The following is a 115343-nucleotide window of genomic DNA, read 5'->3' on the forward strand; positions in this document are numbered from 1 at the left end:
GGTAAAACTGAAGAATTCAAACGAGAATTGAAAAATGGAAAAACGTTAAATGATCTTCTCGTACCTGCATTTGCAGTTGTGCGTGAAGCCTCTCGCAGGTTTCTTAACATGAGGCACTTTGATGTTCAGCTGATCGGTGGAATGGTGCTCCACAATGGTATGATATCAGAAATGAAAACAGGAGAGGGAAAGACACTCGTTGCAACTTTAGCAGCATATCTAAATTCCTTAGAAGGGAAAGGCGTGCACGTCGTAACTGTTAACGATTATCTTGCAAAACGAGACACAGAGTGGATGAGCAAATTATATAATTCTCTTGGGGTTTCTGTTGCGTTTATCACGAATAACTTGACAGACGAAGAGAGAAAAGAGGCTTACAGTGCAGATATCGTGTATTCCACAAATAACGAGCTTGCCTTTGATTACCTGCGAGACAATATGAAATTTTCTCAAGAAGACATGGTTCAGAGAGGCTTTCACTACGGAATAGTTGATGAAGTAGACTCAATACTCATTGATGAAGCTCGCACTCCGCTTATTATTTCTGGCCAGATTGAGGAAAACAATCAGATATATAAGCATATCAATAAAATAGTAACCAAATTAGTTGACTCTGATTATGAGGTGGATGAAAAGGGTAGGGCAGTGTTCCTTACTGAAGATGGTATTTCACGAGTGGAAGAACTACTCAGGTCATACAATCTCATTCCTGAAAATTCCTCGCTCTATGATACTGACAGCATGATAATGACTCATTATATAGACCAAGCATTACGTGCACATAAGCTGTTTACTGCTGATAAAGATTATATAGTAAAGGATGGCAAGGTAGTGATTATTGATGAATTTACTGGGCGTATGATGGAGGGCAGGAGATATTCCGATGGTCTTCATCAGGCACTTGAAGCGAAGGAGAATCTTGAAATTCAGCATGAAAACCAAACTTTAGCATCGGTCACATTTCAGAATTACTTTCGTATGTACAATAAACTTTCCGGAATGACTGGAACAGCAGCAACAGAGGCAGAAGAGTTTCGTGATATATACAGACTAAATGTAGTAAAAATTCCAACCAATGTACCTGTAAAAAGAGTTGATATTGATGATGAAATTTATGGCACAGGAAAAGAAAAATTTAATGCTGTGTTGAAGTTTATAGAAGAATGCCACAAACGCCTTCAACCGGTCCTTGTTGGCACGGTAAGCATCGAAAACTCTGAGAAGCTTTCTGCGCTTTTGCAAAGCCATTCTCTTAAGCATTCAGTATTGAATGCTCGTTATCATGAACAAGAGGCGTACATAATAGCACAAGCTGGAGTGCCAGGTAGTATCACTATAGCAACTAACATGGCAGGACGTGGAACTGATATTCAACTCGGTGGAAACGCTGAAATGATTGCAAAGGTAGAGCTAAAGAAGATAAAAAATGCTGATGAAAGAGAAAAAAAATACCAAGAAATAGTCGAAAGAGTAAAAAAAGATAAGGAAATTGCTATAAAAGCTGGTGGTTTATGCGTGGTTGGAACCGAAAGACATGAAAGCAGGAGAATAGATGATCAATTACGCGGCCGTTCTGGTCGTCAGGGGGATCCTGGACTTTCTAAGTTCTTTTTATCGCTTGAAGATGATCTAATGAGAATATTTGGTTCTGATAGAATGAGAAGCTTTTTACAAAAAGTAGGGTTAAAGAATAACGAAGCTATTCATCATCCATGGATCAATAAGGCACTTGAGAAGGCGCAGAAGAAAGTTGAAGCTAGAAACTATGATGTGCGGAAGTCTTTGCTTAAGTTTGATGACGTAATCAACAACCAACGTAAAGTTATTTTTAAGCAGAGAAACAATATCTTAGGCAACGAAATTAATGATTTACTTGAAGTATATAGCGAAGTAAATGAGAGCATAGTAGAAGGTATAATCCAAAGTGGCTATTATGAGGATTATATTGAAGATATAGTCAAAGAATTCCATACAAAGTATGGAATAACGCTTGATAAAGAAGATTTAGCAAAGTTTTTAAACAAACAAGAAGCTTTGAATTATATAAATGATAAGATACAAGAATTTTTTACTGAGAAAGAAAAATATTTCAACAGTCAGCACACTACAGATTTGTGGAATACGATCGTGAAGCAAATGATGATAATGACACTTGATCATTTATGGAGGGAACACCTTTCAACTTTAGAAAGCTTAAGACAGAGCATAAGCTTACGTGCCATGGGGCAGAAAGACCCACTGAATGAATTTAAACGCGAAGCTTTCTTAATGTTTGAGTCGATGCTTGAAAAGTGGAAAGAACTTACCATTCACCGCTTAGCACACTTTAAGTTGGCAGACAACCAAGAGATAGGCAATAGGTTACATTCTGCTAGAAATAGCAGACTTTCCAAAGTCTCAAGAAACGACAAATGTCCTTGCAACTCCGGAAAGAAATACAAGCACTGCCACGGCGCGGTTACTGTGGTAAATTAGTAACTATGGTTGTACAGCTTGTTTATTTCCATCAACATTACTGCAGCTAACCTCACTTAGCTTACTGTTTAATGAATGCTCTGATGACTTATATGCAACCCCATAGGAAATTCCACCAACGATCAGTGCAGATGCCACAGTAATTCCAACTATTGCTAGTGCAGGTAATGCAGTAGCATAAATGAGTGCTAATGGAGCAACAATGGCAGCTAATATACCCACAGTAATTCCTGCTTTTGTAGCTTTAGGTCTATGAATAAATGATGGGTCTGCACCATAATTTAGCAGAAGTTTTGCCATTTCTGGATATTTACTATGCCAAGCACAACTCAAAGGGGTATATCTATTTTTATTTTGTAGATTGATATTAGCTCCATTTTTTAGTAGAAGTTTCACTGTCTTTATATGCCCGTGCTCAGCAGCATAATGCAAAGGAGTTCTTCCACCTTCATCTTGTAGATTGATATTATACCAAACTTCGTTATTGGGAAGACAAATAGAATATACGATAAATTCACTTAAACCTCCAGTTATAGGCGGAAAGCACTCTTTTTCATTTGTCTCATTATTATTGAGAATTGGTATTAGCTCCATTTTTTAGTAGAAGTTTCACTGTCTTTATATGCCCGTGCTCAGCAGCATAATGCAAAGGAGTTCTTTCACCTTCATCTTGTAGATTGATATTATACCAATTCCTAAAAATAAATAGACGAATAAAGAAAAATTTCTAAAATAGAATAATTTAAGAATTAGTGGGGAGTTATGGCAGGAAAAAGTAAAGCAATAGGAGAAGAATTATATAATAAGTGTAACCTGGAATTAAAGAAGCACGGCATAAGAGGAGAGATAGGAAGAAGATTACAGGCAATAATATCTGCAAAAGAATATGGAATAACAAAAGTTGTTCAAATATACCGAATTACTAGAACTACATTGATGAAGTGGATTACAAGATTTAAGGAAGGAGGAGTCAATGCGTTTAAAATACAACCAGGACGTGGAGTAAAGCCGAAGTTGAGCTACAAGCAGCAAGAAGAAATTAAAAATGTCATAGCAGAAGAAGGAGCCAACCTAACGGCTAAGAAATTAAAAATCATAATTGAGAAAATGTTTTCTATTGAGGTAAGTAAGTCTACAGCACATAGACTGATGCAAAAGTTAGGTTTTTCGTATATTACTCCAAGGCCTGTGCACAATAAACAGGATAAAAATAAACAAGAAGAGTTTAAAAAAAAATCTTAATGAAACTATTGTCACGTATCCCGAAAAAGAGCTATTTTTCTTCGATGAGTCGCGGTTTGGCACACATTCAAAGATTGGACACGGGTGGTTTAAAAAAGGCATTAGGACACAGGTTAAGGTAAAATTAGGTAGGCAAAACTTTTATCTCTATAGTGCAGTTAATCCTAGAAATGGAGAGAGTTCTAGCTTATTCGTACCAAACGTCAATACTGATTGTATGAATATATTCCTTGAGCAGATGTCACAATATTTAGGAACAAGGGAGGCATTTCTTGTTGTGGATTGTGCAGGATGGCATAGATCCAAAGGTTTAAAAATACCACAAAATATTACCTTAATCTATTTACCTCCATATTCACCAGAGTTAAATCCAGTAGAGCGTTTATGGCAATATTTGAAAGACAATCTCATTAAAAATAGAATATATGACTCTGTTAGTTTATTGGAGGATACTGTATGTGCATTCATTCGTAATATTACGGAAAGTTCGATCAAAACCATTTGTTCTGTGAGTTATTTGCCTACTTATTTATGAGATTTGGTATTAGCTCCATTTTTTAGTAGAAGTTTCACTGTCTTTGTATGCCCGTGTTTGGCAGCATAATGCAAAGGAGTCCCTTTATCTTCATCTTGTGCATTAACGCCTGCTCCTTCTTCTAGCAAAATTTCTACTACTTGTGTATGCCCATGCTGAGCAGAATAATGTAAGGAGGTTTTTTCCCATTCATCTTGTACATTAACATTAGCTCCGTTTTTTGTTAAGTATCTTACTACTTTTTCATAGCCATTTTCAGCTGCTATAAGTAATAAATTGCACTTGAGTATTATAAACGTGTAATTTATATCAAATTCGCTTTTTTTCCACTCATCATATATAAGTTGATTTTCCTGCTGCAGCTTATCTTTAATTCTATCAATTAAATTTTCCTTACTCAGATCTGGACTACTGTTGACTTCTTGTAGTATTAACCTTAATGTCATTTCCTTCTCCAAGATATAAAATTTTATTATGGCATATGAAGTGGATTATGTTAATGAAGAACTAAGAAACTGGTTCTTCTTTTTTTCTATAGCTTTAGGTTTACCTACAATTTGAAAAACAACAAATTCGTCATTCCGCCGCAGTATCTCTAGATCCCGCTAACACGTAGCGGGATGACGAGTTACTTAACGTCATACCGTGATTTATTCACGGTATCTCAACCGCTAACAAAGCGGGATGACAGCAATCCTACGTCATTCCGCCGCAGTATCTCTAGATCCCGCTGCGGTATGACTAGACTTTTGATTTACTCCCACTCAATGGTTGCTGGTGGTTTAGAAGTTAAGTCATAGACAACTCTATTTACTCCGGAAACGTTATTAACAATTATACTGCCAACATTCTGTAAAAAGTCCCAAAACACTAGCGAATGCTGATCCTTATCTTCAAATGGAAATGCATCAGCCGTCATACCATCGGACGATGTTACAGCCCTTAAAGCACAAACATATCCGTATGTACGACCATCTCCCATGACGCCTACAGTTTTTATTGGTAATAATACAGCAAAAGCTTGCCATATCTTATCGTATAGATCGTAATTTTTCATCGTATTAATATATATTTCATCTACTTCTTGCAATATTCGCACCTTTTCTTCATCGACTTCACTTATAATCCTCACTGCAAGTCCGGGTCCAGGAAATGGATGTTGAAATATTATCTCGTCTGAAAGCCCAATTTCTTTTCCAAGTAGCCTTACCTCATCTTTAAAGAGGTAGCGTAAAGGCTCTACTAGCTTCAGGTTCATCTTTTCTGGCAACCCACCAACATTATGGTGAGACTTAATTGTACTAGTGTTGTCTGAGGCATGCCCTGACTCAACTACATCAGAGTAGATGGTACCTTGCATCAAAAAATCCACATCACCTATTTTTTTTGCTTCTTCTTCAAACACTTCAATGAAAGCGTTACCGATAATTTTTCGCTTTTTTTCTGGATCAGTTATTCCCTTTAACCTACTCAAAAATAAATTTGATTTATCAACGTAGTTTATCGGAATTTCTTTCAACATAGCAATGGTCTGGTTCTTGCGTAACAACCCAGTATCGATAAAAATACAGTTCAATTGTTTTCCTATAGCTTTATGTGTGAGAGCCGCTGCAACACTTGAATCAACCCCACCACTTACTGCAGCGATTACTTTTTTCTCTCCTACTACATTTTTGATTTTTTCCTTCTGCTTTTCAATAAACGATTTCATTGTCCAGTCTCTCTCGCAATTTGCAATATCCAAGAAGTTAGAGAGCAATTTACTGCCATTTGTTGTGGGCCTCACTTCAGGATGGAACTGAGTACAGTAAATCTTCCGCTGTTCGTTGACAATTATTGCAATTGTTTGATTTATCACACTTGATGCGATAACAGTAAATCCCTGTGGTATAGTATCAACACTGTCCGCATGGTTCATTAATACATCCACTTCAGAATTAACATTCCAGGTATCCTTTATAATGGGGGATTCTTTTAGTATCTTGATTTTAGTTCTGCCAAACTCCTGTTTGAAACTCTCTTTTACTTTTGCTCCAAAATAATGACAAATGAGTTGCTGTCCATAGCATATTCCAAGTATAGGAACGTTTGTTGCCTTATTAAGTTTTATAATTTCATGTACTACTCTACTTGTTTCAGAACAATCATCATTTACAGATTGTGGTCCTCCAGAGAGAATAAACCCATTGAATTTTGATATTGTTTCAAAACTGATGTTGCTTGGAAATATTTCGCAATACACACCCATTTCCCTGACTTGTCTTGCGATAAGCTGTGTAAATTGTGAACCAAAATCAATAATGGCAATTGCTGACAATTTGCTCCTCCATATTATTTAAAAGTGATATCTGATAATAAAGGAAATAATGGAGTAAGTAAACTAAGACCTCTTAAAAGCTTTGATGTATGACTTAAACGTTAGCTATGATTTATTTTGAGTTGACAGAAACTTTGCACGGTGGTGACTCAGAGTCCTCAGTTTTTCTTTGGGGTCAAGGCATACTTTAAAAAAATCCCAACCGTTGCAACTTTTACCGGTAATTCTTGTGCCAGCCGTAGAAGGAGCACTATATTCTTCCCCATTGTAAATAAACTTTCCCTCATTACTGACTGTAACTTCATACATTTTCTTTTTATATTCTCCAACAAGTGTTCTACCTATAAAAAGAGCTTTAATAACTTTTTGATTTTGCGTTAAGCCATCATCAACTTGCACAATTTCTTTAGGTTTATCTATTTTGAGCTCATTTAGTGGCTCATTACCCACCATATTGTTTAATACTTTATTTATTATATATGTTACTGCCTCATCTTTGACTTCTTCTACCCTTTTATCTACATATTTTTCTACTTCACTACGCACATGCCTTTTCAAACTTTCAAGCAAATCCTGTAAGTCGAGTAAAGTTAATTCAGATGTTTCCATAAAACCCTCCAGTTTTATTATCACGTATCAATAATACATCTAGTATACTTAAAATATCTTTAAGAAAGGCGACTCTGACCCTCAGGTAGCTAATGTTAACTACCGATATCGTACGTGAACCAAAATCAATGATGGCAATTGCTGACAACTTACCCCTCCATATTATTTAAAGCAATATCTGATAATAAAGAAAATCATGGGGCAAGTAAACTATAGCTAAAGTGGCTTAGGTTTACCTACAATTTGAAAAACAACAAATTCGTTATTCCGCTACTTGTTAGCGCCGCGGCGGTATGACGTAGGGAAACCTTCTTGGGTTAGCTATACCTGTTTTGCCACTCTGCTGAACGGATACTTTGAAAGTAGATCTATTATAGAATTGATATGAGCCTTATTTTACCCTAATCGTTTATAACCTTTGGCACTACGAAATACCCATGCTCAGGTTTTGTATTGGACAATATCTCTTCTTTAATGTTTTGAGAATTTATAACATCATCGCGTACATGAATGTCCTTGTCTATACTGCCATAACGCATAGGAGAAACACCTTCAGTATTAACTTGTAATAAAGTATCATGTATCCAATCCAGCATTGTCAGTTCTTTGGAGTAGTGATCAATCTCGTCATTTGATAACTTAATCCTTACAAGCTGTGCAATTTTAAGCATTTCTTCCTTGGTAATTGTTATTTTTCTCTTATTTGCAAATTCTATTAGTGAAGTAATAACGTCTTCTGTTGACTTAGCTGGCATCTTTACCTCCTTGGATGAAGTGAGTTAAAATATCTACGACCGAAACAACTTCTATTTTACCAGTTTTTTCAAGTTTGTGAAGTATAGTATCCGTAATCACTAATTTATCTAAAGAAGAGGAAGAAATTTTTTCAACTGCACTTCCTGAAAGCACGCCATGTGTGATGCATGAAATTACGGACTTTGCTCCGCAATTTTTTAAAGCAAGGGCTGCATTACACAATGTTCCACCAGAGTCAACTATATCATCAACAATGACACAATTTTTATTCGCAACTTCTCCTATTATGTTCATTACTTGAGATGTGCCTGCTTTCTCCCTATATTTATCTACTACAATAATCTTATCACTTAACCCTATCTTGTACTTTTCCTCTAAAGTCTTTGCAAAAGCACGTGCTCTGCCAATTGCACCAACATCAGGTGCAACAATTGCCAAATTTTCCGTGTGTATACAGTCAACAAATGCTTCAAAGCAGTTCAAATTAGTTATCGGTACATCAAAGAATCCTTCAATTTGACTTGAGTGCAAATCAATCACTGCAACACTACTTGCACCTGCAGTTTGAATAAGATTTGCAACTAATTTGGCATTTAAAGCAGATTGCATATCATTGTTCTTGATAATTCTATCTTGTCTGCTATATCCATAATAAGGAATAATTACTACTATCCTTTTGGCTCCTAATCTATTTACTGCATCAATTATAAGCAGAAGCTCCATAAGGTTATCATTCACAGGGGGAGAAAGAGATTGTACTATGTATACTTCTTGATTATATAGATCATTTGCTACTTCTACATTTACCTCGCCATCGGTAAACTTTGATATCCAAGCAGAGGATGGTTGAACATCTAGCCGGTTAACTACTGATTCCCCTAATTCTTTACTAGCATTACCTATTATTATCTTCATAATATACCAATTGAGCTTGTAAGATTATACAGAAATTATGAAATAATTGAAATGTAAGTTTCTTTATCTAGCATTCTTGTCGGCAAATTAGGTACCTCTTGTACAATGACCTGTCATTTTCACGCATTGTTTCAATATACAGACCCAAATTGAAACAACTATACAAAATCCTGCTTATGTTTCAAGATAAATGACTTTAATGAAATATAATTTACCTTACCACTTCGTTTTGGTTCTCCAGTTCAACATAGGATAAATTACTCATACATTCTCCTAGTATTTCCTCCTTTTTATCATTATCTAGTCCACTGCTAAACCCCTGACACTTTTTCTCAAGAGCTAAGCGTGTAGCTATCTTACTGTTTCAGACGATAATTCCGGCAACTCATTACGAATCTTTTCCTGCTCTTCCTCAGAGAAATTGCCAAGGTTTTCCCTGGCCATTTCAGAAAATTTTTGAGTAATCGTTTCTTTTATCATTCCACCAACTTCCTGTTTATTTAGTGTAATAACTACCGATGGATGCAAGCCAGATAAAGACTCAACCATTTTATTGTATGTTCCACCTGAAGTAAGTAAAATAGCGAGGTTTAAATGGCATTAAGATCAAAATTATTGGATGAAAAAGTGGTTCACTAATAATGAGAATTGGTATTAGCTATAGAAAACTTGTATAGATTTTTTCTACTTCTGTGATATCATAAGCCTGTAATGATAAAATAAGCAAATATGGATAAGTCAGCGTATGAGATCATAGAACATGAGTATGATGTGGTAGTAGTGGGTGCAGGTGGAGCAGGGCTCAGAGCAACGCTTGGGATGGCTGCAACTAATTTTTCAGTTGCCTGCATTTCTAAAATTTTCCCTACACGAAGTCATACAGTTGCAGCACAAGGCGGAATTAGTGCAGCTTTAGGTAATATTGGTGAAGACGATTGGCGCTGGCATGCATATGACACAATAAAAGGTTCAGACTGGCTTGGTGATCAAGATGCAATAGAATATATGTGTAAAAACGCTGCTAAAGCTGTTATTGAACTTGAAAATTTTGGCGTACCTTTTTCTCGTACAGAAAATGGCAAAATATACCAGCGTTCCTTTGGTGGAATGACAACTCACTTTGGTAAAGGAAAATCAGCGCAGCGCACTTGTGCGGCAGCAGACAAAACTGGGCACGCAATCCTTCACACTCTATATCAGCAGTGTCTTAAATTCAACGCTGAATTTTTTGTTGAATACTTTGTGATTGATTTAATTATGGATAGCGAAACCGGAGCATGCTGTGGAGTTCTTGCTTGGTCGCTATGCGACGGTACATTACATAAATTTCGTGCGCATAAAGTGGTGCTAGCAACAGGTGGATATGGACGTGTTTATTTCTCTGCAACAAGTGCGCATACCTGCACAGGTGATGGTAATGGCATGGTGGTGAGAGCTGGGTTACCACTTGAAGATATGGAATTTGTACAATTTCATCCAACAGGAATATATGGCTCAGGGTGCTTGATGACAGAAGGGTGCCGTGGAGAAGGGGGGTACCTCGTTAATTCTCAGGGCGAAAAGTTTATGGAACGTTACGCACCAAAAGCAAAAGATTTAGCTTCCCGTGATGTGGTAAGTCGTGCAATAACAATTGAAATTAGAGAGGGAAGGGGAGTTGGACCGAAAAAAGATCACATGTATTTAACTATAGCGCATCTTGATCCGGAAGTAATAAAACTCAGATTGCCGGGCATCAGCGAAACCGCAAGAACTTTTGCTGGAGTTGATGTCACTAAAGATCCAATACCGGTCATTCCGACTGTTCACTATAACATGGGTGGCATTCCAACCAATTATCATGGAGAAGTGATCACGCTGAAGCAAGGTAAGGAAGAAGTGGTAGATGGACTATTTGCAATTGGAGAAGCTGCATGTGTCTCTGTGCACGGTGCAAATCGACTTGGTTCTAACTCACTTCTTGATCTTGTGGTTTTTGGTAGAGCTGCAGCGCTCAGAGCAAAAGAGAAACTAAAATCCGGTACACCACATAAAAAATTGAGCTCAGATTGTACAGATTGGATAATAGATAGGTTTAATAAAATGCGATTTGCTTCTGGGAAGCTCAAAGTAGCAAAAATACGCAGCGAAATGCAGAACACTATGCAAAAGTACGCATCAGTGTTCCGTGTTGCTGAAGTTTTAGAAGAAGGTAAAAAAGCTATAAAAAAGGTAGCAAAAATGATGCCTGATGTTTCACTTGAGGATCGCAGTATGATATGGAACAGTGATTTAGTTGAAGCACTGGAGCTTGCTAACATGATCCCACAAGCGGTTATTACCATGGAATGCGCAGCCAATCGAGAGGAGAGTAGAGGTGCTCATGCTCGTGAAGATTTTCCTGAGCGTGATGATAAAAACTGGATGAAACACACCATAGCGTGGCTTGAAGAAAAGAAAGGTCAAATTAACGTAAAAATTGACTACAAAAAAGTTGCTGAAAAAACTCTGAGCGATGAAATTGACTTCATCGCTCCGGAAAAGAGGGTATACTAGTTATATTGTTAACCCATCTGCGGGAGATTTTGTTGATGTATCTTTCATTTCACTTTTTGGATTTCTTGCACGCTTTGTCTGTCGGTCATTGTCAGTAGAGTTCTTTGTTTTATTAGTTAGTTTTTCAAAACATTTCTTAACACCACTAAACCCTAAAGTGAGAGCAAGACATGTAGCTATAGCAATAGCTGCGAGGAATAAAGCGGCAAGGGCCCCAATGTAACCCTGAGAGACACCATATGCTACAGCTGAAATGAAAATAACCGTTGTTATGGATATTAATGTTTGACGGGTTCTCTTTGCTGGATCTATGTACTTTCCAGCAGCAGATACTGCTTTTCCTGTAGTAGATGCTGTTTTTTCTATAAAAGAACCTGCTTTTTCAATGCCAGACTGACATTTTTTTGAAGCAGTTTTAGTGCTATCTTCTGAATATTCCAAATAAAAAACAGAGTTATCCATTCTTACATCATTCAGCCTACCATTGGTTGCTCTTTTCACGACTTTAATAAATTTATGAGCATTATTAATATAATCTGCATAAGCTTTTTTCATATTAGCTCTATGGTCTTTAGATTCTAATTCCAGTTCGTCAATTACATCCATACTATTTCTATTATATAATATTGCCCCTCTTGATACCAACTTACATATTATATCACTGGCAACTTTAGGATTCCTTTTTAACTTATTTAACTCACCAATCCTTTTTATCACATAATCTGTTGAACTATACCAATTACATGCAATAGGGTCTTTTGGAGAAAAGTCTTTGTTAAAATTTAGCTGCACTCCAGATCTGATGACCTCATCTACAACTTTTTCTAGTTTGTCCATATCTTCAGCTTTAGATATTCTGTATAAAAAATCATCTAATCTTTTCTGTTGATTTAGCGTTAAACTACGCCATAAAACAAAGGGCCGTTCTTCCTTTACTACACGATAAAGTACATCGCATGATGCCCCTACCTCCAAAAATAAGTTTCTTACTTCTGCACCAACAGCTCCATTAAAGTAAGAAATACGTTCAGCAAATTCAAGAACTTCTGACTCACCTCTTTCACTTCGAATATTTAATACCACTTTTAGATCTGGATTATTCTTGTGTTCATCTAAAAACTCTTTTAAAATCTTAGTGAAGTGAATAAGATCTGAAACATTTGCACGAATGTTATAATATAATTTGTCTCTCAACTTCTTTTGTTTGTCAGTTAAAAGTAGCCCTGCCACATTATGGTGACCACTATCGATTGCAATCTGCTGTGGAGTTTTTCCTTGCTTATTACATATATTGAGATTAGCATTTTTCCAAAGTAGTGAGCTTACACCTTCACCATTACCAATAGCAGCAGCATAGTACAAAGGTGTTTCTCCTTCATTATCCTGTGCGTTAGGATCTGCTCCTGCTGCCAAGAGTAAACCTACAGCTCGATGCTCATGATCACGACCTATTTCATATATACGAGCTCCTGAAACCGCGTGCAATACCGTTGCCCCAGATTCCCCTCTTTCAAGGTCAAGAATAACTTTTAGATCTGGATTATTTTTATTATTTTCTAAAAATTCTTTGAGCATAACAACACCACCATTATCATAATCAAAGAGAGCACTTTCATCATACCAGTCTAGATGTTTTAAAATATCCAATAACTCTATGTTTAACTGCTTTTGATTTTCTGTGAGGCCATACTCTTGAGCAAGCCAAACACACACTCGTTTACGTAGTGAATCTCGACTATCCATTAAAGATGGTGGTGCTTTATTATCAAGTGTCGGTATGGTTGTTTGAGTATACCAAGAATCACCATGACTACATATTTCATCTATGTCGCTCTCTGAATGTCCTTGCTTTCTTAAGATTTCTAACCGATCATTACATGAAATTTGTGACAGATGTTCTTCTTTAATCAACTCATATTCACCATCATATGGTTCGTTTGTTTCTGACCACTCTTGCTCAGTACTTAACTTCTCTTCTAGCTTTTGTTCATTTTTTGAATCTGAATCACTATCATCAATTTTGCTTTGATCTGACAGTGTGTGCTCTACACATATGTCAATAACCCTATCAGTTTCATTTCTCTGACCAAGTTCATAACACTCTGGACGATTACTTGTTCCTTGAGCGAATAAACTAAAATCATCTGAATCTACCACTTTATTTTTAGGAGTTGTTTCCTGATTACAATCACCGCTATCATACTCAATTCCCGTTTGAGTTGATATATCCACTTTCTCTACTTGTTGATGACTTTCTTTTTGCTCTAACTTTTTATTTGTGTCGCTCATCTCATCTGTAAGAGACATTCCACTACTAGGGTAAAGATTTTTTGCTTCTAAAGCTCCTCTCTCCAATTCATTTAATTCTCCAACTAATTCTTGATTCTTTTTATCCAATTGACTTATTGTATCAGTCAATTTCTTCTCTCTTTCTAATAACCCTACTAACTGCTTTTCATGATCATCTTTTAAATCTTCCACTATTTCCTTCATATCATTCCTCAGCTCTGTGGTTTTCGCTCTTAACCTACTTATCTCAGTTTCATGTTGATCCAATCTTTTCTGTAGTTCTTCATTTGCTCTATTTGTTGACTGAATTTCACTCATTCTATCTTTCAATAAATTATGTAAGCTCTTTGCTTCATCATCCTTACTCTGTAGATTTTCCTTTAATGCGCTTACCACTTGTTCTAAACGTTTATTTTCTTCACATCCTTCAGCTAGTTTGTTTTTCAATCTACATTCAAGCTCTTTAACTTTTTTTTCTGATTTTTCTAGCTTTAATCTACATTCATCCCCTTCTTCCCCTTCTTCTGTTATCTTTTTATTATTGCTTTTTAATGCTAAGTTTTGTCCCTTGAAATATGTGTTTTCTTGCTCTAATTCCCTTATTCTATCTCCTAACTCACCTCCCTGTTGTTTATGCTTCTCTTCATCGCCAAATGCATTACTTTCAAACACTTCATCCTCATTACTAGATGATATAGACGTATCTTGTATTTGCTGATCATTCATGCTTTGGTTCATTTCCAACACTTCATTTTCACTTATATGTGAATAAGGTGTAGAAGTATTTCCAGGAGAAAAATACCCACTGCTACTCAGTATAGGTGATTGCGATGACGATGATACAGACGTATCTTGTATGGACTCTGGTATTTGCTGATCACTCACGCTTTGGCCAGTACCAGTATTTGCCTCTGACCACTCTTGCCCACCGATAGATTCAGCAACAATCATACTTCCTCCTAACCTAGAGATAATCATGTATTATATACAGTATATAACATAAGTAAAGTTAATTTTAACATAATCTTTTTATTATTTTGTAATGTTTGAGTTTCTTTAGTAAGTTCAGATGTTTACGCAAACTTTCCTTCTGACATTGGCTTTTGAACTTGCTGCATGAATTTCCTTTACTCGACTTACTCTATAACTCGCTATGCAACAAAACCCCTCCTGCTATTTCTACTTATCTTGAGTATATGGGTTACAGCACATACTTTTGAACTTACCAAAAGCCAAATGGGTACAAATAAAACCCTAAAAAATATTTTAAGCAACTGCATGATCAGCGCCGTTTGTAATTTGATCAGCTCTAACATCATTAAGTACTGTATTTGCTTTATATAAACAGTAACACCCTACTGCAAGAAAAGCTAATGCAGCTACAGTAAGTGCAATACATATTCCTAAATAAGGTACTATTAAGCTTGCACTAACGGCAAATGTTCCAGATAATACAAAAGAAACAGAGGCGTAATTATATTGCCTTTTGCTATGAATGCTTGCTCTCAAGAATTTTTTGTTTTTACCATGTTGATTTTTTATGCCTTCAAGTTTTTCTATAGTATTTTTAAGTTGATCTTCTATGCTTTTGAGTCGATTTACTTCTTGATTTGCACTATCTAGCGCTTCCTTCTGCTTTGTAAGCTGGGTATTTAGTGTCCCTATAGTAGCGTTAAGTTGGTTTGTTTCACTAGTAGATTGAGTTACTTCAACATCTTTGTCAACCAAGCTCTTCTGTACGGTATCCAGCATTTTCTCTTTCTCTGTAAGTTGAGTTTCAAGTTCACTTTTTTTGCTATTAGGTTGACTTACTATACTAGTTAGATCATTAAGCTTTGTTCGTTGACTCTGTTCCGTTTGTGTTGCTTGCTTCGAATCCTTTTCAAGTTGAGCTTTTATTTCATCAAATTTCTCTCTAAGTTGACTGCTTTCTTCAGTAAGTTGAGTGACTTGACCATTTAAGTTGCTAATTTCTTCCACCTTCTTTGCAAGCTGAACTTTTGTTCCTTTAAGTTCTTCAGTAAGTCTAGTTAGTTCGCTAGTATTTTTACCAAAGTCTTGTGTTGCATTACTCAGCTCTTCATTCTTTATAGGTACTGTAGTTTCAAAATTACATTCATACTTAATTTCGATTTGAGTTGATTTGTCAAGAGTCCCTATTTGTTGCTGATCAGCCTCTTTTATTTCATCAAAAAGTTTTTTTTCTGTAAAATTAGGTTGTGAAGCTTTCAACCTTAATTTTTCTTCTAGTTGTTTTACCATTTCTTTTGAAATACTATTACTTAATGTTAATCGTTTATTATCTTCATTTGCTATTTTTAGCTTTTCTTCCAGCTCTACCCTATAGCCGTCACTTAACTCGGCTCTTTCTTGTAATGTATCTATGTCCTCTGTTTGTATACCCAGATCTTTTGTCTCTTCTGATCTTGAAATGTGTTTGTATTCGTTATTGAGCTCATTTCTTTCTTGTTTCAATAGCCTATTCTCTTTAACCACTTTACTTAGATCTGCCTCCATCTTTTTCACTAAAGGTTCATATATCTCAAGTATTTCTTCTAGTTCTTTTTTTTCTGTGTTTGCTGTAACTAGCTGTGCCTTTAGTTTATCATTTCTGGTTAAAAGCTCTCTGTTCTTTTCTTCTAATTGATCTTTGTGTTCTGACAACACTTGATTTTCTCTACTTAAAGAAACATTTACCTTTTTTTTTGACTCTAATTCTCGTTTAATTTTGTCAATATCTTGATATAGGCCTTCAAGCTTATTGTTATGGCAAGTTTGGCTATCATCATTCTTAATTAGTTCTTCTGCCTTACATATAAGATCTTTAATACCTGTTTCCAATGTGCTTAAGTGTGTCACCAATAATGAGTTGTTTTCCACTTTCCTTAGCTCGTTCAATATAGTTACTATTGTTTCTATCGGACGAGCCAGTCTACTTATGCCAGCTACACCAACTCTATCACTCAGTTCAGCCTTATCAATCGAATCGCACGAGTTACTTGTGAAACTTGGGATGTGCAGACTACCCTGGTGAATCGGGGTACTCGAGAAAATCTGGTCGAACGGGTCAAATACGCCTATGTTACTTAGGCTGGTTGATTTACTTGGGGTACTCAGAGAAACAGATTCATCCAAACCAGATATGCTCTTGTCATCCATGAAAATCAGACCATCCTGCTCAGGTAGCTCATTATGATTGGAACCCTCAACGGAGCGTTATACAATTCTGAGGATAGCATATCATGCCTTAATTTTTCTATAACTCTATCATAATTTAAATAGAAAGAAAAAGGTTTTTTTGAATAAAATATTTTTGAGAGAGATATCTAATTTTAGTGTTGCAGAAAATTTGTTTATTTACTCCTTTCAAAACCACAAAAAAGTACGTACCTTTGTGAGAATAAGTTAAACAAAAATAGGGTTGTGAAAATAAAAACGCAAAATTGTTGCAACAAAGCCAAACAAATTAATTCATATCTAAATATGGCGAAAGTAAGCTAATATAGCTGATTTTGCAATGTAGTGAGATTATTATATAGAAAAGTTCGAACGGTACACGTGGTAGACCACGCGATTCCAAGAAAAACTCTTCTCACGGTTATTATTTTTAATTAAACAAAAGCGACCATATTATTAATTTAATGACAGAAAGTATTGAAATATATACCTATTGAAATAATGTTATTAGTCATAAAAAGATAACTTTGCTTTGTTGATTTTTTCGACTATCATGTGAATAGTTTAGTATAGTGAGTCGATATGTTAGCAGGGAATAAAGAGTCCGGTAAATCACCTAGTAGTGAGAGCACTCTAAAAAAGTCAGATTTCGTTACTAGAGAACCTATTTCCATTTTTAGTCAGATAAAAAATGCAAAGGATGAAGAAAAAAAAGAGCTTAATCAACTTTTAGAAATACTAAGAAAGAAATTGCCTGAGGGCTTTAAAATAGGAGCTGCTGTAGGTGAAGGGGATTGTTTCTTTGATTCCGTAGCTCAAGGGTTGAACGAGCTAAAAGATAAAGGTCTGATTACAGGTAGTAAAGGATTTAGTGTAAAGTCTTTGCGGGAAAGTTGTAAGCAATATGCACAACAAGTTGATCAATCAGAAGGCTCATGGTTGGATAATGCTTTAAAAGTAGAAATTGAAGAACTTTGTGAATATATTCCGCGTATTGAATTTACTGCAGAAGACATTAAAAATGCAAGTTCTGGTTCAGAAATAAAAATTCTAAAGTTGGAAAACGCTATATGGGGAAGACCTGAAGTTGAAGGAAAAATGATATGTGAAAAGTATGGCGTAAAAATTAGGACTATAGAATTGAGAGATGAAGAGATAGATGGATTATATGTTACTAAAGGTAAGGTAGGTACAGGTAATAATATTATTTATATAGTGAATTACAGGAACCATTTTGTACCACTTCTTAGCAATATTGAAAAAGATATAAAGAGAAGCATAAAAGTTTCTAGAGAGGAAGCTTACGGTAATGTGATAGGTTTAAATTCAAACAATATTTCTTAATCTTACATTTCTATACCATTACGAGATATTGAAAACTCCTCACATAAACAAAGTGGTCATTCAAGTGGTTCAGGTAAGGAAAATCATGAAACGGATGTAAACCCTAGAAAACGTGGACGTTCTGTTACAGACAAAGATGGTACAGTATCAAAGAGGCTGCGCATGGATGTAAATGTTACTAGTAATGAAGATTCAGAGTTTCCTAGTGATTTACAGGATAAACCTGGACAGGATGAATTGGATAATACTTGTCAAACTAAGCAATACATTCCTCATCATTTGATTAGATTATGTATCGATTAGACTTGTCGGTGCTTTGCTCACTTAGAAAGTCTACATATGAACATAAATATCCTTTGTTGTCATTAGCGTTTGAAGATTCTGAAATTGATAAATTTAATGATATTGTCCTTCGTTATGAAAAGAAGTCTATTCATATACAAATTGAAAATGTAGATAAATATTATACAGATAATGATGTTAATTATGCTAAGCTATTTACTAAAGGAAAACAAAGTTTTTCTATTAATAATTACTTTGATAGTTTTGTTAAACATCTAATACCAAATCTCATAAATAAGTAGGCAAATAACTCACAGAACAAATGGTTTTGATCGAACTTTCCGTAATATTACGAATGAATGCACATACAGTATCCTCCAATAAACTAACAGAGTCATATATTCTATTTTTAATGAGATTGTCTTTCAAATATTGCCATAAACGCTCTACTGGATTTAACTCTGGTGAATATGGAGGTAAATAGATTAAGGTAATATTTTGTGGTATTTTTAAACCTTTGGATCTATGCCATCCTGCACAATCCACAACAAGAAATGCCTCCCTTGTTCCTAAATATTGTGACATCTGCTCAAGGAATATATTCATACAATCAGTATTGACGTTTGGTACGAATAAGCTAGAACTCTCTCCATTTCTAGGATTAACTGCACTATAGAGATAAAAGTTTTGCCTACCTAATTTTACCTTAACCTGTGTCCTAATGCCTTTTTTAAACCACCCGTGTCCAATCTTTGAATGTGTGCCAAACCGCGACTCATCGAAGAAAAATAGCTCTTTTTCGGGATACGTGACAATAGTTTCATTAAGATTTTTTTTTAAACTCTTCTTGTTTATTTTTATCCTGTTTATTGTGCACAGGCCTTGGAGTAATATACGAAAAACCTAACTTTTGCATCAGTCTATGTGCTGTAGACTTACTTACCTCAATAGAAAACATTTTCTCAATTATGATTTTTAATTTCTTAGCCGTTAGGTTGGCTCCTTCTTCTGCTATGACATTTTTAATTTCTTCTTGCTGCTTGTAGCTCAACTTCGGCTTTACTCCACGTCCTGGTTGTATTTTAAACGCATTGACTCCTCCTTCCTTAAATCTTGTAATCCACTTCATCAATGTAGTTCTAGTAATTCGGTATATTTGAGCAACTTTTGTTATTCCATATTCTTTTGCAGATATTATTGCCTGTAATCTTCTTCCTATCTCTCCTCTTATGCCGTGCTTCTTTAATTCCAGGTTACACTTATTATATAATTCTTCTCCTATTGCTTTACTTTTTCCTGCCATAACTCCCCACTAATTCTTAAATTATTCTATTTTAGAAATTTTTCTTTATTCGTCTATTTATTTTTAGGAATTGGTATTAGATGAACAGAATATTAGTGAAGGAGACAAAATAACCAATGTAGGCCTTGAGTCAAGTAGCTCATCTGGTAGAACGGAGCAAGGACAAAATTTAGATAGTCTACAACAGAGTGATCCTAAAGCTAAGAGAAAAACTCGGAAGGGTACCACCAATCGGAGTAAGAACAGACAAGATGATAAAATTTTAGACACAGCAGCAGGTAGCTCAAGAGATTTATCCCCGAGACGAGGAACAAGGGAAAAACAAATACAGTCAGTGTACCATAATAAGAAAGAACAGTTGCGCTTATCAAAATTTGTATCATTCATTGAACCAGTAGAACAAGGGCTTTATTTACCTTCATTTGAAGAGCGTGGAGTTAAGACTGATGGTAAATGTGTAACAATTACACGTGGCTTATCTCAAGCTTTATTTTTACAGAGTGACAAATCGTTTTTAAGTAATTTAGAAACTTCAGTTGAAATTTATGAGCGCATAGCTCAAGGTAAGCAGATATCTGAAGGGGAGGAAAGAGAAGTTTTTGCTTTAAGTAAATTACTTGATAATTTCGAACGACAACTAGATTCTGTTACGAATAGTTTACCTTCAAGCTCAATTCATACTAAGGGCTACAAAACATTTGGTGATTTATCAAATTACATAGCTGGAGTTAAGGGTGATTTTGCTATTCATTTAGTAACAAGTAATCACGTAGTTGCCATTTATAGAACTGATGATAACTATGCTTATTTTGATAGTAATGCAGCGTTTATTTCTGAGTTAAAAAGTGTTGATCAGCTTATGAAGATTGTAGAAAAAGCAGTGAAGTTTGCTGGTTATAAAATAGAAGAAAAAGGTTTTCTTGTTGAACACTTTGATGTTGGTAAAGCTAATAACCTACTATCTAGTGAAGATAAACAAATTTTAGCAAAAGAAATTAAAACAGAGCGTCAACTTCTAGCAGAGCAAGATAAGGAGCTTGGTCTTATTAAGGTTAATGGTCAGGAATTATCTAGAGTACAGTTATATGACTTTGGAACAAAGATTAATGTGGAAGGTAGTGTACCGTTGCTTATCAATGCTGATATGAATTTAAGTAGCGAAAAACTTCAAGACCATCTAAATAAAAAAGAAGTAATTATGACAGCTAGAGAATATCTTGATAGCTTGAAAAATAGTAAGAACATAGAAGAAGTAGTACAAGCAACCAAAGTAATTCCTTTTATAGGTTCAAAACGTGAAATTGAAGAGGCAGAGCAAACACGTAAGCCGAAACGATCTTTATTAGAACAGCTAGTTAAAGGAGCAGTTAATTTTATGGCTAGTAATCTTACTACTGCTTTTTTTACTAATGTTAGTCGATTAGAAAGCCAACTGCCAGTAAAAACAGACAATGAACCTCAAGCTTATTTAAATGATCCAACTGTGGAAAAGCAACTACAAAGATCATATCAGACAATTTCTTCCTGAAGTTGTTTAATGTCATTCACAGAAAGGCCGGTGATTTCAGCGATAACATCAATAGGTACACCTGCTTTAAGTGAATTTTTAGCCACAGCTATTTTAGCCTGTTTTTTGCCCTCTTCCCTACCTTCCTGCTTACCTTCTTCTCTGCCTTTTTCATGACCGATTAGGATGCCTTCTTGTCTACCTTCTAGTCTACCTTTAGCAGAAGCATCATCAAGGCGTTGTTCCCAAATAGCAGCTTCTTTCTGTACATTCAAGACTCTTTCTTCGTATGCCGCTAGGTCCTTTTCACTCCAACTAAATTTGTCTAATGCATCATATGCTAACTTGATTATTGGGGCTTTCTCTGCAATATCTTTTAGGTCTTTATCTGTAGTATTTTCTGCATACCGGAAAAAGAAAATCCACCTTTCTACTGTGCTCTCTAGTTGCTCTACTTTGTTTTTTGTAAATTTCGGCAACTCAATAAAGACGAATTGAAAATCCTTTAGATAATGGCCATTAGTTTTTATCTCTCGTATATTATGAGTGGAAAGATATTCAACCTCTGGAGGAAATAGCGTACTATTGGAAATAGCAATAAAGAATACTTTCTTAAAATCAATGTAACTGCCAGATTGTCTTGAGTAAGCTTTAGCAGCATAAAGTTGGGCACGTTTTTCAAAGCCTTTATCACGAGCGAGTTGCATTTCCACAATATACCTATTTCCGTATGAATCCTTACAAAGAACATCAACAATGCTTTGTTTATCAGAAGCAATTTCAGGATTCATGATAGTGCTAAGAAACTCAACATCTTGTATAGTGTTAACACCAGTAAAGCCTAAGATGTCATTTAAAAAGTGAATAAGGATATTCTTATTTTTCTCAGTGCCAAACACTCGTTTGAAGGACAGGTCAAATTTAGGATCTAGAAATTTAGAAAAAGCCATAAGACATTAACCTAAAAAGCATTAATAATTATACACAATTGTGAAGAAATGTTCAAGTTTTTTATTTTTAGTTTATTTTTTTAAGTTTTGAATGCGTTGATGAAAAAAATGTCTCCCATAGATGGCTTTAGAATGCTACTACGCACCTTAGACGTCCTTTTATATGAAATTTTCTGAGGGTAGCACAGTAGAGCCTGCAAAAGTACTAGAAGGTACAAGAAATTTAGGTCTAAACAAAGGCTGGGTAGAATTGGGAGGTCACATCATGAAAATAGGCGATAACGAGGTTGAAGTAAAAGTCGAAAAAGGAGGTGAAAGAAACTATACCGGTTTATCAGACGGTGGCGACCTTACGATGACACTTCATTCAGACCATGGTGAGGTAAAAATTAGATTGTGCCACGATACAGAAAATTACGATCGAGTACAAGTAATAGTAGAAGACAAAGAAACGTGGGGGAAATTACAAGAAGAAGGAGGAGCAATAAGGGAAAATTGCCTATTAGGAGGAAAGACAATCGAAGAGGCAATAAAAGAAGGAGGTTTCAAGAGAAGTGGCATGTGGAGTAAAGAGCAAGCCGCAGAAAAAATAAAGGCTGTTAGCAAAAATGACTCAAGTGAAACATTGTCATGGGTAAACAGGGTAAATGAGGATAGTAAAACAACTTCCGTTAAACGTTGAAGATTACTACGAGAAGGGAGAGGTTTTCTTCCTTCTCCACCTACAGCCAATACGAAATTTGGATCATATAAGATCGACTGCATTGAGGCCTAGCTTTTCCAAAGCGTTCAAAAGCTTTTAATTTCTTAAGCTATAGCAAAAAATCTGGTATATATGTTCCTTTCTGTAAACAAAAGTGGCCACTGGTTACAATAGTACAAAGCATATTAATCCTGTAAGATACAAAATAGCACAAAAAGTAAGAAGCTGGAGGTTAAAGCGAGGATATACCCTGAAAGCTTTAGCAGATAAAACAGGCATAAACTACTATACGCTGCTAAGATATGAACAAGGGGTACAAGGTATTCCAACTAAAGACATAAAAAGACTAGCGGACGCATTCTCAACTAAGGCTGGAGGTCTATTTCCTAGACGAAAAGTACTAAGAGAAAACTGTTGTTTTGATAAAGCCAAGGAACAAGCAATATACAATCTCACGGCACAAACAAGAAAGCGAGAATCACGCAAGGCAATTTATGCATTGACCCAATCTGTCCGAGCTCAGAAGGAAAGTAATGCAAAAGAGGCAAGGGTAAGAATAGCACAAAATCTACTTAAAGCAGGGTTTTCTGTTGACATTATCTACCAAGCGACTGGTTTATTAGCTGACGAATATGACAACAAAGAGAAAAAAATACCTAAGCGTCAAAACAAAGGAGAAGAGATAAAAAATTGGAGGATAGTACGAGGATATGCTCAAGAATATTTAGCAGAAAAGCTCGGTGTATCACGTTCGAAAATACACAACTGTGAACAAGGGAACGTTATCATTTTAGGTGAAACGTTATGGGAAATAGCAGTAGAATTATCAAAGGATGTTGACGATCTTATAGCTAAACCAACGAAAGAAGATTATTATGAAGATAGTGAAGGAGAAAATGAGCGATTAAGTTTGGCGAGAGAGTGTCAAAAAATTGACGATCAAGAATCACTAGACGAACTGGGTATATGGGTAGAATTTTTATCCCAAAGAAGGCAAATTTACAAAGAAAAGATTAACAAAGCAGAGGGGATCAAAGTTGCAAATAACCTACTCAGGTCAGGCATTTCTATCGATGTTATCCCCCAAATAACTGGTGTATCTGCTGCAGAAATCAAGCAACTTGAAGCCTAAAAGTTGAAGTTAAAATAAGGCTGGATCTTGCATAGCAAAAATTTCATATAGAGCTTATGGATACGTGGAAAAAAATAATAGACTTTGATAAAATTTTATGATACAATATATGTGGTTGTTTTTATAAAAAAGTATGGTTTCAAAAAAAACTAACAATAACACAAAGTGTACTACAAGGTGTAAAATAGCACAAAAAGTAGAAAATTATATGCCAATGCGAGGGTATACTCAAAAGGGCCTAACAAATAAAATCGTAGGTGCCATTCTTAAAAAGTAGATACAAGAATTGATCGAGAAGGGTTTATTCTTCTCCCAAGATTAATTTATTAAATTTTTCCTCAGTTAAAATTTTAACACCCAGCTTTTTAGCCTTTTCGAGCTTTGACCCAGGTTTTTCGCCGACAACCAAGAAGTCCGTATTTTTGGACACACTAGAGCTAACTTTTATACCTAAAGATTCAGCTTTTGCTTGCGCTTCCTTTCTTTCCATTGTCAAGAGGGTCCCAGTGAAAACCACTATTTTTCCACTAAAAGGGGAATTACTAACATTAGCACTTACAGGCTCAATCTTTAGTTGAGAGGCAAGGTCGTTTACCATTTTGATGTTGTCTTCCTCGCAAAAGAAATCTCCTAAAGACTCTGCCTTCTTTTCGCCAACACCACTAGTTTCGACTAACTCAAAGAAAGCTTTGCCATCGCTTACCACGCTTACGGTTAGTGATATCGTGATATCATCGTTAGCAGAATCTTTGGCAACAGGATTTAAGGAAATCTCACTTGTTCTGGATATACTAGACGATAATTGAGTCATAGCAGATTGCCAATTTTCATAAGATTTATAATGTCGTGCAAGTAATTTTGCTACATGTGGTCCTACGAATCTAATTCCCAAAGAAGTTATAAACTTTTCAAGCGTTACAGTTCTTCTGCTGTTGATTGAGTTCAATAAATTAGATATTGATTTTTTATTCCATCCCTTTAGCTCACTTAAGTTGAAACTTTTGAGTTTTTCTTCGAGAGTGAAAATATCAGGGATTTGTTTTATCAGGCCAAGGTCGAAAAGGAGCCCTATTTGCTTATTGTCCAAACCTTTAATGTCAAGAACTTCCACAAAATGTTTTAACTTTCCTATTTATTGTGCTGGGCAAACGTTTTCACCTGAACATCTTATTGCCGCTTCTTCTGGAACTTTGTATACTGAACTGCCACACTCTGGACAAATCTTAGGAAATTTAAATTTAGGTGTGTTTTCAGGGCGAGAACTTTTATCAACTTCTACAATCTTTGGAATGACGTCGCCTGCCCGCTCTACTACCACGATGTCGCCTTCACGTATATCTTTACGCTTGATTTCATCTTGATTATACAGGTTTGCTCTAGTAACGACCACCCCACCTATGTTTATTGGCACCAATTCAGCGATTGGAGTGAGTACACCAGTTTTGCCCACTTGTACTGATATCTTCTTTATCTTGGTTTTTCCACACGCTGTAGGTAATTTATGTGCCATTGCCCAACGTGGTGCTTTGTTAGTATTTCCTAATCTATCATGTAATTTCAAATCATTAACCTTGTAGACTACGCCATCGATATCATAGCCTAAATTATGACGATTGCTATAGATTCGATCATAGAACTCCAACATTTCGCCTACATTGTTTGCTAAAAATTTATATTCATTAACACAAAAGCCAAGTTCTTTCAGTCTATTTAATACTTCAAATTGAGTCTTTTCTGTTCCGCCAATCAAAGAATAAGTAAAATATTTCAATGGCCTACTGGCAGTAACCTCTGGGTTCAATTGTCTTAATGAACCGGATGCCGTATTGCGTGGATTTGAAAATTGATTATCCTTATTTAATTTTAAAAAATCGTCATTTCTTATATAGACTTCGCCCCTAACTTCCAATCTGCCCTTTACATCAGGTAAAACTTTAGGCAATCCTGCTATAGTTGCAACATTTTTTGTTACATCTTCACCGTAATGGCCATCACCTTGAGTTAAACCCTTAATGAATATACCATCCTCATAAATTGCAGAAAACGACACACCATCGATCTTTGGTTCACATATGATTTCCAACTCATGTACATTCAGAAGTTTTTTAACCCTAGCAAGAAACTCTTCAACTTCATCTCGTCCATGAGCCTTGTCCAACGAGAGCATTGGTACAATATGTTCCACCTCTAAAAATCTTCTATCAGGCGCAGTACCAACGGTTTGAATATCTACCTTTTTTACCAGTTCATCGTACTCTGCATCGGTTATTTCTTGCGTATTTTCCCGATAGTACAACTCGTTGTGACGCTTTATTTCTTCTTGTAGTTTTAATGTATTTTCAGTCATAATTTTTACCTCAACCACTGTTTCAGTATACAGCGACAATTGTAAATTAATTATTGACTCATACATTCACTTTTTATATATTTTACGAATATATTTTTGCACTTTGCTAGTATATTTTATTAAATATATAACATTTAAATAAAGATAGAAAGTTATTTAACTATTAGAGATTTCTGAACTGGGTCTTCTCAATCTGAAGTCAACCGTAGTGAAATTTTAATAAAATGCAATAATACTGTGTACATTTAAATACCTGTGAAAAAAATGACTACTACCGAGAAGAAAATCGATCCTAATTCTTTATGCTACCATATAATTCAAAAGGTAAAAGATGTTAGGCTAGAGTTAGAATGCTCTCAAGCAAATTTCGCAGAAAAAATTGGTGTAGCAAAGTCACTAATAGAAAAGTATGAGCGAAGGGTACACAGTATTCCACCTGATACTCTCGAGAAGATAGCAAACAAATCATCGCGTGATATTGAATATTTCTTTCCCAAACCAATAAATTGTATTAATAGCGAAGACAAGAAGGCTTTTGATTTAGTGCAAAACCTAAAAAGAATTAAGGACCAAAAAGTTCGTGATGCGGTGTGCGCATTAACCAGATGTGTGTCAGAGGGGATTCAAATTAGAAAGGTTACAACAGAGATAAAACCTGTAAAATACCAAATGGCACAAAAGGCAAAAGATTGGCGGTTTGCAAGAGGATATACACGGGCAGAATCAGCAGATAAAAGCGGAATGCCCGATTGGCAAATAGTCTATTATGAGCAAGGGGAGGCATCGTTCAAAATTGCACCTAAAATAGCAAAAGGATTGTCATTACATTCTGGAGCTCTACTGCCTACATCTAAAGCAGAAAGTTATTGTGAAGATGAGGATGGTGAAGGCAAGATATTAAATATAATGAAGGAATACCACAAAGTAGAAGATCAAATGTTAAAAGATTTACTATATTCTCTTTTGTCTAGGGTAGTACAGATTAGTGAAGAGAAGAATGAAATTTAAAATCTTTGTAAATTAAAGTTTCACATCATGCTTAAAATTTGAGGGAGGTAGTGATACCAAATCTCATAAATAAGTAGGCAAATAACTCACAGAACAAATGGTTTTGATCGAACTTTCCGTAATATTACGAATGAATGCACATACAGTATCCTCCAATAAACTAACAGAGTCATATATTCTATTTTTAATGAGATTGTCTTTCAAATATTGCCATAAACGCTCTACTGGATTTAACTCTGGTGAATATGGAGGTAAATAGATTAAGGTAATATTTTGTGGTATTTTTAAACCTTTGGATCTATGCCATCCTGCACAATCCACAACAAGAAATGCCTCCCTTGTTCCTAAATATTGTGACATCTGCTCAAGGAATATATTCATACAATCAGTATTGACGTTTGGTACGAATAAGCTAGAACTCTCTCCATTTCTAGGATTAACTGCACTATAGAGATAAAAGTTTTGCCTACCTAATTTTACCTTAACCTGTGTCCTAATGCCTTTTTTAAACCACCCGTGTCCAATCTTTGAATGTGTGCCAAACCGCAACTCATCGAAGAAAAATAGCTCTTTTTCGGGATACGTGACAATAGTTTCATTAAGATTTTTTTTTAAACTCTTCTTGTTTATTTTTATCCTGTTTATTGTGCACAGGCCTTGGAGTAATATACGAAAAACCTAACTTTTGCATCAGTCTATGTGCTGTAGACTTACTTACCTCAATAGAAAACATTTTCTCAATTATGATTTTTAATTTCTTAGCCGTTAGGTTGGCTCCTTCTTCTGCTATGACATTTTTAATTTCTTCTTGCTGCTTGTAGCTCAACTTCGGCTTTACTCCACGTCCTGGTTGTATTTTAAACGCATTGACTCCTCCTTCCTTAAATCTTGTAATCCACTTCATCAATGTAGTTCTAGTAATTCGGTATATTTGAGCAACTTTTGTTATTCCATATTCTTTTGCAGATATTATTGCCTGTAATCTTCTTCCTATCTCTCCTCTTATGCCGTGCTTCTTTAATTCCAGGTTACACTTATTATATAATTCTTCTCCTATTGCTTTACTTTTTCCTGCCATAACTCCCCACTAATTCTTAAATTATTCTATTTTAGAAATTTTTCTTTATTCGTCTATTTATTTTTAGGAATTGGTATGAGATGCAAGACATGTTAAGTGTAGTAAAAAAGAGTTGATCATTTAGACCGTGCTTTTCCCTTATATATACCTCGAGATGAAGACTGAGCCTTTACAAATAGCTCCCAGTATCCCTTCTCATCGCCTTCTTCCTTTATCAATCGTGCCAAACGCTGCATCAATTCATTATTGAGTATAGCCATCTTTGTCCATTTACCTATCGGTTTTGCAACACCAATTATTTTTAGATTTTCTTTATAAACTTGGATGTCATCAAGATTATGTTCAATTTTCTCTTCACTCTCTTTTAGTGACACCTTTCTGATAAGACTTTTATACGCTCGTTTCCTAAAAAAAGAAAATATTTTAATAGCAATAATTAGTATTATGCTACATATAGAAATCTGCTCGTAGGACATTTCCACTACCCCAAAGTTATTCCATGAAGCAGAAACGATTCTATAATTTTTTCGTTTCGATTTGCTACAGCAGCCTCCAGTGCTGTGTAACCTTTATTAGAATTATGAAAACATTCCAGATAAACGTTTGCCTTCCTATCTAATAATAACTCGACAATTTCTTTATTGCCTTTCATAACAGCAAGGTGCAGAGGAGTACAACCACTTTTCCCAATTGTGTTAACATCTACCCCGCTTCGCAATAAAATCTCCACATACTCTTTTTTATTTAATGAAACTGCAAGGTGCAAAGGAGTACTTTCTTCTGCATTTTTAGTTTCGAGAAAGGCGCCTCCCTTTATCAGCAATCCCAACATTACTCCATCAGCACATTTTACAGCTATATGAAGAGGTGACTCACCTAGACCATTTAGGCGATTAATATCGGCACCATATCGTAATAGCCTTTGCATAGCATACAATTGCTTATACTTTATTGAAAAATGTAAAGGAGTATTACCGTAAATATTATAGGCGTTAATATTTTCAGTCCTTGCTGCAACAGTTTGTACTATTTCGATAAAGCCAAATATGGAAGCAACGTGTAGTACTGTATTGCCTTCTCTATCTGCAGCATCAACGTTAGCACCATGTTTGACAAGGAATCGAATGATATTATAAAAGTTCTTTTCTGCAGCAAAATGTAAAAAACGAACACCCAATCTACTATTTATGATCCATTTGAAGACTGCACTAACTAATAAAGAAAAGAGGCTAGGATTTCTAAACTTATAGATTTTCTTTGATGCTTCATCTAAAATCTTTTCAACCCTCATAATGCCCTCACAAAAAATGAGTTTGTATTAAAGTATGCAGCGACAAATATTTTTAAATTGTTAACTATGCACTCACTTTTTGTTATTTTTACAAATAAAATTTGTATTTTACTAGTGCATTTTATTAAAAAGATAATATTTAAATAAAAATAGAAAGGTACTTAAGTAAATCTATTAATATAGATATCTATTATTGGGAAATTTGCTCTGAATTTTCTTTACTTACTGGTTTTTTTGACCGCGATACTGAAACTTGCTATAGTCCTTACTCAAGATTAAAATCTCATTCGATTTTTTAGAGTTACCCATTCCATACGTCCACTTGGGTGTAATGATACGATGCCCTGTATACATGTCCCGTATTTCCTCGCAGTCATTATACGATAAAACCCATCCATCGCGAGTCGACAAAAGTTTCTTCATGGTCAACCTCTTCTTCCGTATAGTTTTTGATCAATTAAATAAGGAGGATCACAATATATTTGCATGTTTAGGAATACTTTTTTTAAAGTCAGCTAAATCCACAGTAAGATTTTTAATTGAAAATTTTGCCAATCTTTCTATTGAACTTAGTGTAAAGCGTCTGGAGACATACCGCCCGACAATGTTGTACCGCTGAAAGATTTAATGCAAAAAATGCTGCAAATTCTATCTTGCAAGGTGTTTTTTGCAAGAGATAAAACATGGTAGATGTCATATTTTCTAACTACCTCCGCAAGGATCTTCTAAAAGCACCTGCCAAAATTTTACTAATGGTTCAAAGGCGTCATAGCCATAAACCTCTGCTAGCTAACGCTAACTCCTCCACCTATAAAAGGGGAGCAAAGCGTAGATAACTCTTTTGGAATATATTTATTAATAATTTGAGAAACGGCGCCCTCCAGGGTAACGAAGAGGAGACTTTACAAGCAAAATTTATTTCCTTTTCTTGGGTGGTTTGTCTGCTGCAACAAATGCAGTAATAAATAGCTAAGTCTATTCTCTAGAAACTTGCTTAGATTCTTCTTTTATTAATTCGACTGATACATCTTGAATTTCTTCTTCCGGCTTGCTTGGTTCAGCTAGTAGAGTTGACTCTTCTTTAGATTCTGCTGCTAATTTGCGTTGTTTGATAAATTTCTTTAGCGTTTTAACTGCGATAAAGTTTATACTGAAAACACATGCAGAAGTTATGGCTAATGCTGAAAGAGGAGCTAAATTGAACATCGGCAAAATTGCCACAATCGTGCCAGATGTCAGTAAAAATGCTAGCTTCTTGCTCCCGATTATCTTATTTTTCTTAACCTTTATGGGGTTTAATTTTTTTACTTTTGCTTTTAGCTTTTTGAAGCCTTTTTTGAATATGCTACCCTTTTTTAGCTCTTTCTCTACGGGTTTTGCTTTCTTCGTTTTGAAGCTTTTTATTTTTTCTTTTATTCCTTTTTTATCTTTTTTTACTTTAGAGGTCTTCTCCATCAACTTTAGAGGTTGCTCATGTAGCGGTTTTGGCTTATCGTTTAAAATTTTAGCTTCTTGCCCCTTAGTCACAGTTTTATGTTTTTTGGGCGAAACTATGTTTTTTAAACCTTTCTTTGCTTTGTGGTATAATTTCTTTAGTTTGCTTGGCATTTTTATGTAAATTAAGATACGATATCGCAAAATTTATCGATTACTTTTTGATTACCTTCTATCATTGCATTTGCCTCCTGCTGCAGACATTTAATATTTTTAGGTGTTACATTATCCATCTCAGCCGACGCTATTGTCAGTTGTGATTGTATCCTGATGTATCTGTCGTCCATTACGTTACCTAGCTGGTAATTTACTACATCAAGGCTCGAAGCAAACATCACATTTAATAGAGGCTTTATCCAGGCTATCTTTCCTAATTTTCTGTACTTGATTCGATTAGATAGTCTACCAGTGCCAATTGACACCAGCACTATTTCTTCATTAGGGAAAAGTTTTTTGCTATTTGCATATGCACAAGCCGCTGGGTTATTGGCAAATACTCCTCCATCTACTAACACTCTTTCTGTTTGACTAACTTCTAAATACTTAGGTGCAAAGTATGTTGGTGCTGCTGTTGTGGCTCTGAGTGCATCTTTCAACTTGATAAAATTTCTATCTTCCCTCCAACTTTTAAAGAAAAATGGAAAATTATTGTGAATATCGTAACTTGTAATCAGTACCTTGCTTAAAGTGTTTTTGAGAATATTTTCACCAAAATATTTTTCCAATATCGATTCGATGTTTTTGTGTGGGTATTGTGCACAGTTAAACCAAGATAATATTGACTGCCTGAAGAATGAAGACTTGAAAATATATGCTCCATACTCCTGGTAAAGCTCAACTAAATCATTAGCTGAATATTGAGGATTTCCCCGTTCATCTTTCTTATACCAAACTTCGTTATTGGGAAGACAAATAGAATATACGATAAATTCACTTAAACCTCCAGTTATAGGCGGAAAGCACTCTTTTTCATTTGTCTCATTATTATTGAGAATTGGTATTACACAATCCAGCAACAACAATCCCACCGGTTGAAGTACCTGCCATTAGATCGAAAATCTGAGAAATAGGCTTCCTTGCTCTCTTTTCTATTTCTGCGAGAATAATGGCAGGAATTATCCCTCTTATGCCTCCTCCGTCAACGGACAAAATATATTTAGTCATTGTGAAATGAAAATTTAGATAAAGATATTAAGGTTTAATTTTTCCGCTTAAAACTTGTAATTTAAACTCATCTAGCTCCTCAGAAAGATTTTTTATTCTCTCCTCAAGCCGGTATACCGTAACGGTCAATCCGTTGTTCTGCTCTATAAATTTATCATGCATGTGTACCCGTAAATCTAGCTTGGCGAGCCACCAAATTGTTGCTACGGTCTGTATTACTATAGTGATAATTACTGTTATTGGGATTTTTTGATTTTGCATAATGTAATAATTTATTGTAGATAATTGTTGAAAATTTGTACTGTGTGTTGTATGTACAGTTTATTGCTCTGGCTTATACTGTTTTTCCGCCTGATTAAGCAGATCTATTATTTCTTCGTATTCGTAACGCCCCTTATTTACAGGATAAAATGACTCCTTTATTGCTACAATTTTTGCAGTTCTCCCTTTCCAGCCTATAACGTGAGGATTGGCTCCTCTCTCCAGCAAAAGTTTTACAACCTCCAATTGACCACCGTCAGCGGCACCAAGTAGTGCTAAGCTAGTATTTATATCTACTCCTTCATCTAACAGAAATGTGACAATTTCTAAGCATCCTTTCTTTGCAGCATGATATAATGCTTTTTTACTAATACTTGAAGCATCTTTACTCTTTTTTACTAATGATTTCACAGTTTCCAAGTCACAGTTCTTAGTTGCAGTTTGTAACGTGGTATAAATATCATCATTAATATCCTTTTTATCAAATAAGAAGGAATATATAGCAACAACACACACTATCAATATTATCAGAAAAATTAATCCATCTGTTGAGCTTGCTCGAAGAGCTCTTCTCAAATTTCTGTTCATGGTACACTTTATTGTTCCTGCTTGGCATTAGACCACCACTTGCTTAAATTTTCTTTAATTAATTCTGCTTATTACCGCTTCTATCATAGTTTGATATCCCCTATTATCTAGAATATGCTCTGCCCTTTCTATTACCCATTCTCCATCTATTTCTTGACAAAAACCTAATAAGTTAATTTTAGCTTCTGCAAATAACTCTGGATTGCCAGGTATTGTCATGTTTAATTTTGCTTCATTTTGCTTTAATCGTCTGAGCTTAGCACTTGCTGCATTGATCGCTAATTCTGCAGTAGGATAAAGCTTATATATCGGATAACTTGGTTCTTCATTGCCTACTTTTTCTTCTATGGTTTCTCCTCTTTCATAGCTGTACCATTTTGCTATAACTGATCCATATTTACTACGTACATTAAAATTTACTTTCCAATTTATCACATCTTTGGGTGTCAGTAACGTTGTGCCTAAAACCTTTCCTGTTGCTGATTTTCCTCCTCCTTTGGGAATAAAAATTATACATTTTCCTACAGGCTTTACCGTTGCTTCATACTCATCTCCTATCCTTTTCAAAAAATTCATATCACTTTCGTCGGTTTGGGTAATATGCGATATAAATATATCTTCAAATTTTTGTGCTATTTTCACCTCATATCCGTGCTTTTCTGCTATCTTTCTTACTAAGTCACCTAAAGTAATTTCTTTCCATTCTTTTGATGTCTTTTCTTTTAATGATCCTTTGAAATTTGCTGCACAGCACTTGACTCTTAAGATTTGTGGTGGACTTTGTATTGTGATTTCACTTGCGATATAAACACCCATAGATAATAGCCCTGTCTCTTTATACCCTAGAAAAACTTCCAACTCACCCCGGAGTTCATTATTTCCATGCTCAAGACATATTTCAACTTCATCACTCATTGTACCAGATTCGTCAATGATACGCAGAGATATTAAGCTGCTCCTCTCTATAATGGAGTTATCCTCAGCTATTATATCAAAATCAGGTCTCATTAATCTAAAATTTTTACAACAGACTTCTGTGATATCTTTTGAATCTCAGGCAACTTAATTTTCAGTCCTGCAGGCAAAAAGCTTCCATACTCTGCAAGTCCAGGATTTTTTTCCAAGACCACTTCTACTGATCCAGAGCTGTACCCATAATGTTTCCAACAAATATAATCCAGCATCTCATTCTCTTTGGTAAAATAGTAAATCATTTATTATAACTTTTTAACTTCAATTGAAACTCAATCTTTCTTGGCAATCCACATGGAAAAGATGATTCCTGTTTTTCTTCTATATGGGTAATTACAAAGTTTCCTAGTACCTCTGAGCCATAAACTAAAACATTTGGTTCTTTGATATCGCACATATTTCTTAGTTGTTCTAAACTACCATTTTGACGATGTGGATAAATCACTCCTGTTAAATCAATATTCTCACTTCCTGAACCAATATTCTGCAGTGATATCTTCTCGATGCATTCAATTGTATGCCACCTGTGCTCTTTACTGCGCCTGAGGCTTACTGGATCAAACTTACATTGCCCAAATAACACTTAATTTATTTCCTCCACAACATCAAAAAGAGCCCCTCTTGCTTGTTCTCTGAATCTTTCTATTACTGCATCTGCAATGCTACGAGCGTCTTGGTTAGGCTCCGCTTTAACAATTATATTAAACGTTTGATTAAATGTCTGGTTATGTGTTTTTGACTCCTTTTTTTCAAATCTATTTTTTTCAAATACTTTATCAACTTGATTATCTTCTACGGATTTTTTCTCCTCAATAAAGCTCTTGTTATTTCTACTTCTCTCAGATATTTCTTTTATTGCACTGTTATTCAACAGATTACTAGAAATGCTGCTTTTAAGGGGAGTATGGACTGCTTTTATTTCAGTAACAATACTTTTTCTTTTTTCAAATTCTTTCAGTGGGCTATTTTCGGCAACCTTTCCAAATATGCTACCAACAGTATTTCCCATCCATGAAAACATTTCTCCAATGGGTTTTATTATCGATTTTATGTATTCCCAGATGCTAGAGAAAAAGTTCTTTACCTTTTGCCAGTTAGTTATAATAAGTGTTGCACCAGTTGCAATTGCAGCAATAACTGCTCCTATAGGATTACTTATCATTGCTGCTGTTAAGATTCTTAATCCTCCTCCTACTGCAGAAAGAGCTAATGATAGCAGAGGGAAAGCTTTTATTGCTAAGCTCAGAGTTGTAGCTTTTAAAACACTCAGTCCAGTAATTACCGCTGGAATAGCATAAGTCAATAGAAAAGAAAATGTTGCTATTGCTTTTGCCGCTAAACTCCAAACTGTTCCCATGAAAAGACTAAGTATATAACCACCACCTACTAATAGAACTTTAAGACTTATTAGTGCTGCTATGGTACCCATGATTGCTGTAGTTACAGTGGGATATTTTTCTGCAAATAAAGCTATACGTTCACTTCCCCATTTTAACCATTCAACTATAGGTTTTAAAATAGGCAACATCACTGAACCCAGATTCATTCCTACTTCTGCTATTGAGTTTTTCAGCAATCGCAATTGGTTGGCTGTAGTACTCACACGGTCATTAAATTCTTCTTCCAACGAGTTTGTACGTTTCTTTTTATCAGCTAGTAAGTCCAGCACTTTTCCATATACTTCTGAGTTTTCAAGTAGTAGCGCTATATCATCTTCTGCTCCCTGTCCAAAGAGTTTTAACAGAATGCCAGCCCGATCATGTTTATCTATTTTTTTTAAAATTTCAAAAAAATCCAGTAGTGCTTTGTGAGGGTTTTTCTTGATATTTTCCTCAAGCTCTTCTATATCTATCCCGATTTCTTCTAGTGTTTCTCTAAATTCATCTCCTTGCTTCCCTGCCGTTTGAAGTTTTACCAGCACACCATTTATCATTTCTGCCGCTTTCTTTGGTTGTTTTCCTAACATAACGAAAGCATTTACTAATACCAATTCCTAAAAATAAATAGACGAATAAAGAAAAATTTCTAAAATAGAATAATTTAAGAATTAGTGGGGAGTTATGGCAGGAAAAAGTAAAGCAATAGGAGAAGAATTATATAATAAGTGTAACCTGGAATTAAAGAAGCACGGCATAAGAGGAGAGATAGGAAGAAGATTACAGGCAATAATATCTGCAAAAGAATATGGAATAACAAAAGTTGTTCAAATATACCGAATTACTAGAACTACATTGATGAAGTGGATTACAAGATTTAAGGAAGGAGGAGTCAATGCGTTTAAAATACAACCAGGACGTGGAGTAAAGCCGAAGTTGAGCTACAAGCAGCAAGAAGAAATTAAAAATGTCATAGCAGAAGAAGGAGCCAACCTAACGGCTAAGAAATTAAAAATCATAATTGAGAAAATGTTTTCTATTGAGGTAAGTAAGTCTACAGCACATAGACTGATGCAAAAGTTAGGTTTTTCGTATATTACTCCAAGGCCTGTGCACAATAAACAGGATAAAAATAAACAAGAAGAGTTTAAAAAAAAATCTTAATGAAACTATTGTCACGTATCCCGAAAAAGAGCTATTTTTCTTCGATGAGTCGCGGTTTGGCACACATTCAAAGATTGGACACGGGTGGTTTAAAAAAGGCATTAGGACACAGGTTAAGGTAAAATTAGGTAGGCAAAACTTTTATCTCTATAGTGCAGTTAATCCTAGAAATGGAGAGAGTTCTAGCTTATTCGTACCAAACGTCAATACTGATTGTATGAATATATTCCTTGAGCAGATGTCACAATATTTAGGAACAAGGGAGGCATTTCTTGTTGTGGATTGTGCAGGATGGCATAGATCCAAAGGTTTAAAAATACCACAAAATATTACCTTAATCTATTTACCTCCATATTCACCAGAGTTAAATCCAGTAGAGCGTTTATGGCAATATTTGAAAGACAATCTCATTAAAAATAGAATATATGACTCTGTTAGTTTATTGGAGGATACTGTATGTGCATTCATTCGTAATATTACGGAAAGTTCGATCAAAACCATTTGTTCTGTGAGTTATTTGCCTACTTATTTATGAGATTTGGTATAAGCCAGCTATCTGCTCAATCTCCAAACCAAATTGTCTTGCCGCACCACTGGCTATATTTATTCCTGCCATCAGATCTTTTGCTTCAACGGAAGTATTGCTTGCAAGATGGTTTACTAGGTCTCCCAAGTTTCTTAGATCTTTTAGGCTCATTTTATAAATGTTATAAAAACTACTAACATCACTTCCTATTTCTTCTACATTCATACCAAAATTTACTGCCATTTTCGACACTATTTCTGTAAATTCTAAAAGATCTTTTTTTTCTTTAATACCAAGTCGAGCACCACTTGTAGTTATTTGTGCCAACTCTGCAGCAGATAGTGGTATTGTTCGGGATAACTCTTTCAACATTTTACCAAGTTCCATGAATTCTCCATCATTATCTTCCTTATCATCAGAAAGTTTTATCACTGCCTTAATATTAGCCATAGCGCTTTCAAAATCAATTGCAGCTTTAAATGGAGTTCCAAGTGTTAATGCAAGTGCTCCTGTTTCTAGTAATTGTGATTTAAAGTGTGTCCTTTTTGCTGAAAAGCTCCGGTATGCTTTGGTAGCAAAGTTTAGCTTATTATATTGACTTCTCAGCCTACCTACAGAAGCACCTAGTTTATCTTGATCTCTTATTAGAGACTTAATATCTCTTCCACTTTTCCTTAATTCTTCACTGAATACACGTAGAGCTTCTTTCTTCTTTAAATAATCTGTTCTTGTCTTTATTACTGATGTACTAGCTTTATCAAACTTAGCCTTTAAATCTTTGCTTGGCTTCTCCGTTTTTTTCATCTCTTGAGCCAAGGCCTTTACTCGCCTTTCTAACTTTCTCCAGGACTGCCCAGCAACTGAAACACCACTGCTTAATTCCTTAAACTTGGATACAGATTTTATCGATGTATCAAGTTGCCTTATTGTACCCCCAAGACGGGAAAGTTGAGCACTACTTCCTGCCATTGCGCTATTAAAGCTACCATCTAGTATGGCACCTATTTTTACTGATAATGTTGACATTTAAATTCCCCCGCAGCTTTGGTCCACAAAATAAATTCGTTTATTTCCATTTCAAGTACCTGCTCAATCCCGCCACCTACAACGGAACAGAGCATTAGTACATTTAGCCTTAAGTCCTTTGTGTAACCGATGGAAAAAAATCTTTCAATTCCTCCTGTATTTTCATGTAGTCTGCAAAATATAACTCCCAAATTGTTTCTTTTGTTACAGATGCAAGGTTTGCTATTAATCCAACTTCTTTTTCAAAATCACTTTCAAAATCACTACTACCGGCACGTTCCATTGCTAAACAGTCTCTTACTTTGACTGGTCTAAAAGTTAATTCCGAAACCTCAATTCCTTCTACTGTTATTGGATTATCAAGTTTTACTGTTGTCATGTTTCCCCCTAAAAATTAATTAAATAAAAGTCTGTTTGGCTTTTACATAACTAATTTCTTTATTGTGATTATAGCTTTGTGTTTTATTGGAATGGCAACACCCTTTTTCTAAGTTTTTTCAATAAAAAAGTGAAAATATATTTAGTGTATATTAAGTATCTTTTTAGCCTTCTCGTAAATGGTATCTCTATGTCCTATTATAACTATGGTTACTTCATACTTTAAAGTGTCTGCATAATATAGAACACGATAATCGCCAACTCTTAGTCCTTTATACCCTTTAAGACTATGCTCTAACGCTTTACCAAGATTAATAGGGTCAACTGTAAGCCGCTCGTTTATTGCTTTTATAACCCTTTTCCTTACTGTTTTCGGAAGATTTGGAAGATCTTTCTCGAGAACATTGTCTAAGAAGATAATAGTGTATCCCAATCTACATCCTCGCTTTTAGTCTTTTTTGCACCTTCAATATCATACTCGTCAGCAACTGCAGACAAAAAAATGTCTTCCTCTTCAAGCTCAACCGCTTCTCTGATTAGCCTTTCTGCTAATTCTTGAGCAGGCTGCTTAGTGAGCTTGGCCAGTTCAGCAAGATGCTGTGAAGTTTCTTTGCTAAGAGCTACATTAGTTCCCAAGTTTGCCATATGTTTTACCAAAATATACCACAATAATTATACAACATTTCTCTGAATTTTTCAATAAAAAAATATGTAAACTACATCAGATTCCTAAAACCGTTTGTAATAAAGCCATTTGATCAACACCATTAATCTTGCGAATCATATTCTCAGCATCGATTTCGATAAGTTCTCTAGCACCGATAGTAAGTTTGTAATAATGCGCAGCTACGGTACACTTCAGCGTTGCTTTCTCAGCCGGTTTCCAACTGCCAAAATCAAATTCTCTGAATATTCCCCTAAGGTTGATAATTACTCCTTCAAAACCAAAAATTCCGCTTCCTTGCATCATTCCTCGAATTGTTAAAGCTACTGAATTCCCATAGATTAAACCAAAGAGCCTGAAGAGTTCTTTGTCATATTCAGCAAAAGTGAAATCTGCTTCCAGCTTTTCCATGCCCATATCTATACTTACTGGAATATCCATTCCTCCTGCTCGGTATTCCTCGGTTTTAATAGTAAGTTTTGGTAAGGTTATTTCATCTATTTTTCCTGCATAACCACGACCATCTACAAATACGTTGAAATTCTTTAAGATTTTTGGCAGCATTTTTCTCCTCGTTTATTTGTTGAATTTTGTTTAGAAGCCTTTTAAAGTATTTGGTTGTTCACTAAGTGAGATCTGAAAGTAATCTGTTCAGCCGGATATGGTGGTGTAAACTCAAAATCAAAATACACTTTCCCGCTTGCAATATTTGCCGGTGTATTGAGTTCTGGAGTTGCATAGCATTTTCCGCTGATAATCGCTCCTTGCGCTTTTAAACTTGCTAAGTAGGAATTCACCCCCTCAATCACATCATCTATATAAGTTTTGGTGATATTTCGATCAACTGCCCATAGATGAGCTCGCAGTAGACTATCATTGATTAGATCTGCAGTACGCCTCACCGACAGAAAAGCCCATCTTTCATCGTTTGAACATGTTCTGTTTCCCCAGAGTCTGTAGCCATTTTGGTGGATTATCGTTGTTACTTCATTTTCATTTAAATAATTTGCTCTACAACTTGTATCACCGAGGGTAAAATCAATAGCTCTGCTTGTTCCAACAATACCATTTATCTCTTGATTTGAAGGCGAATGCCAAAAGCCTTGTTCACTATCTATTTTTGCTATTAAACCAGCAACAAATGGACTTGGCGGTTTTTCCTCCCCTTCAAACACCCTAACCCACGGATCAACTACGTAAACTCTGCTACTGCCTACACTTTTTCTCCATCTTATTGCTTCTTCATCATTGGTATTTGGCCCATCTGCTACTATTATTGCTCTTAACTTTTCTGCTATAGGAATTAAAGCGCTAACCACTGGGTTTACAGACCCTTCGCTAGATAATTGATGAGTAAACTGAGGGGCAATTAGTATTCTTGGGGCAACATGGACTATACTTTCACTGCTGAGGAATGCTTGAATGCCCTCATATTCCCCGGTTTCTTCATCAACTCCTCCAATGATGTTTTTTAACGTTTCTTCTTCTTGATCAGCATCTTTAACTCGAATCACTACTACTGTTGCACCAACCTGGGAAAATATTCCATTTACTGCAAAAGGCAAAGTTCCTTTTTTTCCCAGTTTTGCCGCTTCTTTTAAGCTTCCTGCGATTAATACTGGACTACTCAGTGGAAATTTTTGCTCGTCAGCATCAGGTGCAGTACCAATTACACCTATCACTGATGATTTAGCTGTGCGTACTGCTCTTGCACCAGAGGTAACCTCAATAACATTTACCCCATGTAAAAACTGTTCTGTCATTTTTCTCCTTGTAATGTTGAATTTTGGAAAGTGGATAGAGAAAAGGTTTCTTTTTTTAACTTTCTAGAACTTTTTGCATTTTTTGTTTACAATCATCTAGCAAAGTTTGCAGCTCTTCTTTACTTTTAGCTTCACCGATTTCCCTTTCAGCTATATCCACCAATTCTTCACATTTGATTATTGCTTTTACTGCTTTTTTTGCCTTTTCCTGAATTAATTTAGCCATTTGGACTATTGAAATTCCTCGAACTTTTGCTAATGGCTCTATAATTTCTGCATCTTTTTCGTCTATAGATTCCGGTGCTGCTAGAATGTTCTTTGCGGCTTTCGCTTGTATCTCATACGACTTAGACTTCTGATGAGAATATCCTGCATATTGGTGAGTATAGTTATCATAATAAGCACGAAGACTAAAAAATGCAGAAAGTTTCGCAGTTTCCAGTAATTCCAGCTCAATATCCTCCTTACTCCTTTCAACAATTTTCCCTCCTTCAGTTAAACAATAACTTTTTTGCCAGTCAAAATTTTCTGGTGCCTCATACCAATCATTCCCAGTTGGCTTGCTTTTAAGCGTTGTTGTTTCAATTTGTTTGTTGTCTTTGAATCTAATATAGACAGGCACTCTTTTACCTCCAAATCTCATAGGTGTTAGTTAACCCTGGACACTGCCAAGCTCTTAGTGTCCTTTCTACATCCACCTCAAGCCCTGCGGTTAAAAAGTTGTTACGTATGTTATAAATTCCCCACTGGATAAACTGACCATAGATATGTACATCACCTGAAAGCATACCTTCACTAACTTTTCCTCTGCTATCTAGGTAAGATGATGTATACAGTAACACTGCAACTGTTTTTCCTGCTGGAATTTCTACATTCCCTGATCCAGCAAATCCTCTACTCGAACTCGTGTATTGGTAAACATTTTTCCATGTTATTTTTGAAATCCTCGATTTATTGGTATTATCAGGTGTTCCCACAAATGCTCCTGCTCCTTCATACCCTGAACTCCAAAAAGATGTACCAACAAAGTTTAATGTTCTTGTTATATCACTACTTGTGCTGTTTTTTACAAATATTACTCCAAGTGCAGCATACGGGTAGTAATACCAATTCCTAAAAATAAATAGACGAATAAAGAAAAATTTCTAAAATAGAATAATTTAAGAATTAGTGGGGAGTTATGGCAGGAAAAAGTAAAGCAATAGGAGAAGAATTATATAATAAGTGTAACCTGGAATTAAAGAAGCACGGCATAAGAGGAGAGATAGGAAGAAGATTACAGGCAATAATATCTGCAAAAGAATATGGAATAACAAAAGTTGCTCAAATATACCGAATTACTAGAACTACATTGATGAAGTGGATTACAAGATTTAAGGAAGGAGGAGTCAATGCGTTTAAAATACAACCAGGACGTGGAGTAAAGCCGAAGTTGAGCTACAAGCAGCAAGAAGAAATTAAAAATGTCATAGCAGAAGAAGGAGCCAACCTAACGGCTAAGAAATTAAAAATCATAATTGAGAAAATGTTTTCTATTGAGGTAAGTAAGTCTACAGCACATAGACTGATGCAAAAGTTAGGTTTTTCGTATATTACTCCAAGGCCTGTGCACAATAAACAGGATAAAAATAAACAAGAAGAGTTTAAAAAAAAATCTTAATGAAACTATTGTCACGTATCCCGAAAAAGAGCTATTTTTCTTCGATGAGTCGCGGTTTGGCACACATTCAAAGATTGGACACGGGTGGTTTAAAAAAGGCATTAGGACACAGGTTAAGGTAAAATTAGGTAGGCAAAACTTTTATCTCTATAGTGCAGTTAATCCTAGAAATGGAGAGAGTTCTAGCTTATTCGTACCAAACGTCAATACTGATTGTATGAATATATTCCTTGAGCAGATGTCACAATATTTAGGAACAAGGGAGGCATTTCTTGTTGTGGATTGTGCAGGATGGCATAGATCCAAAGGTTTAAAAATACCACAAAATATTACCTTAATCTATTTACCTCCATATTCACCAGAGTTAAATCCAGTAGAGCGTTTATGGCAATATTTGAAAGACAATCTCATTAAAAATAGAATATATGACTCTGTTAGTTTATTGGAGGATACTGTATGTGCATTCATTCGTAATATTACGGAAAGTTCGATCAAAACCATTTGTTCTGTGAGTTATTTGCCTACTTATTTATGAGATTTGGTATAATATATCTGATTACGACTCGTGGAGTCACTGCTTGTATATGACTCTCCGTAAATAAATGTTCCTTTATTTCCCTCTATAAAACTGAGTTGTCTTGGCCGATAAAAACTAACGTAACTTGTATCGTATGTATGGCTACCTGCAAGTAGTTGTAACATGTAGTCGGTTTTTGTTATATCACTGCTCCATTGACCTAATTCAGTTGTGAAAATTCCGTGACCATAGTAATTATTTTTTCTACTGAGCACACCAAACAAGAAAGGTAATGACCCTGGTTCAACCATATTCCTCTTTTTCACTTCTCTCATAATTGATGAACTGCTAGGCACATCATTGATGGAGTTAAATTTGCTTCTTAGCTGATTTTCCCTAATTTTTATTTCGTTTGTAAGGGATGCTTTTAATTGCTCATCTCGAGTTTCTATTTCTTCTATAATTGATGAACCAGGTGGTACATTATTAATAGCACGAAAATCTTCTACTAAACCTTTAAGACCATCTTTATGACTGTTGCTAACACTGTTTATTGCTGCAATATTAGCATCCTTTCTCGTATCAAGTAGTGATATATGTGAATCTGATGATGCTTTTAAAATATCCAAGGTATTAGTTTTTAGCGTATTGATCTCATTTACAGACTCTGCCTTTGCTTCAGTTATCGCCGATATTGAATTTTCCTTATTGGTATTTATCTCATTCAAGTGCGATCTTGCAGCGCTCAAGAGTTCTTTCAACTTTCCATCTGTCATCTGTACAATATCAGATACCGCACTCTTATCTACTATCGATTCCAATGCTTTAGCAAGATATGCTAACTGATCTGGTGTACTATTTGCTGCTAAATCCTTAAGCCTTCCTTGTAGTGCATCGATTATTTCTTTTACTTTAGTCATTTGCACAATATCGGAAATAGCTTTTTTATCTATTATCAATTCCAGCGATTTCGCAAGATACGCAAGTTGATCAGGTGTGCTACTTGCTGCTAAATCCTTTATCCTTTGGTGTAATGCTTCTATTGCTTCCTTCATTCCCAAAAATTCAAAAAAGTTTCAAATCTAAATCGTTCAAAATTATTTTTAAGTTCATCTTCTCTTTCGGTAATATCTTCATCTATTTTTTCTATGCTTGTGCGGATACGCACTACATCTTGTGCAGCGATGTTCTCTGGATGCGGCAAAGGATATCCTCTTTTGGTTTGGTCATCTGGCATTTCTACGTTACAATAACTCGTAGATTTTTGACTTTAGGACGATAGACAACCGTACCACTAAGCACTAATTTCACCCTGGTCTCACTTGCATTAAAATTTGATAGCACATGAGTTCTCTCTACCCAACTTTCTCCAATTGGTTTTCCTGCTGTTAAATCTACTAACTGCCATTTTTCTCCCCCTTTTTCCACCCCCTTCTGCACATATGCTTTAACGTCTGCAGTGCCGGGTATCAGCGCATCATATGTTATGGTAATCTTAGTGTTAGCCCCTGCTGCAATACTTCTCGTAACATAATCTCCGGACTCTGAAAGATTACCAAGAACTAGCTGTAAACCAGGATATAACACTGGACTTCTTTTTTGCCCTCCTTTTAGGTTTGCTTTTACTGTTAGTTCTCCACTTATTCTCTCACGTAGTGCGAGTGGCAAATTATCAGACAGAAAATTTTCTTTGCCCTCCTCATCTGTTAAGATAAATTCTACATTGGTATCAAATGCTACCTTTTCAACATTTGTCAAAATTATTAAATCTGAAGTATTGTTTGCTGTAACTTTGCCCAGGTCAATAACATGAGAAACTTCGCTAAATTTTGCTGCTAAAAGCCGAAACGTTAAATCTAAATTTTGATGTGGAGTCCACGTACTTGCATTGCTTGATGACAGTAATACTCCTACTTGATATGGCTGACTCGTTACCCAACGGCTATTTACTGCATCATACTTGCCAAGTTCTGCTATCTTTACTGCTGTATCTGCATCATCGGTAAGTAATACTATCGCATATTCTTGACTAGCATGGCAAAACACTGGTGACCACTCTATACGTGTTGCTGTGCCATCTATCTTTATATCTTTTGGCTCAATATAACTTTCAGCAATGACAGTCTGCGAGGGCATTCCCACTGCTGTTTCTCTAATCTGCACAACAACACGTTTTTTGCCTTTATTTACAAACCATAGCTCTACCCCTCCTATATGCCTACTCTCATTCAGAGTAAATGTTTGTGCTAAAGGGTCAACTCTTCTTGCTGCGATAACTCTTCTTCTTTCTTCTATGGTAATAGTTTTTTTACCAGTATAAGTTGCTTCTCCGTAGCTTCCTTTACCCCCGTAAAACTGTACTAATTTAGTACCTGCTGGAATATTTGCCGGTACTTTCACCTTTCCCTTTATTTGTCCCTGATTGTTAGCTCTTTTTTCCATTTTTTTGCCTTCTATGCTATGGGTTGAATGCTGATGCCATCAAATTTTACTTCCTTAAGTTTTTCGTTGGGGGAAAATCCTTCAATCTCAAAATCTTGTACTGCTTCTCTCATAAACTCTTCCTCTTTTGTACTACTGGATAAAAGTTCAGAAACTTCAGAAGTATTAAATTCTCTTGTCACTGGACTTTTCTACACTGTCTTTACCTCGGGCCAGTGATCTGTATTCTTGGTGATTGTAACTTTTGCGGGTATCGGATCAAATGCCTGATATGGATTGATCCTTTCACTTTTAGTCTGTAAAAGCTGCTCCAATACCGGCTCAAGTTCATACGGCAAAAGATATGGTTTTTTCCCTTTTTCAACGTCTGCAACTTCTACATCAATCGGCAAAACTAGTTCCTTATTTACTATTGCTGCAAACTGAACAATACCCTGATCACGCATATCATCATCAAAGAACGGATCAACAAATACTCCTTTTTTTGCTGTCGGATCCCTTGAATTTGCATCATTGCGTAGACGCTCCTCTGCAACTAGCGCATAAAGATCTCTTATTCCACTCTTCATTGCTTCGAGTTCATTCATCGGTACAGCATGGATAGCATTATTCACTATCTTTATTTTTCCCTCTTCCCCTTTTTTCCACGTCTGATGAATATAGCAAAGCAGCAATTGTCCAGCAGGTGCTTTTGGCATTGATGGTCGCCAAGGATGCGCAATTCCTTTTATTCTCCTTACTACCCCTTTTGCGTCTATGGTGATTAAATCATAACGGGGCATCTTCCAAGTGTAATCAACTAAAACCAAGCTGTTATCAACTGCTCCCCTTACTTTACATCCTTGTTCATTTATATCTTCAGGGCTCACCTGAGTACGACAGCGATAAGTTATTTGATAACTACTCCCAGGTGCTGGTTCTTTGCCAGGTAATGACCAATCAATGTTTCCTGCGTTTAGTTTATAATCTGCACTATTTTCATAAATAACGTCTCCTTGTTTAACTTGAATAATCTCAAGTACCGCAGAGTCAGGTATCGGATCAATAGCTCCAGCATGAGTAACGGCAATTGTTTTTTGAACAGTTATATCTACTTTTTTGATTTCACTTATTGGAAAATCATTAACTTTTAGTTCCATTACTCTTTGGCTATTTGGCTGAAAAGTATGTGGTTCTGATTCAACTGTTTTTATGTCTGGATCTTCATCAAAAGAAACACGAATACTATGAGGTAACTCAATCTCATAGCCGTCAACATGAGCTTTTCCCTCATTAATCACAAATGTTTTTTTCCCCTTTTCGTCCCCTTCTTCTCTCTGCAAACACATTACTTCTAGACCGTTTACGACGTAGGAACCATTTGCTTCTTTGTCATAACGAGCAAGTGCTGTGGTTACTATGTTTGCCTGTGGTGGTGGTGAATGCTCTACCAACACTCCGTTTTCAATGTTATAAATTGGATAGAATTCCCCATTTGCGGAGTTAACAGTAACACTCTCTGCTTGATAACCCCAAATGGTGGAAACTTTAAGCCTTGCTGCCCCTACTTCTTGATAATTACGTGTACCAATTGCAGGATCACGAAGATTTTCATCCTCAAGTTCTGTAATGGTAGACTCTACGTAATAAACACCTATGCGAACTGTGGTACTTAGTGGAATAACAAACTCTTCTTTTTCGACGCTTCTAACCGCTCCACGAAGATAGATTTTTCCAGCTTCAAGTGTAACTTTTTCCCCGTCTATGATACAATTGCTTCCCGTTATAATATCACCATCGCTGAATATCGCATCACCTATGCCTTTAAGCCTTGAAAGAGCATAATCTTGAATCTCATTTAATTCTGCTGACTGCAAACCTCTTCCTGCAAGGAACAAGCTTTTTTCGTATTCTTTATCGGAGCGATTATAATAGCTATTCAAAGTCATTCTTTTCCCCTCTTCAGAATGTAACGACAAATGAAAAAGTTTCACGGGTTGCTGCAGTTCTAATAAGTGGCACCGTGTGTTCAAGTACCAATAAAATTCCCGGGTCTTCTATATCTTTTGGTTCAAAATATCTCTGTCCTGCTTCTTTTACCCTTGTACCAACCATAACCCCAAGTTCCCGTATTACTTGATTTGCTGCATCCGTGAAATCGAAAGTAAATTTAAGGTACAGATACCGTCTTGTACGTCAACAAAAAAGTTACAAGAACGTTGAATAATGAACTTAGATTTTGTTGATTCTTCTGATCGAAGTGTTTTTCTTTCAAAAAATAGACTATTGTCATATGTCAAAATGTTACAACAAAGGAAAAAGTTTCTCTTGTAGCTGCAGTTCTGATAAGCGGCACAGTGTGCTCTAAAACCAATAAAATCCCAGGATTTTCAATATCTTTAGGTTCAAAATATCTTCGCCCTGGTGGTAAGGCTTCTTTTACTTTGGTGCCAACCATAATTCCTAGCTCTCTGATCACTTGATTTGCTGCATCCGTGAAATCGAAGGTAAATTTAAGATATAAATTATTGGTTGGCATATTTGAAGATTTAAACCTTCCCGAAGGAGTTATAAGTTCTCCATTTTCATCACCTGTGCAAAAAAGGACTTCATCAACAATGCGTCTTCCAAGTTCATTAAGCAGCTTTGTAGAAGTAATGGGCTCTGCTGGTGTACTTCGAATATACTCTACAGTAACTGTACTGTCCGCTGTAATAGAGCTATTTTCAAGGCACTTAACAGTACCAGTATTGCTGTCAATCGTATAATCTATGCTTGGCTTATAGGTTGTTGAGCCTTGAAAGATTTTTACCTCTTTAACTGGGAAATGATCGAGCATTACTCTATTCTTAACAAAAGTTTTTTCTGCTCTGTGGCTACTCTCCCAATTTGAATTACCACTACCCCAAGCAAGATGTATAGGCTGTTCTTTTATACTTGCTGCTATTGCTGCTCTACCGGACTGTGTGAGTATTGACATACAAATTTTACATTTAATCTTTATCAAATAAACAAGCTTTCCATAGATAACTTTGTTTTGCGGTTTTTTATATGATCAGGATCAAAAGCCTTTTTTGAACTTAGGACACCAAAAATAATATGGAGTAACTTACGCATTGCAGCTCCCACAATAGCCATATTATGCTTACCTTTCTCTTTCAACCTTTCGCAAAAAGTCATAATAATAGGGTTATGATTCTTGGCTACTATAGCAGGAAAGTACATTGCCTTACGTAATGTTCGTGAACCAGTTTTACTTAATCTGGGCTTGGCATGTACAGATGAACCTGATGTTACATTTTTTGGTATAGTTCCTGCATATGCTGCCAATTGCCTGGCATTTATAAAGGCTTTTATATCAGGAATTTCAGCTAAAATAGCTACTGCTGATTCCTCTCCTATGCTTGGAATAGTCAGTAAGAGTTGAAAATCTTCCAACAATTCTTTGTGTTGTTTTACTAGTTCACATATGGAGTTTTTTATTGTTTCTATTGATTGTTCTATGGTCATTGCTAGGTTTTCCCAAACATTTACAACTTCTTCAGGCAGTCTCTCTGTCTTTTCTAAATGATTATTTACTAATGTTAATTCATCTTTTAACGCATCTGAACAACGATAAAGATGTTTTAATTTTTTCTTTTCAGGAGAAGGTGGTGTCCAACGAGAAAGTTCCTGTCTTTGACAATAATCTGCAATAATTTCTGCATCAGTCTGGTCATTCTTTTGTCGTGTAAGCTTACTTTTTGCATAAAACCTTATGCAAGCTGGATTTACAACACTCACAAAATGTCTAGCGTTATAAAGGAATTCAGCCAAAGCCTCGCTATAACAACCAGTGGCTTCCATGCAAGCTTTTACTTCTTCTACGTTATGTTTTTGTAGAAAGTTCAGCAGACTTTGAAACCCAGTATCATCATTTTTAAATTTCCTTTTCCTAGTTTCACGTTTTCCTTTTTTGCTTATGAATGAGAGAGAAACATCAAAATGTTCTTTTGAAACATCTATACCTAAAAAGTTGTTGATCATATATAACCCCATATGTTATACCAAATCTCATAAATAAGTAGGCAAATAACTCACAGAACAAATGGTTTTGATCGAACTTTCCGTAATATTACGAATGAATGCACATACAGTATCCTCCAATAAACTAACAGAGTCATATATTCTATTTTTAATGAGATTGTCTTTCAAATATTGCCATAAACGCTCTACTGGATTTAACTCTGGTGAATATGGAGGTAAATAGATTAAGGTAATATTTTGTGGTATTTTTAAACCTTTGGATCTATGCCATCCTGCACAATCCACAACAAGAAATGCCTCCCTTGTTCCTAAATATTGTGACATCTGCTCAAGGAATATATTCATACAATCAGTATTGACGTTTGGTACGAATAAGCTAGAACTCTCTCCATTTCTAGGATTAACTGCACTATAGAGATAAAAGTTTTGCCTACCTAATTTTACCTTAACCTGTGTCCTAATGCCTTTTTTAAACCACCCGTGTCCAATCTTTGAATGTGTGCCAAACCGCGACTCATCGAAGAAAAATAGCTCTTTTTCGGGATACGTGACAATAGTTTCATTAAGATTTTTTTTTAAACTCTTCTTGTTTATTTTTATCCTGTTTATTGTGCACAGGCCTTGGAGTAATATACGAAAAACCTAACTTTTGCATCAGTCTATGTGCTGTAGACTTACTTACCTCAATAGAAAACATTTTCTCAATTATGATTTTTAATTTCTTAGCCGTTAGGTTGGCTCCTTCTTCTGCTATGACATTTTTAATTTCTTCTTGCTGCTTGTAGCTCAACTTCGGCTTTACTCCACGTCCTGGTTATATTTTAAACGCATTGACTCCTCCTTCCTTAAATCTTGTAATCCACTTCATCAATGTAGTTCTAGTAATTCGGTATATTTGAACAACTTTTGTTATTCCATATTCTTTTGCAGATATTATTGCCTGTAATCTTCTTCCTATCTCTCCTCTTATGCCGTGCTTCTTTAATTCCAGGTTACACTTATTATATAATTCTTCTCCTATTGCTTTACTTTTTCCTGCCATAACTCCCCACTAATTCTTAAATTATTCTATTTTAGAAATTTTTCTTTATTCGTCTATTTATTTTTAGGAATTGGTATTAGATAACTCAATAGAAAATATTAATAAAAAAGACACAAAAGGAAGGACGATATTGCATTACGCGGTGGGAATGCCAGATCCAAAAAAAGTGAGGTTATTAATCAAAAAAGGAGCAGATATAAATGTGGCAGATGCGGGACAATATAGACCACTGCACTTAGCAGTAATGGGGCAACGTGTAGAAAATACAAAAGAGCTGATAAAGGCAGGAGTAGAGGTAAACGCAGTGGAACGAAGTAGCAAATTTGCCGCGTTACACCTGGCATGCATGGTAAGTGAGGTAAAAATAGTAGAAGAGCTAGTAAAAGCGGGAGCAAATGTAGAGCAAAAGGATAAATTTGGCAAAACGCCAATGGATTATGCGAGAAATAATAAAGAGATAAAAGAAGTGTTAGAGAACGTAAAAATCGCAAATAAGCAGAGAGAGTTCATAGCACCGAACAGAAAAATCTGTCAAACCAGGAAGAAACTCTCCAATTTAAGTTTTTAGCAGTTTTTAAGTACAATTGTACAGGAGGTGCTTTTGCAGTTATAACCGAATTTTTCACTGGTGCCATAAGTGCCCGTTTCATAGCATGGTTTTGGGAGGAACGTTCGAACCATTGATGGAGCCATATTTTATGACTACCTCGTTTAGGAGATTGTATAATCTTAACCATTCCCAAGCTGAAGCACTTCGTTATTACAAATTATAGGAGCTACCATGAAAAAAGCAAAAAGTAAATTAGAGATAATGAATCCTAACGCAGCAGGAATAGATATCGGTTCATCTGTGCATTATGTATGTGTACCTGAAGAAAGAGATGAACAACGTGTACAAAAGTTTAGCTGCTTCACAGAAGATCTTCACAATATAGCAAAGTGGTTAAAGAAGTGTAAAGTTACTACAGTAGCTATGGAGTCAACAGGAGTATATTGGATTCCTTTGTTCCAAGTACTTGAATCGTATGGATTCGAAGTAAAACTGGCAAATGCAAGGCATGTAAAAAATGTACCTGGGAGAAAATCAGACGTCCAGGATTGCCAATGGCTACAACAACTACACAGTTATGGGTTAATCCAAGGATCGTTTAGGCCAGATGATCAAATGTGCATATTGCGTAGTTATGTTCGGCAACGTAAAAATCTTACAGAAAGTGCGACTACACATATTATACCAAATCTCATAAATAAGTAGGCAAATAACTCACAGAACAAATGGTTTTGATCGAACTTTCCGTAATATTACGAATGAATGCACATACAGTATCCTCCAATAAACTAACAGAGTCATATATTCTATTTTTAATGAGATTGTCTTTCAAATATTGCCATAAACGCTCTACTGGATTTAACTCTGGTGAATATGGAGGTAAATAGATTAAGGTAATATTTTGTGGTATTTTTAAACCTTTGGATCTATGCCATCCTGCACAATCCACAACAAGAAATGCCTCCCTTGTTCCTAAATATTGTGACATCTGCTCAAGGAATATATTCATACAATCAGTATTGACGTTTGGTACGAATAAGCTAGAACTCTCTCCATTTCTAGGATTAACTGCACTATAGAGATAAAAGTTTTGCCTACCTAATTTTACCTTAACCTGTGTCCTAATGCCTTTTTTAAACCACCCGTGTCCAATCTTTGAATGTGTGCCAAACCGCGACTCATCGAAGAAAAATAGCTCTTTTTCGGGATACGTGACAATAGTTTCATTAAGATTTTTTTTTAAACTCTTCTTGTTTATTTTTATCCTGTTTATTGTGCACAGGCCTTGGAGTAATATACGAAAAACCTAACTTTTGCATCAGTCTATGTGCTGTAGACTTACTTACCTCAATAGAAAACATTTTCTCAATTATGATTTTTAATTTCTTAGCCGTTAGGTTGGCTCCTTCTTCTGCTATGACATTTTTAATTTCTTCTTGCTGCTTGTAGCTCAACTTCGGCTTTACTCCACGTCCTGGTTGTATTTTAAACGCATTGACTCCTCCTTCCTTAAATCTTGTAATCCACTTCATCAATGTAGTTCTAGTAATTCGGTATATTTGAGCAACTTTTGTTATTCCATATTCTTTTGCAGATATTATTGCCTGTAATCTTCTTCCTATCTCTCCTCTTATGCCGTGCTTCTTTAATTCCAGGTTACACTTATTATATAATTCTTCTCCTATTGCTTTACTTTTTCCTGCCATAACTCCCCACTAATTCTTAAATTATTCTATTTTAGAAATTTTTCTTTATTCGTCTATTTATTTTTAGGAATTGGTATTAATAGGATGCAAAAGGCGTTAGTACAAATGAATATTCAGTTACATAAAGTAATAAGCCATATAACAGGTGTCACTGGAATGCAAATTATTAAGGCTATAATCGAAGGTGAAAGAAATCCTAATAAATTAGCTGAATTAAGGGATGTGCGAATAAAGAGTGATAAATCGGCTATTGCCAAAGCACTAACAGGTGACTACAGAGAGGAACATTTATTTGCATTACAGCAGGAATTTGAACTATACAATGTTTATCAGGAAAAAATAGCAGAGTGTGACAAAAATATTGAAAACCACTATAAGACATTTGAAGCGAAATCTGACGAGAGTAAAGAGTTAAGCAAGGAAAGAAGTAAGTATCGAAAAGATAAGCCAAACTTTGCCTTGCGTGAAGAATTGTATCGAGTAACCGGTATAGATTTTACTAAAATTCCTGGATTTGATGTACTAACTGTACAAGCTATTATTTCGGAAATTGGTATTAACTACAGTAAATGGCGATCAGAAAAGCATTTTACTTCATGGTTAGGGCTAAGTCCTGCTAATAAGATTACAGGGGAAAAAGTATTTAGGACAAGAACTCGTGAGGTTATCAATCGTGCTGCAAATGCCTTTCGAATGGCTGCTTATGCCGTGGGAAAAAGTAAGAGTGCATTGGGTGCATATTATAGAAGATTAAAAAAGCAACTAGGATCCCCAAAAGCAATTACTGCTACAGCAAGGAAATTAGCGTGTATCTTCTATCAAATGTTGAGATACGGACAAAAGTATGTAGAAAAAGGAATGAACTATTACGAAACACGTTACAAAGAGAGAGTCGTGAAAAATTTGATCAAAAAGGCACGGGATTTTGGTTATATCTTGGTGCAACAGGAAGAGCTAGTTGAGGGAGTTTCTTAGGAGAAAAATAAGGGTCGTATCAGCAGCAGGTGTGATAGTGGCAAAAGAAGAGCTTGTGAAAATTTAGAAGGGCTGTGGCTAAGAAAGAGGTGATTATGGAAAAAAGGGAAATTTTATCATTAGAGGGAAAAAAGAAGCTTGATGATTTGGGAGAGTGCTCAATTGATGAAAGATAGCGTATGTGTTTCTAAAATTTTGCATAAAAGCTGAGAGAAATAAAGGTTAACAGTTGCGTCTTTTTCGCAAGAGTAATGGATTTATGGAAAAAGGGAGTGGTCAGGCTCCTGAACTATGAAAACATTTACAGGAGAAATTATGAGAAAGAGAACGTTAACTGTGACCTGTCGATATGAGCCTGATGAGTTAGCAGATAAACATTTATCAGAAGCTTACGAGCAGTTACTAAAGTATTCAGTAAAAAGAAACAACGAAAAGGAGGTAGAAAAAGATGATAACGGTGGCCTTGTATGCAAGAGTTTCATCAGACCGACAAGTGCGGGATCATACAATAGAGAGCCAAATTGCAGAGCTTAAGCGTAGAATTGCTGTAGATGGACATGAGTTATTGGAAGAATATGTATTCACTGACGATGGCCGTAGAGGGTCAAATTTAGAGCGTGAAGGTTTAAAGAAATTACGTGATAAAGTAGCAGAAGGAAAAATTAATAAGATTTATATCTATTCACTAGATCGGTTGTCACGTGATCCTGTAGATCAAAGAGATGTAATAGATGAATTTAAGAGAGCAAGAGTAGAAATAATCTTTTCAAATCATAAGGTTGATGATACACCAGAGTCCGATTTAATGACAGATGTGCAAGGAGCAGTAGGAAGGTTTGAACTGAGACAAATCTTGATACGAAGCATGAGGGGAAAACTGCATGCAGCAAGAGAAGGTTGTGTGAGTGTAATAAGCAATGCACCTTATGGTTATCGATATATAAGAAAGCATGTAAAAGGAGGAGAAAACAAATTTGAAATTAATGAAGAGGAAGCAAAAGTAGTGAGAGAGGTGTTCATGTGGATTGGAGAGGAAAGGATAAGTATTAGAGAAGCGGTAAAGAGACTAAGAGAAGCTTCTGTTAGAACACAAACAGGAAAAGAGGTGTGGCATTCAAGCACCATCCATAAGATGTTAAAAAATCCAGCATACAAGGGGCAAGCAGCATATGGTAAAACAAAGGCGGGCCCAGTAATGCTAGAAGTCAAACCAAAAAAAAGCAACAGCCGGCGAACTCACTCTATTTATACCAATTCCTAAAAATAAATAGACGAATAAAGAAAAATTTCTAAAATAGAATAATTTAAGAATTAGTGGGGAGTTATGGCAGGAAAAAGTAAAGCAATAGGAGAAGAATTATATAATAAGTGTAACCTGGAATTAAAGAAGCACGGCATAAGAGGAGAGATAGGAAGAAGATTACAGGCAATAATATCTGCAAAAGAATATGGAATAACAAAAGTTGTTCAAATATACCGAATTACTAGAACTACATTGATGAAGTGGATTACAAGATTTAAGGAAGGAGGAGTCAATGCGTTTAAAATATAACCAGGACGTGGAGTAAAGCCGAAGTTGAGCTACAAGCAGCAAGAAGAAATTAAAAATGTCATAGCAGAAGAAGGAGCCAACCTAACGGCTAAGAAATTAAAAATCATAATTGAGAAAATGTTTTCTATTGAGGTAAGTAAGTCTACAGCACATAGACTGATGCAAAAGTTAGGTTTTTCGTATATTACTCCAAGGCCTGTGCACAATAAACAGGATAAAAATAAACAAGAAGAGTTTAAAAAAAAATCTTAATGAAACTATTGTCACGTATCCCGAAAAAGAGCTATTTTTCTTCGATGAGTCGCGGTTTGGCACACATTCAAAGATTGGACACGGGTGGTTTAAAAAAGGCATTAGGACACAGGTTAAGGTAAAATTAGGTAGGCAAAACTTTTATCTCTATAGTGCAGTTAATCCTAGAAATGGAGAGAGTTCTAGCTTATTCGTACCAAACGTCAATACTGATTGTATGAATATATTCCTTGAGCAGATGTCACAATATTTAGGAACAAGGGAGGCATTTCTTGTTGTGGATTGTGCAGGATGGCATAGATCCAAAGGTTTAAAAATACCACAAAATATTACCTTAATCTATTTACCTCCATATTCACCAGAGTTAAATCCAGTAGAGCGTTTATGGCAATATTTGAAAGACAATCTCATTAAAAATAGAATATATGACTCTGTTAGTTTATTGGAGGATACTGTATGTGCATTCATTCGTAATATTACGGAAAGTTCGATCAAAACCATTTGTTCTGTGAGTTATTTGCCTACTTATTTATGAGATTTGGTATTACAGTACAGATGAGGAGAATTGGATTCATATACCGGTGCCGAAAATAGTTGACGAGGATTTGTTTAATGTAGTACAAGAACAATTGATTGAGAATAAACAGAGAGCAAGAGTGCAGCAAAGAAAAGAGACATATCTGTTGCAAAAGCTAGTTGTGTGTAAGTGTTGTGGACGTGCTTACTGCGGAAGACGAAATTACAGCAAAGAAAAAAAGATTGTGTATACTTATTACACTTGCCTGGGTACAAGAAATTTTTACGGTAATAAGGTATGCACTAACGGATCTATTCGTGGAGAAGTGTTAGAAACAGGTGTGTGGGAAGAAGTAAAAAGTGTATTAAAAAATCCAGATAGGATGGTAAAGGAGTACCAATGTAGAATTTCAGAAGATAAGAATGAATTATTAGATGAAAGGTTTGCAAGACGTGAGAGTCAATTAAAACAAAATATTAAAGAACTTATAAATGATTATTATATTCAAGAGAATACAAGTGAGGAAAAATATATAAGTAAGGAAGACTTTAAGCAGGCAATGAAAAAAATGAAGGAACGTTTAAAAGAGATTGAAGGAGAGAAGAAAAAGGTGATTGATCAAAAGGGACTACAGCAGAAAATGAATCTTATTACAAATAGCATAAAGGGCTTTTATTCTAGTGTTAAATCGGAATTGGAACACCTAGATTGGCAAGCTAAACGTAGTCTTATTAGGACATTAGTAAAAGAAGTCAACATTGATCTTGATGAAGTAAATGTAGTATTTAAGATCAGAGAACTCAACAATCCCGCCCAGAATGGACAAAATCAGAAGTTGGCAGATTGTCTAAGGTGTCTGGGCACTGGGATGACATCATAGGGGCGCTGGGATGACACCCTGACAATCGTCATCCCGCTACTTGTTAGCGGGATGAAAATGTTGTACCAAGACCACGGTAGCTATAAAATTATCAAGGGAAGTACCACACACTTCCCTTCTTTTTCAAAATAAGTTTACCTACAGGTCTGATTGTATTAAGATTACTTAATACAATCAGGTCTATTATATGCGTTTATCCAAATATTACCTACCAACTCTAAAGGAAAAGCCTACCCATGCTAAAATTATCTCCCATCAATATTCTTTACGTGCAGGTTTAATAAAGCAGATAGCATCTGGCATCTATACGTGGTTGCCGCTTGGTCTGCGCGTGCTTAAGAATATTGAAGATATTATCAGAGATGAAATGGATAAATCTGGTGCAATTGAAGCATTAATGCCTTGTGTGCAACCAGCAAATCTTTGGCGAGAATCGGGACGTTACGATGATTACGGTAAGGAAATGCTACGTATAAGGGATAGGCATGAGGAAGATATGCTTTTCGGTCCAACGCATGAGGAGGTAGCAACTGATCTAATTAGAGATGTGGTAAAAAGTTACAAAGATTTGCCACTTTGTTTGTATCATATCCAGTGGAAATTCCGTGATGAGGTAAGACCACGTTATGGTGTTATGAGGGGTAGGGAATTTCTGATGAAGGATGCATACAGTTTTGATGTAGATTACGAAGGTGCACTGAATTCATATAATTTGATGTACAAAACTTACATAAAAATCTTCAAACGCATGGGACTTACTCCAATTGGAGTGAGAGCGGACACTGGGCCAATTGGAGGAAATTTGAGCCACGAGTTTCATATATTGGCAAACACTGGTGAGAGCACTTTATATTATGACAATAAATTTTCTGAACTACTGGAAAGTGAAGATGTTGAAAGTTTGAAGAATATATATGCAGTTGCAGATGATATGCACGACCCTAAAACTTGCCTTGTGCCGCAAGAGCAGTTAAATGTTAGTAAAGGTATTGAAATAGGGCATATTTTTTATTTTGGCGACAAATACTCAAAGCCTATGAAGGCAAGTGTTACTTCTCAAGATGGAAAAAATGTCAACATGCATATGGGTTCGTATGGCATTGGGGTTTCAAGGCTTGTCGGTGCAATAATAGAAGCTTTTCATGATGATAAGGGAATTATCTGGCCAGAAGCGGTAGCTCCTTTCAGAATTGGTTTAATCAATTTACAAACGAAAGTAACGGAGGCTGCAGATAAAATATACAAAGCTTTGAAAAGTGATGAAGTGCTTTACGATGATACGGAAAGAAGTATAGGAGTAAAATTTTCTAGAATGGATCTGATAGGCTTGCCGTGGCAAATAATTGTTGGAAAAAAGGCAATAGATGAAAATATAGTTGAAGTAAAAAATAGAGCAACTGGAGAGGTAAAAGAAATGCAGATTGAGGAAGCAATAAATCGCTTTAGCACAAAATGATACGCGGTATCGGCACTGACATAGTATATATACCAAGAGTATTGAGAATATTACAAAAATACGGGGAAAAATTTCTCAATAGAATCTACACTGAAAAAGAAATAGAGCTAAGTAGAAAGTATAATAGTCAAGAAATGCGAGCAAGGTATTTTGCCAAACGCTTTGCAGCAAAAGAAGCTTTTGTTAAAGCACGAGGTACTGGATTTAGCCAGGGCATTATAATGAAAGATATAGAAATATACAGCGATGTAAGAGGAAAACCATATATTGCTGTCAGAAAGGATTTCATCTCAAAGGACTACAAGATTCATCTTTCTCTGAGTGACGATGGAGATTACGCTACTGCATTTGTTATAATTTGCGTCTAGCAGATATTGTTTCAATTTATGCAGTTGACTTTATGCTATCTATATAGCTAAACTGACTTAGGTTTACCGACAATTTGAAAAACAACAAATTCGTCATTCCGCTACTCGTTAGCGGAATCTATGCCGAGATACCGCGGCGGTATGACGGTTCGCGGTGGCATGACGATAAGCTCGTCATCCCGCTACTAGTTAGCGGATGAGATACCGCGAATGAATCGCGGTATGACGTAACGACAAATTCGTCATCCCGCTACTAGTTAGCGGGATCTAGAGATACCGCGGCGGTATAGCTATAGCATACACAAACAACTAGTTTACCAAAAAAACATAGCGGTTTTTCTATGATTTGAGTATAATTCTAGCTTTACCTAAACAGAAAATTTAATGGACTATATCTTAATGTATCTTTCCTTACCATTTTCAATTACCGAAAATTACTTATTAATTACTGCATTGATTCCGCTTTTAAGTGCTTTTGTTATCTTTTTTACTGGTAAATGGCCCGGAGTGAACAATAGTATTACTGTCATTTCTTCTGTACTTCTGTTTACGTATACGTGTCTGTGCACTTTATATTGGGTATATGGTGATCATTCTCAATTTATTCTCATGGATTTTGGTAATAATTTGCACATTAGTTTAAAGCTAGAGTCTACCGGAGTAATATTCAGTTTATTAATATCGTTTTTATGGATACTAACCAGTATATACGCAATATGTTATATGCAGAATAACTATGCTGATAGCAATCACTCAAGTTTTCTATGCTTTTTTTCAATATCGATTAGCTGTGCAATGTTTATTGCTTTTTCTGGAGATTTGCTCACTACATTTGTTTTTTATGAGCTTCTAACTATTAGTACATACCCTCTGGTTACTTACAACTCAACAAATGAATCAATGATTGCAGGGCGCTATTACTTTGGCGTGCTATTTTTCTCTTCTTTAGTATTATTTTTTCCTGCAATAGGCCTTTTATATAATGAATTTCATACTTTAGACTTTGTAAGTGGTGGAATATTCAAATTTGATACTTCACTCATCACTTTCATTGCAGTGTGTTTTGCTATGCTGATTTATGGAATAGGAAAAGCTGCATTAATGCCAATGCATTTTTGGTTACCAAAAGCAATGGTTGCACCAACTCCTGTGAGTGCACTATTACATGCTGTTGCTGTTGTGAAATCCGGAGTTTTCATCATCATAAAAGTTATATTATACACTTTCGGCGTCGATAACATACAACGTTTTGTGCAGCAAAATTGGTTTGCTGGAGGGTGGCTTCCGTACGCTGCTGGATTTACTATTATTACTGCATCATTGATTGCATTAAAGCAAAAAGAATTAAAGAAATTGCTTGCTTACTCTACCATCTCTCAATTGTCGTATATTATATTATTTGCTTCAATTTTTAGTGAGCTCAGCATGAGGGTTGCAATTTTTCAATTAGTTTGCCACGCATTTGCAAAAATCACTTTGTTTTTCATTGCCGGAGCAATAATAACGAAAACAGGTGAGAAATATATAGATAAGATTCATGGTATAGGACGCAGTATGCCAATTAACATGACAGCATTTGCTATAGGTGCATTGTCTATGATAGGGGTGCCGCCTGCTCCGACTTTTTGGGGTAAATTTCTCATTTTTCAAGCTGTTTTCAACTCTGGCAATGTAATACTTTCTGTGTTTGTAACTCTAGTGTTAATTGTTAGTACTATACTTAACGCTCTGTACTTTTTACCGATAATTTACAATGCCTTTTTCTTAAAACCTTCTCAGAATTACTTTATTAAAAAAACGCCAATTCTTCTAGTTTTACCTCCAGTTATTACTGCTACATGCACTTTAGTTATTTTTTTTAGCTACCAAGTAATATTTTAAAATCTGTATTTATAACCATTAACAATAAATTTAAATGGTATTATACCAGCCAGAGTTGCTTTTATACTCGACAAAGTGAAGCTAATCTCCACAGTATGATCTTTCACCTCCTTATTTTGCTCGGTTGTAAAAACTACAGTAGCATTTCCAGCAAATGTAACTAAGTCCTTGGTCGATCGATCAATAGATAATGTTATTACATTTATGTTGGCAGTTTTTCTTTTGGATGAAGGTGAACTAACAGCTTCATTGTTCGTTTTTTCCTGAAAGCCTTGATAGATTTTATGTATAGAATTGTTTCTTATAAAATTTTCTTGGTACTTCGGTTCAACGATCTTAATGGACTCGTATATTTCAATGTATTTACTTATTAAGTACCTCGCTGTGGAAGTGTATTCATCTTCCTTTTTACTGAAACTAAGCTTATGCATTGCAGAGAACTCATCTTCTGTGTGGTTCATGTACTTCACAAAATTTAAATCTTTTTTAACAGGAAATAACAGGTATATGTTTAATATTAATAAACATAAGCATACTAGGAGAAGCGATACTATTAATGCCATCCAAGATCTTTCTGCTACACAAAACAGATACCTATGGCAGTACCATTCGACTGCTTTACTGAAATAACTTTTGTTTTTTACTGATTCAAGCAATTTATCTTCCATAACACAATGCTACCAAACCCAATTATAATAACAATAAGATTAGATACTCTAAAAAACTTTAAAATATGTCTAAATTTTCCAAAATAGGATGAATGATTATATCACCTTGTTCCGCAATAAGGTAGAATTTATCGATTTTGCTCACATCTACATTGATCATTTTTACACTGAAATTTTCAGGATTGTAAATATTACTTTCAGCACTTTTGTGATAATTATAATAATGTAATTTATTTTGATCATCAAAATAACCAAATTCATCAGCGAGGGTTCCCACTTTGCTACCTTTACCACTTTTGACTAGCTCAAATAGATCAATTGCATGGTTTTGAGATCCAGGCTCAATAGGCCCTTCTGCAGCAAAAAACTTAGGTGCATGACCAACGTATTCCTTAAATTTTAGATTATGAGTCTTTTTTACACTACCAAAATCCACAAACTTATATTCATCTGAAACGCCAGAATATTGTGGATCATACTTTTTATATTCAAAGAACTCATTACCTAAAAAATTACAAAACGTTAATTTATAATCATCATGATCGGATTTAACGACTTTAAGGTAATGAAAATCTCTAGGAATCTTTACTTCCTCTTCCGTGATATGATTACGTACAACAAGCTCACCATTTAGCATATGATAGCCAATTTTTGGCAAAGTAGCTATATTGATTGCCTTGTTTAGCTTAAAATTTGCTTCATAAATGCCGCTTAACAACTCCTTTCCTTTTTCTAAGGTGACGTCCTGGTCTAAAGCTATATTCTTGATTGAACTTAATTCTTTCTGCATGTTTAGTATGGCTTTCGTCAAAACTTCTATTGATTGCCATACAGTTAATTTATTATCAGTCAAATTATATACTTCGAGTATTAAATTAACAGAATTTTATCATGAATTTATGTTAAAAGTATTATACTTTGTAAACTTATGTCATGATATTAACTACATTAGCTAAAACATGCTTTTTATCTAAGTGAAGTTGCTTAGCAACAACGAAAAGTTCATCTATTTTTTTCCACTGACCTAGTAAAATTTCAACACCATTTACCTCTCTCTTTATGCTTTCTAAAATGAAGGCCTGAATTATATATGATGCTAGTTCTAGTTCGATTTCGCTATTAATTACTTTATTAATCATATTGGGATTCTTTAAATCATGAAGAAATTTATAAAAGCATTTGTATGCTTCATAAGCATCACTACTTATTGCATTTATTATCATTCCTGGCATTCCAGGAAATAAAGTAATCATTTCGTCAAACGTTTGATCATCAAATTTACATTGAGATGAAGCAACTTGCTTTGTTTCGTCATAAGTTAATGGAAGTAAATTTAGCTGAAAGCACCTACACTGGATAGTAGTTTGTATATCATATGGCTTATGGCTAATTATAAATATCTTAGAATTTTTTGGCGGCTCTTCTAATATTTTCAATATTGCGTTTTTAGCGTTATTAGTCATTGCCTCTAAGCTATCTATTATAGATATTTTGTGTTCTGATTGAATGGGACTTAAGTGTAGAAAGTTTTTCATTTCTCTGACTTTTTCTATTCCGATAGTATCACCTTCAACAATGTGTAAGTCCAATGCTACTTCATTATAGCTTTTTATGAGTAACCAATTGGAGAAGGATTTTGCAAGTGTTGCTTTTCCTATACCTTTTTTACCACAGATCAGCCAAGACTGAACAGATAAGTTGTTCATTAATTTTTTTTTGGCCTGGTTGTGACCTATTACTTTTTTCATTCTTTCTCCTATAGATCTTAGTTTGAAAATGCATTGGTTACTGTTTGTAATAAAATTGCACCTTCCCTTAAAACCTTAATCTTATCTTCGGTTAAGTCAATAATAGTAGATTCTATACCAGAAACTAATTCATCATCTTCAATCACTGCAGATAAATGTTGCTTAATGGATTGTGGTATATCGTCTGCCTTACATACACTTTTTTCTCCTGAAATATTTATACTAGTTGCAACTATTGGAACTTTCAGTTTGTTTAGTATTGAAATTGCAATAGGATGCTCAGGGATTCTGATGCCTATACTATCTTTAAAGAATTCGTTTGGCAATATATTATTGTTTTTAAGTGGTAAAATATAGGTAATCGGTCCAGGAGAAAAGTGATTTACTAAACCAATATACTTTTTCTCTAGCTTTGCTATTCTCATCAAGCTGCAAATATCACTAACAAATATAGACAGTGGTTTATTTTGAGAGCGTTTCTTTATCTGATATATTTTTCCTATAGATTCATTATTTAATGCATTACAAGCAAGAGCATACACTGTTTCTGTTGGAAAACACACTAACAAGTTGTTCTGTATTGCATTTATTATTTTAGATACCATATAGCTAAAAACTTATTCATAACAACTAGATCAGTTTTGTTGCATTGTATCTTATATAGTAACTGCTAGTTTTTGTGAACGCAATGCAACGCAGCTTACCATTTGTTATGCAGACTTGCTACAACCCAAACTCTTCATTGACTTTATCAACTATTGCCTGTGGTGGATCCTCTCCCCATCCTGAATACAAAATCTCTCCATAGTCTGCAACATCTATAGAGCCAGTTCTGCTTTTTGCTAGAAACATTTCTCTTTTCTCTTTATCAACTAATACATAATGCCACGCTGATTTTCCACGATCTTTACCACGGACTAAATATATAAGATCTGACCTACTTCTTTTTGTTGCATCAGCAAAAGATCTTTCATTGACAGTTCTGCTTTTACTTTTTATGCCGCCACTTTCAGAAAAAGCTTCCTTGGATTCGGTTTTTTTGTTTGCTAATTCAGAAATTCCCCCTTTTTCCCCTAATGCCCGTTCTTTGGTGTTTTGAGACGAATACTTACTGGAAAAACCTTCCCCTGTACCGCCAGGAGTCCTGTTTGTGAAACGCTTAATAAATGAATTATTGTCGTTGTTTTCTGCCATAAAAATCTCCAAACTTTAGATTGTAGGACCCAAATTTTTACTACACTCTATCATATGTTAATTAAATTAATATAAATGAAAAATAATATAGTAATTATTACAGGAATTACAGCTTCAGGTAAATCAGAATTGTGTGATAACCTGATAAAAAAATATAATAATATCAGCATAATAAATTGTGATTCAAAGCAGGTATATGAAGAAATTCCCATAATTACTGCTCAACCACTAAAGCAAGAAGAATTTTATAAATTATATGGTTATGTTTCAGCAAAAGAAAATTATTCCGTGGGTCTATGGTTAGAGGATTTAGAAAAAGAAGTTAATCACGCATTAGAAAATGCTCAAATACCTATCATCACTGGAGGAAGCGGGCTTTACATCAGCAGTTTAATCAAAGGCTTATCATCAATGCCACAAATAAGTCAGAAAGTAAGGAAAAATGTAAGCGAATTAAGGAAAAATTTAAGTAAAGAGGAGTTTTACAAATTAGTGCTAAGCAAAGATCCAAGGATTCAAGGTAAAGTATTCATGAATGACTCGCACCGCCTTTCAAGGGCACTTGAAGTTATCACTGAAACTGGTAAGACAATCTTTGTATGGCAAGAAAATAGACAGCCTCCTTTATTCGATAATTTTAAGATATATACAATTTTGCCTAAACGTGAGGATGTATACCAAAAAATAAATTCTCGTTTTATCAAAATGATCGAAAATGGAGCAATTGATGAAGTAAAAAAGCTACTTAGTATGAACTTAGCTCCACATTTGCCAGCTATGAAAGCACATGGAGTGCCAGAAATTGTAAAGTATTTGAAAGGTGAGATTACTTTAGACGAAGCGATACAGATTGCTCAAACAAAAACAAGACACTACGCAAAACGCCAGTACACTTGGTTTAAAAACCAGTTCCCAAGTTCTGAAGTAATTGATTGTGCAAATGAGCTAACAGCGCTTGAAATATTTTAATTGTTAGTTTCCAGGTGTATTTCCATGCTCATTGCTATGAATGGGCGGTTCCATATTTTCCAGATGGCTGTTTACTTCTAGTGGATTACCTAAACTATGTTCTATCTCTGCTTCAAACTTAAATCCTAACTTCTCGCAGAATTTTTGGAAATACTCTTTAATAATATCAAATAAATTTTTGCCATCAATTTTGTAATTTTTCAGTTCTCGAGGAGCAGTAAGTGACAATTTACCATCTTTATATGTTACATCATCTTTATCATTTTGAGATTCAATTGTGAATTCAATTGAACTGGATAGATCACACACCTTGTCACCGGCTTTACCATCGCTCCTTTGGAAAAATATCGGTAATTTCATATCCGATCTAATACTTACATTATTTTGGTCAATATAATCAATATTCATTACTCTTTTAGGGGAGAATACTAGAAATGAATGTTGGCCAAGTGCAAGTTGAGATTCTATCAATACACCAGCTTCATGCCCTGCCTGATTACAATTGGTAACTAGTTCTTCTAGGATAGAATCACTTGGAACTTTTGCTTCAGCATATTTGAACATTTCCTTAAAAACTTCTTTTGCAAATGGGCGATAATTCTTTTCTCCATTTTTGTTGTTTTCAATCAAGCTAGCGTGTTTTGCATATAATTGATTAATAAAGTTTTGGTCTATATCTTTTTTATTAATAACAAAATCCATTCTATTGATGTCTTTATACATCTGTTCACCAGAGTTTGCTTCAGCATTATCTTTACCAGCTCTTAATTTGCTAAAATCAAACTCTTCTGCTTGAGCCCTTAATGTAACTACTGGATTGGTACTATTCATTTCTATCATAGACCTATTAACATCATAATTAATTATATCACAAATTATTAATAATTCAATAAAATACCTGCTATAAGCCCTATGATAGCAAATATAGTTAGGGGTAACTTAGGCTTACCGACAACCGTCATCCCGCTGCTTGTTAGCACCGCGGTAGTATGATGTTATACCAATTCTCAATAATAATGAGACAAATGAAAAAGAGTGCTTTCCGCCTATAACTGGAGGTTTAAGTGAATTTATCGTATATTCTATTTGTCTTCCCAATAACGAAGTTTGGTATTAGAGAGCTGTGCTAGCTATAGTGCATACCTGACCATAAGGTGACAAGATTTTAAAAAGGCTCTATTATTGATAAACAGTTTTTACACATGTATGAATCTCAATGAGCAATTAGATGTGCTGGCTTTTCTAAATGGCAAGCTGGAAAATATGCTTAAGTTCCATTCCGCAATATTACCTAAACTCTGTGGTGGGAACAAAGTGGTGGACCTGCTGTTTTATAGGCCGCTTGGTTATATAGATAGAAGTAAGTCACTGCCCGATGCTCAAGCTGGAGAATTTATAACTTTTATTGCAAAAGTTTATGAGCATCAGTCGCCCACTTTTAGAGGTAGACCATATAAAATAGTCGTTGAAAGTGAGAGTCAGTATATATTCATAGTCTTTTTTAATCACTCAGTTAAGTATTTATATAAACTATTTCCAGTTGGAGCCTATGTAATCATCAGTGGCAAACTCGAAAAATTTGCTGAGCATTGGCAGATTACTCATCCAGATTACGTGTCGCTTGACATCAACCAATTTAAAGAAATAGCTCGCATAGAGCCAGTCTACCAATTATGCCGTGGCATTACCAATAAGAGCATTGGGAACATAATAAGCTCTAACCTGAAAGAATTGCCTGATTTGCCAGAGTGGATAGATGATACATTAATCAAGCAAAAAAAATGGCTAAGTTGGAGGGAAAGCATCATAAAGTTGCACAGACCAAGCTCATTGGCGGAAGCCGAGGTTTGTAGAAAAAGGCTTGCTTATGATGAATTGTTTGCGTATCAGCTAGCACTGAAACTTGCAAGAGAAAATCATGTAAAAAAAAGGGGAAGAGAATTTATAGTATTGAATAAATATAAAGAGCAAGTTTTAAATGAATTATCGTTTCAATTAACAAACGATCAAATTCGTGCAATAGATGAAATTTCAGAGAGGCAAAAATCCAAGTATCGCATGATGAGCTTGCTGCAAGGTGATGTTGGTAGTGGCAAAACCGTAGTTGCACTTTTTGCGATGCTAAATGTGGTAGAAAACAACATGCAGGTAGCTCTAATGGCACCGACTACTATCTTGGCGGAGCAACATTATAATTGGATTGAGGAAGTTTTATCCTGTACCGATATAAAAGTTGCGCTGCTTACTGGTAAAACTTCGCGCAAGGAAAGAAAGATTATCATGAACGAACTTGCAAGTGGTGTTTTAAATATAGTGATTGGCACCCACGCGTTATTTCAAGCTAACGTTACATTTAAAAATTTAGGGCTTGCAGTCATAGACGAGCAACAGCGATTTGGAGTGATGCAGAGAAATCGCTTGGTAGGAAAAGGAGAAAATGCCGATATACTTTTCGTTACTGCAACTCCCATTCCAAGAACCTTGCAGCAAGCTATGTATGGTGACGTTGAATGTTCAATTTTGAGAGAAAAACCAAAATCCAGATTGCCAATAAAAACTGTAACTATGAACATTAGTAGGGTGCCAGATGTTATTGAAAAGCTAAAAGGTGCTATAAACAGGGGCGAAAAAGCATATTGGATTTGTCCATATATAGAAGAAAACGAAGAGACCAATATTGCTGCAGCAGAGATGCGTTTTCAGGAATTACAAAAAACATTTTTTGATAGAGTCGGGATAATACACGGAAAATTGACTCAGGAGCAGAAAGATCAAGTTATGTTTTCCTTCAAAAGAAATGAATTTTCTTTGCTTGTTGCAACCACTGTGATAGAAGTTGGTATAGATGTGCCAGATGCAACCATTATGATTATAGAAAATGCAGAGCAATTTGGGTTATCGCAATTACATCAGTTAAGAGGCAGAGTAGGGCGAGGAAACAAGCCATCTTTTTGTGTATTATTATACGATAATTTAAGTAAAAGCTCATCTTCAAAGTTAAAGATCATGTGTGAGTCACAGGACGGATTTTACATTGCTGAAAGGGATATGATGCTAAGAGGCAGTGGAGATATTTTAGGCACAAAACAATCAGGATGTATGGAATTTAAATTTGCTGATTTATATCAGGACAAAGAGCTGCTCAATCTCGCGTATAATAACGCAAAAGGTGCAATGGCTGATTTTGAATTACTGCTTGATATATTTGAATATAGAAGTAGATTACATTTTTCAAAATTTCAGTAGGAAAACTTCTTATCCAGGTAGCTCGCAGAAACGAATTAAATGCAAAAATTCCTTGACAAATTCCGCCAGCCCCCTTATCATGACAGTGAAGCTATTGTATTTGCTTTCGCCAATCTGCAGATTAAAAGGTAAGGATTACTTAATGTATCGGCGTCTTATGTTCAATTTTTTGCAGTATATAGATACTGTATGTCTTTACAAAACTTCATCTACATCTAGATTTTTATCTAAATAAGCTGAACGCGCTTACAAAGCGTTACAAGACATCAAAAAATGCCAATACTCGACAAAGATAGTAAAGGACTAGCTAACTCGGGGATTCTTTGTCTTTTTTTCTGCTTGGTAAACTTCTTAAACATTTGCAGCGTAGGTTAGTTGCAATTAAAAGCAGCTTAATCTCGCTTGTCAAGCGTTTAAAACATAAAAAACGCCAATATTTTAAAGCAGATAATAACCCCAGGGCTTCTTTTGCTTTTTTTTCGTTTGGTAAATTTCTTAAATATTTATAGCTAACATGAACTGGGCAGTGCGTCACGCGCTGACCATTTACTGTGCAAATCACCTTCAAAAACAAACGTTCGTACACATATATTCTAGTTATATGATAAAATAAATGAAAAACATCAATTATCTAAATGAAATTCACATCTTAAAAGGATCATATACATCGATTTCCTTAGAATTACTCTTTTTCAATTTTTCACTTAATAATCTTAAAATAGGCTGTAAATCACCATTAATTGATAAGCACAGCACTTCTTTATTAAGATAATTGGCTAGGTGATTCTTCTTTTCCAGAATTTCTGCTTCTCTCAGCAAGTCGCATTTGTTTAATACTACAATCTCTTCTTTTTCAACAAGATCACTATTGTAAAGTTCCAATTCATTATGGATACAACTATAAGCCGAAACAACGTCATCATGAGTTACATCGATTAAATGAAGTAAAATTTGACACCTTTCTATGTGCTTTAAAAATTTATGTCCGAGCCCAACTCCAAGGTGAGCATCGGTGATTATTCCAGGAATATCTGCTATTACAACTTCGCTATCATCCACTTTTGTCACACCTAAGTGGGGTCTTACGGTGGTAAATGGATAATCGCCTACTTTTGTATCGGAATTTGAGCAGCGAGTCAAAAATTTTGATTTACCTGCGTTTGGCATGCCAATAATTCCAACATCTGATAAAACTTTTAGTTTTAATAATACATGTTTTTCTTCGCCAGGCTGACCGTAAGTAAAATGTCTTGGTGCCTTATTAGTAGAAGATTTAAAATTAGTATTTCCAAGTCCACCTTTTCCACCCTGTGCTACTTGAAATTCCATACCAGGCTTGTCAAGATCTACTATTATCTCTTCACTTTCTTCATCAATTATTTGTGCACCGACTGGAACTCGAAGTATAACGTCTTTCCCTGCTGTGCCAGATCTATCCCTGCCTGCACCATTTTTCCCATTATCTGCTTTAATGTGTCTTCTATAACGAAAATGAAGCAAAGTGTTGAGATTAGCGTCGCTGATGAAAACTATGTTTCCACCCTTTCCTCCATTACCACCATTTGGACCACCAAATTCAACGAACTTTTCTCGACGAAAACTTGCACAACCGTCACCACCATCACCGGCTTTTAAGTACAATTTTACTTCGTCTATAAAACCCATGCTAACCCACGATAATATTTAGCATCTTTTCCTAATGCGCTTTCTATTCTCATTAGCTCGTTATACTTCGCGAGCCTATCAGAACGCGACAGCGACCCGGTTTTTATTTGCCCGCAATTTGATGCAACTGCTATATGAGATATTGTTGTGTCTTCTGTTTCACCTGAGCGGTGAGAAATAACAGCTTTGTAGTTGTTTGATTTTGCCATTTCAATAGCAGCAAAAGTTTCTGTTAACGTTCCTATTTGATTTGGCTTGATCAGTACAGCATTTGCCATTTTTTCTTCTATTCCTTTGCCTATTAGTTCACAATTTGTAACAAATAAATCATCCCCAACCAATTGAATTTTACTCCCCAATTTTGCAGTAAGTAATTTCCAACCTTCGTAATCGTCTTCACTCATTGCATCTTCTATAGAAATTATTGGATATCTTTCCACAAGATTACAATAATATTCAGTCAATTCTTTTGAAGTAAGCTCTTTATTTTCAAATTTGTAAATTCCATCTTCATAAAAAGTAGATGAAGCAACATCAAGGCCTAGTGCAAAATCACTTTGCGCTGAATAACCTGCTGATTCTATAGCGTATATGATCAAGTCAAGTGCTTCTTCAGTACTTTCAATATTTGGTGCAAAACCGCCTTCATCTCCTACGTTTGTGCTATAACCCTTTTTCTTAAGAATGCTACGTAAGTTGTGGAACACCTCCGCAGATATTCTGATTGCTTCACTGAAAGTCTCAGCACCGACCGGAAGAATCATGAATTCTTGGAAATCGAGCTTATTGTCTGCATGTACTCCACCATTAATTATGTTAATGAGTGGAACCGGCATCTGCTCTCCTCCCAAATATCTATACAACGGTATTTTGAAACTGTTTGCTGCTGCTTTTGCAACCGCAAGAGACACACCCAAAGTTGCATTTGCTCCAAGTTTAGATTTATTTTTTGTTCCATCTAGTTCAATTAATGCTTTATCAATTGCACTTTGGTTTGTTGCATCCATGCCAATGATTTCATTTGCTATCACTCCATTTACAGCTTGAACAGCTTTCAGCACTCCTTTACCACAATACCTTTTCTCATCTTGGTCTCTGAGTTCCAAGGCTTCTAATTTACCAGTTGAAGCTCCAGAAGGTACAGAGGCCCTACCTATTGCTCCATCACAGAGTTCAATTTCCACCTCAACAGTGGGGTAACCCCTGCTATCTAAAATTTCTCTTGCAAATACGTTGTTGATTATCTTATTCATCGCATTAAACCTTAACTTCCGCAATAAGTGCTGCAGTTTCCTTTGCCAATTTAGCTATATTACTACCAGCACCAATAAATAATACTATATCACCTGGACTTGTCGAATCACTAATAAAATGTGAAATGAGTAGAGCATCATTCATAATTTTTACATCATTAAACCCATTACTGATTAAAGCTTTTTGTATATCATCAATCCCACAACCAGGAATAGGCTTGTCTTCTGGGGGATGAATAGGAGTAAGGATTACATAGTCAAACATCATAAAGATCCTTATGAATTCACCAAAAAAATTACGAACGCGAGCAAAACGAAGCGGTTCGATAATTCCTATTACTTTTCCTTTAGTAATCGAACGTGCAGCCGTTAAAGTTGCATATATTTCATTTGGATGATGGGCATAATCCTCAATTAACTTAACACCTTTAATATTGGCAATCAAAGAGAATCTTCTTGCTACTCCTTGAAATTCCAAAAGGCCTTTTTTAATCTCTGCATTGCTAATCCCAAGCTTTATCGCAACTGATATTGCAGCCAAGGCGTTGCTTACTTTGTGAATACCTATTGCGTTTGATAGTACTATGTTTTTTAAAGGGCTGGATCCCAGTGTCACGCACTGGGATGACAGAGGGTGATGGGATGACAGAAGGTGATGGGATGACACCTGCTTTTTTGTCATGCAAGTAGCTGATGCTGGAATCCAGTTGTTCAACACATCAAATTCCATGCTGTTATTATGTTGTTCGATGTTGCTGGCTCTAATGTTACCACTTTCAAACCCAAACATCATAGAGTTACTTGCATCATAATTAATGCCTACAGAATCAGGCAAAACTGCAAAATCTGCTTTGCTTATAAACTGAGAAAACGCATTTTTAATATCGTCGAATGTACCATAATGATCCATATGATCGTCGTTAATACTCGTTATGACAGCAATATTTGCAGGAATTTTTAGCATGGTTCCATCAGACTCATCAGCTTCGATTAAAAAAATGTCACTCTTTCCAAGTCTTGAATTACTCTGATACGAATTTAGTATTCCTCCTACAATTACAGTTGCATCAATATTAGAATGATCAAAAATAGAAGCAATCATAGCCGTTGTTGTCGTCTTTCCACTTGAACCTGAAACTGCTATCACATATTTATCTTTCATAATTTCAGTAAGTATGTCTGATCTATGCAAAATGGTTTTATTGTTATTTCTCGCTGTTACTAACTCCACATTATCAGATTCTATCGCAGAAGAATGTACAACTATTTGAGCTTGGCTTATATTATTAGCATTGTGACCAATAAAAACCTCTATGCCCAGCCTTTGTAATCTATCTACATTGTTGTTTGATTGTGCATCACTGCCTTGAACTTTGTAATTGGAATTGTGAAGAATTTCAGCAATGGCACTCATTCCGATTCCACCTATACCAATTATATGTATTATTCTTTTTTGAGTTTTGTTAATATTTAGCAGTAGATGTTTACTCATTACTAAATTTATTATAGTATAATTTAAAATCCTCATAGTATCGAACCCTCTTACCGAATACAATGATAAAAAACCTAGCCTTCCTATGTCTAATATTTGTTTTGATGAGTAGTTGCAGTTTTAGCAACAGGTTTAATTGCACTGCAGGTCATTATAAAATTGGCTGCAGCTACACAATAAATGGTATAACTTATTATCCAAAAAACTGTAAACACTATGAAGAGATAGGGATAGCGTCGTGGTATGGAATAGAAGATCATGGCACGCTTACAGCAAATGGTGAAGTGTTTAACCGTCACTTGATCTCTGCAGCGCATAAGACTTTGCCCCTACCCTGCTTTGCTCTTGTCACTAATTTAGAAAATGGAAGAAAGCTTGTTGTAAGGATTAACGATAGAGGGCCTTTTATTGAAGGCAGAATAATAGACTTATCAGAAAAAGCAGCTCAAGTCTTAGGATTTCATAAAGTAGGGCTTGCAAAGGTAAAAGTCCAATACCTAAGAAAGATGTCAGAACAATTGATACAAAATACTCCTCATTACAGAAAGCAATATGAAAAAGAAATGCAGAAACGTCACCCAAAACAAGACAGTGCAGAAAGTAAGGGATATGTTGCATTTTTTAAAAGTGCTCAGGCTGCTAAATCAGCTGCATCAAAGCTTCGCAATCAAGGAATAAAAAATGTTAGATTGCTTTTTAAGAACGATCAATATTGCGTGAAAGTGAGTTATAGGTAGTGGTGAGTGCAGAATTCGAAAGATTTGGTTAATGTAAGAAACGCTGGCTAACTATTGTAAGTTAAAAATGTGATATAAAAAAGATATCAACAATTTATAGCTATACCGCCGCGGTATCTCTAGATCCCGCTAACAAGCAGCGGGATGACGGTTTTTCAAATTGTCGGTAAATCTAAGTCAGTTTAGCTATAGCACTATAGAGACAAAGATCGAAATTTACTTATTTACGTCTCCAATTTCATCATGTATAATGGAGACAAAGATTTATATTTTGTATTTTATGTCTCCATCATTTATTGGTAGGCAAACCGAGTTGAAGCAACTGCTGGAGCTTACGGAAAAAAACACTGCATCTTTTGTAGTAGTCAAAGGAAGGCGTCGTATAGGAAAAAGTCGTTTAATTCAAGAGTTTGGTAAACATTTCGAACAACATTACTCATTTGCAGGTTTGCCACCAGAAAAGCATACTACAACATCCCACCAACTTAATGAATTTTCTAGACAAGTTGCTAGACAATTTAATACATCTTTTGCTAGATATGACGACTGGAGTGACTTACTATGGGCAGTTGGTGAACGTTTACTATCTGGCAAAATATTATTGCTCCTTGATGAAATTTCTTGGATGGGCTCAAAAGATCCAACTTTTTTAGGCAAAATAAAGAATTTTTGGGATACACAGCTAAAAAATAATAACAAGCTAATTTTTGTTGTCTGTGGATCAGCTTCATCCTGGATTGAAAAAAATATACTTAGTAGTACTGGTTTTGTAGGAAGAATATCGTTGACTTTAACACTCGGGGAGTTATCACTTTCTGATTGCAATGAATTTTGGCCAAAAAATATTTCAGCATACGAAAAGTTTAAGGTGCTTGCAGTAACCGGTGGAATTCCAAAATATTTAGAAGAGGTAAATTTTAAACATGGTACTGAAGAAAATATTAAAAAGCTTTGTTTTACAAAAGGTGGGTTTTTAGTTGAGGAGTTTGACCAAATATTTTCAGATCTATTCATGCGAAAAACAGCTTTTTATAAGCAAGTAGTGAGAGCTCTTTCTACTGGAGCTAAAGAACAGGAAGAAATTTGTACTGCTTTAAACATTGCAAGACACGGACGCATTTCTGAGTATCTATATGAGCTCGAGCTTGCCGGTTTTATTGCAAAGGATCACACTTGGGATATAAAAACGGGTACTGATTCACGACTCAGGAAGTACAGACTTCAAGATAATTATTTAAGGTTTTATCTAAAATATATTGAAAAAAATCTAGGAAAAATTAATCGCGACACCTACTCTATAGGGTTACTTATATCTCTACCAGAGTGGCATACAATTATTGGACTTCAGTTTGAAAATTTGGTGCTTAACAATAGAAAGAGCATACATAATATCTTGAGAATTGATGGAATAGTAAGCGAAAATCCATTTTTTCAGAGGAAGACAGGTGCTGGTTGTCAAATTGATTACATGATTCAAACAAGGTTTAACACACTCTACATTTGCGAAATCAAATTCTCAAAAAATAAAATCGGTCATTCAATAATACAAGAAGTACAAAAGAAAATAGATACACTAAAGCGTCCAAAAGGCTTTTCATGTCGTCCAGTCCTTATTCACGTTAACGGTGTGAGTGATGACGTTATAGATAGTGATTACTTTTCAAACATAATTGATTTTGGAGAATTATTGAATTGTAAGTAATTCTTGCTCTACTTTTTCAACTTTGTGTTGTTTAACATTGGAACAAGATTCCAGATGACATCTTTCATGAACTCTTATTATAACAATGTTCGTACAGATGTGTGCCACGCGCTGGAATGACATGGTGAGGTGTCATCCTGCTGCTCCTTTCTTGTCATCCCGCGCGGAATAATTAACCGTCATACCGCCGCGGTATCTCACATAGATCCCGCTAACAAGCAGCGGGATGACGATTGTCAGGGTGTCATCCAAGTAGCCCCTTTTTTTGTCATCCCAGTGCCCAGACACTGGGATCCAGGAAAAAGAATGGTGTCATCCCAGTGCCCAGACACCTTAGACAATCTGCCAACTTCTGATTTTGTCCATTCTGGGCGGGATTGTTGAGTTCTCTGATCTTAAATACTACATTTACTTCATCAAGATCAATGTTGACTTCTTTTACTAATGTCCTAATAAGACTACGTTTAGCTTGCCAATCTAGGTGTTCCAATTCCGATTTAACACTAGAATAAAAGCCCTTTATGCTATTTGTAATAAGATTCATTTTCTGCTGTAGTCCCTTTTGATCAATCACCTTTTTCTTCTCTCCTTCAATCTCTTTTAAACGTTCCTTCATTTTTTTCATTGCCTGCTTAAAGTCTTCCTTACTTATATATTTTTCCTCACTTGTATTCTCTTGAATATAATAATCATTTATAAGTTCTTTAATATTTTGTTTTAATTGACTCTCACGTCTTGCAAACCTTTCATCTAATAATTCATTCTTATCTTCTGAAATTCTACATTGGTACTCCTTTACCATCCTATCTGGATTTTTTAATACACTTTTTACTTCTTCCCACACACCTGTTTCTAACACTTCTCCACGAATAGATCCGTTAGTGCATACCTTATTACCGTAAAAATTTCTTGTACCCAGGCAAGTGTAATAAGTATACACAATCTTTTTTTCTTTGCTGTAATTTCGTCTTCCGCAGTAAGCACGTCCACAACACTTACACACAACTAGCTTTTGCAACAGATATGTCTCTTTTCTTTGCTGCACTCTTGCTCTCTGTTTATTCTCAATCAATTGTTCTTGTACTACATTAAACAAATCCTCGTCAACTATTTTCGGCACCGGTATATGAATCCAATTCTCCTCATCTGTACTGTAAATAGAGTGAGTTCGCCGGCTGTTGCTTTTTTTTGGTTTGACTTCTAGCATTACTGGGCCCGCCTTTGTTTTACCATATGCTGCTTGCCCCTTGTATGCTGGATTTTTTAACATCTTATGGATGGTGCTTGAATGCCACACCTCTTTTCCTGTTTGTGTTCTAACAGAAGCTTCTCTTAGTCTCTTTACCGCTTCTCTAATACTTATCCTTTCCTCTCCAATCCACATGAACACCTCTCTCACTACTTTTGCTTCCTCTTCATTAATTTCAAATTTGTTTTCTCCTCCTTTTACATGCTTTCTTATATATCGATAACCATAAGGTGCATTGCTTATTACACTCACACAACCTTCTCTTGCTGCATGCAGTTTTCCCCTCATGCTTCGTATCAAGATTTGTCTCAGTTCAAACCTTCCTACTGCTCCTTGCACATCTGTCATTAAATCGGACTCTGGTGTATCATCAACCTTATGATTTGAAAAGATTATTTCTACTCTTGCTCTCTTAAATTCATCTATTACATCTCTTTGATCTACAGGATCACGTGACAACCGATCTAGTGAATAGATATAAATCTTATTAATTTTTCCTTCTGCTACTTTATCACGTAATTTCTTTAAACCTTCACGCTCTAAATTTGACCCTCTACGGCCATCGTCAGTGAATACATATTCTTCCAATAACTCATGTCCATCTACAGCAATTCTACGCTTAAGCTCTGCAATTTGGCTCTCTATTGTATGATCCCGCACTTGTCGGTCTGATGAAACTCTTGCATACAAGGCCACCGTTATCATCTTTTTCTACCTCCTTTTCGTTGTTTCTTTTTACTGAATACTTTAGTAACTGCTCGTAAGCTTCTGATAAATGTTTATCTGCTAACTCATCAGGCTCATATCGACAGGTCACAGTTAACGTTCTCTTTCTCATAATTTCTCCTGTAAATGTTTTCATAGTTCAGGAGCCTGACCACTCCCTTTTTCCATAAATCCATTACTCTTGCGAAAAAGACGCAACTGTTAACCTTTATTTCTCTCAGCTTTTATGCAAAATTTTAGAAACACATACGCTATCTTTCATCAATTGAGCACTCTCCCAAATCATCAAGCTTCTTTTTTCCCTCTAATGATAAAATTTCCCTTTTTTCCATAATCACCTCTTTCTTAGCCACAGCCCTTCTAAATTTTCACAAGCTCTTCTTTTGCCACTATCACACCTGCTGCTGATACGACCCTTATTTTTCTCCTAAGAAACTCCCTCAACTAGCTCTTCCTGTTGCACCAAGATATAACCAAAATCCCGTGCCTTTTTGATCAAATTTTTCACGACTCTCTCTTTGTAACGTGTTTCGTAATAGTTCATTCCTTTTTCTACATACTTTTGTCCGTATCTCAACATTTGATAGAAGATACACGCTAATTTCCTTGCTGTAGCAGTAATTGCTTTTGGGGATCCTAGTTGCTTTTTTAATCTTCTATAATATGCACCCAATGCACTCTTACTTTTTCCCACGGCATAAGCAGCCATTCGAAAGGCATTTGCAGCACGATTGATAACCTCACGAGTTCTTGTCCTAAATACTTTTTCCCCTGTAATCTTATTAGCAGGACTTAGCCCTAACCATGAAGTAAAATGCTTTTCTGATCGCCATTTACTGTAGTTAATACCAATTTCCGAAATAATAGCTTGTACAGTTAGTACATCAAATCCAGGAATTTTAGTAAAATCTATACCGGTTACTCGATACAATTCTTCACGCAAGGCAAAGTTTGGCTTATCTTTTCGATACTTACTTCTTTCCTTGCTTAACTCTTTACTCTCGTCAGATTTCGCTTCAAATGTCTTATAGTGGTTTTCAATATTTTTGTCACACTCTGCTATTTTTTCCTGATAAACATTGTATAGTTCAAATTCCTGCTGTAATGCAAATAAATGTTCCTCTCTGTAGTCACCTGTTAGTGCTTTGGCAATAGCCGATTTATCACTCTTTATTCGCACATCCCTTAATTCAGCTAATTTATTAGGATTTCTTTCACCTTCGATTATAGCCTTAATAATTTGCATTCCAGTGACACCTGTTATATGGCTTATTACTTTATGTAACTGAATATTCATTTGTACTAACGCCTTTTGCATCCTATTAATATGTGTAGTCGCACTTTCTGTAAGATTTTTACGTTGCCGAACATAACTACGCAATATGCACATTTGATCATCTGGCCTAAACGATCCTTGGATTAACCCATAACTGTGTAGTTGTTGTAGCCATTGGCAATCCTGGACGTCTGATTTTCTCCCAGGTACATTTTTTACATGCCTTGCATTTGCCAGTTTTACTTCGAATCCATACGATTCAAGTACTTGGAACAAAGGAATCCAATATACTCCTGTTGACTCCATAGCTACTGTAGTAACTTTACACTTCTTTAACCACTTTGCTATATTGTGAAGATCTTCTGTGAAGCAGCTAAACTTTTGTACACGTTGTTCATCTCTTTCTTCAGGTACACATACATAATGCACAGATGAACCGATATCTATTCCTGCTGCGTTAGGATTCATTATCTCTAATTTACTTTTTGCTTTTTTCATGGTAGCTCCTATAATTTGTAATAACGAAGTGCTTCAGCTTGGGAATGGTTAAGATTATACAATCTCCTAAACGAGGTAGTCATAAAATATGGCTCCATCAATGGTTCGAACGTTCCTCCCAAAACCATGCTATGAAACGGGCACTTATGGCACCAGTGAAAAATTCGGTTATAACTGCAAAAGCACCTCCTGTACAATTGTACTTAAAAACTGCTAAAAACTTAAATTGGAGAGTTTCTTCCTGGTTTGACAGATTTTTCTGTTCGGTGCTATGAACTCTCTCTGCTTATTTGCGATTTTTACGTTCTCTAACACTTCTTTTATCTCTTTATTATTTCTCGCATAATCCATTGGCGTTTTGCCAAATTTATCCTTTTGCTCTACATTTGCTCCCGCTTTTACTAGCTCTTCTACTATTTTTACCTCACTTACCATGCATGCCAGGTGTAACGCGGCAAATTTGCTACTTCGTTCCACTGCGTTTACCTCTACTCCTGCCTTTATCAGCTCTTTTGTATTTTCTACACGTTGCCCCATTACTGCTAAGTGCAGTGGTCTATATTGTCCCGCATCTGCCACATTTATATCTGCTCCTTTTTTGATTAATAACCTCACTTTTTTTGGATCTGGCATTCCCACCGCGTAATGCAATATCGTCCTTCCTTTTGTGTCTTTTTTATTAATATTTTCTATTGAGTTATCTAATACCTCTTTCCACGACTTATTAAATTCTTCTCTTTCTTTCTTACTAAATTTTACCATAACTTTCCTCAGCTTTTAATGCAATATAAAGTGGCTCCAATTTGGCTCACTTTAGCGCTTAGCAAATCTTGTTTGTTTACTAGCTACTTTTTCACTTAGGGCTGTTTTGGCATAAAAAGCAAGTTTTTTTTACAAAATATACACATTTTTTTCGCATATTAGATTAAGATATAAATCTATATACTTAATCTGTTAAATAATAAGTGGTTCCTCTCCTGCTGTTGTCAGCTTTTTCTTTTAAATTTAGGCTTCCTATTTTTCCTATTATCTTGTAGCCTACCTTTTACTCCCTTCTCTTACAGAAAGCTCTTTTTATAGCCCTTTTATCTTCTCATCCATATCTTCTAGCTCTTTTTCCACTTCCATCAGTGCCTTCTTGACCAATGGCGCTTCTTCTAACTTTTCCCTTATTTCTTCAAACCTTCTTTCTCCTTTTTCTTTTAAATCTAGGCTAAATATCGCATCTACTGTCCGCTCCGACAACTCCCTTAGTTTTTCTAGCAACTCTTCAGTTCTCGCATAATACATTGCTGTTTTGCCAAATTTATCCTTTTGCTCTACATTTGCTCCAGCTTTTACTAGCTCTTTTATTATCTCTTTTGTTTCTCCTGTCTTGCATGCTATATGTAGTAGTGTATATCCTTTTTGGTCTTTCGCATTTACGTCACCTCCCGCTTCTAATATTGCCCTCACGTTTCCTATTTCCCTCATAAATACTGCTTCATGTAGGGGGGTCCTTCCTATGTAGTTCCCAGTATTAACATTCGACCCTGCTTTTATTAGCTCCCTTACTGTCTTTTCACAACTCATTAAGCTCGCACTATGTAATGCCGTATATCCTCCATCATCTATAGCATTTACATTTGCTCCTCCTTCTATCAGTGCTTTTACATTCTCTACCTTTCCATAGAATGCCGCTAGGTGCAATGGTGTCTCGCCTCTATTGTTTCTATCGTTTGTACCTGCACCTTTTTCTATTAATAACTTTATTACTTCTGGATTTGACACTTGTGCTGCTCGGTGCAATATTGTGCAACCTGCTGCGTCTTTTTCATTTATTCCACGAAATGAATTCTCCTTTAATTTTTCCAGTCTTTTATTTAAATTGAACATTTTAGTTACCCCACTATAAAAACATACGCCAATTTGGCTCACTTCAGTGCAAGATTAATTTCTTATGTTTACCTACACCTACCTGATTTATAGCTGTTTTGGCATGGAAAAGCAACTTCTTTTTTTCAAAAAACACACATTTTTACCGAATGTTAATGTAGTATATGAAGATATAAATATATGTATTTAATTCATTAAGCATATAGGTTGTTTTTCTTCCCAGGACCTGTTCAAATGTCGATGTTCATGCCAAGTTAGTACACATACTGTAATTGCTATTGAATGATGGAGAGATATACTCCATTATTTTAGCACGAAGTAACAAGTTCAATAGAATTAGTTCTTCAAAAATAATTTAAACTTTTACAGTAGGAGCAGTCTTATGAAATATTATAGTGGATTAGATGTCTCACTCAAGGAAACTTTTATCAGTATCGTTGATGAGAAAGGAAAAATTGTTAAAGAAGAAGTTATTGTAAGTGAAAGCAGTACAATAGCGGAGTATTTGCTTAGTCAAAGCAAAAAATATGAAGCAATAGGGATAGAAAGTGGACAACTATCAATATCAATGTGCAAAGAATTGAGGAGATTTGGATTGCCAGTAACTTGTGTAGATGCAAGGCATATGGCAGCAGCATTGTCTGCAAGAATCAATAAGAATGATAAAAATGATGCAAGAGGTATAGCACAAATGATGAGAGTTGGGCTATTTAAAGAGGTATTAGTAAAGTCAGATGAAGCTTGTCAGATTAAAATAATGCTTGGAAGCAGAAGACAATTAACACGTAGCAGAGAGAAAATTGAGGGAACAATAAGAGGATTATTAAAAATATACGGGATAAAAATTGATCAGCGTGCCAGATCTACAAGTTTCATTTTAAAAGTGCAAGAAATAATTAATGAGCTAGATGAAATTAGCAAGAACTCAATTGAAGCATTAGTACATAGCTTAGAAACAATAGAAGAATCGATAAGAAAACTTGACAAAATGCTCTCAGAGCAAGGTAAAAAAGATGAGGATTGTAAATTATTAACTACTGTTCCAGGAGTTGGTATTATAGTAGCAATGACATACAAAGCTGCGATAGATGATGCATATAGGTTTGAAACATCTTATGCAGTTGGAGCCTATATGGGATTGAGCCCAAGACAGTACGCTTCTGGAGAGATTGATCGGCATGGAAGTATATCAAAAATGGGACCAGTAGAATGTAGGAATGTGTTGTACGAAGCAGCACAAGTCTTACTGGTAAAATGTAAAAGGAAATTTAAATTGAGAAGCTGGGGATTGAGGCTTGCAAAAAAGAAGGGTATGAAGAAAGCAATTGTTGCCGTAGCGCGGAAGTTGTCTGTAATTATGCATAGGATGTTGGTTAGTAAAACAGAATTCTGTTATCAATAAATGCAAAAAGTAGATAATTTGATGTAAAGTAAAGATAGCAATGCCGATGGAAGGGATAAGCAAGATCCTAGGTTGAAGCATAGACTTCGTAAGACACATGTTGCCGTCCACTTCCGCCTAACAAGTATAGTGCGGCTTGGCTAAAATACAAATTAGCCATATCAGACCGCGGAGAGAACCATGGAAGCATGCTATTTTAACTTATATTAAGACTATGAAGGGAAAGAATGATACCTTAGTTTTTATAAGCTTAATGAATATGTGGATAAATACTTTAAATGTGTGTGGCGTATTTATCCACATATTCATTGGCTGCATAATTTAAAAGAGATTAATTAGAAATTTAGTGCTGGTGTTTTGATTGCCAATAAAACCCCTTTTGATTGAATAAGATAATACGATAGTAAATAAAAGGTTGTATCAGACCTGAGTTTTACATCAAAAAATATTTTTCATGATACAAAAAATTATTATTGACTTTCATGCAATTAGAGAACCTGGGTAAAACACTAAAATGTAATTTTCTAACTCCTGTATTGCATCCTTTTGCTCTGAATTTAATTCGCTTTCAAAATGAACATAGTGCTTTGCTAAACCAAATCTTATAACTTTTTGATCGGTAGAGTTTTCTACTTTGTAATGATAGGTAACGCTAAACCTTTCTAAAATTGGCTTGTATTTTAAATTCCACACTTGTTCAGATAGCTTATCACTTCCTAGTAAAAACCTTTTTCCCCTCTCTTCTATACTACTTACTGGAAAACATGCGTTTATTTCTCCTAAACTCCAACTGTCCGATAATACTATCTGCGCTTTCGCAAACTTAATTGCCGGTAATAAGCTCTGTGGTAGCGGATATAACGTTTTTAAATTATTCCACTGATGACTTCTTTCATAAATACCGTTATAATTCTTTGTGTGAGGCTCGGTTTCTCCAAGTATTGCTACATCTAGCCTATACAGATCATTACTTAATGCCTGCTCATAATGAATCCGAAAAGTACCAAACTTAAAAGTTGGATTTAAGATTTTTAGCTCAAATGTGTTCTTCCGACCAAATGATAACACTGGCCCATCTTTTTCTATTTTTACCCCTGAATAATCCGACAACAAACTGCCAAAAAAACTTTCATCTAAAATAAATCTTCCAATATTATAGTAGTCATTGAAAAGCCTCATTAACCTCGATCTTGCAGGTAATGATAGCTTTGCTAGTTCTACTACTGCATCTACGAAGAAGTCGTTTGGTACGTCTCTTATCCCTATCTGTAATTCAAAAAAGTGTTCTCCAGGTGGCTCTTCAATAATTGTAATATCTTCATTTATATTTGCCCACTTCAGTGCTATTTTCAGCGATGCTGGTGTTCCTCTTAAACGCTGAAATTCTACCCCTTCTTTTATCGCTCTTCTTTTCTCTTTTGCCCAACGCAGAATCTCTTCTAACCCATATTCCTCTATTATCCACGGCAATACTTTTTCCCCTGGGCTAAATTTAAATCCTTTTACACAGCTTGGGTCTACTTTGTAATCGATTGCATCAATCAGCGCTTTTTCTTGCTTTGTTGCGTTTGGTGGTAATAGCATTAATTCAACTCAACATTTAAACTTCTTAAGGTAGCACACTCATTCCCCAGTACCACAACGTCCTCTCTTGGCTCGATTAATTCCACGTTTTCTACTCCTTCTACGAACAAATTCGCTATAATCCACGACCTTGTTACATTCCATCCTAATCTTTTCGTTGTTTCAAATTTTTCTATAAATTTCTTCTTCACCGTTTCAATAATATCTGGTCTTTTAATGCTAATTTTACTGTGGATATCTATTTCTATAATATTGCAACTTACCACTTCTATTGTATCTGTTAAAATCCTCACATCCTCCCTGTTTAGCTGATTTCTGACAATTTCTAGTAATTCTTCTGGCAGTGTGGATAATTCTGTGGATAAGATTGAAACTTGTACTTTTCCTGGTACAGGTGATTCTACTAATGCATCTTTTACTCTCGTATCTGCTGATAATGCATAATACCGATAATTTCCTCCTGTGCTTGAGCCAACTATTCTTGCCTTGATTCTTTTTCTAAATCGTTCATCCTTTTCCCCGTTCTCCCTTTCCACTCCGTAAAATTCAGCTAAATCATCAAGTTCTTCTCCCCTTGCAAACTTAAGTAAGTTGCCCCTTGCTGCTTCGTTTATTCTTTCTCTGAGCAAAAGTTCTCGCCATGCTGCTACCTCTAATACCAAACTTCGTTATTGGGAAGACAAATAGAATATACGATAAATTCACTTAAACCTCCAGTTATAGGCGGAAAGCACTCTTTTTCATTTGTCTCATTATTATTGAGAATTGGTATAAAATCTTTATTGCTGGATCACTTTCTACCAATACTGTAAAACTTGAGTCTCGACGTATCAACTCCTCCTTCATACGTGAAAAGATTTCTTCGAAGTTCAGTGGCTCAATAATGTTAGGCTGCTCCATCTTTATACCACAACTCCATCAAAGCGAATCTTTTCCCCCATTGGTAAGTACAATCCTTCTAGGTCAAGCGTTACTTTTCCTTCTTTCACTTCTGTTATTTTTACTTTTTCTAACTTAAATCTCTTTTCCCACTTTTGTAGTGCTTCTGCTGTTGCTGCGTAAATTTCTAACGTAAAATCACGATTTACTGGCTTATCTACTAATTCAAATAATCTTGAACCGTAATCTCTTCTCATGATTCTACTACCAATTGGTGTGGTCAAAATATCAACTATTGACTGTTTCAGATGGTCCAAATCTTCTAATTCCTTACCTGTTTCAGCACTCATTCCCTTCATATCTTTATCCAGAAAAAACGCTGCTACTTCCACTTACTACCTTAAAACCACATGAGGCTAAATCACCAACTCGTGCAATACCAATATCATTAACAAATACGCTGTTTGACCCTTGCGTTAGTTTCTCACCTAGAGTTAAGATATCTCCTTTTCGACAAACAGATCTACCGTTTATAAAAACGTCGTTACTTCCACTCATACAAACATGAACCGGTATCCCCATGCAATGATCTCCTATACAAACTATAGCTCTTCTCATGTCAATTGAGATCAACTCTCCTTCCCTTAAGTTTTATTCCTTCTTTTGTCATCTCTATACTCGATTTTCCAACTTTTAGCGTTATTTTATCTACTACTTCAATCTCAAGATGATGATTCTCCTTATCGTACGATAATTTCGTTCCATCCTTAAACTCTAAAATATGCGCGTCTTTTCGGCATTCCGAGGGAAAATACTTCTGCTGATAAATTGCCGGTAACACCACCCCTAATGACAACTCTCCATATGGCGATAATACCATCACCTGCTCATCAATATCTGGGGAAAACCAACTTCTATCTTCTCCTGCTCTTGCCGTTACCCACGGAAGCCAATCGGTTAAAAATTCTCCTACCTTTACCCGCACTCTTGCTTTTTCATAGTCTACTTCTTTAACTAGACCTATACGAATAATGTTCGCTAGCCTTCTATTTAGCTCTGCAATCGCAAAATTATGGTCTAACATTTTCCCCCACACTAATAATATGCGGTATAATACCAGTTTCTAACCACATTGATTGACCTGTATGTAGCTCATGAACCCATTCGACCAACCACACTAGATATGCATCTAATTCTGGTCTAAAATCATCTCCTCCTGCTGATATAAATTCACCTGCTGAAACATTTTCCACGTCCCAAGTATTTTTATTCACAACTCTTGCAACTTCTGTTGCTAATTCTCTCACAACTATCGAGATGATATGAATTGTTATTGCTTGGCTGGAAGCATGAGAAGATAATAACTTCTCAGAGTGGATAGGTGGCAGGTTGAAAGGATTCATGAGGCCCTATTTTGCTTTTACATGCAATAATGGGATTAGACCTCGTTATCGAGATTAACCGCCCCTGCCACCGAAAACCATCGTGCGGCCCATAAAATTTGGTGACCGCGTATAGGAGGTTGGACCAACCGGTAATATTCTACTCTGATATTTTGTAGTATTCAATAAGAGGGAAAATTTATGCGTTACATAGGTGTTGATTTACATACTAATACCAATTCCTAAAAATAAATAGACGAATAAAGAAAAATTTCTAAAATAGAATAATTTAAGAATTAGTGGGGAGTTATGGCAGGAAAAAGTAAAGCAATAGGAGAAGAATTATATAATAAGTGTAACCTGGAATTAAAGAAGCACGGCATAAGAGGAGAGATAGGAAGAAGATTACAGGCAATAATATCTGCAAAAGAATATGGAATAACAAAAGTTGCTCAAATATACCGAATTACTAGAACTACATTGATGAAGTGGATTACAAGATTTAAGGAAGGAGGAGTCAATGCGTTTAAAATACAACCAGGACGTGGAGTAAAGCCGAAGTTGAGCTACAAGCAGCAAGAAGAAATTAAAAATGTCATAGCAGAAGAAGGAGCCAACCTAACGGCTAATACCAAACTTCGTTATTGGGAAGACAAATAGAATATACGATAAATTCACTTAAACCTCCAGTTATAGGCGGAAAGCACTCTTTTTCATTTGTCTCATTATTATTGAGAATTGGTATAAGAAATTAAAAATCATAATTGAGAAAATGTTTTCTATTGAGGTAAGTAAGTCTACAGCACATAGACTGATGCAAAAGTTAGGTTTTTCGTATATTACTCCAAGGCCTGTGCACAATAAACAGGATAAAAATAAACAAGAAGAGTTTAAAAAAAAATCTTAATGAAACTATTGTCACGTATCCCGAAAAAGAGCTATTTTTCTTCGATGAGTCGCGGTTTGGCACACATTCAAAGATTGGACACGGGTGGTTTAAAAAAGGCATTAGGACACAGGTTAAGGTAAAATTAGGTAGGCAAAACTTTTATCTCTATAGTGCAGTTAATCCTAGAAATGGAGAGAGTTCTAGCTTATTCGTACCAAACGTCAATACTGATTGTATGAATATATTCCTTGAGCAGATGTCACAATATTTAGGAACAAGGGAGGCATTTCTTGTTGTGGATTGTGCAGGATGGCATAGATCCAAAGGTTTAAAAATACCACAAAATATTACCTTAATCTATTTACCTCCATATTCACCAGAGTTAAATCCAGTAGAGCGTTTATGGCAATATTTGAAAGACAATCTCATTAAAAATAGAATATATGACTCTGTTAGTTTATTGGAGGATACTGTATGTGCATTCATTCGTAATATTACGGAAAGTTCGATCAAAACCATTTGTTCTGTGAGTTATTTGCCTACTTATTTATGAGATTTGGTATAATAGCTTTACTGTTTGCTACTTAGAAACAGGAAAGCAAGAATATATTCGCACATTTCACTTACAGAACTTGGACAATTTCGTTGAAGGTCTTAAATCAGAAGATGAAATAGCTTTCGAAGCTACAGGTAATAGCTGTTTCTTTTATGATGCAGTGTCATCTTACGTCAAGCGCGCAGTGATAATTGCACCCTGGCAATTTGAAGTTATTCGCCGCTCTGTAAAGAAGACAGACAGGCATGATGCAAGAGCTATTGCTTTCTTTCTAAGCAAGGATATGTTGCCTGAAGCGAGATGTAAAAGCAAACAATGCCAGCAGTTAGCTTCTCTTCTTCGAACAAGAGAGCAGTTAGTGAAATCACAAGTATCTCTAATCAATAAAATGCACGGTCTTTTTAATTATCATGGGATAAAAATTAAGAAGGAAACGCTGACAACTAAAGCTGGATTTGAACGCTCTATTCAAAAACACAATTGGGATTATATAGAAAAGATAGAGATTGAAGTAATTATCTATCAACTGGAAGCTATTAGAGAAAATCTCAAGAAGCTTAAAGAAGAAATTACTGCTTTTGCTAAGCAACTTCCTGGATTTAATAACCTTATCAGTATTAAAGGTATTGGTGCAATTTCTGTAGCAGTTTTTATCACGACAATTGGCGATATTAATGATTTTAGCAATCCTGAAAAGCTCACTGCTTATTTCGGAGTTGTACCATCAGTTTCTCAATCTAATCAGCAATGTACTATTGGAAGAATCACCAAATATGGGCCAAAAATGGCACGAACTTCTTTAGTACAGTGTACCTGGGTCGCTATACGATATAGTCCTTACCTGAAAAGTTTTTACGAGCATGTGAAAAAGAAGCGTGGTTCTGCTAAGGCTATTATTGCAACTGCTAGAAAATTTCTAACAACCATTTTCTATACACTGAAAAGGAACTGGATTTTTGAAGATTTTACAAAATTTGAATTTTTTATTGAACAATAATTGTAAGGGAAAATATGATACCTTAGTTTTTATAAGCCAAATGAATATGTGCTTTAAGTGTATGTAGACGCACATATTCATTAGCTACATTAATTTAAAAATATTAATTAAAAACTTAGTATTAGTATTTTTGTTGTCAATGAAACAACTTTTGATCGAATAAGATGGTACAGTAATAAATAAAAAATTACATTAGAGCTGAATTTTACATCAGAAAATGTTTTGAGTAATACAAAAATCATTATTGACTTTTATGCAATTGAGAGCTACCGATCTCTGACAGACATTTTCTACATACTTAAAGACAACCGGGTTTTTAAAGATTTTACAAAATATGAAATTTCTTATTGACAACAATCATAGGAGGAATTCTTGCCTGATTACGATAGAAGTATACCGAAAGTGGACGAGTATGTAATTATCATTGATGAATTATGTAAAGTTAAGGCAGTGCAAGATTTTTCACTTAACACTGAAGAAGCATGTGTTACTAGTGCAGTTGATAATGGATCTACTCTTAAAAGTGACAATGATCCAAAAAACGCACAACCAGAAAACTTAGTAACCAATGGTGAATCGATTCTAACTTTAGAACAAGAGAATGATGCTCAGGATAATAGTAAAAGACCTGGAAGTTCAAGCAAAGATGATGTTACTAAAAATGATAATGTAGTAGCTTCTGTTAGTAGTAATAATAATCATAGTAATTCAAGTAAAATTCAGTTAGATGAATCACGAGCTGGTAGCAATCAAGTATCCGATCAATCTACCGGACATATAATGCAAATGGATGATGAGCAAGCTCCTCTAAATGAGGATAGTTCTAAACTTGAAAGTAATCAACAAAATCTACAATCAGAAGTTTTACATGCATCTGAAAGTGTAGATAAGAATAGCAGTAAAAAAGACTCTAAACGGGTAAGTAATGCTCAAAGTAACAGCAAACACCCTAGTTATTCAGGCAAAAACAACCCTGCTCCACAAAATGCAAGAAGTAAGCGGCCTTTTATAGCTGTTTCTACACTAACCACTGTAGAACCAATTTCCGTCGATAGAGAAGCTAATCCTGACAGTCCATCTTCCGCTGAACCATATTTTGATAGTAGATCTGACAATGCTGTAGACAAAAAATCATCAAAAAAGGCAATTCAACCAATTGTAGCTGGTGTTGTTGGTGCGGCATTGCTAGTTAGCAGTATTGTGGCTTATATATTGAAAATGTATGCTATAGCGGTGATTGGGGGAATTATTGGATTAGCTTGTGTGAGTTATGCGTTGTATAATGCTCTAAAGCCTGGCACAAAGCTAGAAAAAGTGGAAGATGTAGAACGACTAGATGAAAAACCTCTTCCTAGTTTGTGAAGAAAATGCTCTATCGAAGCCAATATATTTACCATTATTAATAACAAATAAATATTTAAAAATTTCTTGACTTCCGCTAAAATAGATGGCTTCATGCCAATACTACTAAGAAAACAGTAGTAAATATTGAAAAGAATTGAGTCTTTAATGAGTGGATGAATAATAGTAGTGATAACAACAAACGTGAAAAATTAGAATCAGGAATCAGGAAGCAGCAATATAATAGAACGGCTTCTATTGAGAACTCCTGAGCAGCTAAAACTATACTGCAAACTGCTCGATAATGAGAAAAGACAAGATCTTTATCAAAAGGTGCTGAAGGAAATGCGTAAAAACCCAGAAGTGAATCAGTTGAAGAAGTTGAACGAAATAGCTGCTGTCATAGAAGAGGCCATATAAGGATGGAGAGAAGAGGGAAGAAAGTTAACTGGCCTACAAAATCTTAAAGCTAGTGGCATGCTTGAAGGACCATAATCGTCAAGTAAATTTTTTTTAAAACAAAACAAGATAATCTCTAAATTATTATGGCTATCACTTAATATTTAAAGAACATCTCTCACTATTTTTTCTTTCCTTCAGAGTGGGGGTTCTTGAACTTCTTTACAAGATCCTTGAACATTGCTATTTCCAAGTGAACTTGAAGGTCTGTTACAGTAATATATGGTAGCAGCAGCAACAAGACAACAAGCTCCAACTGCTATTCCGACTGCTAACGTTTCTAAGTAAACTGCAATAGCTACCCCTAAAACAACTCCAGCTATTGTTACTACTGAATCATTTTGGGCTTTTTCGCTACTTTCAAATATTGGTTGTCCCGTCTCACTATTTTTATTACATAATTGAGTGCCGGTCTCTGTAGCTTTATCAACTGTATTGGTTTGCTTTTTTATTTCAACTTTAACTTCCTCAACATCTGCCGGCATAGCCCTTGATTCCTCTATATCATCTCCTTTTGCATTAGTGGCTCCCTTCCAATTTTTGAATTTTCTAGCAATAGCTTTCCCTATCTTTTTCATAATGTTTTTCTCTCTCTATTAAGATTTATTGTATAGTGGATGTGCGTAATTTAAGACACTAATCCATAAAATTTCTCCAACTGCTCACTCCACAGCATCGGTATTTCCCTTAAATCAACTAACCTCAAATTACTTGGTTGTCTCCCATTTACTATGTCTTCTTTTATCTTTGGAGCTAAATAATTTAACCTTAAAATTTGTTGTATGCGTCTCGTACCTATATTAATTTTAACGCTCAGCTCTTTCACACTTCCATATTTGCCCTCTTCCAGTTGACGTTTCCACAGATGAGCCCTTACCACTGCTTTCAGTAGCGCATTATTTGTTTTCCCTTCTGGTTCTACTACCGTGCATTTGTTTTCTTTCTTCTTTAAATTCATTGGTATAAATTTTTCCTCTGATTCAGAACGTACCTCTATAGGTACCGCTAGTAATAGCAGAAAAAAATGGGCGGTCTAAAACTTATTTAGGCAATGAGAGACTATTTCTTCTTGAGTTGTTCAATTTCATCTTTAGGAAGACCAGTAGATTCAGCTACTAGGTTAACAGATACGCCAGCTTTAAGTAAGTTTTTTGCCACTTCAATTTTTCCTTCAATCTTTCCTTCAATTTTTCCTTCATTAAATTTCTGGTTGAGGCAAGATACATTATCATCCTCATTTTTCTTAGCTTGTTGATATATAGTCCGTTCTTCCTTAGTCCAATTATACTCTATCAACTCATTATAAGCTCTGCCAATAATCTCGTCACTTCCTACTATTTTCTTTAGATCCTTTTCACTAGTTTCACTTGCATACTTAAAGAAAAATATCCATTTTTCGACTATACTTTCTAATTGATCCTCTTTTGTTTTTGGAAATTTCGGTAGTTCTATGAAAGTATAACTAAAGTCCTTCAGGTCATGTTCGTGAGTAATCTTATCAAGAGTAACATGATCGGACTTGTAGGCTGATTTATTAGGAAATAGAACAAAATCAGTGATGGCAATGAAGATAACTTCTTTAAGTTCATGATATTTGTCACCTATGCCGGCTTGGCTAAAATAAGCTCCAGCAGCATAGTATTGTGCGCGTTTTTCAAAGCCAGTCGTTCTCGCAACCTGCATCTCGCAAATAAATTGAACACCTGCAGAATCTCTACATAATACATCGACAATACTCTCCTTTTTAGCGGCAATGTCGGGGTTTTGAATGGGACTTAGAAACTGCACATTCTTTATTTTAGCTTCACCAGTGAGGTTTAGAACATCGTTGAGAAAATGAATGAGAATATCTTTATTTTTCTCAGTACCAAAGATGCGCACGAAGGCATAATTGTTTTTTGGATCTAAAAACTTTGACAAAGCCATAAGAAATTCTCTTCAAAACTATTAATAATTGTACACCATTCTGTAGAAATATTCAACCTTTTTGTATTTAAATCTTATTTTTTTAAACTTTGGGCATGTTAAAGAAAAAAACAACTGTCAGAGATGGGTTGAGAATGGCATTCTCTACTTTAGATGCCCTTATATATCTTTTTACAACCACCTCTGTAACATGCCTTAAAAGATCAGAAAATGGATATCAAGTTTTTTCTCTCCATACTTTTTTCAGTGCTCTCATTTTATTGCTTTTATAAACGTTAATCCATAAAACTTTTCCAATTGCTCACTCCATAACATCGGTATTTCCCTTAAATCAGCTAACCTGAGATGTCTTGGTTGTCTCCCATTTACTATGTCTTCTTTTATCTTTGGAGCTAAATAATTTAACCTTAAAATTTGTTGTATACGTCTTGTACCTATATTAATTTTAACGCTCAGCTCTTTCACACTTCTATATTTTCCTGCCTCCAGTTGACGTTTCCACAGATGAGCCCTTACCACTGCTTTCAGTAGCGCATTATTCGTTTTCCCTTCTGGTTCTATTACCGTGCATTTATTTCCTTTCTTCTTTAAATTCATTGCTATAAATGTCCTCTCTGACTCAGAATGTACCTCTATTCCATCTTCTTTTACCATTACTCCCTTTATTAGTTTTTTCACCACTTCTTTCTGTTTTCCAAAACTTAAATTTTTCCACTCTTCCGCTTTTTCTTGCCAATTTTTGTATAGGTGCTCTGCTCTCTTCATTACTTCTTTTTCCACTTCTCCTGCTACTATATTCCGACTCTTTGACGCACAGCTTTTTCCAACTAAATGATTGTTGCACACGTAATATCTATACCTTTTATTCTCTTTTTTTGCGTACGTCAGCGTCATATTTGCATTACAGCTCTTGCACTTTATTATTCCCTTTAGCAATGCTTCCTCATATTTTACTTTTCGATATGGCTGATTCTTTATCAATTCTTGCGCTTTTTGCCATTTTTCTTCCTCTATTATTGCCTCATGCTTTCCCTCATATTGCTTCTCATAATGCTTGATTTTTCCCATATACGTTGGATTTGTTATTATTCTTCTTACCGTCGCTTTTTTAAAGATTTCTCCTCCATACACCTTTCCTGATTTTGCCTCAAACTTCTTCGTTCGGTATCCTTCTCTATTTAACTCCCTTGCTAGTTCTGCCATTGATTTCAGTTCCATATATCTTTCATAGATATGTTTTATTACTTTTGCTTCTTTTTCATTTATTATTAATTCCTTTTCTTTTGCATCGTACCCTAGCGGCAGATTTCCTCCCATCCATAACCCTTGTTCTTTCGATGTTGCTATTTTATTTTTTACTCTCTCTACTACCATCTCTCTTTCTAATTGTGCTGCTCCTGATAATACCGTTTGTACGAATTTTCCCATTGGCGTATTATTGTCAAATATCTGTGTTATTGCTACAAAGTTTACTCGGTGCCTCCTAAAAAATGATGTCACTTCTATGCCGTCTTTTGTCTCTCTTGATAACCTATCTAGCGTATATACCACTACGCAATCTATTTCTCCTGCTGCTATATTCTTTAATAATTCCTTTATCGCTGGTCTTTCTAAATTTTTCCCTGAATATCCTCCATCATCGTACCTTTTTGCCAATGCTACCCATCCTTCTCGGCTTTTTATATATTTTTCACATGCTACTCGCTGTGCATCCAAGCTATTAAACTTTTGTTCTAATCCATCCTCATTTGATTTTCTTGTATATATCGCACATCTTATTTCTTCACACACTTTTTCTCTCCTTTTCACGCATGCCAAACAATAAAGGTCCGTTGTAGCTCATTCCCATTATTTTTCCGGCTACCGCTGATAATGACGTATAAAACTCTTCTCGGTAGATCAAACCTGTATTTGTTACCATTACAACGTGAACTTCTTCCCCTCTCTCTAATATCAACTCTGTCCCCTCTACTGGTAGTTTATCGCTACTTATCCTTTTTCCCTTCTCTAGTCGATCTGCCAGGTATTCTAGTCTTTTTGCTCCTTTTCTTGATATTTCTCCATATGTTTTCTCCTGTATTTTATACGCCAATCTTGGTATCAGGTATTTCTTTGAGTATCTAGGTGCCTCTTCCTCAAATACCTCTTTCCATATTTTCCTCAGTTCTACTAATGGTTTCTCTCCTAAATTCTTTACTTTCTTCTCTATTTTTTCCTTTTTTTCCATAACTCTCATACCACTTTTCTTCAGCTACAGCTCTCCGTCTTTAACTTCCTCATCCATATTTTTCAACTCTTCCTTTGCCATTATCACACCTGCTACCGTACTTTCCGATACAACCACTAGTTTTTCTAGAAATTCCCCCTGTTTATTTGCGATTTGCTCTACATTCGCTCCCGCTTTTACTAGTTCTTCTACTATTTCTATCTCTGCTACCATGCATGCAAGGTGCAACGGAGCAAATTTGCCACTGCGTTTATATCAGCTCCTGCCTTTATCAGCTCCTTTGTATTTTCTAGACGTTGCCCCATGACTGCTAAGTGCAATGGTCTATATTGTCCTGCATCCGCCACATTTACATCTGCTCCTTTTTGGATTAATAACCTCACTTTTTTTGGATCTGGCATTCCCACCGCGTAATGCAACATCGTCCTCCCTTTTGTGTCTTTTTTATTAATATTTTCTATCGAGTTATCTAATACTTCTTTCCACGACTTATTAAATTCTTCTCTTTCTTTCTTACTAAATTTTACCATAACTTTCCTCAGCTATTAATGTAATATAAAGTGCCTCCAATTTGGCTCACTTTAGCGCTTAGCAAATCTTGTTTGTTTACTAGCTACTTTTTCACTTAGGGCTGTTTTGGCATAAAAAGCAAGTTTTTTTTACAAAATATACACATTTTTTCCGCATATTATATTAAGATATAAATCTATATACCTAATATATTAAATTTACCTTCTTTTGCTTTTTCCAATAATATTAATTTTTTACTTCTTCAACTCCATTACCTCCTCTATTGCCTTGTTTGCTTCTCCATACATCACTTCTACATCTCTCATATTCACTCCCTTCTTTTCTAGATAACTCGTCACCTTCGGATAAATTTTTGCATAGTTTAGAGGACTGCATTCAAACCTATCTATTGCATCCATATCTCCTCCTGCATTTATCAGCTCTTCTATTGTTCCTATTCTTCTTGCTAAACAGGCTAAGTGTAGTGGTACTGCTTTATTGTTTGATTTTGCATTTACTGTAGCTCCTTCTTCTATCAGCACTTTCACATTTTTTCTTCTTCCTAAAAACGCTGCTAGGTGCAACGGCGTTTCATTTCTATTATTTCTCTCGTTAACGTTTGCTCCTTTTTTTATTAATAGCTCTACTATTTCTGGCTCTGACACTTGTGCTGCACGGTGCAATATCGTACAACCATCTGTGTCTTTCTCATTTATTTGTTGAAACTCGTTTACTGATATTGCTTTCAATAAATTATAAAAAGCGTTTTTTGTTTCTTCTTTTAACTTTATCATGACTACCTCACTATAAATGCTCTATAAAATTGCCTGTTTTGGCTCATTTCAGCGCTTGGTAAATTTTTTTTGTTTACCTACACCTACTTAATTTATAGCTGTTTTGGCATGGAAAAGCAACTTCTTTTTTTTAAAAAACACACATTTTTACCGAATGTTAATGTAGTATATGAAGATATAAATATATGTATTTAATTCATTAAGCATATAGGTTGTTTTTCTTCCCAGGACCTGTTCAAATGTCGATGTTCATGCCAAGTTAGTACACATACTGTAATTGCTATTGAATGATGGAGAGACATACTCCATTATTTTAGCACGAAGTAACAAGTTCAATAGAATTAGTTCTTCAAAAATAATTTAAACTTTTACAGTAGGAGCAGTCTTATGAAATATTATAGTGGATTAGATGTCTCACTCAAGGAAACTTTTATCAGTATCGTTGATGAGAAAGGAAAAATTGTTAAAGAAGAAGTTATTGTAAGTGAAAGCAGTACAATAGCGGAGTATTTGCTTAGTCAAAGCAAAAAATATGAAGCAATAGGGATAGAAAGTGGACAACTATCAATATCAATGTGCAAAGAATTGAGGAGATTTGGATTGCCAGTAACTTGTGTAGATGCAAGGCATATGGCAGCAGCATTGTCTGCAAGAATCAATAAGAATGATAAAAATGATGCAAGAGGTATAGCACAAATGATGAGAGTTGGGCTATTTAAAGAGGTATTAGTAAAGTCAGATGAAGCTTGTCAGATTAAAATAATGCTTGGAAGCAGAAGACAATTAACACGTAGCAGAGAGAAAATTGAGGGAACAATAAGAGGATTATTAAAAATATACGGGATAAAAATTGATCAGCGTGCCAGATCTACAAGTTTCATTTTAAAAGTGCAAGAAATAATTAATGAGCTAGATGAAATTAGCAAGAACTCAATTGAAGCATTAGTACATAGCTTAGAAACAATAGAAGAATCGATAAGAAAACTTGACAAAATGCTCTCAGAGCAAGGTAAAAAAGATGAGGATTGTAAATTATTAACTACTGTTCCAGGAGTTGGTATTATAGTAGCAATGACATACAAAGCTGCGATAGATGATGCATATAGGTTTGAAACATCTTATGCAGTTGGAGCCTATATGGGATTGAGCCCAAGACAGTACGCTTCTGGAGAGATTGATCGGCATGGAAGTATATCAAAAATGGGACCAGTAGAATGTAGGAATGTGTTGTACGAAGCAGCACAAGTCTTACTGGTAAAATGTAAAAGGAAATTTAAATTGAGAAGCTGGGGATTGAGGCTTGCAAAAAAGAAGGGTATGAAGAAAGCAATTGTTGCCGTAGCGCGGAAGTTGTCTGTAATTATGCATAGGATGTTGGTTAGTAAAACAGAATTCTGTTATCAATAAATGCAAAAAGTAGATAATTTGATGTAAAGTAAAGATAGCAATGCCGATGGAAGGGATAAGCAAGATCCTAGGTTGAAGCATAGACTTCGTAAGACACATGTTGCCGTCCACTTCCGCCTAACAAGTATAGTGCGGCTTGGCTAAAATACAAATTAGCCATATCAGACCGCGGAGAGAACCATGGAAGCATGCTATTTTAACTTATATTAAGACTATGAAGGGAAAGAATGATACCTTATACCAATTCTCAATAATAATGAGACAAATGAAAAAGAGTGCTTTCCGCCTATAACTGGAGGTTTAAGTGAATTTATCGTATATTCTATTTGTCTTCCCAATAACGAAGTTTGGTATTAGTTTTTATAAGCTTAATGAATATGTGGATAAATACTTTAAATGTGTGTGGCGTATTTATCCACATATTCATTGGCTGCATAATTTAAAAGAGATTAATTAGAAATTTAGTGCTGGTGTTTTGATTGCCAATAAAACCCCTTTTGATTGAATAAGATAATACGATAGTAAATAAAAGGTTGTATCAGACCTGAGTTTTACATCAAAAAATATTTTTCATGATACAAAAAATTATTATTGACTTTCATGCAATTAGAGAACCTTGGAACTGATGGTGCGCATTGTTATGGTGGTTTCTTTGCTGTTTTAGCTACTTGGTGTGAAAAGCATCATATACCATACAAAGGTGTTCCGGTGAAGACGATAAAACGTTTCATAGCAGGCAAAGGCAATGCAAGTAAGGGTGAAGTCATTGAAGCTGTGAAAGGCAAAGGTTTTTTTCCTCAAGACGATAATGAAGCAGATGCTTTGGCATTAATGTTTTACATAATGAGTTTTAGCGAATGCTGTGATATTAATATTTTACATAATGAGTTTTAATACTAATTCTACTATAAGTAACGATTTTAATAATATAGAAACGGGGTGAAATATGGGTCTTTCCCGCCAGCCAGGCTGACTTAGTAGCAAAAAGCCCAAACCTTCTCTAGCGTCAGACGTATTTTGATTATTAACTTTTTAATTAGTTGTTAAGAATTTAAATATAGCAATTTAATAAAATATTAAGAATATGAATTTAGCAATACACTACTATCCTATTGAAAATCTTGTCGAATATGATCGCAACCCTCGCAAGAATGACGATGTAGTAAACAGAATGTGCGCTTCAATTCGGGAGTTTGGTTTTCGTATTCCGATAGTTGCAAAAAGCGATGGAACTGTAGTTGATGGTCATTTAAGGCTTAAAGCAGCAAGGAAACTGGGTATGGAGAGTATTCCAGTGGTGCTCAGTGATAACTTAAGTGAAGCCCAAACCAAAGCTTTTCGGTTACTAGCAAATCAATCAGCTAACTGGGCAAAGTGGGACGATGATCTTTTAAAGGTAGAAATTCAAGAGTTAGAAGATTTGGAGTTTGACCTCAAAATGACTGGATTTGAGCTAGAAAAAGTCCAACGCTTTCTTGATAACCTTGATGGAAGGGAAGAACAAGGGGAAAAGGGAGAAAAATTTTCTGATTTAGCTGGTGATGACAAAAAAGTGGAAATAACAAAACCAGGGGATCTGTGGATTTTAGGTGGTCATCGAATCTACTGTGGTGATAGTTGTCTGGTTGAATCGTTTAAAGCGGTATTAGACGATAAAATGGCAGATATTACCGTGTGTGACCCTCCGTATAACGTAGCATATGGTGACAGTCAGGAAAGAGAAGACAAAAAAATACTAAACGATGATCAAGGTGAAAAATACGAACTTTTTCTGTATGACATTTGTACTCATGTTTTAGCATACACCAAAGGGGCAATTTACATCTGTGCATCATCATCTGAGCTGGCAACGCTGCAGAAGGTATTTGAAGAAGCAGGTGGAAGATGGTCGACATTCATCATTTGGGCAAAGAATCATTTTACGCTAGGAAGATCTGATTATCAAAGACAATACGAAACAATACTCTACGGCTGGAAAAACGGCAATAAACGTGAGTGGCATGGAGGACGCAATCAAAGTGACCTATGGTTTTACGATAAGCCAACGTACAACTCGCTGCACCCAACGATGAAACCAGTGGAGTTAATGGAGAGAGCGATAGTAAACAGCAGTAGACCAGGAGACATAGTTCTTGATCCATTTAGTGGTTCTGGGAGTACATTAATTGCCTGTGAGAGGACAGGAAGAATCTGTAGGACGATAGAGCTAGATCCTACGTTTGTAGATGTAATACCAATTCCTAAAAATAAATAGATGAATAAAGAAAAATTTCTAAAATAGAATAATTTAAGAATTAGTGGGGAGTTATGGCAGGAAAAAGTAAAGCAATAGGAGAAGAATTATATAATAAGTGTAACCTGGAATTAAAGAAGCACGGCATAAGAGGAGAGATAGGAAGAAGATTACAGGCAATAATATCTGCAAAAGAATATGGAATAACAAAAGTTGCTCAAATATACCGAATTACTAGAACTACATTGATGAAGTGGATTACAAGATTTAAGGAAGGAGGAGTCAATGCGTTTAAAATACAACCAGGACGTGGAGTAAAGCCGAAGTTGAGCTACAAGCAGCAAGAAGAAATTAAAAATGTCATAGCAGAAGAAGGAGCCAACCTAACGGCTAAGAAATTAAAAATCATAATTGAGAAAATGTTTTCTATTGAGGTAAGTAAGTCTACAGCACATAGACTGATGCAAAAGTTAGGTTTTTCGTATATTACTCCAAGGCCTGTGCACAATAAACAGGATAAAAATAAACAAGAAGAGTTTAAAAAAAAATCTTAATGAAACTATTGTCACGTATCCCGAAAAAGAGCTATTTTTCTTCGATGAGTCGCGGTTTGGCACACATTCAAAGATTGGACACGGGTGGTTTAAAAAAGGCATTAGGACACAGGTTAAGGTAAAATTAGGTAGGCAAAACTTTTATCTCTATAGTGCAGTTAATCCTAGAAATGGAGAGAGTTCTAGCTTATTCGTACCAAACGTCAATACTGATTGTATGAATATATTCCTTGAGCAGATGTCACAATATTTAGGAACAAGGGAGGCATTTCTTGTTGTGGATTGTGCAGGATGGCATAGATCCAAAGGTTTAAAAATACCACAAAATATTACCTTAATCTATTTACCTCCATATTCACCAGAGTTAAATCCAGTAGAGCGTTTATGGCAATATTTGAAAGACAATCTCATTAAAAATAGAATATATGACTCTGTTAGTTTATTGGAGGATACTGTATGTGCATTCATTCGTAATATTACGGAAAGTTCGATCAAAACCATTTGTTCTGTGAGTTATTTGCCTACTTATTTATGAGATTTGGTATAACGCATAAATTTTCCCTCTTATTGAATACTACAAAATATCAGAGTAGAATATTACCGGTTGGTCCAACCTCCTATACGCGGTCACCAAATTTTATGGGCCGCACGATGGTTTTCGGTGGCAGGGGCGGTTAATCTCGATAACGAGGTCTAATCCCATTATTGCATGTAAAAGCAAAATAGGGCCTCATGAATCCTTTCAACCTGCCACCTATCCACTCTGAGAAGTTATTATCTTCTCATGCTTCCAGCCAAGCAATAACAATTCATATCATCTCGATAGTTGTGAGAGAATTAGCAACAGAAGTTGCAAGAGTTGTGAATAAAAATACTTGGGACGTGGAAAATGTTTCAGCAGGTGAATTTATATCAGCAGGAGGAGATGATTTTAGACCAGAATTAGATGCATATCTAGTGTGGTTGGTCGAATGGGTTCATGAGCTACATACAGGTCAATCAATGTGGTTAGAAACTGGTATTATACCGCATATTATTAGTGTGGGGGAAAATGTTAGACCATAATTTTGCGATTGCAGAGCTAAATAGAAGGCTAGCGAACATTATTCGTATAGGTCTAGTTAAAGAAGTAGACTATGAAAAAGCAAGAGTGCGGGTAAAGGTAGGAGAATTTTTAACCGATTGGCTTCCGTGGGTAACGGCAAGAGCAGGAGAAGATAGAAGTTGGTTTTCCCCAGATATTGATGAGCAGGTGATGGTATTATCGCCATATGGAGAGTTGTCATTAGGGGTGGTGTTACCGGCAATTTATCAGCAGAAGTATTTTCCCTCGGAATGCCGAAAAGACGCGCATATTTTAGAGTTTAAGGATGGAACGAAATTATCGTACGATAAGGAGAATCATCATCTTGAGATTGAAGTAGTAGATAAAATAACGCTAAAAGTTGGAAAATCGAGTATAGAGATGACAAAAGAAGGAATAAAACTTAAGGGAAGGAGAGTTGATCTCAATTGACATGAGAAGAGCTATAGTTTGTATAGGAGATCATTGCATGGGGATACCGGTTCATGTTTGTATGAGTGGAAGTAACGACGTTTTTATAAACGGTAGATCTGTTTGTCGAAAAGGAGATATCTTAACTCTAGGTGAGAAACTAACGCAAGGGTCAAACAGCGTATTTGTTAATGATATTGGTATTGCACGAGTTGGTGATTTAGCCTCATGTGGTTTTAAGGTAGTAAGTGGAAGTAGCAGCGTTTTTTCTGGATAAAGATATGAAGGGAATGAGTGCTGAAACAGGTAAGGAATTAGAAGATTTGGACCATCTGAAACAGTCAATAGTTGATATTTTGACCACACCAATTGGTAGTAGAATCATGAGAAGAGATTACGGTTCAAGATTATTTGAATTAGTAGATAAGCCAGTAAATCGTGATTTTACGTTAGAAATTTACGCAGCAACAGCAGAAGCACTACAAAAGTGGGAAAAGAGATTTAAGTTAGAAAAAGTAAAAATAACAGAAGTGAAAGAAGGAAAAGTAACGCTTGACCTAGAAGGATTGTACTTACCAATGGGGGAAAAGATTCGCTTTGATGGAGTTGTGGTATAAAGATGGAGCAGCCTAACATTATTGAGCCACTGAACTTCGAAGAAATCTTTTCACGTATGAAGGAGGAGTTGATACGTCGAGACTCAAGTTTTACAGTATTGGTAGAAAGTGATCCAGCAATAAAGATTTTATACCAATTCTCAATAATAATGAGACAAATGAAAAAGAGTGCTTTCCGCCTATAACTGGAGGTTTAAGTGAATTTATCGTATATTCTATTTGTCTTCCCAATAACGAAGTTTGGTATTAGAGGTAGCAGCATGGCGAGAACTTTTGCTCAGAGAAAGAATAAACGAAGCAGCAAGGGGCAACTTACTTAAGTTTGCAAGGGGAGAAGAACTTGATGATTTAGCTGAATTTTACGGAGTGGAAAGGGAGAACGGGGAAAAGGATGAACGATTTAGAAAAAGAATCAAGGCAAGAATAGTTGGCTCAAGCACAGGAGGAAATTATCGGTATTATGCATTATCAGCAGATACGAGAGTAAAAGATGCATTAGTAGAATCACCTGTACCAGGAAAAGTACAAGTTTCAATCTTATCCACAGAATTATCCACACTGCCAGAAGAATTACTAGAAATTGTCAGAAATCAGCTAAACAGGGAGGATGTGAGGATTTTAACAGATACAATAGAAGTGGTAAGTTGCAATATTATAGAAATAGATATCCACAGTAAAATTAGCATTAAAAGACCAGATATTATTGAAACGGTGAAGAAGAAATTTATAGAAAAATTTGAAACAACGAAAAGATTAGGATGGAATGTAACAAGGTCGTGGATTATAGCGAATTTGTTCGTAGAAGGAGTAGAAAACGTGGAATTAATCGAGCCAAGAGAGGACGTTGTGGTACTGGGGAATGAGTGTGCTACCTTAAGAAGTTTAAATGTTGAGTTGAATTAATGCTATTACCACCAAACGCAACAAAGCAAGAAAAAGCGCTGATTGATGCAATCGATTACAAAGTAGACCCAAGCTGTGTAAAAGGATTTAAATTTAGCCCAGGGGAAAAAGTATTGCCGTGGATAATAGAGGAATATGGGTTAGAAGAGATTCTGCGTTGGGCAAAAGAGAAAAGAAGAGCGATAAAAGAAGGGGTAGAATTTCAGCGTTTAAGAGGAACACCAGCATCGCTGAAAATAGCACTGAAGTGGGCAAATATAAATGAAGATATTACAATTATTGAAGAGCCACCTGGAGAACACTTTTTTGAATTACAGATAGGGATAAGAGACGTACCAAACGACTTCTTCGTAGATGCAGTAGTAGAACTAGCAAAGCTATCATTACCTGCAAGATCGAGGTTAATGAGGCTTTTCAATGACTACTATAATATTGGAAGATTTATTTTAGATGAAAGTTTTTTTGGCAGTTTGTTGTCGGATTATTCAGGGGTAAAAATAGAAAAAGATGGGCCAGTGTTATCATTTGGTCGGAAGAACACATTTGAGCTAAAAATCTTAAATCCAACTTTTAAGTTTGGTACTTTTCGGATTCATTATGAGCAGGCATTAAGTAATGATCTGTATAGGCTAGATGTAGCAATACTTGGAGAAACCGAGCCTCACACAAAGAATTATAACGGTATTTATGAAAGAAGTCATCAGTGGAATAATTTAAAAACGTTATATCCGCTACCACAGAGCTTATTACCGGCAATTAAGTTTGCGAAAGCGCAGATAGTATTATCGGACAGTTGGAGTTTAGGAGAAATAAACGCATGTTTTCCAGTAAGTAGTATAGAAGAGAGGGGAAAAAGGTTTTTACTAGGAAGTGATAAGCTATCTGAACAAGTGTGGAATTTAAAATACAAGCCAATTTTAGAAAGGTTTAGCGTTACCTATCATTACAAAGTAGAAAACTCTACCGATCAAAAAGTTATAAGATTTGGTTTAGCAAAGCACTATGTTCATTTTGAAAGCGAATTAAATTCAGAGCAAAAGGATGCAATACAGGAGTTAGAAAATTACATTTTAGTGTTTTACCCAGGTTCTCTAATTGCATGAAAGTCAATAATAATTTTTTGTATCATGAAAAATATTTTTTGATGTAAAACTCAGGTCTGATACAACCTTTTATTTACTATCGTATTATCTTATTCAATCAAAAGGGGTTTTATTGGCAATCAAAACACCAGCACTAAATTTCTAATTAATCTCTTTTAAATTATGCAGCCAATGAATATGTGGATAAATACGCCACACACATTTAAAGTATTTATCCACATATTCATTAAGCTTATAAAAACTAAGGTATCATTCTTTCCCTTCATAGTCTTAATATAAGTTAAAATAGCATGCTTCCATGGTTCTCTCCGCGGTCTGATATGGCTAATTTGTATTTTAGCCAAGCCGCACTATACTTGTTAGGCGGAAGTGGACGGCAACATGTGTCTTACGAAGTCTATGCTTCAACCTAGGATCTTGCTTATCCCTTCCATCGGCATTGCTATCTTTACTTTACATCAAATTATCTACTTTTTGCATTTATTGATAACAGAATTCTGTTTTACTAACCAACATCCTATGCATAATTACAGACAACTTCCGCGCTACGGCAACAATTGCTTTCTTCATACCCTTCTTTTTTGCAAGCCTCAATCCCCAGCTTCTCAATTTAAATTTCCTTTTACATTTTACCAGTAAGACTTGTGCTGCTTCGTACAACACATTCCTACATTCTACTGGTCCCATTTTTGATATACTTCCATGCCGATCAATCTCTCCAGAAGCGTACTGTCTTGGGCTCAATCCCATATAGGCTCCAACTGCATAAGATGTTTCAAACCTATATGCATCATCTATCGCAGCTTTGTATGTCATTGCTACTATAATACCAACTCCTGGAACAGTAGTTAATAATTTACAATCCTCATCTTTTTTACCTTGCTCTGAGAGCATTTTGTCAAGTTTTCTTATCGATTCTTCTATTGTTTCTAAGCTATGTACTAATGCTTCAATTGAGTTCTTGCTAATTTCATCTAGCTCATTAATTATTTCTTGCACTTTTAAAATGAAACTTGTAGATCTGGCACGCTGATCAATTTTTATCCCGTATATTTTTAATAATCCTCTTATTGTTCCCTCAATTTTCTCTCTGCTACGTGTTAATTGTCTTCTGCTTCCAAGCATTATTTTAATCTGACAAGCTTCATCTGACTTTACTAATACCTCTTTAAATAGCCCAACTCTCATCATTTGTGCTATACCTCTTGCATCATTTTTATCATTCTTATTGATTCTTGCAGACAATGCTGCTGCCATATGCCTTGCATCTACACAAGTTACTGGCAATCCAAATCTCCTCAATTCTTTGCACATTGATATTGATAGTTGTCCACTTTCTATCCCTATTGCTTCATATTTTTTGCTTTGACTAAGCAAATACTCCGCTATTGTACTGCTTTCACTTACAATAACTTCTTCTTTAACAATTTTTCCTTTCTCATCAACGATACTGATAAAAGTTTCCTTGAGTGAGACATCTAATCCACTATAATATTTCATAAGACTGCTCCTACTGTAAAAGTTTAAATTATTTTTGAAGAACTAATTCTATTGAACTTGTTACTTCGTGCTAAAATAATGGAGTATATCTCTCCATCATTCAATAGCAATTACAGTATGTGTACTAACTTGGCATGAACATCGACATTTGAACAGGTCCTGGGAAGAAAAACAACCTATATGCTTAATGAATTAAATACATATATTTATATCTTCATATACTACATTAACATTCGGTAAAAATGTGTGTTTTTTGAAAAAAAGAAGTTGCTTTTCCATGCCAAAACAGCTATAAATCAGGTAGGTGTAGGTAAACATAAGAAATTAATCTTGCACTGAAGTGAGCCAAATTGGCGTATGTTTTTATAGTGGGGTAACTAAAATGTTCAATTTAAATAAAAGACTGGAAAAATTAAAGGAGAATTCATTTCGTGGAATAAATGAAAAAGATGAAAAAGGAGAAACAGTATTGCACCGTGCAGTGGAAATCTCCGATCGCAAAACAGTGAAGTTATTAATAACAAAAGGAGTGGACATCAATGCAAGAGATAAAAAGGGTTATACACCACTGCACTGCGCAGTATTTGCGAGAAGTTTAGAAAATGCAAAAGTGCTGATAAGGGGAGGAGGAGAAATAAATGCCACTCAATATATCAACGGATGTGCACCACTGCATTCTGCATGTAAGCTAGGGGCAGGTATTGCAATAATAAAAGAGCTAGTAAAAGCGGGAGCTGCAGTTAATCAACTGGATAAATATGGTGCAACACCAATGTATTATATATGGGAAAGTGAAAGGTATGGTCTATGGGATAATGGAGAGAATGAGAAGGCGAGGAAATTCCTAGGAAAACAAGGCGGAATAACAAAAAGTAGAAAAGTGACATGCTATGAAATAGAGAGTTTAGTGGAAGAAATAGCATATATGTTGGATAGAAGCTATTTACCAGAACTAAAAATAATAGAGATAAAAGAAATAAGAAAGAGAGATAAGGAGCTAATAAAGGAAGAGTGTAAAAATTTAGCAAGCAAGATAATGAGCCGAGTGAGCGAAATGATAGATGAAGTGTTGGAGGCAGACTTAAGATATTAGGTATATAAATTTATATTTTAATATAACATGCGAAAAAAATGTGTATATTTTGTAAAAAAAACTTGCTTTCTATGGTAAAACAGGCATAGCTGGAATAGTGGTAGGTAAACAAAAAAAAATTACCAAGCACTAAAATTTTGTGGTTTTTATAGTGGGGTAACGAAGATATTCAATTTAAATAAAAGACTGGAAAAATTAAAGGAGAATTCATTTCGTGGAATAAATGAAAAAGATGAAAAAGGGGAAACAGTATTGCACCGAGCAGCACAAGTGTCAGAGCCAGAAGTAATAAAGTTACTGATAGAAAAGGGAGCGAAAACAAATATAGAAAACAAAAGCGGAGAAACACCATTACACCTAGCAGCATTTTATGGAAAGGTAGAGAATGTAAAAGTACTGTTGGAGGAAGGAGCAGATGTAAATGCTAGAAACGGTAAGAGAAATACGGCATTACATTATGCGAGCCTAATGGGATATGAAGAAACGGTAAGGGAGCTAATAAAAGGAGGGTCAAATGTTAATACTGGGAACTACATAGGAAGGACCCCCCTGCATGAAGCAGTATTTATGAGGGAAATAGGGAATGTGAGGGCAATATTAGAAGCGGGAGGTGACGTAAATGCGAAAGACCAAAAAGGATATACACCACTGCATATAGCATGCAAAACAGGAGAAACAAAAGAGATAATAAAAGAGCTAGTAAAAGCCGGAGCAAAAATTAATGCACTATGCAGTAGAGGAATAACACCAATGTATTACGCGAGGAATAATGAAGAGATAATAGAGATGTTAAAGAAACATGGTGGAAAAATAAATAAAGCGGAAGAGTTGCTAGAAGAACTAAAGGAGTTATCGGAGCGGACAGTAGATGCGATATTGAGCCTAGATTTAAAAGAAAAAGGAGAAAGAAGGTTTGAAGAAATAAGGGAAAAGTTAGAAGAAGCGCCATTGGTCAAGAAGGCACTGATGGAAGTGGAAAAAGAGCTAGAAGATATGGATGAGAAGATAAAAGGGCTATAAAAAGAGCTTTCTGTAAGAGAAGGGAGTAAAAGGTTGGCTATAGGAAAAATAGGGGAAATCAAGCCTAAATTTAAAAGAAAGAGAGAAAAGCTGACAACAGCAGGAGGTAGATTTAACAAATTAAGTATATAGGTTTATATCTTAATATAACATGTGGAAAAAATGTGTAAATTTAGCAAAAAAAACTTGCTTTTTATGCTAAAACAGCCCTAAGTGAAAAAGTGGTTGGTAAATATAAAAAACTTACCAGGCGCTAAAGTAAGCCAAAATGGCGATTTTATAATGGTTTAATATTGGGGTAATTATGAGATTTAGTAAAAGAAGCAAGGAAGAATTTAATAAGTGGTGGAAAGAATTAGTAGAGAGCTCATTTGAAAATATTAATAAAAGAGACAAGAAGGAAAGAACCATATTGCATTATGCAGTAGGAATTTTAGATCCAAAAAAAGTGAGGTTATTAATCCAAAAAGGAGCAAATGTAAATGTGGCGGATGCGGGACAATATAGACCATTGCACTTAGCAGTGATGGGCCAACGTCTAGAAAATACAAAAGAGCTGATAAAGGCAGGAGTAGAGGTAAACGCAGTGGAACGAAGTAGCAAATTTGCCGCGTTACACCTTGCCTGCATGGTAAGTGAAATAAAAATAGTAGAAGAGCTAGTAAAAGCGGGAGCAAATCTAGAGCAAAAGGATAAATTTGGCAAAACAGCAATGTATTATGCGAGAAATAATAAAGAGATAAAAGAAGTGTTAGAGAACGTAAAAATGGCAAATAAACAGAGGGAGTTTATAGAAAGAACAAGGGAAAGTACGGCAGCAGGTGTAAAAGAAGAGCTTGTGGATGAGAAAGTGCTATAGCGTTTAAAAATTCAGAAGTGCTGTGTTTGAAAAGGTGATTATATGGAAAAAAAAGTAGAAAAAGAGGTAAAATGTTTAGAGAAAAAAGCGTTGGAAGAGCTGAGGAAAATATGGAAAAAGGTATTTGAGGAAGAGGCACCTAGATACTCAAAGAAATACCTGATACCAAGATTGGCGTATAAAATACAGGAGAAAACATATGGAGAAATATCAAGAAAAGGAGCAAAAAGACTAGAATACCTGGCAGATCGACTAGAGAAGGGAAAAAGGATAAGTAGCGATAAACTGCCAGTAGAGGGAACAGAGTTGATATTAGAGAGAGGAGATACCGTCTTGTTATACCAATTCCTAAAAATAAATAGACGAATAAAGAAAAATTTCTAAAATAGAATAATTTAAGAATTAGTGGGGAGTTATGGCAGGAAAAAGTAAAGCAATAGGAGAAGAATTATATAATAAGTGTAACCTGGAATTAAAGAAGCACGGCATAAGAGGAGAGATAGGAAGAAGATTACAGGCAATAATATCTGCAAAAGAATATGGAATAACAAAAGTTGCTCAAATATACCGAATTACTAGAACTACATTGATGAAGTGGATTACAAGATTTAAGGAAGGAGGAGTCAATGCGTTTAAAATACAACCAGGACGTGGAGTAAAGCCGAAGTTGAGCTACAAGCAGCAAGAAGAAATTAAAAATGTCATAGCAGAAGAAGGAGCCAACCTAACGGCTAAGAAATTAAAAATCATAATTGAGAAAATGTTTTCTATTGAGGTAAGTAAGTCTACAGCACATAGACTGATGCAAAAGTTAGGTTTTTCGTATATTACTCCAAGGCCTGTGCACAATAAACAGGATAAAAATAAACAAGAAGAGTTTAAAAAAAAATCTTAATGAAACTATTGTCACGTATCCCGAAAAAGAGCTATTTTTCTTCGATGAGTCGCGGTTTGGCACACATTCAAAGATTGGACACGGGTGGTTTAAAAAAGGCATTAGGACACAGGTTAAGGTAAAATTAGGTAGGCAAAACTTTTATCTCTATAGTGCAGTTAATCCTAGAAATGGAGAGAGTTCTAGCTTATTCGTACCAAACGTCAATACTGATTGTATGAATATATTCCTTGAGCAGATGTCACAATATTTAGGAACAAGGGAGGCATTTCTTGTTGTGGATTGTGCAGGATGGCATAGATCCAAAGGTTTAAAAATACCACAAAATATTACCTTAATCTATTTACCTCCATATTCACCAGAGTTAAATCCAGTAGAGCGTTTATGGCAATATTTGAAAGACAATCTCATTAAAAATAGAATATATGACTCTGTTAGTTTATTGGAGGATACTGTATGTGCATTCATTCGTAATATTACGGAAAGTTCGATCAAAACCATTTGTTCTGTGAGTTATTTGCCTACTTATTTATGAGATTTGGTATTACTTACCTCAATAGAAAACATTTTCTCAATTATGATTTTTAATTTCTTAGCCGTTAGGTTGGCTCCTTCTTCTGCTATGACATTTTTAATTTCTTCTTGCTGCTTGTAGCTCAACTTCGGCTTTACTCCACGTCCTGGTTGTATTTTAAACGCATTGACTCCTCCTTCCTTAAATCTTGTAATCCACTTCATCAATGTAGTTCTAGTAATTCGGTATATTTGAGCAACTTTTGTTATTCCATATTCTTTTGCAGATATTATTGCCTGTAATCTTCTTCCTATCTCTCCTCTTATGCCGTGCTTCTTTAATTCCAGGTTACACTTATTATATAATTCTTCTCCTATTGCTTTACTTTTTCCTGCCATAACTCCCCACTAATTCTTAAATTATTCTATTTTAGAAATTTTTCTTTATTCATCTATTTATTTTTAGGAATTGGTATCAGAATACCGAAAATGATATGGAGTAGCTTACGCATTGCAGCACCAACGATGGCCATATTATGCTTACCCTTTTCCTTTAATCTTTGGCAAAAGCTCATAATGATAGGATTGTGATTCTTAGCTACTATGGCAGGAAAGAAAAGTGCCTTACGTAATGTTTGTGAACCGGATTTACTTAATCTGGGTTTGGCATATACAGAGGAACCTGACGTCATATTTCGTGGTATAACTCCTGTATATGCTGCCAATTGCCTGGCATCTCTAAAAACCTCTATATCAGAAACTTCAGCTAAAATAGCTATTGCTGATTCTTCTCCTATGCCTGGAATAGTCAATAGAAGTTGAAAATTTTCCAACAATTCTTTGTGTTGATTTAATAGTTCACGTACGGAGTTTTTTATTGTTTCTATTTTTTGAGCTATATTCATTGCAAGGTCTTCCCAAGCATTTGCAACTTCTTTAGGCAGTCTCTCTTTTTTTTCTAAGTGGTTATTTACTAATGTTAACTCATCTTTTAACGCAACTGAGCAACGATAAAGATGTTTTAATTTTTTCATTTCAGGAGAAGGTGGTGTCCAACTAGAAGGTTCCTGTCTTTGGCAATAATCAGCAATAACTTCTGCATCGGTCTGATCATTCTTTTGTCGTATCAGCTTACTCCTTGCATAAGATTTTATGCAATAAGGATTTACAACACTTACAAAATGTCCAGCATTGTGTAGAAATTCAGCCAGTGCTTCGCTATAACAACCAGTAGATTCCATACAGGTTTTTGCTTTTTCTACATTATGTTTGTGTAGAAAATTCAGTAGACTTTGAAACCCATGATCATCGTTCTTAAAGCTTCTTTTTCTAGTTTCACGCTTTCCTTTTTTGCTTATAAATGAGAGAAAAACATCAAAGCGATCTTTTGATATATCTATGCCCAAAAAGTTGTTGATCATATATAACCCCATACGTTACCATTAAAAATGAAAAGTAAGGCTAGTCTTGTGAATACAGAATTAGAACCATTCAGGTCTTTCTACGATACCGTCCAGCCTATACTTTTGAGAAGGGAATTCTTATCTTCTCTACAGATTTTATATCTAAGAAGAAGCACAGAGTTCCTCCCTTCTCCACCTAATGCTTAAGCTTAAAACATTAGATGCTTTTGACAAGATACAAGAAGAAGTTCACGTTGTAATGGTAAGAGATACAGGTTTGATCTATCGAGAAGAGTTTTATACGTCATTATCAGCGGTAGCTGGAAAAATAATGGGAATGAGTTATAACGGACCGTTGTTGTTCGGAATGCGTGATAAAAAGGGAAGTTGAGGAGGAGAAAATGCTAAAAGAGGTAAGGTGTGCGATATATACGAGAAAATCAAATGAGGACGGGCTAGAGCAGAAGTTTAATAGTTTAGATGCGCAGCGAGTAGCATGTGAAAAATATATAAAAAGCCGAGAAGGTTGGGTAGCATTGGCAAAAAAGTACGATGATGGAGGGTTCTCAGGGAGTAATTTAAATAGACCAGCGATAAAGGAACTATTCGAAGATGTAAAAGCAGGAGAGGTAGACTGCGTGGTAGTGTATACGCTGGATAGGTTATCAAGGGAAACAAAGGACTGCATAGAGGTAACGTCATTTTTTAGAAGGCACCGGATAAGTTTTGTAGCAGTGACGCAAATATTTGATAACAACACACCAATGGGAAAATTTGTACAAACAGTGTTATCAGGAGCAGCACAACTAGAAAGAGAAATGATAGTAGAGAGAGTAAAAAATAAAATAGCAACATCGAAGGAACAAGGGTTATGGATGGGAGGAACTTTGCCGCTAGGGTATGATGTGAAAGATAAAGAATTAATAATAAATGAGAAAGAAGCAAAGACGGTGAAACATATATTTGAGAGGTATATGGAGCTGAAGTCAATGGCAGGATTAGCAAGAGAGTTAAATAGCCAAGGGTACCGAACGAAAGCAAAATCAGATATCTTTAAAAAGGCCACGGTAAGGAGGATAATAACAAATCCGATATATATGGGAAAAATCAGACATTATGAGAAGCAATATGAGGGAAAACATGAAGCAATAATAGAAAAAGAAAAATGGCAAAAAGCACAGGAATTGATAAAGGATCAGCCGTATAGAAAAGCAAAATATGAAGAGGCGCTACTAAAGGGAATAATAAAGTGCAAGAGCTGTGGTGTAATACCAATTCCTAAAAATAAATAGACGAATAAAGAAAAATTTCTAAAATAGAATAATTTAAGAATTAGTGGGGAGTTATGGCAGGAAAAAGTAAAGCAATAGGAGAAGAATTATATAATAAGTGTAACCTGGAATTAAAGAAGCACGGCATAAGAGGAGAGATAGGAAGAAGATTACAGGCAATAATATCTGCAAAAGAATATGGAATAACAAAAGTTGCTCAAATATACCGAATTACTAGAACTACATTGATGAAGTGGATTACAAGATTTAAGGAAGGAGGAGTCAATGCGTTTAAAATACAACCAGGACGTGGAGTAAAGCCGAAGTTGAGCTACAAGCAGCAAGAAGAAATTAAAAATGTCATAGCAGAAGAAGGAGCCAACCTAACGGCTAAGAAATTAAAAATCATAATTGAGAAAATGTTTTCTATTGAGGTAAGTAAGTCTACAGCACATAGACTGATGCAAAAGTTAGGTTTTTCGTATATTACTCCAAGGCCTGTGCACAATAAACAGGATAAAAATAAACAAGAAGAGTTTAAAAAAAAATCTTAATGAAACTATTGTCACGTATCCCGAAAAAGAGCTATTTTTCTTCGATGAGTCGCGGTTTGGCACACATTCAAAGATTGGACACGGGTGGTTTAAAAAAGGCATTAGGACACAGGTTAAGGTAAAATTAGGTAGGCAAAACTTTTATCTCTATAGTGCAGTTAATCCTAGAAATGGAGAGAGTTCTAGCTTATTCGTACCAAACGTCAATACTGATTGTATGAATATATTCCTTGAGCAGATGTCACAATATTTAGGAACAAGGGAGGCATTTCTTGTTGTGGATTGTGCAGGATGGCATAGATCCAAAGGTTTAAAAATACCACAAAATATTACCTTAATCTATTTACCTCCATATTCACCAGAGTTAAATCCAGTAGAGCGTTTATGGCAATATTTGAAAGACAATCTCATTAAAAATAGAATATATGACTCTGTTAGTTTATTGGAGGATACTGTATGTGCATTCATTCGTAATATTACGGAAAGTTCGATCAAAACCATTTGTTCTGTGAGTTATTTGCCTACTTATTTATGAGATTTGGTATAAATATGACCATGACGTATGCAAAAAAAGAAAATAAAAGGTATAGATATTACGTATGCAACAATCATTTAGTTGGAAAAAGCTGTGCGTCAAAGAATCGGAATATAGTAGCAGGAGAAGTAGAAAAAGAAGTGATGAAGAAAACGGAGCAGCTATATGAAAAATGTGGAGAAAAAGTGGAAGAGTGGAAAAATTTAAGTTTTGGAAAACAGAAAGAAGTGGTGAAAAAGTTAATAAAGGGAGTAATGGTAAAAGAAGATGGAATAGAGGTGCATTCTGAGTCAGAGAGGACATTTATAGCAATGAATTTAAAGAAGAAAGGAAATAAATGCACGGTAATAGAACCAGAAGGGAAAACGAATAATGCGCTACTGAAAGCAGTGGTAAGGGCTCATCTGTGGAAACGTCAACTGGAGGCAGGAAAATATAGAAGTGTGAAAGAGCTGAGCGTTAAAATTAATATAGGTACAAGACGTATACAACAAATTTTAAGGTTAAATTATTTAGCTCCAAAGATAAAAGAAGACATAGTAAATGGGAGACAACCAAGACATCTCAGGTTAGCTGATTTAAGGGAAATACCGATGTTATGGAGTGAGCAATTGGAAAAGTTTTATGGATTAACGTTTATAAAAGCAATAAAATGAGAGCACTGAAAAAAGTATGGAGAGAAAAAACTTGATATCCATTTTCTGATCTTTTAAGGCATGTTACAGAGGTGGTTGTAAAAAGATATATAAGGGCATCTAAAGTAGAGAATGCCATTCTCAACCCATCTCTGACAGTTGTTTTTTTCTTTAACATGCCCAAAGTTTAAAAAAATAAGATTTAAATACAAAAAGGTTGAATATTTCTACAGAATGGTGTACAATTATTAATAGTTTTGAAGAGAATTTCTTATGGCTTTGTCAAAGTTTTTAGATCCAAAAAACAATTATGCCTTCGTGCGCATCTTTGGTACTGAGAAAAATAAAGATATTCTCATTCATTTTCTCAACGATGTTCTAAACCTCACTGGTGAAGCTAAAATAAAGAATGTGCAGTTTCTAAGTCCCATTCAAAACCCCGACATTGCCGCTAAAAAGGAGAGTATTGTCGATGTATTATGTAGAGATTCTGCAGGTGTTCAATTTATTTGCGAGATGCAGGTTGCGAGAACGA

Annotated in this window: 106 protein-coding genes and 21 pseudogenes (2 of these 127 cut by a window edge); 52 read left to right on the top strand and 75 right to left on the bottom strand. The window is 35.4% G+C overall.

Annotated features, from left to right (window positions below; translation table 11 throughout):
* Window positions 1-2475: the 3' portion of a preprotein translocase subunit SecA gene (gene secA / locus AAGD99_RS00330; RefSeq protein ID WP_341822260.1), read on the top strand. Its footprint begins 186 nt before the window's first position; 2475 of the gene's 2661 nt are visible here — the last part of the coding sequence; the start codon falls outside the window, past its left edge; the stop codon is at window positions 2473-2475.
* 3 nt (window positions 2476-2478) lie between these two features.
* Here secA and AAGD99_RS00335 read toward each other — a convergent pair whose 3' ends face one another.
* Both AAGD99_RS00335 and AAGD99_RS08960 read right to left on the bottom strand, forming a co-directional pair.
* Entirely contained in the window at window positions 2479-3069 is a 591-nt protein-coding gene (locus AAGD99_RS00335; protein WP_341822261.1) for an ankyrin repeat domain-containing protein, read from the bottom strand.
* Window positions 3044-3124 (bottom strand): ankyrin repeat domain-containing protein, encoded by an 81-nt coding sequence (locus AAGD99_RS08960; RefSeq protein WP_410529927.1) that lies wholly within the window; start codon window positions 3122-3124, stop codon window positions 3044-3046. Before AAGD99_RS08960 ends, AAGD99_RS00335 begins: the two co-directional genes overlap by 26 nt.
* A 113-nt stretch (window positions 3125-3237) precedes the next feature.
* Here AAGD99_RS08960 and AAGD99_RS00340 point away from each other — a divergent pair.
* Window positions 3238-4252 (top strand): IS630 family transposase gene (locus AAGD99_RS00340; RefSeq protein ID WP_341822251.1). Its coding sequence is split into 2 segments (ribosomal slippage): window positions 3238-3702 and window positions 3704-4252, totalling 1014 coding nucleotides; the frame shifts between segments, so codons are not numbered across the junction.
* Here the strand turns inward: AAGD99_RS00340 and AAGD99_RS00345 are convergent.
* From AAGD99_RS00345 to AAGD99_RS00370, 6 genes are all read right to left on the bottom strand, one after another.
* Complete coding sequence (locus AAGD99_RS00345) at window positions 4243-4698, bottom strand: ankyrin repeat domain-containing protein (RefSeq protein ID WP_341822262.1); 456 nt, start codon at window positions 4696-4698, stop codon at window positions 4243-4245. The genes AAGD99_RS00340 and AAGD99_RS00345 overlap by 10 nt on opposite strands.
* 308 nt (window positions 4699-5006) lie before the next feature.
* The gene (gene guaA / locus AAGD99_RS00350; protein ID WP_341822263.1) at window positions 5007-6569 is read right to left on the bottom strand and encodes a glutamine-hydrolyzing GMP synthase; all 1563 of its coding nucleotides are present in this window, start codon (window positions 6567-6569) and stop codon (window positions 5007-5009) included.
* Window positions 6570-6674: 105 nt separating this feature from the next.
* Complete coding sequence (locus AAGD99_RS00355; RefSeq protein ID WP_341822264.1) at window positions 6675-7178, bottom strand: DUF2924 domain-containing protein; 504 nt, start codon at window positions 7176-7178, stop codon at window positions 6675-6677.
* 401 nt (window positions 7179-7579) lie between these two features.
* On the bottom strand, window positions 7580-7933 hold the full coding sequence (gene gatC / locus AAGD99_RS00360) for an Asp-tRNA(Asn)/Glu-tRNA(Gln) amidotransferase subunit GatC (RefSeq protein WP_065094978.1): 354 nt from the start codon (window positions 7931-7933) through the stop codon (window positions 7580-7582).
* Window positions 7923-8849 carry a ribose-phosphate diphosphokinase gene (locus tag AAGD99_RS00365; protein ID WP_253309402.1) on the bottom strand — a complete coding sequence of 309 codons (927 nt, stop codon included), beginning with the start codon at window positions 8847-8849 and terminating at the stop codon, window positions 7923-7925. Before AAGD99_RS00365 ends, gatC begins: the two co-directional genes overlap by 11 nt.
* Before the next feature lie 351 nt (window positions 8850-9200).
* Window positions 9201-9398 (bottom strand): hypothetical protein, encoded by a 198-nt coding sequence (locus tag AAGD99_RS00370; RefSeq protein ID WP_264688305.1) that lies wholly within the window; start codon window positions 9396-9398, stop codon window positions 9201-9203.
* Between the two features lie 180 nt (window positions 9399-9578).
* Between AAGD99_RS00370 and sdhA the strand changes: the two genes are divergently transcribed.
* Complete coding sequence (gene sdhA, locus AAGD99_RS00375) at window positions 9579-11384, top strand: succinate dehydrogenase flavoprotein subunit (protein ID WP_341822265.1); 1806 nt, start codon at window positions 9579-9581, stop codon at window positions 11382-11384.
* Here the strand turns inward: sdhA and AAGD99_RS00380 are convergent, their stop codons facing one another.
* On the bottom strand, window positions 11385-14624 hold the full coding sequence (locus AAGD99_RS00380; protein ID WP_341822266.1) for an ankyrin repeat domain-containing protein: 3240 nt from the start codon (window positions 14622-14624) through the stop codon (window positions 11385-11387).
* A gap of 315 nt (window positions 14625-14939) precedes the next feature.
* Window positions 14940-16832: a hypothetical protein gene (locus AAGD99_RS00385; protein WP_341822267.1), complete on the bottom strand. Its 1893-nt coding sequence runs from the start codon at window positions 16830-16832 to the stop codon at window positions 14940-14942.
* 600 nt (window positions 16833-17432) lie between these two features.
* Here AAGD99_RS00385 and AAGD99_RS00390 point away from each other — a divergent pair.
* Together AAGD99_RS00390 and AAGD99_RS00395 are read left to right on the top strand one after the other, a co-directional pair.
* Window positions 17433-18194: a hypothetical protein gene (locus AAGD99_RS00390; protein ID WP_341822268.1), complete on the top strand. Its 762-nt coding sequence runs from the start codon at window positions 17433-17435 to the stop codon at window positions 18192-18194.
* A gap of 290 nt (window positions 18195-18484) precedes the next feature.
* A complete protein-coding gene (locus tag AAGD99_RS00395) occupies window positions 18485-18778 on the top strand; it encodes a hypothetical protein (RefSeq protein WP_341822269.1) in 294 nt (97 codons plus the stop codon).
* Here the strand turns inward: AAGD99_RS00395 and AAGD99_RS00400 are convergent.
* Window positions 18765-19779, bottom strand: a protein-coding gene (locus AAGD99_RS00400) for an IS630 family transposase (RefSeq protein WP_341822214.1) whose coding sequence is annotated in 2 segments (ribosomal slippage) — window positions 18765-19313 and window positions 19315-19779 — 1014 coding nt in all. Because the reading frame shifts where the segments join, the coding sequence is not laid out codon by codon here. The genes AAGD99_RS00395 and AAGD99_RS00400 overlap by 14 nt on opposite strands.
* A 70-nt stretch (window positions 19780-19849) precedes the next feature.
* On the opposite strand from AAGD99_RS00400, the gene AAGD99_RS00405 reads away from it, so the two are divergent.
* Window positions 19850-21307, top strand: coding sequence for a hypothetical protein (locus AAGD99_RS00405; RefSeq protein WP_341822270.1), 1458 nt, complete (start codon window positions 19850-19852; stop codon window positions 21305-21307).
* Here AAGD99_RS00405 and AAGD99_RS00410 read toward each other — a convergent pair.
* Window positions 21289-22236 carry an Rpn family recombination-promoting nuclease/putative transposase gene (locus AAGD99_RS00410; protein WP_341822271.1) on the bottom strand — a complete coding sequence of 316 codons (948 nt, stop codon included), beginning with the start codon at window positions 22234-22236 and terminating at the stop codon, window positions 21289-21291. The genes AAGD99_RS00405 and AAGD99_RS00410 overlap by 19 nt on opposite strands.
* Window positions 22237-22399: 163 nt before the next feature.
* Here AAGD99_RS00410 and AAGD99_RS00415 point away from each other — a divergent pair, with 163 nt between their 5' ends.
* Together AAGD99_RS00415 and AAGD99_RS00420 are read left to right on the top strand one after the other, a co-directional pair.
* The gene (locus tag AAGD99_RS00415; RefSeq protein ID WP_341822273.1) at window positions 22400-22918 is read left to right on the top strand and encodes a hypothetical protein; all 519 of its coding nucleotides are present in this window, start codon (window positions 22400-22402) and stop codon (window positions 22916-22918) included.
* A 175-nt stretch (window positions 22919-23093) separates the two neighbouring features.
* The gene (locus tag AAGD99_RS00420) at window positions 23094-24071 is read left to right on the top strand and encodes a helix-turn-helix domain-containing protein (protein ID WP_341822274.1); all 978 of its coding nucleotides are present in this window, start codon (window positions 23094-23096) and stop codon (window positions 24069-24071) included.
* Between the two features lie 301 nt (window positions 24072-24372).
* On the opposite strand, the pseudogene ligA reads toward AAGD99_RS00420, so the two are convergent.
* Window positions 24373-26436: pseudogene (gene ligA / locus AAGD99_RS00425) on the bottom strand (NAD-dependent DNA ligase LigA).
* 246 nt (window positions 26437-26682) lie between these two features.
* Between ligA and AAGD99_RS00430 the strand changes: the two are divergent.
* A complete protein-coding gene (locus AAGD99_RS00430; protein WP_341822276.1) occupies window positions 26683-27426 on the top strand; it encodes a helix-turn-helix transcriptional regulator in 744 nt (247 codons plus the stop codon).
* Window positions 27427-27489: 63 nt separating this feature from the next.
* Here the strand turns inward: AAGD99_RS00430 and AAGD99_RS00435 are convergent.
* The 12 genes from AAGD99_RS00435 to AAGD99_RS00490 form a co-directional block, all read right to left on the bottom strand.
* Window positions 27490-28504, bottom strand: a protein-coding gene (locus AAGD99_RS00435; protein WP_341822277.1) for an IS630 family transposase whose coding sequence is annotated in 2 segments (ribosomal slippage) — window positions 27490-28038 and window positions 28040-28504 — 1014 coding nt in all. Because the reading frame shifts where the segments join, the coding sequence is not laid out codon by codon here.
* Window positions 28505-28620: 116 nt separating this feature from the next.
* Window positions 28621-28980: a hypothetical protein gene (locus tag AAGD99_RS00440; protein WP_341822278.1), complete on the bottom strand. Its 360-nt coding sequence runs from the start codon at window positions 28978-28980 to the stop codon at window positions 28621-28623.
* Window positions 28981-28985: 5 nt separating this feature from the next.
* Window positions 28986-29795, bottom strand: coding sequence for an ankyrin repeat domain-containing protein (locus tag AAGD99_RS00445; protein ID WP_341822279.1), 810 nt, complete (start codon window positions 29793-29795; stop codon window positions 28986-28988).
* 975 nt (window positions 29796-30770) lie between these two features.
* Window positions 30771-31403, bottom strand: a complete 633-nt coding sequence (locus AAGD99_RS00450) for a hypothetical protein (protein WP_341822280.1) — start codon at window positions 31401-31403, stop codon at window positions 30771-30773.
* A gap of 11 nt (window positions 31404-31414) precedes the next feature.
* The gene (locus AAGD99_RS00455) at window positions 31415-32305 is read right to left on the bottom strand and encodes a patatin-like phospholipase family protein (protein WP_341822281.1); all 891 of its coding nucleotides are present in this window, start codon (window positions 32303-32305) and stop codon (window positions 31415-31417) included.
* Window positions 32274-32453 carry a patatin-like phospholipase family protein gene (locus tag AAGD99_RS00460; protein ID WP_410529919.1) on the bottom strand — a complete coding sequence of 60 codons (180 nt, stop codon included), beginning with the start codon at window positions 32451-32453 and terminating at the stop codon, window positions 32274-32276. The genes AAGD99_RS00455 and AAGD99_RS00460 overlap by 32 nt, the downstream gene beginning before the upstream one ends.
* A 27-nt stretch (window positions 32454-32480) precedes the next feature.
* Window positions 32481-32714 (bottom strand): hypothetical protein, encoded by a 234-nt coding sequence (locus AAGD99_RS00465; RefSeq protein ID WP_341822282.1) that lies wholly within the window; start codon window positions 32712-32714, stop codon window positions 32481-32483.
* Window positions 32715-32774: 60 nt separating this feature from the next.
* Window positions 32775-33302: an ankyrin repeat domain-containing protein gene (locus tag AAGD99_RS00470; RefSeq protein ID WP_341822283.1), complete on the bottom strand. Its 528-nt coding sequence runs from the start codon at window positions 33300-33302 to the stop codon at window positions 32775-32777.
* A 54-nt stretch (window positions 33303-33356) separates the two neighbouring features.
* The gene (locus AAGD99_RS00475) at window positions 33357-34310 is read right to left on the bottom strand and encodes a contractile injection system protein, VgrG/Pvc8 family (protein ID WP_341822284.1); all 954 of its coding nucleotides are present in this window, start codon (window positions 34308-34310) and stop codon (window positions 33357-33359) included.
* Window positions 34310-34516 carry a tail protein X gene (locus AAGD99_RS00480; RefSeq protein ID WP_341822285.1) on the bottom strand — a complete coding sequence of 69 codons (207 nt, stop codon included), beginning with the start codon at window positions 34514-34516 and terminating at the stop codon, window positions 34310-34312. The genes AAGD99_RS00475 and AAGD99_RS00480 overlap by 1 nt, the downstream gene beginning before the upstream one ends.
* Entirely contained in the window at window positions 34513-34857 is a 345-nt protein-coding gene (locus tag AAGD99_RS00485; RefSeq protein WP_341822286.1) for a phage tail protein, read from the bottom strand. The genes AAGD99_RS00480 and AAGD99_RS00485 overlap by 4 nt, the downstream gene beginning before the upstream one ends.
* A complete protein-coding gene (locus AAGD99_RS00490; RefSeq protein WP_341822288.1) occupies window positions 34858-36264 on the bottom strand; it encodes a phage tail tape measure protein in 1407 nt (468 codons plus the stop codon).
* Window positions 36265-36334: 70 nt separating this feature from the next.
* Here AAGD99_RS00490 and AAGD99_RS00495 point away from each other — a divergent pair.
* Window positions 36335-37349 (top strand): IS630 family transposase gene (locus AAGD99_RS00495; protein WP_341822251.1). Its coding sequence is split into 2 segments (ribosomal slippage): window positions 36335-36799 and window positions 36801-37349, totalling 1014 coding nucleotides; the frame shifts between segments, so codons are not numbered across the junction.
* Here AAGD99_RS00495 and AAGD99_RS00500 read toward each other — a convergent pair.
* The 8 genes from AAGD99_RS00500 to AAGD99_RS00535 all read right to left on the bottom strand — a co-directional run bounded on the left by AAGD99_RS00500 (window position 37344) and on the right by AAGD99_RS00535 (window position 42148).
* Window positions 37344-38366: a phage tail tape measure protein gene (locus AAGD99_RS00500; protein ID WP_341822289.1), complete on the bottom strand. Its 1023-nt coding sequence runs from the start codon at window positions 38364-38366 to the stop codon at window positions 37344-37346. The two genes, AAGD99_RS00495 and AAGD99_RS00500, sit on opposite strands and share 6 nt — an antisense overlap.
* Before the next feature lie 109 nt (window positions 38367-38475).
* Window positions 38476-38745: a phage tail assembly protein gene (locus AAGD99_RS00505; protein ID WP_341822290.1), complete on the bottom strand. Its 270-nt coding sequence runs from the start codon at window positions 38743-38745 to the stop codon at window positions 38476-38478.
* Window positions 38746-38886: 141 nt separating this feature from the next.
* Entirely contained in the window at window positions 38887-39177 is a 291-nt protein-coding gene (locus tag AAGD99_RS00510; RefSeq protein ID WP_341822292.1) for a type II toxin-antitoxin system RelE/ParE family toxin, read from the bottom strand.
* Window positions 39153-39389 (bottom strand): hypothetical protein, encoded by a 237-nt coding sequence (locus tag AAGD99_RS00515; protein ID WP_155969101.1) that lies wholly within the window; start codon window positions 39387-39389, stop codon window positions 39153-39155. Before AAGD99_RS00515 ends, AAGD99_RS00510 begins: the two co-directional genes overlap by 25 nt.
* Window positions 39390-39465: 76 nt before the next feature.
* Window positions 39466-39972: a phage major tail tube protein gene (locus AAGD99_RS00520; RefSeq protein ID WP_341822293.1), complete on the bottom strand. Its 507-nt coding sequence runs from the start codon at window positions 39970-39972 to the stop codon at window positions 39466-39468.
* Window positions 39973-40013: 41 nt separating this feature from the next.
* Window positions 40014-41171 (bottom strand): phage tail sheath subtilisin-like domain-containing protein, encoded by a 1158-nt coding sequence (locus AAGD99_RS00525; protein WP_341822294.1) that lies wholly within the window; start codon window positions 41169-41171, stop codon window positions 40014-40016.
* Between the two features lie 55 nt (window positions 41172-41226).
* The gene (locus AAGD99_RS00530; RefSeq protein ID WP_341823180.1) at window positions 41227-41793 is read right to left on the bottom strand and encodes a hypothetical protein; all 567 of its coding nucleotides are present in this window, start codon (window positions 41791-41793) and stop codon (window positions 41227-41229) included.
* Window positions 41794-41797: 4 nt separating this feature from the next.
* The gene (locus tag AAGD99_RS00535; protein ID WP_341822295.1) at window positions 41798-42148 is read right to left on the bottom strand and encodes a hypothetical protein; all 351 of its coding nucleotides are present in this window, start codon (window positions 42146-42148) and stop codon (window positions 41798-41800) included.
* 203 nt (window positions 42149-42351) lie between these two features.
* Here AAGD99_RS00535 and AAGD99_RS00540 point away from each other — a divergent pair.
* A protein-coding gene (locus tag AAGD99_RS00540) for an IS630 family transposase (protein WP_341822214.1) occupies window positions 42352-43366 on the top strand; the annotation gives its coding sequence in 2 pieces (ribosomal slippage) (window positions 42352-42816 and window positions 42818-43366; 1014 coding nt in all).
* 47 nt (window positions 43367-43413) lie between these two features.
* On the opposite strand, the pseudogene AAGD99_RS00545 reads toward AAGD99_RS00540, so the two are convergent.
* The 8 genes and pseudogenes from AAGD99_RS00545 to AAGD99_RS00580 all read right to left on the bottom strand — a co-directional run.
* Window positions 43414-44403, bottom strand: a pseudogene (locus AAGD99_RS00545) (hypothetical protein); the annotation flags it as partial.
* A complete protein-coding gene (locus AAGD99_RS00550; protein WP_341822296.1) occupies window positions 44400-44585 on the bottom strand; it encodes a hypothetical protein in 186 nt (61 codons plus the stop codon). The gene AAGD99_RS00550 and the pseudogene AAGD99_RS00545, both read right to left, overlap by 4 nt.
* 2 nt (window positions 44586-44587) lie before the next feature.
* Entirely contained in the window at window positions 44588-45790 is a 1203-nt protein-coding gene (locus tag AAGD99_RS00555) for a hypothetical protein (RefSeq protein WP_341822297.1), read from the bottom strand.
* An 11-nt stretch (window positions 45791-45801) separates the two neighbouring features.
* A pseudogene (locus tag AAGD99_RS00560) lies at window positions 45802-47718 on the bottom strand (DUF4815 domain-containing protein).
* Between the two features lie 13 nt (window positions 47719-47731).
* Window positions 47732-47884, bottom strand: a complete 153-nt coding sequence (locus AAGD99_RS00565) for a hypothetical protein (protein WP_410529921.1) — start codon at window positions 47882-47884, stop codon at window positions 47732-47734.
* A 181-nt stretch (window positions 47885-48065) separates the two neighbouring features.
* A complete protein-coding gene (locus tag AAGD99_RS00570; protein WP_250295878.1) occupies window positions 48066-48749 on the bottom strand; it encodes a hypothetical protein in 684 nt (227 codons plus the stop codon).
* Between the two features lie 23 nt (window positions 48750-48772).
* The gene (locus tag AAGD99_RS00575) at window positions 48773-49795 is read right to left on the bottom strand and encodes an IS110 family transposase (RefSeq protein WP_341822299.1); all 1023 of its coding nucleotides are present in this window, start codon (window positions 49793-49795) and stop codon (window positions 48773-48775) included.
* A gap of 27 nt (window positions 49796-49822) precedes the next feature.
* Window positions 49823-50837, bottom strand: a pseudogene (locus tag AAGD99_RS00580) (IS630 family transposase).
* A 70-nt stretch (window positions 50838-50907) separates the two neighbouring features.
* On the opposite strand from AAGD99_RS00580, the gene AAGD99_RS00585 reads away from it, so the two are divergent.
* Together AAGD99_RS00585 and AAGD99_RS00590 are read left to right on the top strand one after the other, a co-directional pair.
* The gene (locus tag AAGD99_RS00585) at window positions 50908-51405 is read left to right on the top strand and encodes an ankyrin repeat domain-containing protein (RefSeq protein WP_341822300.1); all 498 of its coding nucleotides are present in this window, start codon (window positions 50908-50910) and stop codon (window positions 51403-51405) included.
* A 213-nt stretch (window positions 51406-51618) separates the two neighbouring features.
* A pseudogene (locus AAGD99_RS00590) lies at window positions 51619-52071 on the top strand (IS110 family transposase); the annotation flags it as partial.
* A gap of 7 nt (window positions 52072-52078) precedes the next feature.
* On the opposite strand, the gene AAGD99_RS00595 reads toward AAGD99_RS00590, so the two are convergent.
* A protein-coding gene (locus AAGD99_RS00595; RefSeq protein WP_341822214.1) for an IS630 family transposase occupies window positions 52079-53093 on the bottom strand; the annotation gives its coding sequence in 2 pieces (ribosomal slippage) (window positions 52079-52627 and window positions 52629-53093; 1014 coding nt in all).
* 81 nt (window positions 53094-53174) lie between these two features.
* On the opposite strand from AAGD99_RS00595, the pseudogene AAGD99_RS00600 reads away from it, so the two are divergent.
* The 8 genes and pseudogenes from AAGD99_RS00600 to AAGD99_RS00635 all read left to right on the top strand — a co-directional run.
* Window positions 53175-54068: pseudogene (locus AAGD99_RS00600) on the top strand (transposase); the annotation flags it as partial.
* Window positions 54069-54359: 291 nt separating this feature from the next.
* Window positions 54360-54602, top strand: coding sequence for a hypothetical protein (locus tag AAGD99_RS00605; RefSeq protein ID WP_253309514.1), 243 nt, complete (start codon window positions 54360-54362; stop codon window positions 54600-54602).
* The gene (locus AAGD99_RS00610) at window positions 54562-55329 is read left to right on the top strand and encodes a recombinase family protein (protein ID WP_341822301.1); all 768 of its coding nucleotides are present in this window, start codon (window positions 54562-54564) and stop codon (window positions 55327-55329) included. Before AAGD99_RS00605 ends, AAGD99_RS00610 begins: the two co-directional genes overlap by 41 nt.
* Before the next feature lie 63 nt (window positions 55330-55392).
* Window positions 55393-56407 (top strand): annotated as a pseudogene (locus AAGD99_RS00615) (IS630 family transposase).
* Between the two features lie 46 nt (window positions 56408-56453).
* Entirely contained in the window at window positions 56454-57269 is an 816-nt protein-coding gene (locus AAGD99_RS00620) for a zinc ribbon domain-containing protein (RefSeq protein WP_341822302.1), read from the top strand.
* A 187-nt stretch (window positions 57270-57456) separates the two neighbouring features.
* The gene (gene proS, locus AAGD99_RS00625; RefSeq protein ID WP_264688213.1) at window positions 57457-58725 is read left to right on the top strand and encodes a proline--tRNA ligase; all 1269 of its coding nucleotides are present in this window, start codon (window positions 57457-57459) and stop codon (window positions 58723-58725) included.
* Window positions 58722-59093: a holo-[acyl-carrier-protein] synthase gene (locus AAGD99_RS00630; protein WP_253309486.1), complete on the top strand. Its 372-nt coding sequence runs from the start codon at window positions 58722-58724 to the stop codon at window positions 59091-59093. The genes proS and AAGD99_RS00630 overlap by 4 nt, the downstream gene beginning before the upstream one ends.
* 384 nt (window positions 59094-59477) lie before the next feature.
* On the top strand, window positions 59478-60974 hold the full coding sequence (locus AAGD99_RS00635; protein ID WP_341822303.1) for a proton-conducting transporter membrane subunit: 1497 nt from the start codon (window positions 59478-59480) through the stop codon (window positions 60972-60974).
* Here AAGD99_RS00635 and AAGD99_RS00640 read toward each other — a convergent pair.
* The 5 genes from AAGD99_RS00640 to AAGD99_RS00660 form a co-directional block, all read right to left on the bottom strand.
* On the bottom strand, window positions 60971-61642 hold the full coding sequence (locus tag AAGD99_RS00640; RefSeq protein ID WP_253309488.1) for a VirB8/TrbF family protein: 672 nt from the start codon (window positions 61640-61642) through the stop codon (window positions 60971-60973). The two genes, AAGD99_RS00635 and AAGD99_RS00640, sit on opposite strands and share 4 nt — an antisense overlap.
* Before the next feature lie 58 nt (window positions 61643-61700).
* On the bottom strand, window positions 61701-62495 hold the full coding sequence (locus AAGD99_RS00645) for a hypothetical protein (protein WP_253309489.1): 795 nt from the start codon (window positions 62493-62495) through the stop codon (window positions 61701-61703).
* Window positions 62496-62568: 73 nt separating this feature from the next.
* Window positions 62569-63390, bottom strand: coding sequence for a DNA polymerase III subunit delta' (locus AAGD99_RS00650; RefSeq protein ID WP_264731766.1), 822 nt, complete (start codon window positions 63388-63390; stop codon window positions 62569-62571).
* A gap of 17 nt (window positions 63391-63407) precedes the next feature.
* Window positions 63408-63995: an L-threonylcarbamoyladenylate synthase gene (locus AAGD99_RS00655; protein ID WP_253309491.1), complete on the bottom strand. Its 588-nt coding sequence runs from the start codon at window positions 63993-63995 to the stop codon at window positions 63408-63410.
* Window positions 63996-64113: 118 nt separating this feature from the next.
* Complete coding sequence (locus AAGD99_RS00660) at window positions 64114-64584, bottom strand: hypothetical protein (protein ID WP_264688217.1); 471 nt, start codon at window positions 64582-64584, stop codon at window positions 64114-64116.
* Between the two features lie 75 nt (window positions 64585-64659).
* Between AAGD99_RS00660 and miaA the strand changes: the two genes are divergently transcribed.
* Window positions 64660-65553 carry a tRNA (adenosine(37)-N6)-dimethylallyltransferase MiaA gene (miaA, locus tag AAGD99_RS00665; protein WP_341822305.1) on the top strand — a complete coding sequence of 298 codons (894 nt, stop codon included), beginning with the start codon at window positions 64660-64662 and terminating at the stop codon, window positions 65551-65553.
* 3 nt (window positions 65554-65556) lie between these two features.
* On the opposite strand, the gene AAGD99_RS00670 is transcribed toward miaA, so the two are convergent.
* Window positions 65557-66384, bottom strand: coding sequence for a hypothetical protein (locus tag AAGD99_RS00670; RefSeq protein ID WP_341822307.1), 828 nt, complete (start codon window positions 66382-66384; stop codon window positions 65557-65559).
* A gap of 375 nt (window positions 66385-66759) precedes the next feature.
* Here AAGD99_RS00670 and recG point away from each other — a divergent pair, with 375 nt between their 5' ends.
* Window positions 66760-68799 (top strand): ATP-dependent DNA helicase RecG, encoded by a 2040-nt coding sequence (gene recG / locus AAGD99_RS00675; RefSeq protein ID WP_341822308.1) that lies wholly within the window; start codon window positions 66760-66762, stop codon window positions 68797-68799.
* 307 nt (window positions 68800-69106) lie between these two features.
* Here recG and AAGD99_RS00680 read toward each other — a convergent pair whose 3' ends face one another.
* Genes AAGD99_RS00680 through murC form a run of 4 tightly spaced genes read right to left on the bottom strand, consistent with a single transcriptional unit; the run spans window position 69107 to window position 73245 of the window.
* A complete protein-coding gene (locus AAGD99_RS00680) occupies window positions 69107-69385 on the bottom strand; it encodes a hypothetical protein (RefSeq protein WP_341822309.1) in 279 nt (92 codons plus the stop codon).
* Window positions 69386-69441: 56 nt separating this feature from the next.
* On the bottom strand, window positions 69442-70464 hold the full coding sequence (cgtA, locus tag AAGD99_RS00685; protein WP_264688220.1) for an Obg family GTPase CgtA: 1023 nt from the start codon (window positions 70462-70464) through the stop codon (window positions 69442-69444).
* The gene (eno, locus tag AAGD99_RS00690) at window positions 70452-71717 is read right to left on the bottom strand and encodes a phosphopyruvate hydratase (RefSeq protein ID WP_341822310.1); all 1266 of its coding nucleotides are present in this window, start codon (window positions 71715-71717) and stop codon (window positions 70452-70454) included. Before eno ends, cgtA begins: the two co-directional genes overlap by 13 nt.
* A gap of 4 nt (window positions 71718-71721) precedes the next feature.
* Window positions 71722-73245 carry a UDP-N-acetylmuramate--L-alanine ligase gene (gene murC, locus AAGD99_RS00695; RefSeq protein ID WP_341822311.1) on the bottom strand — a complete coding sequence of 508 codons (1524 nt, stop codon included), beginning with the start codon at window positions 73243-73245 and terminating at the stop codon, window positions 71722-71724.
* A gap of 26 nt (window positions 73246-73271) precedes the next feature.
* On the opposite strand from murC, the gene AAGD99_RS00700 reads away from it, so the two are divergent.
* Window positions 73272-73946: a septal ring lytic transglycosylase RlpA family protein gene (locus AAGD99_RS00700; RefSeq protein ID WP_319803909.1), complete on the top strand. Its 675-nt coding sequence runs from the start codon at window positions 73272-73274 to the stop codon at window positions 73944-73946.
* A gap of 280 nt (window positions 73947-74226) precedes the next feature.
* Complete coding sequence (locus tag AAGD99_RS00705) at window positions 74227-75648, top strand: AAA family ATPase (protein WP_341822312.1); 1422 nt, start codon at window positions 74227-74229, stop codon at window positions 75646-75648.
* Between the two features lie 268 nt (window positions 75649-75916).
* Here AAGD99_RS00705 and AAGD99_RS00710 read toward each other — a convergent pair whose 3' ends face one another.
* The 5 genes from AAGD99_RS00710 to AAGD99_RS00730 all read right to left on the bottom strand — a co-directional run bounded on the left by AAGD99_RS00710 (window position 75917) and on the right by AAGD99_RS00730 (window position 81272).
* Window positions 75917-77557: a recombinase family protein gene (locus AAGD99_RS00710; RefSeq protein ID WP_341822313.1), complete on the bottom strand. Its 1641-nt coding sequence runs from the start codon at window positions 77555-77557 to the stop codon at window positions 75917-75919.
* Window positions 77517-77759, bottom strand: coding sequence for a hypothetical protein (locus tag AAGD99_RS00715; RefSeq protein WP_253309514.1), 243 nt, complete (start codon window positions 77757-77759; stop codon window positions 77517-77519). Before AAGD99_RS00715 ends, AAGD99_RS00710 begins: the two co-directional genes overlap by 41 nt.
* Before the next feature lie 291 nt (window positions 77760-78050).
* Window positions 78051-79397: an IS110 family transposase gene (locus AAGD99_RS00720; protein WP_341822314.1), complete on the bottom strand. Its 1347-nt coding sequence runs from the start codon at window positions 79395-79397 to the stop codon at window positions 78051-78053.
* Window positions 79398-79610: 213 nt separating this feature from the next.
* On the bottom strand, window positions 79611-80159 hold the full coding sequence (locus AAGD99_RS00725) for an ankyrin repeat domain-containing protein (RefSeq protein WP_341822315.1): 549 nt from the start codon (window positions 80157-80159) through the stop codon (window positions 79611-79613).
* A 312-nt stretch (window positions 80160-80471) separates the two neighbouring features.
* Window positions 80472-81272 (bottom strand): ankyrin repeat domain-containing protein, encoded by an 801-nt coding sequence (locus tag AAGD99_RS00730; protein ID WP_341822316.1) that lies wholly within the window; start codon window positions 81270-81272, stop codon window positions 80472-80474.
* 382 nt (window positions 81273-81654) lie between these two features.
* Here AAGD99_RS00730 and AAGD99_RS00735 point away from each other — a divergent pair, with 382 nt between their 5' ends.
* Window positions 81655-82674 (top strand): IS110 family transposase, encoded by a 1020-nt coding sequence (locus tag AAGD99_RS00735; protein ID WP_341822222.1) that lies wholly within the window; start codon window positions 81655-81657, stop codon window positions 82672-82674.
* A 480-nt stretch (window positions 82675-83154) separates the two neighbouring features.
* Here AAGD99_RS00735 and AAGD99_RS00740 read toward each other — a convergent pair whose 3' ends face one another.
* The 7 genes and pseudogenes from AAGD99_RS00740 to AAGD99_RS00770 all read right to left on the bottom strand — a co-directional run.
* A complete protein-coding gene (locus AAGD99_RS00740) occupies window positions 83155-84258 on the bottom strand; it encodes a phage tail protein (protein ID WP_341822317.1) in 1104 nt (367 codons plus the stop codon).
* Window positions 84258-84914 (bottom strand): annotated as a pseudogene (locus AAGD99_RS00745) (baseplate J/gp47 family protein); the annotation flags it as partial. The gene AAGD99_RS00740 and the pseudogene AAGD99_RS00745, both read right to left, overlap by 1 nt.
* Before the next feature lie 118 nt (window positions 84915-85032).
* A pseudogene (locus tag AAGD99_RS00750) lies at window positions 85033-85158 on the bottom strand (baseplate assembly protein J); the annotation flags it as partial.
* Window positions 85159-85160: 2 nt separating this feature from the next.
* A complete protein-coding gene (locus AAGD99_RS00755; protein WP_264736424.1) occupies window positions 85161-85496 on the bottom strand; it encodes a GPW/gp25 family protein in 336 nt (111 codons plus the stop codon).
* Between the two features lie 4 nt (window positions 85497-85500).
* Window positions 85501-85755, bottom strand: a complete 255-nt coding sequence (locus AAGD99_RS00760; protein WP_341823181.1) for a PAAR domain-containing protein — start codon at window positions 85753-85755, stop codon at window positions 85501-85503.
* A gap of 1 nt (window position 85756) precedes the next feature.
* On the bottom strand, window positions 85757-86221 hold the full coding sequence (locus tag AAGD99_RS00765) for a phage baseplate assembly protein V (RefSeq protein WP_341822319.1): 465 nt from the start codon (window positions 86219-86221) through the stop codon (window positions 85757-85759).
* Window positions 86208-86450, bottom strand: a pseudogene (locus AAGD99_RS00770) (hypothetical protein); the annotation flags it as partial. The gene AAGD99_RS00765 and the pseudogene AAGD99_RS00770, both read right to left, overlap by 14 nt.
* 378 nt (window positions 86451-86828) lie before the next feature.
* Between AAGD99_RS00770 and AAGD99_RS00775 the strand changes: the two are divergent.
* The 5 genes and pseudogenes from AAGD99_RS00775 to AAGD99_RS00795 all read left to right on the top strand — a co-directional run bounded on the left by AAGD99_RS00775 (window position 86829) and on the right by AAGD99_RS00795 (window position 90722).
* Window positions 86829-87179 (top strand): helix-turn-helix domain-containing protein, encoded by a 351-nt coding sequence (locus AAGD99_RS00775; RefSeq protein ID WP_341822320.1) that lies wholly within the window; start codon window positions 86829-86831, stop codon window positions 87177-87179.
* A gap of 85 nt (window positions 87180-87264) precedes the next feature.
* Window positions 87265-87961: pseudogene (locus tag AAGD99_RS00780) on the top strand (IS630 family transposase); the annotation flags it as partial.
* Window positions 87942-88961, top strand: coding sequence for an IS110 family transposase (locus AAGD99_RS00785; RefSeq protein ID WP_341823182.1), 1020 nt, complete (start codon window positions 87942-87944; stop codon window positions 88959-88961). The pseudogene AAGD99_RS00780 and the gene AAGD99_RS00785, both read left to right, overlap by 20 nt.
* Window positions 88962-89333: 372 nt before the next feature.
* Entirely contained in the window at window positions 89334-90323 is a 990-nt protein-coding gene (locus tag AAGD99_RS00790; RefSeq protein WP_341822321.1) for a hypothetical protein, read from the top strand.
* 237 nt (window positions 90324-90560) lie between these two features.
* On the top strand, window positions 90561-90722 hold the full coding sequence (locus tag AAGD99_RS00795; RefSeq protein WP_341822322.1) for a hypothetical protein: 162 nt from the start codon (window positions 90561-90563) through the stop codon (window positions 90720-90722).
* 176 nt (window positions 90723-90898) lie between these two features.
* On the opposite strand, the gene AAGD99_RS00800 is transcribed toward AAGD99_RS00795, so the two are convergent.
* The 8 genes and pseudogenes from AAGD99_RS00800 to AAGD99_RS00830 form a co-directional block, all read right to left on the bottom strand.
* Entirely contained in the window at window positions 90899-91339 is a 441-nt protein-coding gene (locus AAGD99_RS00800) for a hypothetical protein (RefSeq protein ID WP_341822323.1), read from the bottom strand.
* A 50-nt stretch (window positions 91340-91389) separates the two neighbouring features.
* A pseudogene (locus AAGD99_RS00805) lies at window positions 91390-91758 on the bottom strand (recombinase family protein); the annotation flags it as partial.
* A gap of 62 nt (window positions 91759-91820) precedes the next feature.
* On the bottom strand, window positions 91821-92687 hold the full coding sequence (locus AAGD99_RS00810) for an Rpn family recombination-promoting nuclease/putative transposase (RefSeq protein ID WP_341822324.1): 867 nt from the start codon (window positions 92685-92687) through the stop codon (window positions 91821-91823).
* Window positions 92688-92939: 252 nt separating this feature from the next.
* Window positions 92940-94478: a recombinase family protein gene (locus AAGD99_RS00815; protein WP_341822325.1), complete on the bottom strand. Its 1539-nt coding sequence runs from the start codon at window positions 94476-94478 to the stop codon at window positions 92940-92942.
* The gene (locus AAGD99_RS00820; RefSeq protein ID WP_341822224.1) at window positions 94471-94914 is read right to left on the bottom strand and encodes a DUF2924 domain-containing protein; all 444 of its coding nucleotides are present in this window, start codon (window positions 94912-94914) and stop codon (window positions 94471-94473) included. Before AAGD99_RS00820 ends, AAGD99_RS00815 begins: the two co-directional genes overlap by 8 nt.
* Before the next feature lie 24 nt (window positions 94915-94938).
* Window positions 94939-95127, bottom strand: coding sequence for a hypothetical protein (locus tag AAGD99_RS08965; RefSeq protein ID WP_410529918.1), 189 nt, complete (start codon window positions 95125-95127; stop codon window positions 94939-94941).
* The gene (locus AAGD99_RS08970) at window positions 95121-95444 is read right to left on the bottom strand and encodes an ankyrin repeat domain-containing protein (RefSeq protein WP_410529917.1); all 324 of its coding nucleotides are present in this window, start codon (window positions 95442-95444) and stop codon (window positions 95121-95123) included. The genes AAGD99_RS08965 and AAGD99_RS08970 overlap by 7 nt, the downstream gene beginning before the upstream one ends.
* A gap of 234 nt (window positions 95445-95678) precedes the next feature.
* Window positions 95679-96218 carry an ankyrin repeat domain-containing protein gene (locus AAGD99_RS00830; protein ID WP_341822223.1) on the bottom strand — a complete coding sequence of 180 codons (540 nt, stop codon included), beginning with the start codon at window positions 96216-96218 and terminating at the stop codon, window positions 95679-95681.
* A 387-nt stretch (window positions 96219-96605) separates the two neighbouring features.
* On the opposite strand from AAGD99_RS00830, the gene AAGD99_RS00835 reads away from it, so the two are divergent.
* The 11 genes and pseudogenes from AAGD99_RS00835 to AAGD99_RS00885 all read left to right on the top strand — a co-directional run bounded on the left by AAGD99_RS00835 (window position 96606) and on the right by AAGD99_RS00885 (window position 104530).
* On the top strand, window positions 96606-97625 hold the full coding sequence (locus tag AAGD99_RS00835; protein ID WP_341822222.1) for an IS110 family transposase: 1020 nt from the start codon (window positions 96606-96608) through the stop codon (window positions 97623-97625).
* 612 nt (window positions 97626-98237) lie between these two features.
* Window positions 98238-98519: pseudogene (locus AAGD99_RS00840) on the top strand (Holliday junction resolvase); the annotation flags it as partial.
* A gap of 190 nt (window positions 98520-98709) precedes the next feature.
* Window positions 98710-99855 (top strand): annotated as a pseudogene (locus AAGD99_RS00845) (DNA modification methylase); the annotation flags it as partial.
* A 77-nt stretch (window positions 99856-99932) separates the two neighbouring features.
* A protein-coding gene (locus AAGD99_RS00850) for an IS630 family transposase (protein ID WP_341822214.1) occupies window positions 99933-100947 on the top strand; the annotation gives its coding sequence in 2 pieces (ribosomal slippage) (window positions 99933-100397 and window positions 100399-100947; 1014 coding nt in all).
* Between the two features lie 287 nt (window positions 100948-101234).
* Window positions 101235-101477 (top strand): annotated as a pseudogene (locus AAGD99_RS00855) (hypothetical protein); the annotation flags it as partial.
* Window positions 101464-101928 carry a phage baseplate assembly protein V gene (locus AAGD99_RS00860; protein WP_341822319.1) on the top strand — a complete coding sequence of 155 codons (465 nt, stop codon included), beginning with the start codon at window positions 101464-101466 and terminating at the stop codon, window positions 101926-101928. The pseudogene AAGD99_RS00855 and the gene AAGD99_RS00860, both read left to right, overlap by 14 nt.
* Window position 101929: 1 nt before the next feature.
* Window positions 101930-102184, top strand: coding sequence for a PAAR domain-containing protein (locus tag AAGD99_RS00865; RefSeq protein ID WP_341823181.1), 255 nt, complete (start codon window positions 101930-101932; stop codon window positions 102182-102184).
* A 4-nt stretch (window positions 102185-102188) separates the two neighbouring features.
* Entirely contained in the window at window positions 102189-102524 is a 336-nt protein-coding gene (locus tag AAGD99_RS00870) for a GPW/gp25 family protein (protein ID WP_264736424.1), read from the top strand.
* A 2-nt stretch (window positions 102525-102526) separates the two neighbouring features.
* Window positions 102527-102652, top strand: a pseudogene (locus AAGD99_RS00875) (baseplate assembly protein J); the annotation flags it as partial.
* Between the two features lie 118 nt (window positions 102653-102770).
* A pseudogene (locus AAGD99_RS00880) lies at window positions 102771-103427 on the top strand (baseplate J/gp47 family protein); the annotation flags it as partial.
* Entirely contained in the window at window positions 103427-104530 is a 1104-nt protein-coding gene (locus AAGD99_RS00885; RefSeq protein ID WP_341822317.1) for a phage tail protein, read from the top strand. The pseudogene AAGD99_RS00880 and the gene AAGD99_RS00885, both read left to right, overlap by 1 nt.
* A 480-nt stretch (window positions 104531-105010) precedes the next feature.
* Here the strand turns inward: AAGD99_RS00885 and AAGD99_RS00890 are convergent, their stop codons facing one another.
* Window positions 105011-106030 carry an IS110 family transposase gene (locus AAGD99_RS00890; RefSeq protein ID WP_341822222.1) on the bottom strand — a complete coding sequence of 340 codons (1020 nt, stop codon included), beginning with the start codon at window positions 106028-106030 and terminating at the stop codon, window positions 105011-105013.
* A gap of 382 nt (window positions 106031-106412) precedes the next feature.
* On the opposite strand from AAGD99_RS00890, the gene AAGD99_RS00895 reads away from it, so the two are divergent.
* The 5 genes and pseudogenes from AAGD99_RS00895 to AAGD99_RS00915 all read left to right on the top strand — a co-directional run bounded on the left by AAGD99_RS00895 (window position 106413) and on the right by AAGD99_RS00915 (window position 110432).
* Window positions 106413-107123, top strand: a complete 711-nt coding sequence (locus tag AAGD99_RS00895) for an ankyrin repeat domain-containing protein (protein WP_341822327.1) — start codon at window positions 106413-106415, stop codon at window positions 107121-107123.
* 219 nt (window positions 107124-107342) lie between these two features.
* A complete protein-coding gene (locus AAGD99_RS00900) occupies window positions 107343-108143 on the top strand; it encodes an ankyrin repeat domain-containing protein (RefSeq protein WP_341823183.1) in 801 nt (266 codons plus the stop codon).
* Between the two features lie 304 nt (window positions 108144-108447).
* Window positions 108448-109002 (top strand): ankyrin repeat domain-containing protein, encoded by a 555-nt coding sequence (locus AAGD99_RS00905; RefSeq protein WP_341822328.1) that lies wholly within the window; start codon window positions 108448-108450, stop codon window positions 109000-109002.
* Between the two features lie 42 nt (window positions 109003-109044).
* A pseudogene (locus AAGD99_RS00910) lies at window positions 109045-109329 on the top strand (DUF2924 domain-containing protein); the annotation flags it as partial.
* Window positions 109330-109417: 88 nt separating this feature from the next.
* A protein-coding gene (locus AAGD99_RS00915; RefSeq protein ID WP_341822214.1) for an IS630 family transposase occupies window positions 109418-110432 on the top strand; the annotation gives its coding sequence in 2 pieces (ribosomal slippage) (window positions 109418-109882 and window positions 109884-110432; 1014 coding nt in all).
* Here AAGD99_RS00915 and AAGD99_RS00920 read toward each other — a convergent pair.
* Window positions 110423-110809 (bottom strand): helix-turn-helix domain-containing protein, encoded by a 387-nt coding sequence (locus tag AAGD99_RS00920; protein WP_341822329.1) that lies wholly within the window; start codon window positions 110807-110809, stop codon window positions 110423-110425. The two genes, AAGD99_RS00915 and AAGD99_RS00920, sit on opposite strands and share 10 nt — an antisense overlap.
* A gap of 53 nt (window positions 110810-110862) precedes the next feature.
* Window positions 110863-111831 carry an IS110 family transposase gene (locus AAGD99_RS00925; protein WP_341822331.1) on the bottom strand — a complete coding sequence of 323 codons (969 nt, stop codon included), beginning with the start codon at window positions 111829-111831 and terminating at the stop codon, window positions 110863-110865.
* 223 nt (window positions 111832-112054) lie between these two features.
* Between AAGD99_RS00925 and AAGD99_RS00930 the strand changes: the two are divergent.
* From AAGD99_RS00930 to AAGD99_RS00950, 5 genes and pseudogenes are all read left to right on the top strand, one after another.
* Window positions 112055-112204 (top strand): annotated as a pseudogene (locus tag AAGD99_RS00930) (DUF2924 domain-containing protein); the annotation flags it as partial.
* 10 nt (window positions 112205-112214) lie between these two features.
* Window positions 112215-113081 (top strand): annotated as a pseudogene (locus AAGD99_RS00935) (recombinase family protein); the annotation flags it as partial.
* A 77-nt stretch (window positions 113082-113158) separates the two neighbouring features.
* Window positions 113159-114173, top strand: a protein-coding gene (locus tag AAGD99_RS00940) for an IS630 family transposase (RefSeq protein WP_341822214.1) whose coding sequence is annotated in 2 segments (ribosomal slippage) — window positions 113159-113623 and window positions 113625-114173 — 1014 coding nt in all. Because the reading frame shifts where the segments join, the coding sequence is not laid out codon by codon here.
* Between the two features lie 8 nt (window positions 114174-114181).
* Window positions 114182-114829, top strand: a pseudogene (locus tag AAGD99_RS00945) (zinc ribbon domain-containing protein); the annotation flags it as partial.
* A 252-nt stretch (window positions 114830-115081) separates the two neighbouring features.
* Window positions 115082-115343 carry the start of an Rpn family recombination-promoting nuclease/putative transposase gene (locus AAGD99_RS00950; protein WP_341822332.1) on the top strand. 617 nt of this gene lie beyond the right edge of the window, so only the first 262 of its 879 coding nucleotides appear in the window; it begins with the start codon at window positions 115082-115084; the stop codon falls past the right edge of the window.

It is taken from the genome of Wolbachia endosymbiont (group A) of Clivina fossor (assembly GCF_964026865.1).
Taxonomy (GTDB): domain Bacteria; phylum Pseudomonadota; class Alphaproteobacteria; order Rickettsiales; family Anaplasmataceae; genus Wolbachia.

What these genes read in the sequence shown, in the direction of transcription:
- miaA (WP_341822305.1), top strand. Translation starts at nt 64,660, where the DNA reads ATGAAAAATAATATAGTAATTATTACAGGAATTACAGCTTCAGGTAAA.
- proS (WP_264688213.1), top strand. Translation starts at nt 57,457, where the DNA reads ATGCGTTTATCCAAATATTACCTACCAACTCTAAAGGAAAAGCCTACC.
- recG (WP_341822308.1), top strand. Translation starts at nt 66,760, where the DNA reads ATGAATCTCAATGAGCAATTAGATGTGCTGGCTTTTCTAAATGGCAAG.
- AAGD99_RS00835 (WP_341822222.1), top strand. Translation starts at nt 96,606, where the DNA reads ATGAAATATTATAGTGGATTAGATGTCTCACTCAAGGAAACTTTTATC.
- AAGD99_RS00890 (WP_341822222.1), bottom strand. Translation starts at nt 106,030, where the DNA reads ATGAAATATTATAGTGGATTAGATGTCTCACTCAAGGAAACTTTTATC.
- AAGD99_RS00775 (WP_341822320.1), top strand. Translation starts at nt 86,829, where the DNA reads ATGGCAGGAAAAAGTAAAGCAATAGGAGAAGAATTATATAATAAGTGT.
- AAGD99_RS00735 (WP_341822222.1), top strand. Translation starts at nt 81,655, where the DNA reads ATGAAATATTATAGTGGATTAGATGTCTCACTCAAGGAAACTTTTATC.
- AAGD99_RS00475 (WP_341822284.1), bottom strand. Translation starts at nt 34,310, where the DNA reads ATGAGACCTGATTTTGATATAATAGCTGAGGATAACTCCATTATAGAG.
- AAGD99_RS00725 (WP_341822315.1), bottom strand. Translation starts at nt 80,159, where the DNA reads ATGGTAAAATTTAGTAAGAAAGAAAGAGAAGAATTTAATAAGTCGTGG.
- AAGD99_RS00860 (WP_341822319.1), top strand. Translation starts at nt 101,464, where the DNA reads ATGTTAGACCATAATTTTGCGATTGCAGAGCTAAATAGAAGGCTAGCG.
- AAGD99_RS00660 (WP_264688217.1), bottom strand. Translation starts at nt 64,584, where the DNA reads ATGGCAGAAAACAACGACAATAATTCATTTATTAAGCGTTTCACAAAC.
- AAGD99_RS00515 (WP_155969101.1), bottom strand. Translation starts at nt 39,389, where the DNA reads ATGGCAAACTTGGGAACTAATGTAGCTCTTAGCAAAGAAACTTCACAG.
- AAGD99_RS00335 (WP_341822261.1), bottom strand. Translation starts at nt 3,069, where the DNA reads ATGGAGCTAATACCAATTCTCAATAATAATGAGACAAATGAAAAAGAG.
- AAGD99_RS00470 (WP_341822283.1), bottom strand. Translation starts at nt 33,302, where the DNA reads ATGAACAGAAATTTGAGAAGAGCTCTTCGAGCAAGCTCAACAGATGGA.
- AAGD99_RS00820 (WP_341822224.1), bottom strand. Translation starts at nt 94,914, where the DNA reads ATGGAAAAAAAGGAAAAAATAGAGAAGAAAGTAAAGAATTTAGGAGAG.
- sdhA (WP_341822265.1), top strand. Translation starts at nt 9,579, where the DNA reads ATGGATAAGTCAGCGTATGAGATCATAGAACATGAGTATGATGTGGTA.
- AAGD99_RS00760 (WP_341823181.1), bottom strand. Translation starts at nt 85,755, where the DNA reads ATGAGAAGAGCTATAGTTTGTATAGGAGATCATTGCATGGGGATACCG.
- AAGD99_RS08965 (WP_410529918.1), bottom strand. Translation starts at nt 95,127, where the DNA reads ATGGTAGCAGAGATAGAAATAGTAGAAGAACTAGTAAAAGCGGGAGCG.
- AAGD99_RS00415 (WP_341822273.1), top strand. Translation starts at nt 22,400, where the DNA reads ATGAAATTTTCTGAGGGTAGCACAGTAGAGCCTGCAAAAGTACTAGAA.
- AAGD99_RS00575 (WP_341822299.1), bottom strand. Translation starts at nt 49,795, where the DNA reads ATGATCAACAACTTTTTAGGTATAGATGTTTCAAAAGAACATTTTGAT.
- AAGD99_RS00650 (WP_264731766.1), bottom strand. Translation starts at nt 63,390, where the DNA reads ATGAAAAAAGTAATAGGTCACAACCAGGCCAAAAAAAAATTAATGAAC.
- AAGD99_RS00380 (WP_341822266.1), bottom strand. Translation starts at nt 14,624, where the DNA reads ATGATTGTTGCTGAATCTATCGGTGGGCAAGAGTGGTCAGAGGCAAAT.
- AAGD99_RS00355 (WP_341822264.1), bottom strand. Translation starts at nt 7,178, where the DNA reads ATGGAAACATCTGAATTAACTTTACTCGACTTACAGGATTTGCTTGAA.
- AAGD99_RS00700 (WP_319803909.1), top strand. Translation starts at nt 73,272, where the DNA reads ATGATAAAAAACCTAGCCTTCCTATGTCTAATATTTGTTTTGATGAGT.
- AAGD99_RS00465 (WP_341822282.1), bottom strand. Translation starts at nt 32,714, where the DNA reads ATGCAAAATCAAAAAATCCCAATAACAGTAATTATCACTATAGTAATA.
- AAGD99_RS00830 (WP_341822223.1), bottom strand. Translation starts at nt 96,218, where the DNA reads ATGATAAAGTTAAAAGAAGAAACAAAAAACGCTTTTTATAATTTATTG.
- eno (WP_341822310.1), bottom strand. Translation starts at nt 71,717, where the DNA reads ATGAATAAGATAATCAACAACGTATTTGCAAGAGAAATTTTAGATAGC.
- AAGD99_RS00920 (WP_341822329.1), bottom strand. Translation starts at nt 110,809, where the DNA reads ATGGCAGGAAAAAGTAAAGCAATAGGAGAAGAATTATATAATAAGTGT.
- AAGD99_RS00505 (WP_341822290.1), bottom strand. Translation starts at nt 38,745, where the DNA reads ATGACAACAGTAAAACTTGATAATCCAATAACAGTAGAAGGAATTGAG.
- AAGD99_RS00870 (WP_264736424.1), top strand. Translation starts at nt 102,189, where the DNA reads ATGAAGGGAATGAGTGCTGAAACAGGTAAGGAATTAGAAGATTTGGAC.
- AAGD99_RS00570 (WP_250295878.1), bottom strand. Translation starts at nt 48,749, where the DNA reads ATGTCAATACTCACACAGTCCGGTAGAGCAGCAATAGCAGCAAGTATA.
- AAGD99_RS00395 (WP_341822269.1), top strand. Translation starts at nt 18,485, where the DNA reads ATGTATCGATTAGACTTGTCGGTGCTTTGCTCACTTAGAAAGTCTACA.
- AAGD99_RS00550 (WP_341822296.1), bottom strand. Translation starts at nt 44,585, where the DNA reads ATGCCAGATGACCAAACCAAAAGAGGATATCCTTTGCCGCATCCAGAG.
- AAGD99_RS00450 (WP_341822280.1), bottom strand. Translation starts at nt 31,403, where the DNA reads ATGCCAAGCAAACTAAAGAAATTATACCACAAAGCAAAGAAAGGTTTA.
- AAGD99_RS00480 (WP_341822285.1), bottom strand. Translation starts at nt 34,516, where the DNA reads ATGATTTACTATTTTACCAAAGAGAATGAGATGCTGGATTATATTTGT.
- AAGD99_RS00655 (WP_253309491.1), bottom strand. Translation starts at nt 63,995, where the DNA reads ATGGTATCTAAAATAATAAATGCAATACAGAACAACTTGTTAGTGTGT.
- AAGD99_RS00430 (WP_341822276.1), top strand. Translation starts at nt 26,683, where the DNA reads ATGACTACTACCGAGAAGAAAATCGATCCTAATTCTTTATGCTACCAT.
- AAGD99_RS00865 (WP_341823181.1), top strand. Translation starts at nt 101,930, where the DNA reads ATGAGAAGAGCTATAGTTTGTATAGGAGATCATTGCATGGGGATACCG.
- AAGD99_RS00800 (WP_341822323.1), bottom strand. Translation starts at nt 91,339, where the DNA reads ATGAAAAAGATAGGGAAAGCTATTGCTAGAAAATTCAAAAATTGGAAG.
- AAGD99_RS00385 (WP_341822267.1), bottom strand. Translation starts at nt 16,832, where the DNA reads ATGGATGACAAGAGCATATCTGGTTTGGATGAATCTGTTTCTCTGAGT.
- AAGD99_RS00895 (WP_341822327.1), top strand. Translation starts at nt 106,413, where the DNA reads ATGTTCAATTTAAATAAAAGACTGGAAAAATTAAAGGAGAATTCATTT.
- AAGD99_RS00720 (WP_341822314.1), bottom strand. Translation starts at nt 79,397, where the DNA reads ATGAAAAAAGCAAAAAGTAAATTAGAGATAATGAATCCTAACGCAGCA.
- AAGD99_RS00730 (WP_341822316.1), bottom strand. Translation starts at nt 81,272, where the DNA reads ATGTTCAATTTAAATAAAAGACTGGAAAAATTAAAGGAGAATTCATTT.
- AAGD99_RS00370 (WP_264688305.1), bottom strand. Translation starts at nt 9,398, where the DNA reads ATGGTTGAGTCTTTATCTGGCTTGCATCCATCGGTAGTTATTACACTA.
- AAGD99_RS00885 (WP_341822317.1), top strand. Translation starts at nt 103,427, where the DNA reads ATGCTATTACCACCAAACGCAACAAAGCAAGAAAAAGCGCTGATTGAT.
- AAGD99_RS00460 (WP_410529919.1), bottom strand. Translation starts at nt 32,453, where the DNA reads ATGACTAAATATATTTTGTCCGTTGACGGAGGAGGCATAAGAGGGATA.
- AAGD99_RS00365 (WP_253309402.1), bottom strand. Translation starts at nt 8,849, where the DNA reads ATGAAGATAATAATAGGTAATGCTAGTAAAGAATTAGGGGAATCAGTA.
- AAGD99_RS00765 (WP_341822319.1), bottom strand. Translation starts at nt 86,221, where the DNA reads ATGTTAGACCATAATTTTGCGATTGCAGAGCTAAATAGAAGGCTAGCG.
- AAGD99_RS00525 (WP_341822294.1), bottom strand. Translation starts at nt 41,171, where the DNA reads ATGACAGAACAGTTTTTACATGGGGTAAATGTTATTGAGGTTACCTCT.
- AAGD99_RS00925 (WP_341822331.1), bottom strand. Translation starts at nt 111,831, where the DNA reads ATGATCAACAACTTTTTGGGCATAGATATATCAAAAGATCGCTTTGAT.
- AAGD99_RS00715 (WP_253309514.1), bottom strand. Translation starts at nt 77,759, where the DNA reads ATGAAAACATTTACAGGAGAAATTATGAGAAAGAGAACGTTAACTGTG.
- AAGD99_RS00445 (WP_341822279.1), bottom strand. Translation starts at nt 29,795, where the DNA reads ATGAGGGTTGAAAAGATTTTAGATGAAGCATCAAAGAAAATCTATAAG.
- AAGD99_RS00810 (WP_341822324.1), bottom strand. Translation starts at nt 92,687, where the DNA reads ATGGCTTTGTCAAAGTTTTTAGATCCAAAAAACAATTATGCCTTCGTG.
- AAGD99_RS00740 (WP_341822317.1), bottom strand. Translation starts at nt 84,258, where the DNA reads ATGCTATTACCACCAAACGCAACAAAGCAAGAAAAAGCGCTGATTGAT.
- AAGD99_RS00440 (WP_341822278.1), bottom strand. Translation starts at nt 28,980, where the DNA reads ATGTCCTACGAGCAGATTTCTATATGTAGCATAATACTAATTATTGCT.
- AAGD99_RS00755 (WP_264736424.1), bottom strand. Translation starts at nt 85,496, where the DNA reads ATGAAGGGAATGAGTGCTGAAACAGGTAAGGAATTAGAAGATTTGGAC.
- AAGD99_RS00390 (WP_341822268.1), top strand. Translation starts at nt 17,433, where the DNA reads ATGTTAGCAGGGAATAAAGAGTCCGGTAAATCACCTAGTAGTGAGAGC.
- AAGD99_RS00630 (WP_253309486.1), top strand. Translation starts at nt 58,722, where the DNA reads ATGATACGCGGTATCGGCACTGACATAGTATATATACCAAGAGTATTG.
- AAGD99_RS00565 (WP_410529921.1), bottom strand. Translation starts at nt 47,884, where the DNA reads ATGGTTGGTACAAGGGTAAAAGAAGCAGGACAGAGATATTTTGAACCA.
- AAGD99_RS00345 (WP_341822262.1), bottom strand. Translation starts at nt 4,698, where the DNA reads ATGACATTAAGGTTAATACTACAAGAAGTCAACAGTAGTCCAGATCTG.
- AAGD99_RS00605 (WP_253309514.1), top strand. Translation starts at nt 54,360, where the DNA reads ATGAAAACATTTACAGGAGAAATTATGAGAAAGAGAACGTTAACTGTG.
- AAGD99_RS00705 (WP_341822312.1), top strand. Translation starts at nt 74,227, where the DNA reads ATGTCTCCATCATTTATTGGTAGGCAAACCGAGTTGAAGCAACTGCTG.
- AAGD99_RS00670 (WP_341822307.1), bottom strand. Translation starts at nt 66,384, where the DNA reads ATGAATAGTACCAATCCAGTAGTTACATTAAGGGCTCAAGCAGAAGAG.
- AAGD99_RS08970 (WP_410529917.1), bottom strand. Translation starts at nt 95,444, where the DNA reads ATGGTAAAATTTAGTAAGAAAGAAAGAGAAGAATTTAATAAGTCGTGG.
- AAGD99_RS00410 (WP_341822271.1), bottom strand. Translation starts at nt 22,236, where the DNA reads ATGGCTTTTTCTAAATTTCTAGATCCTAAATTTGACCTGTCCTTCAAA.
- AAGD99_RS00555 (WP_341822297.1), bottom strand. Translation starts at nt 45,790, where the DNA reads ATGGAAAAAAGAGCTAACAATCAGGGACAAATAAAGGGAAAGGTGAAA.
- cgtA (WP_264688220.1), bottom strand. Translation starts at nt 70,464, where the DNA reads ATGGGTTTTATAGACGAAGTAAAATTGTACTTAAAAGCCGGTGATGGT.
- AAGD99_RS00640 (WP_253309488.1), bottom strand. Translation starts at nt 61,642, where the DNA reads ATGGAAGATAAATTGCTTGAATCAGTAAAAAACAAAAGTTATTTCAGT.
- AAGD99_RS00905 (WP_341822328.1), top strand. Translation starts at nt 108,448, where the DNA reads ATGAGATTTAGTAAAAGAAGCAAGGAAGAATTTAATAAGTGGTGGAAA.
- murC (WP_341822311.1), bottom strand. Translation starts at nt 73,245, where the DNA reads ATGAGGATTTTAAATTATACTATAATAAATTTAGTAATGAGTAAACAT.
- AAGD99_RS00635 (WP_341822303.1), top strand. Translation starts at nt 59,478, where the DNA reads ATGGACTATATCTTAATGTATCTTTCCTTACCATTTTCAATTACCGAA.
- AAGD99_RS00520 (WP_341822293.1), bottom strand. Translation starts at nt 39,972, where the DNA reads ATGCTGCCAAAAATCTTAAAGAATTTCAACGTATTTGTAGATGGTCGT.
- gatC (WP_065094978.1), bottom strand. Translation starts at nt 7,933, where the DNA reads ATGCCAGCTAAGTCAACAGAAGACGTTATTACTTCACTAATAGAATTT.
- AAGD99_RS00500 (WP_341822289.1), bottom strand. Translation starts at nt 38,366, where the DNA reads ATGTCAACATTATCAGTAAAAATAGGTGCCATACTAGATGGTAGCTTT.